Here is a 115,343-nt window from a genome sequence, read left to right as displayed (position 1 = left end):
CGGGGGCTTTCAAGTGTACGCCCGGAGGGCGTGCTCATTTGTTTAATAAGTGGAAGTACGGCGTAGCCACCTGATTGTGACCACGTCCAGAGGACGTGGTTTTCCTTCAGAATAAAACATCCGACAATAGGAGAAAATGATGATCCCCTAAGAAACCACGCTTGACAAAGATTCCCATAGATTTCTCTATACCGGACGCAGACTCGATCCCTAGACGGGGTTACAATATTCGAGGTATCGGTACTACCACCCGCAGTTGGGGCGGTTCATCAATCGGGACCCGATTGGGTATGCGGGGGGTAGTATGAATTTCTATGAGTATGTTAGTGGCAATCCCTTTCTCGGACTTGATCCAATGGGGCTCTCTGCTCTTTCTGACCGGTCCAAGATACCTCCCTGTTTTAGAAAAGACTTTGCAGGGATTATAGGTGGATCTTGCAGCAAAAATTGCGACGCTGCATATACACTCTGCTTGAAGAACGGAAATGAGGAAGAAAGCTGCACTGCTAAGCGAGATGCTTGCATCGGCTTCTGCAACTCGAACGCAACTTTCAATCCTTACGCGCCGGTTAATGGTGGCAATTGGCTTGGCCCCATACTGACGGCTGGCTTAACGTCAGCCGCCGTGGTAGTTGCTGCAAGCGAAGACACCGCAGCGACCATTGCGGAGCAATTGAGAGCGGGTACAAGAACAGTTCGGATTGGATGTACCGGAGTAGCGTTGATTTCAGCCTATTTTACCATTACAGATGCACAGTCTCAGATCCGCAAATCGCAAATCAAGGCGGATTGCGTAATGATGGAAAGGGCATTTCGCTTCAGAACTACGGAGTTTTCAGATTCATTGAGGATAACGAAACCGGCTGGACAGTTCTGTGAGGGGAACTTGGGATGGGGTTGCTTTGATGAAGGTTTCATAGAAAGTCCTAATTCTCGCCTGGAAGGCACGTCTGGAATTTGGCTTACTCCTTGCGGCTCTCCAAAAACCCGAATTATTATCTTTAAGGATGCTGCTGGAAACTATCGCACTGTGGTTGCGATAGCCCAAGACTTTCGGACAGTGGCGGGAGCCGGAATAATGGTTCCCTTAGGAGGTCCGAAACATGGACGAGCAAGCGAAGCGGCAGCGGCCTACGTATAGCGATGAATTCAAGCGAGACGCGGTGCGGCTGGTGGTTGAAGAAGGTTATTCGTTCAAGTCCGCCTGTGCTGCGGTGGGGGTGTGCGATGCCACGCTGCGGGCTTGGCACGCCAAACTGGCTCCCCCGCCGGAGCCGTGCGGTGACGACGCCACGGTCGAGGAGATGCGAGCCGAGATCGCTCGGCTCCGCAAACAACTCAAACGGACCGAACTGGAACGAGAAATTCTAAAAAAAGCCACGGCGTACTTTGCGAAGGAGTCGACATGAAGTACGCCTGGATTAGCGAGCACCGCGACTCCTTTCCGGTGGCCCTGATGTGCCAGCTCCTTCAGGTCAGTCGATCGGGCTACTACGACTCGGTCGACCGTCCGCGAAGTAAGCGAGCGAAACGAACAGCAAAGATTCACGCTTCGGTCCGGCAGGTGTTCGAACAACATCACACCATTTACGGTCCGGCCAAGATCGCCGAACAGCTCCAGCAACGAGAGGAGTTGGAGACGGCCTGTCGTAACACGGTGGCCCGTGCGATGAAAGAAATGGGCCTGAAAAGCCGAGTCCGTAAGCGGTTCACGCCGACGACGACCAAGGCGGATCCGTCCAAACGGCCAGCGCCGAACGTCTTGGATCGGGACTTCGATGCGGAGCGTCCGAACCAGAAATGGGTGACCGACATCACGTACTTGCCGACGCTGGCTGGTTGGGTGTACGTGGCGGTCGTCGTCGATCTGTTCAGCCGCAAGGTGGTAGGTTGGTCGATGAGTCATTCGCTGGCCACCCCGCTGGTGAGCGATGCGTTACGTCAAGCCATCGAGTCGCGCCGCCCCCAGCGTGGCGAACTGCTGCATCACAGTGACCGCGGTTGTCAGTACACGAGTGAGAGCTATCAACGGACCTTGCAGACGCTTGGCATCGAGTGTTCGATGAGCCGCCGAGGCAACTGCTACGACAACGCGGTTGCCGAGAGATTCTTCTGGAGTCTGAAGCACGAGTGGACGAAGCACTACGAGTATGCCGACCTTGAGTCAGCACGCCTGAGCGTGTTCAAGTACATTGAAGTGTTCTACAATCGCCAGCGGCTCCACCAGTCGCTGGGTTACAAAACCCCTGAAGCATTCGAAGCCGAATACGCCCCGGCCGTAGCGGCGTAATAGAAAATAGCTCCCGCCGCTGTCCGAAAGTCTTGGGCTATCGCACTAATGATTCTGATTCTTTACTGTTTCTTCTGGTTGCCAATCGCTAGAGAAAGCAATTATGTCGAAGCACTGGAATCACAGGGTGTAAGGATCGTGCGTGACACAACAGGGGGGACAATAGCGTCTATAAACTTGTCAGGAATGAACGATTACGAAGCCTGTCGTGAACTCGTTAGTAAACTGAAAAGCCCATATCTTGTTGTTATCGAGGATCGAATCGTTAACAGGAAGTGCTGGGAGGTTATCACCAGCTCCCCTGATTTAGAAGCAATATTGATTGAAGATGCAACGGTTAGTTCCGATGGAATAAACCAGCTACAACAACTTGCTAGTCTCAGAAAGATCGTGATGCGAAACTGCATATTAGAGAAAGGTGTCGCGAAAGGCCTCAGCAAGTTGAGGCAATTGGAGCAGTTAACACTATTGCGAGTCAGCTTGGATGACCAGTTTATTGATGCTATTCTTGGTCTTCCAAACATTACACACCTCGCGCTTCTCGACGACAGCTTGGAAGAACACCATCTTATTGCCTTATTCGGAAGTCAGAGCCTGCGATATCTGACAGTAACAAATACCGTGTATTCAGATCATCTAAACTTGATTGAAGAACTAAAGCACTCACAGCCACAAATTGTGTTCGCAGCTGAAAGCTTCGGTGACAACGAGCCATAAACATTCGGACGGGTGGCACTGACCACATCGCTTTTCTGTGTGCCACTGGCTTCGCCCATTACTGTCCGGAGTTCGGTTCTTTGCATTCCGGGAGTGTTGCGCGGCGTCTTATGATTGCATGGATTGGCTTACGCGATCAAGACTCGCCGCCTTTTTCCTTTCACATTGCGCAGGCGGCAGCGTGAGAATCGCGGCCGAGTGGCAGCGTCTCTAAGTCGATTGCTGTTTCTTTTTCTCGCTCCGCCGCGCGGCCGACTGCCGGGCCAGTTCGTTCTGACGTTCTCGCTCGCGGAGGATCGGCAGGATCTCTTCCAGGGTTGCCGCCCCGCGGCCGACCTGTCCCATTAGGGCGAACAGGTACTTGCTCGGTCGATAACCGGTGTGCAGGTACATCAGCAACACGGCAATGACCGCCACGTAGAAGTGCGTTTGCACCCCTTCGCTTGCGTGGCTGATCAAGTGTCCGAAGTTCGCAGAGCTCTTCAGCCACCGAAAGAACAGTTCTACTTGCCAACGATAGCGATACAGCATGGCAATCACGTGCGCCGGTACATCGAGCAGGTTGGTGATCAACCGCAGTTGCGACGGTTTTCCCTTTTCTTCGCAAGCGACGATGACTTCGCGAAGCTGCACTCGGGGAACTCGATGTCGGCTCGGATTCGAAGACTTGAAATGTCCCACTCCATCGCTGAGCACGCCGGCCGCTTTGTCTTTTTCGGTGAGTTCGCGACTTTTCACTTCCCGCAGCGTGGGCGAATTGCCCCCCGCTGGGCGATAACGAGCCACGAAGTGCGATTGCAACGCGTGTGTGTCGTCGTAGTGCGCTGCCAAGAGCGCGAAACTCATGAAGCCGCGGTCGTACAGATAGATACGACCGGGCTGCAACCGTTCGATGGCTGAATCGGCCTCGCTCTGGCCAGGGGATGGAATGACGATTGCCTCGGGAAGCCACGTGCTCACCGGCAAATGGACATCCACCCGCGCTCGATGCTTCTTCGCCCCATGATTGTTCGTATTGCACATGGCCCAGGCGACTTCGGCCACGGCCGGGAGAAACGTGCCATCGACGGCCACGGTCTGCTGGAGCAGTTCGTCGAGATCGTCGTCACCTATCGATTGCCGTTTTGACTTGCGGGCAAGTTGCCGGCGGAGGGCATCGAGAATCGGCTGCAATCGCTCGGGGTCGGCCAGTTGATTGAAGTCTGAGAGCGTACTTCTAGTGATCTTGCGAATCGAAAGGTGTTTCTGAGCCTGTACCGTTTGGCTGAAATCTTCGATGGTTCGCAAACTGCGGATGGTGGGATTGAAGAACGCCAGCAGGTAGGCTACGAACACGTCATCGAGAAATAACTTGCGATTACCGTGGGCGTCTTCCGAGCGGAGTTGTTTGAGAAACTTCTCCAAAAGCCGGACATACTCCCCCCAATGACCTGCTCGGGCCACACTGGTAGCTCGTCTTTAGCAACTCGCTGGGAAGGCATGGACTATGTCGTACCACACCACTCCCCACCGCGCAAGTTCAGAATCGGTTAAGATTAATTCCGGACAGTAATGGGCTTCGCCAGTGGCACACACGATGTGCCATCGTTTTCGCCAGCATCGTAGGCATTGATGGCAACCTGCACACGCTCGGTTTCGTCGAACGTAAAGTCGCCATCGTACATTTTCATTACGAGGTCGTGGGCACGCTTACGAAATAATTGAGGTCACCGCCCCTGAAAAACCAAACAGCCAACGAATCCCAACTAGTACGTCTTTCCTGAAATCCATTCCGCTGCTATATGCTGCGGAATGAAAAAGCACATTGTTTGCCTGGACCACCAGGCCCGTGGAGGTTTGGAGCAGCTAGCACGCTCAGGCGCCCGCGCGGCGCAAGTGGTGCGTCGCTGCCAGATATTATTGAAATCGGACTCGGGATGCACCGACGAAGAGATCGCCGAGCATGTGGGCTGCACGACGCGCAACGTCCGAGCCGTCCGAAAGCGGTTCTGCGAAGAGGGCGTCCAGCGGGCGGTGTACGATGCGCCTCGCTCGGGCCGCCCCCCAGAGTTCACCAAGCGGCAGCAGCAACAGGTAATCGCCCTGGCGTGCAGCGAGCCGCCCGAGGGACGGGCTCGCTGGACGCTGGAATTGTTGTGCGAGCACGCGGTGAAGGAAGGCTTCGTCGATTCGCTCAGCGTGACGGAGGTCTCGCTGTGGCTCAAGGAACACGACCTGAAGCCGTGGCGAAAAAAACTTGGTGCGTGCCCAAGCTGAACGACGAGTTCTGTGAGCGGATGGAGGACGTCCTCGAGCAGTACGAGAAGCCGCTCGACCCGAACGAGCCGGTCGTCTGCCTCGACGAGCAGCCCTATCAGAGGGTCGACGACGCGCGGCCGCCCGAGCCCGCGGCACCCGGCAAGATCGCGAAGCAGGACTACGAGTACCGCCGCTGCGGAACCTGCAGCGTGTTCGTGGCGGTCGAGCCGAAGGCGGGCAAGCGATTCGTTCAGGCCAAGCGTCACCGCAAGCGAGCCGACTTCGCCCGGTTCGTCCGCGACCTCTTGAAGCGCTATCCCGACGCAGAGCGGGTTCATCTGGTGATGGACAACCTCAACACGCACAACGAGAAGTCGTTGATCGAAACCTTTGGCGAGGAGGCGGCTCGGCCAATGCTGGAGCGGATTGTGTGGCATTTTACCCCCAAGCATGCCAGTTGGCTCAACATGGCCGAGATCGAAATCTCGGCCATACAGCGACAATGCCTGGGACGTCGGTTGGCTTCGCTCGACAAGGTTCAAAGCGAACTCTCCCACTGTTCACGCGACCGCAATCGGAAGAAAATCAAAATCAATTGGACCTTCCATCGAAAAGACGCCAAACGCGTCTTCCCTGAACTCTATAGGAAATGACTTCCGGGACGACGTACTAGTGATCGGCGGTAGTGCGTGGACTAGGATGTGGATAGCGGTTTCTAGCCACGGATGAACGCGGATTATCACGGATGGGTTAGACCTCTCGACCTCTTGGGCTCGGCGACTCTCTGCGTGAGAATTCTTGTGGTGGCTCTAGGTCCACATCTCTAGCCATCGCCTTCGGCTGCGGGCTAAACGATTTTTCTTAATGCTCCAGTTTTCGCTGGAAAATGGCCACCTATGGTGTTCCAATGAACAGGTAGTCGTTGGCTGTCGGCTATCGGCTGTTGGCTTTTTAGTGATTGGAGGTGAATAAAATGTGATGCTTGTCTAAATATCGGATTACTGGCGACGCGCAGGCGAAGGTTTGCCGGCGTGGGCGTTCGCTGCTGCGCGTGTGGGTGATGGGGCTGCGTCGCTGTCGCTCCTGGACCGCATCCTACGGCTTACGCGTTGGTAGTGCGTTCGAAGTGGCTAGCTGAGATCTTTCAGTCGCTGGAAGCTCCTTCAAGATGACATCCCCAAGTCAGAAATCACCATTCAGAAATCATAAATCCCAAACTCCCCTGGCCCCCGAATCCTGTTTCCTGACTCCTTCCAGAATAGTTACCCACCCATGGGAATCTATTTTGGGCACTTTCCGTGGAGGTGTTGATGCAACTCTCTATTGGCAAACGACTTGCGATTGATTCCCACTGCGAAAATAGATTCCCACTCGATGCGTTTTGGGGAATGGGAATCTATTCGAGGCCGAAAACACCTGGTTTTGTAGCGTGGGCGGAGATTCAATTTTCCCATCGGTGGGTAAATTGGGAATCTATTTGCCCAGCGTTGGGAATCTATTCGGGGCGGTGGGAATCTATTCCGCCAGCCCCCCCCCATTAGAGCTATTCGTGTGGGCGGAGTGGAGCTGGATAGATCGACGGAGCGGAGCTGGAAGTATGGACCGAGCGGAGTTGGGCGGGAGGACCGATAAGTGGGGCGGTGGCCTCTTGTCCGGTTGAGGGGTGACCGATATACTCAAGGATTCGCTTAAGTACAGAGCTGAGCACCCTTTACGCTCATCCCCGAGCGAAGCGATACAACCACCCGCAGCATTTTCTGTTGGAGGCGCAAGCGCCATGAAAGAAGGCATTCATCCCAATTACGTCGAAACTAACGTGCACTGCGGTTGTGGTAATACGTTTACCACTCGTAGTACGCGTCCTGAGCTGAAGGTCGACATCTGCAGCGCTTGCCACCCGTTCTTCACCGGCAAGCTGAAGTTTATCGACACGGCCGGCCGCATCGAGAAGTTCAAGAACAAGTTCTCGAAGGCAGGTTACGCCAGCTTGACCAAGGGCAAAAAGAAGAAGTAGCTAGGGCACGACTGACTCGCTCGGCGCAGAAGGTCTGCGCCGGCTTATGGACTGTCGGTATTTTGCCCCCTAATTCCTCTTACGAACCCCCGCCATCATGCGCGACTTGCTGGAATCCAAGCTCGCCCGCTTCGAGCAACTCGAAAAGGACTTAGTCGACCCCGAGGTGCTCGGTAGCTCCGATCGCCTTGCGCAAACCGCCCGCGAACATGGTTCGCTCTCGAAGCTTGCAGGTCGCTACCGACGTTTCAAACAAATCGTCGACGAAATGTCCGAAGCCCGCGAAATGTTGGAGGCGGGCGACGCCGACATGCGTGAACTCGCCGAAGCCGAAATCGAGACGCTTCGCGAAGAGCGGGAAGAAATCTGGGACGAACTGCTCGGGCTCACCGTTGGCGGCGAAGACGCCAACCGTACTCGCTGCATCATGGAAATCCGGGCCGGCACCGGCGGCGACGAAGCCGCGTTGTTCGCCCGCGACCTGTACGAAATGTACAAACGCCACGCCGAAGCTCGGCGATGGAAGATGGAAGTAATGGACGCTAGTGCCACGGAGCTTGGCGGCTTTAAGGAGATATCGCTCGCCATGGAGGGTGAGGGCGTCTTTCGCGAACTGCAGTACGAAAGCGGTGGCCACCGGGTGCAACGCGTGCCCGAAACCGAAACCCAAGGGCGTGTTCATACGTCGGCCGCCACGGTAGCGGTGATGGCCGAGCCGGAAGACGTGGAAATCGAGCTGAAGCCGGAAGACTACCGGTTGGACAAGTTTTGCGCGAGCGGCCCTGGTGGTCAGCACGTGAACAAGACCGAGTCGGCGGTGCGGCTTACCCACCTCGAAACCGGCATCGTCGTCCAATGTCAGGACGAAAAGAGTCAGCACAAGAATCTGGCGAAAGCGTTACGGGTGCTCAAGAGTCGAATCTACGACCACTTCCAGCAAATGGAATCCCAAAAACGAGCCGACGAGCGGAAGAGCCTGGTTGGCTCCGGCGATCGCAGCCAGCGAATTCGCACGTACAACTATCCTCAAAATCGACTGACCGACCATCGTATCGGGCTGAACCTGTACAAGCTCGACCAGATCATCGCTGGCGATCTTCAACCAGTGACCGACGCGATGATTGAGTACGACCGTCAACAACTCCGCGACCAGATGGAAGGATTGGAATAGCCTTTGGCGCCGAGCATCTTGGTTGGTGTTGCATGACACCGCCAGACCGCAAAGCACCAATCGCTACTCGCACCCATGTCCACGTCGGAAGCTGCACAACGTGATCCGGATGCATGGACCATCGGCCGGCTGCTGAATTGGACCACCGAGTTCTTCGGCGAGCGGGGCATCGAACCTGCCCGGCTCGAAGCCGAAGTGCTACTGGCCCACTGCCGCGGTTGCCAACGCATTCTGCTTTACACCGCGTTCGACGAAGTCGCCGGCGAGGAGCTTCGCCAGCGTTTTCGCGACTTGGTGAAGAAACGAGCTGCGGGAACTCCTGTCGCCTACTTGGTTGGTAAGCGAGAGTTTTACTCGCTCGACTTCGAAGTCACGCCCGACGTGCTGATCCCGCGACCGGAAACCGAGCATCTGGTCATGGCGATCCTCGACCACGCCAAGCAGCAGGGCAGGGCCGATGCGCCGCTTCGAGTGCTCGACATCGGCACCGGCAGCGGCATCGTGGCCATCTGCCTGGCGAAGCACTTGCCGAAAAGCCAGGTGACCGCGGTCGACCTCAGCCCGCAAGCGATTGAAGTCGCCAAACGCAATGCCGCGAAACACAAAGTGGACGATCGTGTCGCGTTCGTGAAGGGAGATGCCTACCAGGCGCTGCCGGCCGACGCAAAGTACGACTTCATCGCATCGAACCCTCCTTACGTGACTTCGGAGGAGATGCAACAACTCAACAAAACGGTTCGCGACTTCGAGCCCGCGCTCGCTCTCGACGGTGGGCCCGAGGGGACCGATGTCATCGAACGACTCATTCGTGAGGCGCCGGAGCGTCTGACTCCCACTGGCGTACTGGCCATCGAGATGAGTCCCATGATCGCAACGCGGGTTGAGCGACTGATCGAAGAGTCGCCCCTCGCTCTGCTGCCAACACTCAAAGACATCGACGGGCATGCTCGCATTGCTCAGGCCCGTCTGGAAGGGTAACCGATGAACTCCAACACATGGTTGGCCCTGATTGCCCTCGAGCAGCCGGAGCTTCCTGATCCTACTGCGGTGCAAACGCGGTGCAACGCGGCGAATCCCGACTCGGCAGCGATTGAGCTGTCGAGCCAAACTCCAGCGATGGCCACCTTTCAGTGGGGCGAAGCGATCATCGCCTACACGCTGGTCAACAAACCGATTCCGGCCGACCAACTCGCCGGCCCCGCGGCTCGCGCCTGGTACTGGCCAAACGCAGCTGAGCAATTCGGAAAGCATCGGGCCCACTTACTCGTCGCATTGATCGACGAAGGAAGCAGCCGCATCCGCAAGTGCATGCGGCTCACCCGATTCATGGCCGCGCTGCTTCCCGAAGCCAACGCGGTGGGACTCCAGTGGGGCGGTAGTCGCGCGGTGCACGAACCGAACGCGTTTGTGGAAGTCGCTAGTCAAATGGCCCGCGACGACATGCCGCTGCACCTGTGGCTTGACTTCCAGGTGGAAGGGAACGACCAGGGCGGCATGCGACTCTACACCACCGGCATGGCATCGCTAGGGAAACTCGAAATCGAGATGCCACACTACGTAGGTCATCCTCAAGAACTGATGAACCACGCCTACAACCTGGCCCATCACCTGCTGGAAAAGAACTCGGTGATCAAAGAAGGCGAAGCGATCGGCCTGCCGGGCGAGGTGCAGGTAACCGCTCACGAAACGACCACCTTCCTGGGCGGCGAGCAAGCAGTGCTCTCCTTTGATTTTCAGTAACCAGTTGTGGTGGTTACTCCTCTTCCTCTTTGGGTTCCACCAACTTACCACGGAACACTGGTTGCCTGAGCGCGTTACGCTTACTGGTAAACTCCCCCTCACCCGACTCTTCGCTGATCGCGGTCACCATCATCTGTAGCTTCGCGTCGAGGTCGTCGGAGTGATGCACGATGAGTGCTTCGATAAACATCGGAGGCTTCGGAGCTCCCCATTCGGGCAATCGCTGATGCGACACGATGATGTGCTCGAGCCGCAACAACAGCTCTTCATCGATATCGCTGTCGACTGCGGCTTCGCGAACAATGTCGCGCCCCTGCAGTACGTGACCGATCAAGGTACCAGCCGAAGTGTAAGTGGCACCCGCCGGACCGGTAGCGAGTTCGCGCAGCTTACCGATGTCGTGCAACATCGCCCCAGCGACCGCCAGCCCCACGTTAATCGGAGGAGTCAACTCGTCGTACAATTGTGCATAAAGCTCAGTGAGCACGCGCGCGTTGCGGGTGACGTTCACCACATGCTCAAGATACCCACTAAGATAAGAGTGATGATTGTATTGAGCGGCCGGCATCAGCAGCAGCTCATCGCGATACTGCTCGTAGATCGAAGTGACCAACTCGCGAAGCGGTTCATCGTCGATCACCTGTTCGGCGATCTCCATCAGTTCGGTAAACATCGCTTCGGGATCGAAACGCGAACGCGCAGCGCACATCAGTGGATCGAAGCCATCTTCGCGATCCGCCTCCTCCACCGGGCGGATGCGGTGAATCTCAAGCTGCAACCCGTAGTTGGTATCGCGAAGCTCCGCGCGGAGCTTATAGAATTCGCCGGCTTGCCACTCTTCGCGACAAGTGGCCGCTAACGTTGCATCGCTCCAGATAGGAAAGCAGACCTCGCGTCCAGCGTCGCAAAACGTCACTCGGTAGTACGGCTTGCCATCTTTGGTTGCGAGCACCTGCTTTTCGGCCAACAGGGCAAAGAAGTCGCCCATTTCACCGGGCGCAAGCAAGTGGAGCGAAGTAATGTCGGACATTGGAACTCTGGCAACGTCTATAGGGAGAGCTTGTGCGGAAAGCCCTATAGATTACCTTGTAATGTCCTCGCCGACTACATACCTCGATTGAAACTACCCGAGCTAACCTGTAGCTCGCGCGCAACTTGGGCGTAGCAAGGGTTCCTTGGAATTGGCAGAGTACTCGGAATCGCTGCGCGAAACCGTGTTAGCTCCAGCCGTCCTTCTTGCGTTTGCACTTACGCTTCTCGGAAGGCGTCAGCGTATCGGTCATCTTGGTGATCCGATGCTTGATAGCCAAGCGCGTGAGCAACGCAACTTTACGCACCCCCAACTTCTGCATCGCGTTCGTGCGATGAGTGTTGATGGTGGAAGGAGAGAGACCAAGTACCTTGCCCGCATCCAGGTCGGAGCAACCGAGACTGATGAGGCGGACAACTTCGCATTCGCGGGGAGTTAGATCGTGTGACATGATGGTGGTTTTACATGATTTCGCTCAAAATGCTAAGATGCGGTTTTGAGCAAGACCAAATTTTGCAGATTCCTGTAACTCAGTAGTCGGTTGAACAATTGGAAATCCGTACAGCAATCTCTTTGCAGCACGTTGCTTGCGGTAACTACTTCTCACCAAGCATCCTTTACGAGACGAACCGCAATAGCTCACGTACGAAAAAAACAACGGCTTACTTAATTGATTACCAATCTAATAAGCAATCAGCCTGCTGTAAACAAAGCTGCGTTGTTATGGATGATAGTTCGATGTTCGTCAATCGCCCACAGGTCAACTATATGGCGAACAGTCAAGAAGTAGGAAAAAAACTCTGTGTTATGCGCCGTAGCGCATACACTCAACAGCGCAGCGCATTCGTGCAAACAAGCGATTTAACAAAAACGCATTCGAATTTATCCAAATTCCATGAACGCCAAGGATACCCTACGGAAACAGGGGCGGCAGGCCGCATGAAGCAAGGCGAATGGCGAGTGAATTCGTGACTGCGGCTCAACCTCTGCGTGGCCCAACTGGTCGACGTGGCTGTCTTGGGCGATCCATGCCATCGCCACGATGCATCGGCGGGCGACTATCCTTCCGACCTTCTAGCAAGTCCTTTACTCGAACTTCCAGCACATGCATCTCGCTGGATAGGTTACTGGTTTCCTGCAGCTGAGATAGCAACTTCTTCGCTTCTTTCCACGACTCCCTTGCCTCGGCAGGCTCGCGTAAACGGTCGATGACAATGCCGTACTCGACAAGCACAATGGCCTGATCGAACAGGTGGACGCGCGCGTCCGCTACTTCATCGAGCACGCGATACTGTTCGAGCGCTTTCAGATAAGCAGACTTCGCCTGTTCAAGTTGACCAAGATGGTGACGTATATCTCCAATGTGCCGATTCGCCAGCGCGATCTGCTCTCCATACGTGACCTGGCCATCCTCCTGCTCCGCCAACCGGTCGTAGAACGTGAGCATCTCTTCCAGCATGGCCGCAGTAGCGGGAGAGACCGGCGTCCGATCCTGGGGCAAGCGGGCTGCCATCGCCGGATCGGGGGAGAGCTGCGAGTAAATGCGATCGAGCGCCTCGACGGCTAGCTCGTTGGCAGTTTCGGCTCGCTCGCGCTGCTTACGCTCCCCCGCCAAGGCGCTCGCTGTGTGCGCATAACCGATCATGGCGGTCACTGCGACCAGTACCAACAACGCGATGGCCGCACCCGACAGGGCAGCCACGGTTGGATTCCGTCGATGCCACAGCCATAGTCGCTTGAGTGCGGAGGTGCGCCGAGCGACGATCGGCCGATTCTCCAGGTACCGCTGCAAGTCGCCCGCTAAGTCGTCGGCTGATTGGTATCGACTGGCTGGCTCGGGAGCGATCGCCGTTAGGATGATGGTCTCCAGGTCAGTTGGGATGGAGGGACGGACTTGCCGTGGACGAGCGGGCTGCTCGGTAGCAATGCGATGCAATAACTCCGCGCGATTCGCAGCCGGAAACGGACTTTGCAACGTCGCTAGTTCGTAAAGCGTGAGTCCGAGACTGTAGATGTCGCTGCGGTGATCGGTCTCTCCGCGAAGTTGCTCAGGAGCCATGTAAGCCGGCGTTCCCATCATCTCGTCGGAAGCGCTCAACTGCTCGTTTTCCAACGCCTTGGAAAGCCCGAAGTCGGCCACCCACACTTTGCCCTGAGTATCCACCAATAGGTTGGCTGGCTTAATATCGCGGTGCAACACTCCCTGCTGGTGCGCGTACGCAAGGGCTTCGGCGACCTGAACGCCGAGCACTGCAACAGACTCCCAGTAGTTTCGCGGAGAAGCTCCTGGAGTGAGTTGAACGGAACCGCTGAGCGACGCGCTGCTTTGCTCTTCCGAATCACGAGCTTCGCGCAGGTCGTCTTCTGGTTCGATATCCAAAAAGGTCGTAAGCATCGCTCGATCGGCAATCGTCTCTTGCGATGCCGCTATCGATTGCACGATCTCGCTCACGTTTATCTTGTCGTTTACACTCATCGACTGCTCAAGGCGTTTCAAGACTCGGTCGAGTCCCGCCCCCTCGATGAACTGCATCACGAAGTAGTGATACTCGTCCTGATGCCCCACACCGAAGACTGGCACGATATTGGTGTGGTGCAATTTCGCTGCAGTGCGTGCTTCGCGACGGAAGCGTTGCAGGTGACTGGTGTTGTACAACGCCAGCTTTGGCAGCAGCTTCAAAGCAACTCGACGGCCCAACGACTTTTGGTACGCTTCGTACACGATACCCATGCCGCCGCGGCCAATCTCTCGAAGTAGTTGAAAGTCGTCCAAGCACTCTGGTGGGGGAGCTAACTTGATATAACCTTCGCTGGGGACTTTTGATTCCTCGATGGCAGCAATGGCGGGAAACAAGTCGAGAATCTCTTCGGCCAGATCGGGACTTCGCGAGGCATACTCCTCGACCGTCGGCTGTTCTCCGCGCCGGATGCGATCAACAAACTCCTCGGCCAACAGTTCAATTGGCTCGCGTTCTGCGTCCGAGTGATCACTCATCACAATCTCTCTTGCCCCTTCGAGAACAACTACTTCAGATCGTCGCTATAACCGGCTGCTGACATGACGTCTTTGAGTCGACGCAACGCGCGAATGTAGCGGATGCTGGCCGCTTTTGGTTGGATGCCGAGCACCTCGGCGGTTTCGCTATTGGTCAATTCCTCGAAGTGCCGCAGCGCGAGTACTTCGCGATCGATCTCGTCCATCTCTTCGATCAGTTCCTGCAGGCGGCGTGATTGCTCTTCGCGAATGGCTGCCTGGCTGGGCGAAGTAAGCTTGCCCGATAGTTCGACCGCAATGCAACACGAAGTATTCTGCGCTGGATTGGTTGCCTGCAACGATACTTCGCGACCAACATCTCGCTTCTGAGCGCCGTGATGCCGGCGATATAGATCGGCTAAGCATTGAGTCACGATGAGCCGTAACCACACGTACAGCGAAGCGGCCGTCTCGCCCGAGAAGTGGCCGATTCGATCGACCGCTGCGAGATAGGCTTCCTGCAGCACGTCCTCAGGATCAATCCGTCCCGCGAGACGTCGATCGAGACGAAACTGCACCGTGCGAAGCAGACGTGGACGTTGCAATGCAAACACCCTGGCCAGTGCCTGTAAATCGCCAAGGCGAATAAGGCTTACAAGCTGCAAGAGTTTTTCCGGCGGGTCGTTCATATATGGGCCCATCTATCTATAAACGCAAGACGAGTTCCCAATTCTACCGCACGGGACGAATAAACTGGAAAGACTTACTGCACGTACCTCATCTAGGGAAAACCACCCGCTTGCAGCGTTTTTCTCGACATTTCCCGCACTACTGGTAGACGTTGTAGGGTGCTTCGCGTTTAGGGCTAAGGAACGACAGAGAAGCCGAAGTCCGATTCTTGCAATGTGGAACGGACGGGATGCATTCCCCCAAATGACCTCCCAGCAGGAAGAATTATTACAGATGGCACGCCCTTATCTCCAGATCCCCCTACTTTTGGTGGCCTTGATCTTTCATCAGCAGCAAGCAGAGGGAGCAAACTACAACATCGTCGACACTGGGCAATCCACTTTCTATGGGAACGCTGTCAGTATCACAGCTCCCACTTCAGGCAATCCATTCTATGGTCAGGACGCCCAGTTCGAGGGCCATGCGTTTAGCTACTCGGTCAGCAGCGATGGATTATCGGTGCTGGATAACGTGACCAGCCTCACCTGGACTCAAGGTGCCGATTGGAACGGGGATGGTGCGCTTGATGCCGATGATAAAATGTCCTATGCCGACGCACTAGCCTATGTAGCAGTGCTCAATTCGAACAATTACGGAGGCTTCAACGACTGGCGTGTGCCTTCGATTAAGCAGCTGTACTCCCTGATCGACTATCGCGGTACCGATCCGAACACAATGAGTGCTACGCCCGAGTCAGCTACTCCGTTTATCGACGATACTGTGTTTCAGTTTGCTTATGGCGATACTTCGGCCGGCGAAAGAATGATCGACTCGCAATGGGCGACAAGCACCCTTTATACCAGCACCGTCATGGACAATCAGTCGGCGATGTTCGGTGTGAACTTTGCTGACGGGCGCATCAAAGGCTACCCGGCCGACAGCAATGGTGCTGGCAACGCCAAGACTTACTATGCCCGTTTTGTGCGCGGCAATCCTGAATACGGAGTGAACCAGTTTGTCGACAACGGCGATGGTACGATTACCGACGAAGCTACCGAGTTGATGTGGGCTCAGACCGACAGTGGCGAAGGCATGAACTGGCAATCGGCCCTGGCTTGGGCTGAAGAGATGAACGCCGAGAACTACCTGGGGCACAACGACTGGCGATTACCCAACGCGAAGGAGTTGCAAAGCCTGGTTGATTACAGCCGCTCTCCCGATGCAACGAACTCGGCTGCCATCAATGAACTATTCGATGCCACGCAGATCATCGACGAAGCGGGAGAATTGGACTATGCGTTCTATTGGTCGAGCACTAGCTTCCTCAGCTTTACAGGCACTGCCGAAAATGCGGTGTATGTTGCCTTTGGTGAAGGACTCGGAACGATGGACGGCACGACCGTGCAAGACGTCCATGGAGCAGGTTCTCAGCGCAGTGATCCCAAGGCCGGCGATCCAGCCGATTACCCCAGCTTAGGGAATGGCCCTCAAGGCGACGTACAACGCGTATTCAATTACGTGCGATTGGTTCGCGACCAGACAACCGTGCCCGAGCCCTCGACGATTGCGCTCAGCACGTGCGGCCTACTATTAGTTTTGATTGGCCGTTTCCGCCGACACGAAGGAGCAACAGAATGAGTATCCGACAAACACTCTCTTGTTTGATGCTATCGGCGGTTTGTGTTGCACCAACGAATGCCGACGAGCCCACGGCCAAGCTGCCGTACGCGATCGTCGATACGGGACAAACCCGCTGCTACGACGAACGCCGCGAGACGGAGTACCCCAAGCCTGGGGATCATTTCTACGGGCAGGATGCCCAGTATCAAGGGAATGCTCCCGAGTATCGCGACAACGGCGACGGAACCATCACTGATCTTGTGACTGGCTTGATGTGGCAAGCGGATCCCGGCGGTAAGAAGTCGTATGACGAAGCTGTTGCGGGGGCCGCAAAGTGCCAGACCGCAGGCTACCAGGATTGGCGACTCCCCACCATCAAGGAACTCTACTCCCTGATCCAGTTCACTGGTACCGACCCCGATCCGACAAGTCGCGATAGCTCGCGGCTGCGTCCCTTCATCGATACGAACTACTTCCAGTTTCGCTACGGGCAGGCATCCGATGGCGATCGCATCATCGATTCGCAGTGGGCGACGAGCACCGTGTATGTCGACAGGGTCATGTTCTCCATGCCTGCGATGTTCGGCGTGAACTTTGCCGATGGTCGCATCAAAGGTTATCCCACGGGACGAACCCCACGGGGCGATGCTAAAACGTTCTACGTGATCTACGTGCGGGGCAATACGCAGTACGGCGCGAACGACTATGTTGACCATGGCGATGGCACCATCACCGATCGTGCCACCGGGCTGGAGTGGATGAAAGTCGATAGTATCTCGCTTAATGCTGGTCCACGGCACGATGGCAAACTCGATTGGCGCGAAGCACTCGCGTGGGCCGAGTCGCTGGAGTACGCCGGCCATAGCGACTGGCGATTGCCGAACGCGAAGGAACTCCACAGCCTGGTCGACTATGGTCGCTCGCCAAGCACGACCAGCACCGCTGCAATTGATCCAATGTTCCAATCGACCGCGATCCGCAACGAAGGCGATCTGCTCGACTTCGGCCAGTACTGGACCAGCACCACGCACGCCAGTGTGAACTCCGGCGACTCGGCCGTTTATATTTGCTTTGGTCGGGGTCTTGGGTTCATGGCCGCACGAGGCAATTGGACCGGCACCAAACAGTTGCTCGACGTGCATGGGGCAGGGGCCCAGCGATGCGATCCCAAGCTGGGAGATGCCTCGCGGTTCGTCCAAGGTCGAGGCCCGCAGGGCGATGTGGTACGCATCTACAACCTGGTTCGCTGCGTCCGCGGGGGCACCGCCGAGCCAGTCGCAGCGGCCCCTGAGAGCCACACAGCCAATGCTCGTCCTGCCGCCGCTGCAGGACGTCAGCCGCCCTCTGGCGGCGGCAGGGGAGTGCCTGGCGAGCAGTGGGTGCGGCGACTCGACCGCGACGGCGACCATCAGGTCTCTCGCCAGGAGTTCGACGGCCCGGTCCACCACTTCAGCGACTTCGACCGGAACAACGACGGGCAGATCTCACCCGACGAAGCCCCTCAAGGCCCGCCTCGGCGTTAGTACCCTTGGGCCAGCTTGCTGATCGCACAAAAAACCCTGCTTGCGCGAACGCAGGCAGGGTATTGTGTGACGTGAGGTTATGGATCACCAAGTCGACGATCGATGCGAACCACGGCCCAATCGAACCGAAGGTCGGAAGGACATTTCCCCAGACGCTCTAGCGAGACGAAGCGTTTCGCCGTAATCTATGGGGATGTTACTCAGCGCCCGTAGCTCAGCTGGATAGAGCAGCGGACTTCTAATCGATTTCTGTCTCGGAGAAACCCTATAAAAATAGGGGTTTTTGGCCCTCTCGACCTCTCCGAGACCCTCTAAAACCGGCTTTGCGGGTATCGGGGTATCGTCCCAAAATGCCACCCCAGGCCGCCAGCGTGCAGGGTTCTTGCCAGGGGGGCCAGCGTGTTTTTACCTGAGTCTAACCGGCCTGGGGTGGCGGCCCCCAGTATACATGAAAAAACCTCAGCCGCCACGAATGACGACTGAGGCTTTCTCAATAAGCGGCTACCTCGCTTCTACCGCCTGCTTAATTATCTCACGGGCTTCTGAATGTTTGCCTTGCTTGAGTAGCTCCAGGGCTTTCTCGACTAGGGTTGCGGTTTGGCGCATAGCTCTCTCGGGGGGGTTGACAAAAACCCGCAGCCTCATTTGTTACCCTGAGGCTGCGGGGTGGCGGGTGCAGGCCGTAGCATAATTCACACTCTCGCCAATTAGACCCCGGCTGCCGGGACTGACCCTCCCTAGTGGCAGCCGGGGCAGGGGAATTACTCAGCCGATTCAGGATCGGCCAACGTGTCTAGCTGCTCGCTGTTGGCCTCCAGGGCGGCCTCTAGGGCCTCTCGCTGCTGGAGTAGTGAGGCCTGCCGGTTGGTCTGCCTTGCCTCCAGTACCGTGTCTACCTGCTGTAGCAGCCGCTGGGCCTCAGCGGGGCAATGATCGGGCTCGGCAACCTGACGGCGGGCCTTGCTCAATAACACGCGGAATCGTTCGTCGCTCTCTGGGTTCCAGCTTTCATTGCTAATCAACTTATCGAGCACCTCCAGTTTCGGGGCCACGCTCTTGAGGTGGTTGGCCTTGTGTTGCTGGGCTAGCTCTTGCTTCGATTCGCGGTCGATCATGTTTTTCAGATCATACGCAATCGCTTCCTCTTGCGTCATGTTTTTATACGGGTCGCGTTTCCTCTCGGCCTCGGCCTCGGTACTGGCCAGCAGTCGCTCTAGCTGGCTCGGCTCTCTGTCGCGTAGCACTGGCTGCCAGCTATCATCCTCTACCGCTTCCATGTAGTTGCGGTCGTCGCTGGCCTCCAGTCGCTGGTTGAGCCATTCCCGGTCAGTTACTTCCCGGCCCACCCGCTCCGAGAGTGCCGCCCGTGCGGCGGCCTCATACTCTGATTGGCGAGCCTCAGCATTGCGGTAGCTGTCATCGTCGCCAGCCTCATACTCAAAGATTTTTCCGTCTGGCGTTGTCATTCGCTTTTTCATGTTTTTCCCCTTGTTCGATTTTTTGGATTTCGATTTCGCGTTTGCGAAAATCGCGGATTAAATACGCGGCCTCTAATAGCCGCTGTTTCTCTTGCTCTGTCATGTGTTTCCTCCAGCGCTGAATAAAAGGTGCCGCCCCACGCGATGCCACTACGCGGGGCGGCGGTGGCTCGCCGTACACTTAACAAACCGCCAGTGTAAAAAACGGCGGTACGGTAAGAGCCAGGAGATTTGTAGAGCCACCCCACGCGAATAACGCGGGGCGGCTGGCCGCCGCGGCGGCATGTATTGGACCTCACAACCTCTGGTGACTACGAGTCTTGAGGCTGTGAGGCTTGCTGCTATAGACAGCCCAAGCGTTAGCAGTTGGCCAGCTTCGCCAATTGCTGGGCACGACGCTTGTTTTTAGAATACTCTCGCATGCGGGCTAGGCGGGCCTGATACTTGGGGCTGTTGGCCTCTTTCATGCGTTTCCAGTAGGCCCTATCGTGACCGCGCTGGGCCTCTCTGGCTTTCTCATTAGTCAGTCGGTCGATTTCAGAGCTACAGCTTTTGCCCCACCAGCCTCTAACGATCAGAGCAATATAAGTTACTGAGAAGCCCTGATCCCTTTTGAGCTTTGCGTAGCCCCGCCAGCCTTCACCGAATCTTAGGTAATCGGGCTCTTGGTCGAACACTATGTAATGTGCAGTGTGCAAATCGAAGTAGGCGGCCAGACTCCAAATTAATTGATTTACTGTAATCAATTCGCGTGAGCATTCCTCATACGCGAATGGGGTGATGCTGCTGGGATCGGGGAGGCAGGTGCGTTGAAAGGCCGCGACTATCGCGGGGTGGTGGTTACTCATCGCCCCGTGCTGCCTCCCAGTGTCGCCTAAACGTATCGCGTTGATCCTTTGTCAGGTTATCAAAATTGATTCCTGATACCGGCAGACTCAATTCACGGGCTCGGCTGTCCAGGGCCTCGATTCCGTCAAGCGGATCGACAAACCAGCCTAGGTGCTGGGTTCTGCCATCGTGCGTAATCCGGGCTTGCCATTTTTGCTTGCGACCGTGCCACGATAGACCCGTAACGCCGCTGGTGCCTCTAGGCTTGCGGCTGGGCTTGGCTTTGGGCTTGGGCTTGGCTTTCGGTTTCGGCTGAGGCTTGGCCAGCTTCAAGTTTGCTCGCTGGCAATTCAATTTGTTGCCGTCGATGTAGCTAATGCGTTGGTGGGGCTTGGCTCTCAGAATCAGGCGGGCTAGCGTTTCAGTGCCACGCTCGCCATTCCTGACCACGCCATTACGCTGGTGCCAGTACCACCCGCCCAGCATCAAGCTAGCCCAATTGAAGTCATCATCATCCAGCAAGACTGGGTGCGGGTAGTTATTGAGTGCTAGTTGTTGCATCCTCCTGCCTCTCTGCCAGCCATGTGGCGATTGTGGTATCGAGCCAGCGTACCGACCGGCCAACCCGGAATGGTTGCGGTAGCTCGCCAATCTCTAGCCAGCGGTAGATTGTGTTGCGTTTGACCTGGAGCAACTCTGCTAGCTGCTTTACAGTGATAGTCATGGTGGCACCTGCCTTTGCTGGGGTATGCCGGAGAGCCCGGCGAAGAAAAGTCAAGAGGGTATATGCAATGCGCGTGCCAATCATTCCCTCTATAAGTATTATAGGTCCAAATTCCCCTCCCTATATGTATTATAGACTCTTTTTTCGCGCTACGTTTCTAGTATAAGCCGTTTGCTGGAAACGACTTATGACTTTTAGTAAAATCGGAAAAAAGTGAAAAATAGTTACGACCGGCACAGCCGGACGCCTCACAGCCTCTCTAACGCATCGGATTCCAGGCGGCTATAGGTGAGTGCCTGATTTGATTTGGGGCCCTCAGGCGGCCTCTCAGAGCCTCTCAGGGCATATCCAGGCTACGCACCTTGCCAGGGGTGCCCAGATTCACCACTAAGTACTTCTCTCGGCATTAGACCCAATCAAAAAAAGAAGTACTTAGGAGTGAGGCCCCGCGGTGCTGCCATTATGGCACGGCCCAGGCCCCGCCTGGGCGGAATTGCGACCGCCAGCGCCTGCCATTCTGACAGCCCCTGCACTCCTAGGTACTTCTCCCAGGGCATTGCACCCGGGGGAGGGGGAGGCAACTAGTCCTATTACTATTTTGCAAAACGCTTATTTTCTCTAATTTCTTATCTTCCACTGACTTAAGTACTAATTTTACTAGGGTTCAAGAGAGTATAGTCTATAAATATAGTAATAAATTAACAAAATCAACCTCCCCAAGCCTCCCTCAGCCTCCCCAGCTATTTCTGGCGAAACTGAAAAAGAGACTATATTTACTGATAGTTTTTGATTTTTTGGGCCGAGGGAGGTTGGCCTCTTGCACCTCCCTCAGGTGGGGAGCTTTGCCCAAGTTGCCCCCTCCATGGAGGGACCACGCGTGCGGTCGGCCGCACGATTTTGGGTCTGGGAGGCCTGATTCGGGGAGGCCTGGGGAGCAGCCTCCCTAAATCCTGGGGTGCAAGGGGAGTTGCCTCCCTCGATGCAACCTGTTGCTATATATAGAGTTACGGCAATTCGCGCAAATGGCCTGGGGAGGAAGTACTTAGAATTCCCTGTTTGGCCGACGCAGCAAAGTTGTACATCAGTACAGTGTATATACGTTCACGGCGGCGGAATAATCCTCTCGACTTATACAATCGTTACCCTCGGATAAATCGCCACAACCCCACCACCCCGCAGAACCGTCAAAACCGGCCCTATCGTTACAATCGGCCTCTCTCCGCGCGGTTTCCCGCAAAATGGCGGCCCAAGATTTGCTGCTCCGCGCTGGCACGCAACTTGCTAAACAACAAAAAACCCGGCTCGGGGCCGGGTTCAGAGGGTCAGATTGTGGCCCCAGGCGGGGCTACGCCAGCAATCGCCGCACGGCGGTAGGGCTCCAGGCCTTGCCGCGGCGGGTCAGAATACCCCGCCCGGTCAGAATGTCGGCTATCTCTTGCAGCGTCCTACCGGCCTCCCTGAGGCCTCTGGCCACGGGCAGGATATCGGCCTTGTGTCGGTCAGCAGCCGCCACGTTGGCCGCACGGGCCGCGGGTGCCGCCGTGGTAATGAGGTTGGATTGATTGCCCAGCTTGACGCCTCTGGCCTTAGCGGCTGCCAGGGCGGCCTTAGTCCGCTCGCTGATTCGCTGGGCTTCATCCTCAGCCACGGCGGCCAGAATGTGAACCGTCAGCCTGTTGGCGGTCGGGTTGTCGCACGCCACGAATTCGACGCCCGATTCCATTAGAGCGGAAACAAACGCCACGTTGCGGGCCAGCCGATCTAGCTTGGCGACAACCAGCGTAGCCCCCAGCCTCTTGCATGCTGCCAGGGCCTTAGCTAGCTCTGGCCGTTGCTTGCTCTTGCCAGACTCGACCTCAGTAAAACTCTCGACCGGCTGGCAGTAGTTGCTAACCGCTTGCTGCTGGGCTTCAAGGCCTAGGCCAGACTGGCCTTGCTTCTGAGTAGAGACACGATAGTAAGCGACAAATTTCATAGGTGAATACTCCAGGGGTGTACTCAATTATACATTCTAAAACGTGCGTTCGATGGAATGTCAAAACGAAACGGCATTATGTCTCCCTAGTATAAACACGCCAGCGCGGAGAATTGGGCGATATAGAGTAATTGCACTAACCCTACCTCAGCAGCCCCGCTACCTCTCGACCTCACACAACCAACAGCCACGCTACAAGAAATACCCCAGGTGCTGTGCCCCGTGCTGGCTCGCTGCTGGTGGGGGCTTGCTGGCAGCGTGGCCGCGTGGCTCTGGCTGGCCTGTTGTTTGGTGGTGCTGCTAGCCGCGATGGCTAGAGTTGCTCAGCGTCCCCGGCTGACGTACAGGGAGCGAGAGTCCCAGTGGTAGAGAGGTAGAGAGGTCAGAGGTAGGGGTACCGGGGGTGGGTTTGATTTCGCCGGTGATGAGAAAGGTATTGGCTGTAGGGGTTGGTACGCCCTATCCTCTGACAGAGAGTTGTTTTTCTGTTGGGGACTCTAGGGGTTGGCTATTCCCCGAAGAAACGGTTAATCACTCCAAGAGCTTTCGCACGCTTTATACCACGGTTGTGGCCTTCGACCCCTTCGTCGCACGGGGGTGCGGTCGGTGATTCCAGTTGATCGCACAGCATTGTGATTATTGCTTTCATTACCCCAGTATCTTGAGCTACCTTGCTCAGTTGATCTTGCAGCTTCTCGGTGTTTTCTATTTCGGACGGAAACTGGTTCAGAGAAACGGGTTCGGTTTTGCGTTCCATGGCTTTTTCCTTTTGCGCAGGCGGGAGCGAGTAATATAACTGTGCGAATTGTACCGTCCTCCCTGTGCGATTCGTAGCCTATGCTTGGAGTATGACTACCCGCCAGCTACGAAATTGGCTTACCGAGCACCTCAAAGAGGCAGAGCCACTCGACCACGAATCGACGATGGCAGACCCCAGGGGCGTGGCGACGTTCGCCGCCAAGAAATTGGGACTGCTGGGGCATGGCCGCGGCGAACTACTCGCCAGGGCTGGCTGGGTCGAGACAGCCGCGGATTGTGCGGCGGTGCTGGTTGACTGTCTGGCCTCGCTGCCGAGCGACGGCCCCGCCGATCCTGACACGCTCTCCCCTAGCGACGTGGCGAGAATCTTGGGGGTTGATGCTGATACCGTTCGCGGCTGGATTCGCAACAACGAATTGCGGGCGGCCAACATTGCCAACGGCAACCGGCCTCGCTGGATCATAACAAGGCAAGAGCTAGACTCGTTTCTGGCCAACCGACAAGAGCAGCCAACCACGGCACGGCGGGCTAGTCGATTTTGATTTTACCTCGATACCACTGGCGAACGTAGTTGCTACAGGTTTTCAACGATCGGTCAAAAACCCGCTGCCGATAGATGGCCGCCATATTGGTAGCTGCGGGTGTATGGCCCATGATTGCATCGACTACCGATTGATTAACCGGGGCGGCCCCTGATACTGTCTCGAATGTTCGCCTGAGGCTGTAGAACGTGGTTATCTCTTTTCGATAGATATCGATGGCTCTGGTTAGCTTGCGGAATTCATAGGCAATCGGATTCGCCCGCCCCTTGCCTATCCAGGCGTTGCCGTATTTCGTCACGAATACCGGGCCTAGATCGCGGTCGCCTATTACTCTCTGTAGTGCGGCAACTGTCTCTGGCCAGAGCGGGCAGCGGCGTTGAATCTGAGTCTTTGGCCGCCAGTAGTTGTGCCAGCCGTCGCCCAGGTCTAGGGCTTCAATGGGCAGGGAGGCACAATCGTCATTACCGAAACCGCAGTTGATACCGAGCAAAATCATAGCCCGCAATGGCCTTGTTGACTAACTCCACTCGAACTGTGGAAGCCCGAGTTGGGTGAATTGATTGATGATTTTACAGCGCAAGCGGGCTTCCGTTTGTTGGTTTTCGAATACTCGGTTTTTGAGATGGCTCCCAAAGCTTTGTTTCACTCGGTACATGGTCGTTTCCGCCAAGCTTCTACGATGATAGCCCACTTCCTCTTTCCAACTCCTACGCCCCTTGCGTCGAATCTGACGAATTGCCTCGTCCCGGGGCAAAGGCTCCTCCGCAGAGTTGCCATGTTGTTTGATCTTGGCGTTGTGCTGCGGCGGAATCACCGGCTCAATGCCTTCGGATTCCAGCCCTTCATAAACCTTCCACTTGTCGTAACTACCGTCGCCGTGAAACTTTTTTACGGGCTGCTCCACCTGCTCCAGCATTTCGGGAACCGCATCGGCATCGTGGCAACTGTTCTCGGTCAAAATCTCCGCCACAATCTCGCGGGTGTCAGGATTCACCGACAAATGCAGCTTCCGCCATGTCCGCCGCTTCGACTTGCCATGCGTCCGCATCTTCCATTCGCCCTCGCCAAACACTTTCATGCCGGTGCTATCCACCACGATATCGATGTCGCCCCTCTTGTTAGCGATATCGAGCGAAACATTCAGCTTGCTGGCTCGCTTGGCGAGCGAAGAATAATTGGGAATCGCTGCCTCGACGCCCAACATCGCCACCAGCGAGCGGCCGAATCCCTCAGTCTGCCGATAGGGAAGTTTCAGCAGTTCGCGAATCGTCAGCAAGCACTCGATCGCCGTATCGCTGAAGACAAAAGGGCGACCGACTTTTGTCTGGTCGTTAGGATGTTCCCAGTTCTCCAACGCCTCGTCGCTAAACCAAATAGTGATGTTTCCACGCTCGATGAGCGACTTGTTATACTCCTTCCAGTTCGTGACTTTGTAGGTTCGTTTTTCTTTCGTAGCCATGTTCGATCTCCGTAAAAAAGGTACGTGGTTCCATTCCACGTTAGTTTTTACGGAGGTTTGTGACTAATTGTTCAACAAGGCCGTTCAGTTATCTTAAATGTAACCTCTTGTTCGGATTGCATCGACTACGATATGACCCAGTGGGAGATCGGACAGAAAAGTGGTTTGGCTATTAGAGCAAAGCAGCTTTGCTTTGTTTCGGGGCTCATACCTAGAACGGGGATATTCAAGGTTGCGACAGGTCCCAGGTACCCCCAGTACGTGAAATCCAGGCTATTCACACACTCAGGTCTGGTAGATGACATATACGATTTCAAATACCAAGTGGAAGGGTTGGGGCTGCGCGGAATTAGGTTCGAAGAAGTATGGAGCAGTAATTAGCCGTTTGGTCTTGCCTCGATTGTAGAGGCATCGACAGCCCGCTTACCGTCGAGAGCCTCCACCGAGCCCCCGGCACCCACCGCGCCAGCGTGGAGCTCTGAACCACTCGGTTAGGTTGCCACTGCCGGCTTATCCGGCAGTGTGGGGAGATGCTCTGAAGGGTAGGGCGGGGTGGCTGTTGGTGGAGGCCGCTGTTTCTCCTGGTATTCTACTCCCCGGCGCTGCAAATCTGCGGGAAAGTCTGCGAGAACTCTTGTTTCGCATCGCTAGCCGACGCCGCCGGCTGCGGGCTAAACAACTTTTCTGATCTCACCAGTTTCTGCTGGGAATTGGCCACCTGTGGTGTTCTAATGGATAGGTATGAGAGGCTGTCGGCTTTCAGCTATCGGCTGTTGGCTTTTTCAGTGATTGGAGGTGAATCAGTTGTGATGCTTGTTTTGAGCTCGAACGATTAGCGACGCGCAGGCGAAGGGTTGCCGGCGTGGGCGTTCGCTGCTGCGCGGATGGTAATGCGGTGATGGGGCTGCGTCGCTGGAAGCTTTATTGGCTCTAGGCTTTAGGCTGTAAGCGGTAGGCTAGATCTTTCAGTCGCCGGAAGCTCCTTCAGGATGACATTCCGCAGTCGCCAATCCGCATTCCGCAATCCGAAATCCAAACTCTCCTCCCAAAAATAGTTTCCCACCTATGGGAATCTATTTTGGGCAATTATCCCGGAGGTGTTGATGTAAATGCATGCAGTCAAACGACTTGCGATAGATTCCCATCGCGAAAATAGATTCCCACTCGATGCGTTTTGGGGAATGGGAATCTATTCGGGCGCGAAATGCACTGGTTTTGTAGTGTGGGCGAAGATTCAATTTTCCCATCGGTGGGTAAATTGGGAATCTATTCGTGAGCGGTGGGAATCTATTTCGCCCAGGCGAGGTCATCATCGCAGATTGGGACGGAGGGGAGAGCCGCAAGGTTTTGGCAAGATCACTACGGAGAATGAGCACGCACTTGTTATCCGCAGACGTTCGATACGCGCACTCAGTCCGTTTGCCGAAGGGAGATCGCGAGGTCGCAGGGAATTGGCGGTTCGCCGGAACGAGAGACGCTGCACCGATGTGTGTAACTATTTGCTCGGTTCTTGGTATTAGTTGCTGGATCGACGTGGGCGGGGTGCATCCTGCGGTCAATTGAGAGCCGCTTGTCGTGATGAAGGTGATGGACCTCTGTCGCACGATGGTGCGGATGGTACCTCGCGCGGGGGACCAGTATCCTGCAGGAATCCGCTTGCTCTACTCTCACTTTGCTTGAACCAAGAGAATCTGATGACCTTGCTCCAACTCATGCCCGGTTGCCTAAGCCAATCGTCTCTGCTTCGGCGGGGACTCGTCCTTGTCGTAGCACTGGCAACGCTGTGTTGGAGCGACGCTCGGGCCGAGGTGCTCAGCAGCCCGAATGGCCAGGTGAAGTGCCAGCTTACGACAACTCCTCAGCTATCGGCAGCGCTTTCGCTCAACGACCAACAAGTCGCCGAAGCAGCAGGCATTGGCCTCCGCATCGATGGAGTCGATTTAGGGGAGCAACCAAAGGTCTTGGCGATCTCGCCGGTGAAAGAAGTGAACGAGACGTATCGTCGATTCGGAGCCCACTCGACCGCGACGAATCATTACAACGAGTACGTCGTGCAGGTGCAGTCGCAGGATGGTCAGAAATGGAGCCTTGAGTTTCGGTTGTTTGACGACGCGGTCGCCTATCGGTTGAAGGTCGATCGTGAAGGGGCGTCTCACATCGATGGCGACTTCGCCGACTGGCAGTTTCCCGTGGACGCTACGATCTGGCAACAAGGCGCGGGGAATCGATCGTACGAGGGAGAGTACCTGGGCTTCAGCGTCGGCGGGCTCGAAACGGGGTCGCGTTTGATGATTCCGACCACGATGGTGCTAGCCGATGGCAGTTATGCCATGATCACCGAAGCGAATCTGGTGCACTACAGCGACATGGTGATCGAGGTTTCGGGCGAGGGTAAGTTTCGGCAAGTGTTTCACGACGACTCGAATGGTTGGGAACACACCGGCGACATCGTGACTCCCTGGCGAGTGGTCGTGATGACCGACAATCTGAATCAACTGGTGAATAGCGATGTGGTGAGCAACCTTTGCCCTCCGCCAAACGAAGCATTGCAAAATGCGGAGTGGATCAAGCCAGGGCGGTGCTGCTGGCACTGGCTCGTGACGTTCCACCCACGCCTTGAGGATCAGGAAGCGTGGATCGATGGCACCAGCGAACTGGGGTGGGAATACTACCTGATCGACGATGGCTGGCGAAACTGGAATGGCGGCGACGAAGCGGCCTGGCAGGCTTTGGCCGATCTGGTGAAGTACGCGGAGCAACGAGACGTGCAGTTGTGGGCGTGGGTCGATTCGAAGTACGTATTCACGCACCAGCAACGCGAAGCGTACTTTGCCAAGGCTCGCAGCATTGGTCTGGTTGGCCTGAAAATCGACTTTCCCCATCCCGCGAATCGGGAGTGGGTCGACTGGTACGATGCAACACTCGCCGATGCGGCACAGGCTCACCTGATGATCAACTTTCACGGGGCGCTGAAACCAACAGGCCGCGAGCGAACTTGGCCCAACGAGCTGACGCGGGAAGCGATCCGTGGTCGCAAACAGGGTAAGCTGCCGGCCTCGCACGATACCGCGTTGCCGTTTGTGCGTTATGTGCAGGGGCCTGCCGACTACACTCCCACGGTGCTCGCTGCCGACAAGCTGAACGGGTCGACCGTCGCCCACGAACTAGCGATGGCGGTGGTCTATACCTCGCCGCTGCTGTGCATGGGCGACAGTCCAGCTCACTATCTCGAGAGCGATGCGGCCGACCTGCTGAAGGCGATACCCTCGACATGGGACGAAACCATTGTGCTGCCGGGCAGTCAGGTAGGTTCGCTGGCCGCGTTTGCCCGTCGCAAGGGTGACGATTGGTTTATCGGCGTACTCAACGCCAAGGCTGGTGAGTTTGAGATCGATACCCGTTTTCTTGGCGACAAGCAGTACCAACTGGTCGAGCTTCGTGATACCGAGGGAGAGAATGCCAAGTTTGATCGGCGCGACGGGAAGATCGCCGGCGGACAGCGGTTGAGCCTCCGTCTGAGTGCCGATGGTGGGTACGTTGCCTGGCTCCGACCGGTGGAGGATTGAGCCAGGTTGTAGGATCTCGATAGTACAACAATCTCAAGGAGGCCAATCACCCGCTCGACGTGATGAATAGTTGCCTGCTAAGCAGCAGTCGACTTAATCCGTCGGTAGCTGACCAGGCCCAGTGCGACGCAGAGCAACAGCAGCGAGGTCGGTTCCGGCACGCGGGCAGCCCCTTGGCCAAAGCTGCTGAGCGACTCCGTATAAGCTTGTTGCCATAAGCGATAGTCCTTGGTGTTCACGACTCCGTCGGAGTTCACGTCGCCATGGCTGCCGGGGTCGACTGAGGTGAGAAAGTGATCGCTGATCACATCGAAGTCGGCCAGATCGACCAGTCCATCGCCATTCGCATCGCCGACGATCGAGACGAATGCAAACAGCTCGGTCGCCAGCTCGTTGGTAAACGCGTAGTGATGCAGGGTCTCACCCGCAGTGAGGCTGGTGAAGTGCATTTGGAACGTCGTGGAGTCGCCGGTGTTGTAGCGGTATTGAGTGATCAGCATCTCAGCATCGGCATCCTGAACCACCGCGATGGTCATGCCCTGGCCGATGCCGTCGTCGGAGCCGTCGAGGATGCCGACACGATCGGTATTGCCATTCCATAATGGACTAAACCAAGTGAGGATGTAATCGGTGTTGGGTTCCAGGTCGTTGAGAGTTAGCACCTGGTTCATACCGCCGGCCACGAGGCCATCGCTCAGCATTCCCCCGGCTTCGCCCGGCGCGCGGGAGCCAAGGCCTTGGTAGGTGAACTCGATACCGCTCAGGGCCCAGTTGGCTCCGGAGGTGTTGTCGCGGCCGGAAACCACACCGAGCCCGGTAGTGGTTCCGTTGCCGACCGACTCTTGGGTGAAGGGGACGCCGCCGATGGTGGTCGTGCCGGAGAGAGTCTGATTGGCAACTCCTCCGGGAGAGAAGTCGATCGCATGCGTGTAGGTCTTCGATCCATCGAGCGGCAGATCCGAATCCGTTTGCCATGAACGTGTGGTGAAGTAACCCGCTTGCTGACCGACAACCGTGATATCCCAATCGCCAGGAGCAGCTTCGAACTCGAGTCGACCGTTCTGGATGCCAGTGAAAGTGAAACCAGGTAAATCGCTGGAGGTGCCATTGCTATAGACGACTTGACCATTCACATGCACCTGATCGAACGCGCGAATACCATCCAGCGGTAGGCTGACGTTTGCTAACGTGTTGTCTGGCGAGTGGAGCGACAGTTGATACCCGGCCGTGGGGCCGGCGACATCGGTGCGACTCATCGAAAAGTCCAAGCCCCCTTTGATGGTCTCGATGTGCTGCGAGGCCGCATTCAACCCGGCGAAGTTCGGTCGCACCTGGTAGGTGTCGTAGCCAGCTTCGATCGGTTTGATGCCAGCGACGTATTCGGCAAAGAACGTGAGAGGTGCATTCCAGGCATGGTTTTTGGTCCAGTTTGCATCGAACCCGGCCTGAAAGATCTCGCCGAGCGTCGATTGGCTGCTGTCGATCTGGTCGGCGTATCGTCGCCGGAGCCGCAGCAAACCGTCGGCTGCGAATCCCATTTCGGCCAGCGCCGGCGCTACGTAGGCTTCCATGAAAGGAGAGGACTTCTCTTGTTTGACGAGTACTTCGCGAAGGGCGTCGTAACGAGACTCGGGCGCAAGCCCCGCGAGCACGGCCAACGCTTGGGCGCGGTCGTCGGGGGTGCCGCCGTTGGAAGCATGACGCGAAGAGAAATACGCCTGACGGGAATCGTTCCAGAACGTGCTGTCGTAGTTGTTGGCGATACTCTCCATCCGCTGGTCGATTTCGGCCAAATCGCTGGTGTCGCCGATGGCTATGGCCTGCTCCCGTTGGCCTTGGAGGGCGAGGTAGTACCAGCAGTTGGCAATCGCCTCGCGATCGATGTTGTCGCCCCAGTCGAACCAGTCCCACATGCCGGCTTGGTTACCTATGCGGCTAGTATCGAGCAGGCCGTTACTTCGCATGTCCCAAACTCCAAGCACGTAGTTGCTGACTTTGGGATAGACGTGAGTGATTGTCTCGGTGTCGTTGGTGTGCCGGTAATAGTTGGCAAACCCATAATGCCCGACGCTTGCCAGCATTTGCATGGGAAGCTCCGACGTGTTCCTGTCGGTGGGAATCGGAGAATGAAGCGTACCGTTGTCGTTCGACCAGTCAGCAAGATTCCATACCGACTTCTTGATCAGATCGTGCGAATTGGTATCGAACATATAGACCGATTGACCCAACTCGTTGACGATATCCCCCCACCAGGCGGCTCGCTCGCGGTCGGGCGTATCGAAGTAGTTGTCGCGCATGTTGAGGTACTGAGTCCGCGCCCCTTTGTCCATCAGTGTATTGATGCGGGTGTCGTCGCTTTGGAAGTAGTCGACAAACTCGGTGTTGTAGCCCGTTTCGCGATAGCCCACTTCGAGCACATTGACTCCTGCGGGGAACTGGATGTGCAGTTGCTCGCCGCTAATCCAGCCGTACGACTCATACTCGTGAACACCGGTGGCGGTGATGTACTCGGCCGAGGTGTGCGACAGAAGGTTGGTTTCGGTCTGCATGTGAACCGTTTGGCCCGCTGCATTGGAGGGAACTGCAATTTTGAAATACGGTGTGAATTGCGCCTGGTAAGGGAGATCGAATACCATCTCTTCGCCGGTGGAGACAAACGCACTGTTGTTGAATGCTTGCTGGCCGAAGTCTTTCCATTGAGGAATCGGGCGCTCCACCAGGTCGTTCCAGGGATCATCGCCTGGGGCCCCCAGCACGGTCGAGGCTTTCCACTTGCTGTCGTCGAACTCGGGAGCTTGCCAGTCGCCCATGCTCGCCCGCTCGTCGTATTGCAGGCTTGCTTCGGGAAGAATCCACCAAGTGCCTGCGGTTCCGTACGAGTCGACCTTGGTGGAGAGCCAAGTGTTGTCGGTGACCAGCGATTCACCATCGATCACTCCATCGACGAGCACGCCAGGCGAGCCGCTGCTGATGTGGGAGTACCCGCCGCGACCGTAGTACCAATTGAGCAGGGCGACGGTGTTCTCTCCCTCTTGCAGGTACGGGGTGACATCCACGCGATCAAAGTAGGTGTCGTTGGGCGTGGGGCCGCGTTTGAGACCTCCCTCGTAAACCACCATTTCGCCATTGATCCAGAGCCAGTACTTGGAGTCGGTCGCGATGTCGAGGATGGCACTCTCGGGCGATGCGGTGAGGTCGATCGTCTTGCGATACGCGTACCATTGATTCTCGCCGCCCAGGGCGCCGGTGCTGATCCACGAGGCGGTCGACGAACTAGGATCGTTCAGGTCGGCCAGAGTAGCAGCGGAAAACAGGTTCCAGAACGCAACACAGCCGAGGGCCAGTGAAAGTCGATTCATCGCAGAGGTTTTCGTCGTTAGTTTTACGGTTTGGTCGGTGTTCTCAGGTGCATCGGTGGAATGGAACAGCGACCAACGTTTAGCCATTTCACTCCGAGGGAGTAAATTGCAAAGTAATGGTTTGTGAATTGGGTGTCAGACGCAATTGACCGTCGCTGAAGGAAGGTTCGCCCTCCAGTGTTTGGAGCTGATAAGCATGGTCGTGGTAGACCGCCGAAACAACATGTTCCGACGCTTGCTTAAAGGGCAAGTGCGTTTGGTCTGCCACGGTGAGTTCCAGGTGCCAGTCGAGGGTTGCGTCGGTGAGCTCGATGCGGAGTTGTTGGTCAGAGAAGGTCAGCACGAAAGCACCTGGTTGAGCTTGGAGCGGCCAAGTGACTTGCAAGAAACCTTCCGGAGTATGCGTGACTTTGGGTTCACCACCGACAATCTCGCCATCGCTGGTCACGAATCGCAGGCCAGGCAGCACATCGCGAGAACTCCAATGGAATCCATCGACGATGGGGAGTGTGTAGAACTCCACTTCGGGGCGGTCGACTTTTTGAGTGAGAATAGGGGACTCTAAACTTTGATCAAAGAGGTGCAAATCACGGAACCAGAGCCGACCCGATTGCCAGGCGAGATTTGCTCGATAGAACCGGCTGTTGAACCAAATGGTCTGGCGGTCGTCGTCTTTGAGCGGAGTTTGAAAAGTCACACTGGTCGAGGGGGTCACTGGAAACTCTCGGCGAAACCACTCACCGGACTCAGCGAGCGTTTCGACTCGCACTTGGTGCTCGTCGCGTAGCTTGGCAATTTTCGGGAATTGATACTCTAGCCCGCGCTGCATGGCTGGCCAGGTAAATGAGTTCTCTTGCCCCGCTTGCACGTAGTTGAAAGCCAGGCACTCCCCGTCGACGAAATTCTGTAAGTACCAATCGACCCACTGGGGATCGCCGCCGCTATCGCCGTAGACTGGCTCCAGGCTAATCACCCCTTGATGAGTATGGCCTACGCCTGTGTCGTATTGCCGCAATGGATCGCTGCCGAGCATCCGGAAAATGGGGACCGGGATTTGACCCGCCGTTGTTTGAGAAGGCATGTAAGCGTTGCGGGTGCTGGGGTAGTAGGCTTGGTTCCAATACCCTCCCCATAGCGTGTAGCCGTCGGTGCCCACCTGGTCTTTGCAGTTAGCACTCGCGATCACGCCATACTTGTCGTGCATGTACTTCAGCGTGTGGGCGTCGATGAACCACGAGGCGGCTGACTTCGGATAGTAGCCGTAAATGTCGTGAAAATCAGCCATGTAGACGTCGACCAACCGCTCACGCTCTTCGGGCGTGTAACCCGAGGCGAAGCCGACATTCGAGTGCCAGTCCCAGGGATACCTTCCACGCCAGCGGAGTCCCGCCTTTTCGACAAGCGGTTGAGGCAACTCCCACCAGCAGCCGATCTCGAATTGCTCGCGTGGCAGGCCTTTGAGTAGCTTCTGGTACCGCTCGTCCTTCAATGCGTCGTACTGCAAGAGAAAGGTGCCGGGCAGTTGATGCTGCTTCATCAGCTCCACTTGCTTGACCACGGTTTGGAAGAGCACCTGCTCGGTAATCGCTTCGCTGCGTGGCTCGAGCAAGCGAATGAAATTGACGATGTTGACGATGCGGGGTGATTGAGACTCAGCACAAGCGTGAGTAGAAACCATCAACATCAGTGCGAGAAAGCACTGGCAACTTGTCGAGAGTCGCCCGCGAAACCTGTTTGCAAAGCCAAGCATGGAGGGTAGGTAGGGGAGGGGAGTAAAAATAGTTTCAGACATCCCGACGACCTTGCGCCGGGATGCCTGAAACCGGGGATGATCCAAGCAGACTACTTTCGGCACCGTACGGCAACGAGCGCAACGCTACCTAGGGCCAAAAGAACCATGGTACCTGGTTCGGGAACGCTCTTGGTACCAAACGCGTCGATTTCGAGAATGCCTGCATAGGCATTGTCGGCATCGGTGATTTCCAGTTGGATATACTGGGCGGCTGGGGCATCGATAGAGATCGACGCATAGTTGGTCACTGGATCGCCACCGCCAGCGTTGTCGGTTTTGGTATAGGTCTCGACGGTGCTGAACACCATGTCGGGGCCGGCCACTTGTAGGTTGAAGCTGGCGTCGTCGCGTCCGCTGTCGTTCCAGCCGAGGAACACATCGATCTGAGTTAAGTCGTAGGGAGCACCCAGATCGTAGGTCACGTATCCACCACTTGCGATGGTACCATAACCGTCGTGAAGCACTGCGAAGTCATCGAGATCGTTCGAGGTCACCCCATCGCCATCCACGTCGCCAGGATAGCGGCCGATGATGGCACCGTCGGTCCAGGCCGACACGCCAGTGGCGACTTCGCCGACAGGGCTTGGGTAACTATCCGTGAGTCCGCCAGCGTAGTCGTTGCCGCTGTAGGTGGCCATCAGACCTTGCAGCAGGTCGGTGCTCGAGGCAGAGAAGAAGTCGGGGCCGCCTTCGCTCGCGGGATCGTAGGATTGTCCAGGCGAACCACCTGACGGAGCGATGTTGCGCTGGATTACCACAGCAGCATTCGCTTGAAAACAAGGCAGTAGTGATATTGCCAATACAAAAAACGCCGGTCTAAGGATGCACATCACAAGCAATCTCCTCGGTGAAAAAGAAAAGTGCCAAGGCTGCAAATCAGCCTCGCCCCCGCTGTACCGCAGGCTATCGAATTCAGAGAGCAAACCCATTCGTTGGAGAGCGCAGGTAGTACTCTCTTCAAGTAGATGCAGTTTTCCGAGGAATCCTGACGCGATTTTTTTGTTTTTCTCTAAATGGAGCTACCAGCAGATGTGGTCATCGCGCAGCGGCATCGTGTGCACTGCGCGAAAGCAGTGCAGTAGTAACCAAGCAGCGAGCCTAACGCTTCCGGTATTCGGCTAGAGCTTTAGCGAGAACAGGTACTCGCCCGACGGAAGCGGAATGACCGCGGTGGTGGTGCCATCGTCTTGCCGTTCGTCGGTGCCCACGAGTCCGGAGGAGGAGAGGGGACCATCCTCCACGAGCAGCTCCGCGGTGCGATGGCCGCGAAGACGGAGCACCGCGTTCATGTTCGCGGGAATCACTACGCGGAACTCACGACGCCCGGTCGACGAGTTCCATTCGGTCTCAATCGGTCCCCGGATACTGTCGTACTGTACGCGGCATTGTTCCAACGTGGGATCAAACAGCGGTTCAATCACAACCGTCTCGAATCCGACATCCGGATTGTGAATGCCACCAAGCGACTGAACCATCCATCCGTAGACTGCCCCGAACGAGTAGTGGGCGAAGGAATTCATGCCTGGGTCCTGGAATCCACGGTCCGGGGTCCAGCCGTCCCAGCGTTCCCAGATGCTCGTAGCGCCGTGGGAAATAGAGAACATCCAGCCTGGGTATTCTGGCTGATGCAAGAGTTGCAGTGCGACGTCGTCGCGATTGATTTCGCTGAGTACCAGCATCAGGTCTTTGGTTCCGATAAAGCCGGTCGATAGCTTCCCGCCTCGCGATTCGATGTCGCGCACCAAGTGCTCGGCGGCGAGCTGGCGAAGCTCTCCATCGACCAGGTCGTACCCAATCGCCAGCACGTATCCGCATTGCGTCTCGCCGCGGACGTGACCTTCGGCATCAACAAAATGCTCGACGAAGGCTTGCTTGATTCGAGCGAGCAAGTCAGCGTATCGCTCAGCATCTTCGGTCTTATCCAACACAACTGCAGCGCGTTGCAGCAGGTCGACACTGCGAGCGTAGTAGGCCATGTAGATGACCTCGTTCGGCGTGTTGGCATTCACGCTGAGCCAGTCGCCAAAGGTGTGAAATTGCTGGGGCGGGAGCACTTCGTCGACCGACCTCGCCCGGCAGAACTCCACGTACTTCACCATTGAAGGGTACTGGCGTTCAAGCAGTTCGATGTCGCCATACGTGCGGTAAATCTCCCAGGGACAAATCACCCCGGCTTCGGCCCAGGCGGGGCCACCATCGTCTTCGCCGGGAATCACCGGAGCGACCCGCGGGAACTGGCCATCCGCCCGCTGAGCGTCGGTTAAGTCGACGAGCCATTTGCGGAAGAAGGCTTGGACGTCGGTCACTCGACAGGCGGTGCGTACGTAAACTTGAGCGTCGCCTGTCCATCCAAGGCGTTCATCGCGTTGTGGGCAGTCGGTCGGTACGTCGATAAAGTTCGAACGCTGTGTCCACAGGACGTTCTTGTAGAGTCGATTCAGGTTTGGATCGGAGCATTCAAACTCGCTCGCCAGCGGTGTATCGCTGCTGAGTGCGACGCCAGTCACCGCATCCACCGTAGGGGGCTCGTGCAGTCCGATCACTTCGATGTACTGGAAGCCATGGAAGGTTTGCCGCGGCTGCCAGATTTCGATGCCCTCACCTTTGCAGGTGTAGTAGTCGATCGCCCGGGCGAGTCGCAAGTTGGTGGTATAGATCGTGCCGTCGGGATTCAATCGCTCGGCATAACGGATCTGGATGCGCTGTCCCTTGGCACCTTTTACACGGATGCGAGCGACGCCGGCGATGTTTTGACCGATGTCGAAAACATACACGCCCGGGGCAGGGCGGCTGACGCTCTTTGCCGCGAACTCTTCGATTTCGACCACGGGAGGACCTGGATGCCACTCAATGGTTGGGGAGACCTCCGCACCGGTATCGACAGGGGAGTCGGAATCAACGTTCGCTGCCGTGGTGTTCCAGCCAGGATTCTCCTTCGTTGCATCGTATTCTTCGCCTACCAGGAAGTCGGCCAACTGCTTCGGCCCTGAAGTGACAGTCCACTCTTTGTCGGTGGCAAAGGTCTGATTGGTACCATCTTCGTATTCCACGCGGAGCATCGCACGCATGCGAGGTTTCACGCCGTAGAAATCTCGTCGTGCACCCCACGCGACATGGCCTGAGTACCACCCATCGGCCAGAATGGCCCCCCAGGCGTTATCGCCCGATTGCACCTGATCCGTGACGTCGTACGCGCGGTAATAAACCCGCTGCCGATAGTCGGTCCAGCCCGACGAAAAATAGTCGTTGTTGACCCGCTGACCATTGAGGCTCAGCTCGGCATTGCCTAGCGCAGCAAGGTACACTGTTGCCCGCTTCGGTTTGCTTTGCGCGGTGAAAGTGCCATGCAGATAGCTAGGGGGAGCCGATACGTCGCGAGCAATTTTGGTGAAACCCCAAGGGCCGATTCCAAAGGGGCCGACTGCGTGTGCCTTTGGAGCATCTTGGAACGAGCGGTTCCGCCACGAGTCACCCTGACTCTTCAAGCAAAGCCAGTTGCTATCGGTGTAAAGCACAAATACCTGGGAATCGCTTGTTTTGAGTTCGACTTTCAAGCAGATTCCCGTTGGGCTCGGCGAATTGTTATGGCATTGCACCACAATGGTGTTGCGCCCTGTTCTCAGATAAGGGGCAACCTCTTGTTTTGCGGGATGTTCCACCGAAGTCACCTGGGCGACTTGCTCGCCGTTGATGTAGATGATCGCACGATCGTCTGCAGCTATCGTTAGCGTGGCTTGCTGCGGAGCCTCGATGTCTCCCAAGTCCCAGTTGCCCAGGTACACGGTTTGCCCTGCCGGAGCATCCGAGGAGGTATCGTCGGGATGGCAGATCCACTGCGCTCCTTGGAGAGGTGCAGGGGGGGGATCGGAATTCAAATGGCGCAGCCCATCCCAGCCAATCCAGTCGCCTTGCCACTCGTCCTGCGAGAGGAGTCCCATCGACCAATGCGCTGCTTCGCTCCACGGTCCTGGCTTGCCCTCGGCGTCCCAGGTGCGGACTTTCCAATAACACCATTGGTGCGACTCGAGTGGCTTGCCCTCGTAGTTGATTCCGTAGGTAGAGTTCGACTCCACCTTTCCCGAGTCCCACAAATCGCCTTGCGAGTCTTCAAGCAATGCGGGAGTCGAAGCCACCAGAATCTGATAAGCGGTTTGTCGCTGCCCACGCATTTCGGAGGTGACAATCCAGCTCAACTCGGGGCTTGTTTTGTCGATTCCCACCGCGCTGTCTCGATATTCGCATCGCAAGCGAGTCGCTTGCAACTTGCCTTCGGGGGCAATGGCAGCCATGCAAACCCCGGTCGAAACAACACAAAAAATGGCAAAGGCGGTAAAAGATGCCTTGGTTAACATGCAGGTCCTCAGCACTACTAAAGGCAGCCTGGGAGAGAGCCCAAGCGGGAGTCCAAACTGGCAGAACAGAAGTTAGGTCAAGCTATTGATATGTGGGCTGGACGCTGCGGAGTCAAGGCGTCGCGAACAGGATTTGCTACTTTGTGGAAAATAAAAAAAACGCTGTCAGAAAACCGATTTGCAGGTCATGAATATATAATGGGTATCCACTCATTTGAGGGCTTCTTGCATGTTTGGTGAATCAACTGAACGTGCGACAGGATCTCCCCCAGGTTTTGGTTTGGGGGGCAGGCGTATCATGAAACTTGTTCCTCTGATGATTGAGCGGAGATAGTGGTCCATGGCCTCCGACGATTTCACACCTAGCCAACGAGCACGGCTTTTTGGCGAGTTGCTGGCCGCGTGCCATTGCGATCTTTTCGCTTTCATCTACTCACTGGTGCAACATCATGCGGACGCGGAAGATGTGTATCAGCAGGTAACCATGTTGCTTTGGGAAAACTTCGACTCCTTTGAGGTCGGCACGAACTTCAGTGCTTGGGCAACCGCTTTTGCTCATAACACGGCGAGGGCGTTCCTGCGTTCTCGCAAGCGAAATGCCATTACCTTGGGCGACGAAGCTCTCGATGCAATAGCTGCGGCTTACAACGCGAAACATAATTGGAGCAGCACAGAAACGTCCGAGGCGTTGAATCACTGTCTAAAGAAACTCTCGGACCACAGCCGTAGCTTGGTGGAACGCTGTTACGCTCAGAATCGAGACATGGCGGCCATCGCCAAGTCGGAAAATCGAACCATTGGTGCTATTTATCAGGCGATTTGTCGAATCCGCAAGAAGTTGTTTTCTTGCGTTCAGCGGACGATCTCGCAAGGAGCTACCGCATGAAGCCTACGGAGAAGGACACCAATCGCTTGATTGAGCTACTCAGCCAAGCTTGGGACGAGCACTCTACCCCTGAAATCGATGCCGAAATCGACGCGATCATACGCAAGTATGGCCCCGAAGGGGGGGAGCTGCTGCTGAATATTTGCACGGTTCACCTCGAAGTTGGGCGTCGCGCGGCTTCGGCGCGTCTTTACGCCGACACGATGGGCAAGATCAACGATATGACCTCGTCGGATCTCGAGTCGTCGGAGCCCGAGGTGGTCACCGCGGTTCCAGCATCGGCGCGTTCTGCGTCTGGTGCGCAGCTTCGTAAATCTTGGGTCGCTGCTGCTCTGGCAGCGGCGATCATGTTAGCTGTAACCGGGCGTTTGTATTTGGGTTCCAACGAGACGGATCTCGGAGGCGTTATTCAAACGGTGCCTCGTGGAGTGCAGTTGCTGAGGCCATCGAAGCCGATTGCCAACGTCGTGTCGGCATCGCAAGCGGTCTGGGCACCGGGTAGCGAAGTTGCGGTTGGCGACACCTTGGACGAAAAGCGACATCTCGAGTTGCTCTCGGGATCGGCGCAGTTGAGCATGGCCTGCGGGGCCGACTTGGTGTTGCAGGGACCTTGCGTGATGACGTTGGTCACGGAGGATTTGGCCGAACTGAAGTACGGCAAACTCACCGCCCAAGCGTCGGAATGGGCGACCGGCTTTGTCGTTTCGTGCGACAATCTCAAGGTTACTGACCTGGGAACTCGCTTCGCCCTCTCGGCGGATGGCAAAGGCGTGGTCGAAGCCCACGTGCTCGACGGGGCGGTACTGGCCGAGCCGTTGGGACACCGCACGCCTCGCCAGCAATCGGTCATGCTGCACACAGGGCAGGCAATCCGAGTCGATGGTGTGAAATCGCATGTCGAGTTGATCGCTGCTCGGCAACACGAGTTTGCCAGCGAGATCGAACAGTTCCGCCCATTGCGGCCGATTCGGATGTGGAACACAGGAGTGGGCGCTGAGGTGGGAGGAACCGATTCGCATTGGATCATCACTTCAGGCAGCAAGGATCAAGGCCCTTATCCCAAGTCATCCGTGATCACCGCCGGCGATACCGGTTCCTATAAAGACAACCGCCCTGATGTATCGCAGTGGATCTCCGTTGATACCGATTTTAATGCTGGCGTACCTCCAGAGTCGGTGCATACGTTTGAGACCACGTTTGACCTCACCGGTTACGATCTCAGCAGCATATACATCGTCGGCTATTTTTTGGTCGACGATGCGATCAACGCACTACGGATTAACGGTCACCCGGTTGACTTTAAGCGCTGGGAGACAACGTGGAATGTCTACGATTTTCGCAGCTTCCACCCGATAGAGATCCGCGACCACTTTGTCGAAGGAGAGAATGTGATCTCGATCGATCTCTACAACTCCCCTTCGAACCCGAAGACACCTGAGCACAATAACCCCACCGCGTTGCGGGTGGAGTGGCAGGCCTTTGGTTTATTGTCTGAGTAAGTAGCAACCAGCTTGGCTCTGTTGATAGCTCTTGCAGTGCTCGTACACTGCTGCGCATTGCTTGCGCGATGATGGTGTGGCGTTAAATTTCCTCCGGTTTTTGCGGAAACCATCGTCAGGAAACAGCTTCCTCGATCATGTATTTGTAGAGGTACTTGTTTCGTCTGTCGCGATTCTGTGGTGACAGGCAGAGAGTGAACTCTCCCGTCTTTTCGTCATCATCTACTCCCCACGGGGCTACGCATGGAAACCAACCCGTCCAATCGAATGGGATATAATCGAGCATTCACTCTAGTAGAGCTATTGGTCGTGATTGCGATCATCGGCATTCTTGTTGCACTGCTACTCCCCGCAGTGCAGTCGGCACGCGAGGCCGCCCGTCGCACGGAATGCACGAACAAAATGAAGCAATGGGGTCTTGCGATGCAAATGCATCACAATACCTACAAGCGGCTTCCGATCGGCAGTCGCGGGTCGCGTCTCGATTTGGAGTTTCCTCGTCAGACCTGGGTGATGTACCTCTGGCAGTTCATCGAACAAACCAGCATGCATGGACAGATGGATCCAGAAGGCCACTTGTATAACCCACCCTTTACGATTCCTGAAACTCTAGAAGGTCTCGGCGGTGTAGAGATTCCAATGTACCGCTGCCCTAGCGATCCCGATGGCGAGGATATTTCGGCCGGCTACTATCAGCGGCGGCGAGGCAACTACGTGGTGAACTGGGGACATGTCCCCTACGGTGGCACCTACGTCGCTGCCATCTACGCACCCGGCGAGGCTCCCTTCCTGCACAAGAAGGGACGCACCACCGAACCGCGGGCGACCACGTTTGCCCAAATGACCGATGGCACGAGCAACACCATGATGCTGTCAGAGGTTATTTGTGCTCAATCCACGGAAGACAACGATTGGCGGGGCGATATCCTGAACGACGAAGGAGTTTTTCGTTTTCAAACGATCAACACGCCAAACACCTCGGCTCCCGATTTGATCGCCGATGGATACTTCACCGAAACAGGCGATCCTCTCATGCCCGTTGCTGATGCGACCAAGTACAGCCGGCAGGAAGCGGCTGCTCGCAGTCGCCATAGCGGCGGCGTGAACGTGGCCTATTGCGATGGTTCAGTCGCTTTCAAGACCGATGATATCTCGCTCGCTATTTGGCAAGCAGCAGGAACCATGAACGGAGAGGAGGTTGTTTCGGAATGATCAGGCGATTGGTTTCCAGGCGGCTCGCTCTCTCTATGATGGGATGCGTTGTACTGTCTCTGTTGATGGTAGGCTGCAAGTCGAAAGACGACTCCATGGGCTCCGTGCATGGTATCGTGCGAGTCGATGGTAATCCGCCCTCAAAGGGATCCATCATCTTTGCGCCTCGCGACGGCAAGGCCCGGACTGCAGGCACCAAGATTGAGGATGGCCATTACGAAGCCGAAGTTCCAATCGGCACAGCCAAAGTGGCCATTCGGATTCCCCAAAAGGTAGGGGAACGCAAAGCCAGCAATGCACCGAACAGTCCGATGGTGCCAATCATCGAGGATGTGCTTCCTCCGAAATACAACGAGCAAACCGAGCTCGAAGTCGATGTGAAACCAGGCTCCAATGAGTTCTCGTTTGACCTCTCGTCGAAGTAATCCTGTCCGATCTTGTGCTGAGCACTTCCAACAGCTCAGTAAACTAAGTCTTTGCTTATCAAAAAATTAAACACCATAAGTCGGGTGCGAACAAAGTCCGACCTCCTCGTAACTGTTTTGGGAGAGATTTCTTATGAGACTAAATCGACAACTGTGCTGTGTGCTTGGTTTGGTAGCGACGACCGTGGGATTGTTGTTTGCCGAACAAGCTCAGGCTGTGATCGTAACGAATACTTTTCGTAATGTAGCTCCCTCGGGGGGATCCCCCGGACAAGCTTACGATCCGGCTACCGAAGGTGGCACCGATAATTTCTCGGCCTCGAGTGTCGATCTGTTGCAAGGCCTTTCCGCGGTATACACTGGCAGCACCACCGCAGGCGCGCTAACGAACGACTATCCCAGTCCCATGGGCGAGGTCTCCACTGGTGTGTCGGCCTGGACTGATGGAGCCATTATTGGTCGCTATGCTGGCGACGCCGATGGCGACGGTAACACCTCGAATGACATCGACGATTTTGCCATCATTCATGATGGATATGGTACGATTTCCACTGGGGGATCGGTAACCTACGATCTCGGCAGTGTGTACGAACTGTCGCAGGTCGACATCTTTTTTGGGTGGAACGATTCGGGCCGCGACGACACATCGTTTACGCTCAGGTCCTCCGTCGATGGCGAGACCTACACTACCATTACCTCGGTTTCGAAAATGGAGAATCAAGGCGGCGGTGATCCCGTGACCAACCTCTACAACATTGTGGACGATGCGTCGGGCGCCATTGCTCCGTTCGCTCGCTATCTGCAGCTATCATCAATCGATGCCGACAATGGTTATGCTGGTCTTCTCGAGATCGACGCGTTTGGCACGGCTCCTCAGTTTGATCAAGCCGACGCTAATCGCGATGGCGTGGTTGATATCGACGATTTCTATACCATTAGCGATCACTTCCTGCAGGTGCCATCGGCTCTGGGCCTGGATGGCGACATCGTGGCCGACAACTTTGTCGACGCGACAGACTTCCGCTATTGGAAGCAGCACGTGCCTGCATCGCTTTTGGCACAGATCGAAGGCGTAGCGGTTCCCGAACCGGCTTCGCTCACTGGATTGGGTATTTTGGTTGTGTTGGGCTACGGTCTGCGGCTTCGCCGTCGGGCCTAACGAAGCATCCTACTGATGGTTCTACTTGATTTTACTCTTTCTAGGATATCGTTATGCCCTCTAAACATTTAAATCGGCTTCTCTATATGGGAGCCTTCGTATTCGTACTTGGTGTGTCAACTCACAGCCTGGCCCAGACCGATTTCACCTGGACTGGCAATGGCGACGGTTCGACCTACGGCGATGGTAATAACTGGGAAGTCGAAGGCTTCTCCGGATTTCTTCCCGACGGAGAAGATGATGCCATCGCAATTATCGGCAACGGCGACACTGTCTTTGTGCAAGGCTCGCCGGTTGCTCCAGGTCAGATTGCGATTGGTTACAACGAAGGTCAGTCTGGCCACCTTGTGGTGACTCCCACAGGGAGCCTGAGGTTGTACAACGGCTCGCAAGCCAGCGTGAATCTATCGTCTGGCGGTATTAATGTTGGTGGTGTTGGTACCGCTTCGTTAACCGTGCAGCCTGGCGGTTCGCTGGAATCGGGATACATCATCGTACAGGGTTCCGGCAACACCGTCGTCCTCGATGGCACTGGTTTTGCCACAACGACCGCTTCGATCTTTAATGTCGAAGGCAAGGCTTCAGGATTTAACGTGCTTTCTGGCAACAGCATGCGAATCATTGGCCCGAACGTGGATATCACGTCCAATACGTTCGATGTCGATGCTGGTGCTACTTACGTCGCCGAAATTACAGGTGCCTCGCACTCCACGTTTAAGACCCCCAACAATGCCTCCGCCGATGGCGTGCTACAGGTGGAGTTTTCGGGTTACACCCCACAACAAGGGGATAGCTGGGACCTGATCGACGCGCCCGGCTTCAACTCGATGTTCTCCGATGTGGTGGTTGTGGATTCGAACCTGACTCCAGGCCAGACATTCACGTTCGAAGCAGTTGCGGATGCAAGTAGCGATTACGGATACTTCGGGCGGCTCAGTCTTGAACAACATCTGTACTTGCAGGTCGACCGAAACACGAATGAGATGACCATCATGGGAGGGACCTCTCCTATCGAACTGGATGGCTACACCGTGAGTTCCGTATTGGGTGGTTTGAATCCAGCCAACTGGAACAGCCTGCAAGACGATTCAGTCGGCACCTGGCGTGAGTCTCCGCAAGGAGGCGCCACTACCCAGTTGTCCGAGCTGGAACCGAATGGAACGTTCGCGATCTCCAGTAGCTCGCCGGTATCACTGGGCAACGTGTTCCAGAAGCCGACCGCTACCACGATTGGATCGGAACTCGAAGACATTCAATTCGAGTACTTCACCACCGATGGTTCTGTGGTGCAAGGCCAAGTCGTCTACGTTGGCGATAAGGTCTACAACGACGTGGTGCTGGTGGTCGATCCTACCAGTGGTCAAGCCTATATTCAGAATCAGTCGGCCATTCCCGTGTCGATCGATGGATACAATATCCACTCCGATTCGGGGTCGCTGTTGCCCAACGATGGTGATTGGCTAAGTCTCGAAGATCAATCGGTTGGCACCTGGCGAGAGTCGGGCGAATCGGCCAATAATCTCAGCGAGCTTTTGTCCTCTGGCTCAGTGACCTTGTCGGGCCAGGTGTTTGAGCTCGGGAATCTGTTTCTCACCGAGGCAAATGGTGGTATGGAAGACCTGGTCTTCAATTACCTGCTTGATGGCGAAGAGACTTTTACTCAAGGCGCGGTCGTGTTCCGCGACATCGTGCAGACAGCCGGCGACTACAATCGCGATGGTATCGTGAATATCGCCGACTACACGCTCTGGCGCGATAATCTCGGCCGCTCGGTTTCGAACGGCACCGTGGCCGATGGAAACAACGATGGCGTGATCAACATGGCCGACTACAACATCTGGAAGTCTAACTTTGGTTTGCCTTCATCAGGTAGCGTGTCGGCAGTCGGATCGGCCAACGTGCCTGAACCAAACAGCCTGGCGTTGGTGCTTCTGGCATCCATCGGTTTGGCTGTTCGAGGCTTTCGCCGCTAGTTCGTCGGCGAGGTGTATTGGTAGCGAGGAGCTCGTCAGTGGGATGCGGTGTGCTTCGAATCTCCTGACAGCTTCCTTTATCATGAGACCCGCATTCAGCTGAGCGGGGTGGGAGGGCAGTCCCCCCGCTCAGCTTTGCGGTTTCCGCGACACTTCGTGTCACAGCAAGTTGACAACACGGTCGGCCAGGCCTTTGTCGCCTAGTACGACGTTCAATTGCCCCGCCGAAGCGACCTTTTCCAGAACTTCCAGTTCTCGCAGTCGCATCAAGGTCGGATTATCGGCCAGCAGCCTGGCGGTGTTTGCCTGACTTCGCATGGCGGCGGTTTCTTCCCGGCGGCCAATCAGGTTGGCTTCAGCTGCCTTTTTGGCTTCCATCACCTTGTTCATCAGCTCCTTCATGTCTCCTGGAAGGATCAGGTCGCGAACACCGACCGATACAATCTCCAGGCCGAGCTCACTCGCCCGACGATGGAGCTGCTCACGGAATTCATCGGCTACAACGTCTTTGCCAGTCAGGAACGAGTCGAGATCACGCGTACCGACCACCGCCCGCAGGGCGAGCTGTGCTTCGCGGTACAGCGACTGTTTGGCTCCCTCCGTGACCATGCCGACCTTCGGTGCGTCGACCACGCGATAGTTCACCGAGGCGTTCATACGCAGCGTGACTTTGTCGGCGGTCATGATTTCTTGACCAGCGACGTCGAAAGACTGCTCGCGCATGTCGACCTCCACCAACTTGGTCGTGGCCAGATGACGCCACCAGGCGTACTGACCTGGAGGCAACGTAGCGGTATAGTCGCCATTGACGAATACCACCCCTACGTGATGCCGCTGAACTTCGCAGACGTCGAGTACCTGCGAAGCCATCGGCGACCGAACGATGGTGGCAAAGTCGGGGTGCTCGAACTGCACCTTGCGGGCGTCGACCACCTGTACTTGCACGTCTTTGAACTCCGTCCAGTAGGCGTGCAGCCCTGGCGGCAGGATGTGGCTGAATCGCCCTTCAATCCACACGAGCGCCCGCTCGTGGTCCTTGAGGTCGACGATCTCCGCATGGCCAACTGATTGTCCGCTTTTGACAATGACATCGAGTTGTTCGTGCGCGATCCATGGTGTTCGCTGCGACATAGTGTCGACACGTACCTTCCACAGAGGATCGAATAGCCAGTGCCGCCCGGGAGTGAGCAAACGCCGAAACTCGCCATCGTGGAAGTACAAACCGACTTCGTGGCTTCTGATTTTTACACGTTTAAAGCACAGCATAGGTGTGTGCCTCCTTTCGAGCCGCTTAAAACCGGCGGTCGGCTCTTCCGCCCCGATGTACTGAAACTGATCGTACAGGAAGTAGAGGACGAACGAACTGATCAGCAGGTTCGCAAAAATACCCTCAGGTAGCGGACCGTGTCCAGAAAGTCGCACATCCAAGCACGGAGCGTCGTTTGAGCAGCCACTTCCATTTCAGCTCAAACTTGCCTGGCAATGTCGCGACAAGCCGGTTGGGGCTTGTCGTGAGTTAGAGCAGGGCAAGCCGAGAATGAATGGCAGTAAAAGCGGTATCCACGGGCTGCAGGGTGTTGGGGTGTGCTGTCGCATCGCAGTGGCTGGCACCGAAGCACAAACACCTGGGAGGCAACTGACTTCATGGTCGTCCGCTACCCTCGGGCTGCTCGTGACGCTTTCGCGCCGGTCCCTTTGCAGGGAACAGGGGGTGAACCTGCGCTTGGTTGCGGGAATCGAACCCGAAGCTTCCAGATCAATGGTCTGGTGCTCTAACCATGAGCTACCCAAGTGGGCGTCCAACATCGCCTTGTTAGAATCCAGCACGGAACACACCCGCGCGATCTGCGTTGAGAGCGTGGGTGAGCCGCTGGTCCAGCGACGTAAGGCAATCGATTGACAAGACCTAACCATGGTGGGTTCGCGATACGCGATCGCAAACCCACATTGTTCTTACTTGATGCGTGAGGAAGCTGGTCTATAGTTCCGCGAACAACGCTTCATCCAGCGCGGCGATCTCTATCGTGGAATCCGCGCTTGTAGGTTGTTCCTCAATTGGGGTGGAAGTCACGCGTTGCTCTAGACGATCGAGATCGCTGAAAGCCAGATCGAGTAACAATTGCGATTCGCTGCTTGTACCAGACGTAACTGAGTTGTCACTCAATGGAGCGATCACCGCCGAGGAGGCAGGAGAGAAACTCCCGCGAAGTCGGTTGCTTGCTTGAATCGGATACGCAGGAGCGGCTAAGTGCACGTGGTTGGCGGTCGGTGCTACTAACTTCGATGCAATGCTCTTTTCAAGAGTGACAACAACGCTGGAATCGCTGCTTTCGCCGGCCACTGCTGCGATCACGGGCTCCGTGGAAGTGTCGCCAGTGGACTGGGTTGCTACACTCGGGGTCGTTGAGTCGGCAGTTGCGTCGCTGCTTGGTGTCGAGGAAGTCTCCGCAACCGTGGGAGTGGCTTCCGGTTCCTGGGACGATTTGGTCGAGGCGATCGCAGCGATCGATGCGGGAGCGGTAAACACGGCTCCTAGATTGTCGCGCCAGACGGTGTAGTCGGCCAGCGATACCTGGCCATCCTCGTTGCCATCGGCAGCCAGGCTGGTGGTCGAACCATAATTGGATTTCCAAACCTGGTAGTCGTTCATGTCGACTAAGCCATTGTAGTCGTAATCGCCCTGCAGCAAGCGATGAACGCCGGGCGAACCACCATCGGCCGAGCTTGCCCGCCAGTTGGTGGGGGAGGAATAATCGCCGAATAGATCGACTACCTCCAGCGAGGGACCATCGCCGTCGGGCGACGTTGGCCACGGCGCGGCATCTTCGTACGTGAAGCTATGGATCGTCAGGCCCGAGCCGTCGGTGAGTATCAACTGCTCGCCGCCGTTGCTGAGGCTGCCATCATACTCGCCCGCGATGGTTAGGTCCGAACCGTAGCGGACCGCAAAGGCTTCGGCATTTTTCACCGCTACGACCGATTGCCCGGGAGCCAACGCGGTTACGTTGCCGGTGGTGAAATCAAAAGTGATTCCACCACTGATCGTCACGCCATTCAAGCTAATCGTCTGTTGGCTGGTATTGACTAGCTCGATGAATTCATAGTCGCCGTTCTCGGTTCCTGGAGCCAGTACTAGCTCAGCCGCTGTGGGATCGGCCGGATGATAGTGGACCTCGCTAATACGCAGGCTGGATGCATCGGCCGGGACCTCTACCGAATACAATCCGGTTACCAGCGAACTCCACGACGATATCCCTTCGAAGCTAACCTCATGAATGGCAAGTGCCGTATCCCTGGTGGAAAGAAGTTGAGTGCCAAGGGCATTCGCTGAATCGTAGAAACGAATGTCAGCAATCTGCATATACTGGGAGGATCCCTTCAGGGTGGGGAAGATCAACTTGTAGGAGGTGTAAGCCGTGGAGTTGTTGACCTCGATGGGCGACGAATCCGTGTAACGATCGTCCGGGAGCGACAGGTCGCCCGAATCGATCAGAGTCCAGTTTTCGGAAACTCCTGCACTGTTGTCACTGCTCTGAATGGTTTCGTTCGTGCCATACAAGACCCACGATGCCGGGTCGCGCTGATCCGCATCGTTGGCCGTGGTAAGAACAAAGCTTTTTACGATCGACGAGCCGTAGTCGGGCGTGAGGATGATGCCTGAATTGGCACCACCGAAATTCAGATACTTCGTCAGTGGGTTTCCATCGAGCACATTCGGTGGCGACTCACTCGAGGGATAGCTGCTATTGCTCGAAGAGCTTCCTGCGGCCACGCCATAGGCACGAGCGTTGATTTCCGTTGTGCTGGTAATCGTGATGGGGCCGGTGTATTCGATGGCCGAAGGGGAGATGCCTCCCCCGTTGGCTCGGGGGTCGGTGCCATCGAGCGTGTAGTAGATCGTGGATCCCGGCAGTGCGGTGAGTTCAACCTCTTGGCCCGATTCGGTATTGCCAGGCGATGGGGTGAGGAACGGCATTTGGATCAATTGATCGTCGATCCAATTCGCGCGAATGATCAGCCAGTTCGTTAGGTGGCTCACTTCCGCTTCCCACCCGGTAAGCCCTGGGTCGGCATAGGTTCCACCGTTCGGGGCGACTTCAGACCAGCGTTCAAAGTTACGTACTTGGGCTTCGGCAATCTGATCGGCTTGACCACCTACCAAGGCACGCAAGCTATCGTCGCTCAGCACGCCCGCTCGAAGTTCTTGCCAACGATCGACCCATTGTTGGGCAAAATTTGGATCGTCGAATAATGGCCCCCACCAGTCGGAACCGAAGAAGTCGACATCCGGCAGGTACCACCCTTCGGGATTCGCAGAGCGCGAGTCATTATCGGCTCCGCTTGAGCGGTCGAAGTCCCATAGCGGACCAAAGGCTAGTTTGCCATCGCGTTCTTTGGTGAGGAAGGTACTCAAGCGAAGCGAATCAGGCTCTTTAGAGAGCACCCGTACGATGTGGTGGTCGATCGATGCTTCCACATCCAGATACGCAGCGTACCCAAGTTCGGGATCGGTGGAGTCCGGCCCGTACAACGCATCTTCAAAGTCCTGAACGTAACCGCGGATGTAATCCACCTGGGCGTCGGTGAGTTCATAGGCGTCAGGCTCTTCGAGCACTAACCACGAGTCGCCAAGCGTGGGGATATTTCGATCGGTCTTCCAGGCTGCCCCATCGGGGGTCTCGCCGTCGATGCCATCCATCGCGATGATGTACCCACCAGTGATTTCTGGTTCGCTATTCTGCGTAGAGGTGAGTTCGTCGATATCTACACGGTTCGAATCGCGTTTGATGTTCTCCATCAACACGTACACGCCCATGTAGTCGGCCGATGTCAAATTGTTGTTGAACGGCGAAAAGTTCGCATAGACTTCGACGAAGCGAATGCGTGGGGCCCAATTGCCCATGGCGCGACTCATGTCGAAGAACGTCGTGTTTCGCAGCATCGCCCGATCGAACGTGTAAGGCGCGTACAGAATCCAATCCGATTCCGATGGCATTCCTAGCAGCTCGATGCTCTTGTCCTCGCCGTACTCGTCGCGAATCTCGATGCGCAGGTTCGTCTTCGGATTGTTCGCGGTGCTTCGACCACGGCGATGCTGGCCGATCAACGTGCTTATATCGGCGGCATTGCTAAGTGACGCTCGACCGGTCACAGGATCGACATCGTACAGCGACATCACTGCATCCTCGAAGTCGCCGGTGCCAGGAGTTCCTTCGCCAAAATTCTCCAACACGATAATCGGCAGATCTGAAGTGAAAGCAGCTGTGGTCGAATCGGTATGAGTATAGGTCTCGGAGTGGATGCCACCGACTTGACCCAGCGGGCCGAACGCGCGGGCGCGGATTTGAATGGTATCGAAAACCGTAATCGGCCCGGTGTACAGTGTCGAGGATTCGGTCGGCGCCGAGCCATCGGTCGTGTAGCGAATCACTTCGCTCGCGTCAGCCGTCTCGAGCACCAATTCAAACGTGTCGACGAATAGGCCACCAGCTTGCGAGAACTCAACCTCCGAAGCCAGCAAATTCGTGTTTGGCGTGCCTGGCGTCGGCGTTTGCAACGCTCCGATCACGTAAGGCTCGATCGGCCCGCCGGTGACTGTTAGCAGCTGGATCGAAGCCAGATAGTCGGAGCTGTTGCTATAGCGATTCAGCATGTGAATCGCCAGGATGTTCTCCCCTTCGACCAATAGATCGGAGTACCCGGAGACATCGAAGTCGACATACACAACCGCTTCGCTATCGGGGTGATCGGTCGTCGCTCGCGAACTGTAACCAGGGTCGTTGGGCGCATTCGCGCTGGCGACGAGCGTGCCATTGATGTACGCAATGAAGCCGTCGTCGTACTTCATCTGCAGCTTGCTAAGCAGCGTGCTCGTATCGGAAATCGTAAATGGTATTCGTACGTAGGTGGTGGTAGTGCCATTTGGAAGCTGGGTGTCGAGAAGCCCAGCATTGGCGAAATTGGTGCCCGAACGTTCGTAGCCCAAGCTCGCGGTACCAGTTTGCCATGATGCATCGTTGAAGCCTACATTCATCCATGTCGAATCGACGGAACTATTCGTGGGGATCAAATAGCTCACGCTGCTTTCGGGCGTCACTGGGGCTGTGAGCGGAGCGTCGAAAGCCATGCCGTAGGAGATATTCGAAATCTGCTGCGGGTAGTCCGAGGTGCTCGAGCCATATTCGGTGAGCACGTTCCCCTGGGGATCCACGAGCCCCAGGTATTCGCCGCTGGCGGAGAGCGCGAAATTGGTGTGGTAGTACCCGGCCGAGTCGACTTCGTCGTTGCCCGAGGCAAACACCACCAGGTATTCACCGGGGGCTAGAACCTCGGAAGTTGGGAACGACCATTTGTTCAGATCATCGTAGTCGTCGGTCAGACTGTACCCGAGCAAATCGGCGCTTTGGTCGCCGTTGTTATAGATTTCGATCCAGTCCGACGAAGCTCCGTTGCCATCTTCAAGAACGCCTCCGTTCGAGGCCATGAATTCGGTAATGATGAGATCCGCGGCGAGCAATTCGCGTGACTCTAAATGCTCGAAAAGTAACCGCTTGCGCATGGATAGACTGCTGATTTCGGTTCCGGTGAGAAGATGGTGTCAATCGTGTCTCTTCACGTGATATTAATAAAAAGTTCCCTATTCGTCACAGGGTAAATAATGATTTAACTTTACAAATTGCAGGTAGTCACCGTCTTAGGTGATCTCCAAGAGGTGGTTACATAGAAAATGTCCAACGGAAAGGTTTTTTTCGGAAAAAAAGTGACGTTTATGACGCGCAACGCCGAAGCCTAAGCGAAACCTCTTGGACGTTTAAAAGGCTCTCTTGTGCGATTGAGTCACTACTAATCGTTCGCTTGAGAGTAGTCGGACATGCGGTTTCCCCGAGCAGGCCTTCCGAAGTCCAATCGAGCAGAGGTTTGTCCCTCAGGACACTAGAAGCGTTTTTCGAACTCGTTCGTGACATCTTCAAACGTGCTTGTGCGTTGCAGTTGATAGATGGTCAGTTGCCGCCCTTCGAAGAGAGTCGGTAGGGTCAGCACAACGTAGTTCTGCACTCGTTTCCGCAAGCCGGATTTTCCTGTGGAAGGAATGTTACGCGGCACGATTAGGTAAGCGTGTCCCGATTCGGTAAGCAGTTGCTGTATGTCGTGCAGCACCTTCGTGCGAGTTCCACGCGTCAACATATTCAGCACGTGATTGCACACGATGGTGTCGTACTCGCCGCTCGGATGCTGGCATCGGTAGTACGGATCGTAAGCTTCCCAGCCATAATGATCGGCATCGAAACCAAACCCACATCCATAATCGAGGATGCGTCCTTGTAAGAGATTTCGCTCTTCGAGCATTTGCGCACCGCGACTGGGGTAACTTCGCGGGATAGCTCCCCCGAGTTCCTTAACGAATCGGTAGCCGGAAGTGGTTTTGACTTTTGCCATCGAATGTTCTCGGGGGAAGGGGAGTAGCACGGGAGGGAGTCGAACCCTCAGGCACTAAGGTCTGAGCTTCGCCGCTTTGCCAGTTTGCGTACCGTGCCGAGTTGTGAGCGTCCCCGGCGGGATTTGAACCCGCGACCTCCACCGTGACAGGGTGGCGAGCACTCCAAGCTGCTCCACGAGGACTTGCAAAGGATGGTTCGGGTGGGATTCGAACCCACAGCATCCGCGTGCTTCGTCGACTATTCGAAATTAAGACGTCGAAGCACGAGTTTTAAGCCGAGGTGGTCTGCCGATTGCCTACCGAACCGTGTGATGCCCAGAGCAGGATTCGAACCTGCAGGCACCTGAATCTAAGTCAGGCCGCTCACCAATTGGCGTATCTGGGCAGCATGCGAGCATGCTGGGGTTAGTTCTTGCTGCGTCGCAAGCTGTCGCCAGTTTTCTGGCGGTGTGCCCGAATCGCTTTGCGATAGTCGGGCAGTTCGTTTTCTTCGACCAGCATGTCGCCGACTTGCTCCACGATCCAACCATCGGTCCATTCGCCTTGTTCATCGCGAAGACGAACCACGCGCTTGTGTTTGGCGAACGCGATCGGTAGGTACGAGGTAATGGTGGAAGTTGTCGAAGCAGCGGTGCGCTTTAACGTGCATTGAACGTAGGTGGTCGATTTCATGGGATTGCCTCACGATTGGAATGGTGTAGGAATCGATTGCTAAGGTGTGGTCATAGCGAGTCGCTGCGCGAGGTCGTCGGGAAGCTCGTAACCCCTCTCAGGCGGCAGTAGCCGATTGGCCCGCGAGTAGTCACCCTGCAAGCAAAGCTGACGGATCTTCTTGACTCGGGATGTGTAGTCGGTGATCTCTTGAATCCAGTGCTCCACGTAGTTGCGAATCAGGTGTCGACTAATGCCAACTTGCAGGGAGCGATGCTCCAGTTTCTTACCGCGTAGTGATCGCTCGGGGTCCCATTGCACGTGCACTTGCGATTGAGAGAACTCGGTGCGCCAGGCATCGACATGAGCGTGTACCGCTGGGGTAAAGCTGGTGAGCGAGCCGAGTCTGAGAGCTTGCTCCCAACCTTGCCGGCTGATGCGCACCGCTAGTATGCGTTCTTGCCCCGATTTGCTCGCCCAGTTGCTGCGCTGCATCAGCCATAGGAAGGAAGGCTTGATCCAGGTCATTCGTCCGAACGAGAAAGGAGCGACAAATCGTGCTCTCTCACTGCCGGCTCAGCAATGCTGGGGTGATACGCCTGGTAGACGACGATCGTTTGCGAATCGTAGTCGGCGCGGATTTCTCGATATGCAGCCATTGTTCAGATTGGGATTTGTTAAGTAGGAAGTTGTGAACTGGTGTCGCTTGCCGCAGCGGCCGAGTGCAGTCGTGCACCGGCGCGGCGGCGACAAAGACCAAATGCGCCCAGCCGGAATCGAACCGGCACATCCTGCATGGCAAGCAGGTAGGCTCCCACTACATCATGGGCGCAAGGATTGCGTGAACGACTAGACGAACACTCAAGCAGGGGTGACACCGGGGACGCATAAGCAGTGGAGCTCGCGAAGCGAGCGGCTTTGCGTCGCGTGTAGAAAATCAATCTCGCGCAGGAAGATTGCCTAACAGACCGTCTGCGAGCAAATCGTCGGCTTCGGAGCCGAGCAAGCTTGCATCAACAGACAGAGCGAGAGATGAGTAAGGGTGTCGCATGGGTAGATCCCTCAGAAAACCCGAAGATGGTATCGACTTGCAGGCGGACTTTGTGCCTGGTGCCTGCGGATACCTAACTAGAGGGCATTTCCCCGCAAGGGTTCGTACTTATTTGCCAAAAGCGGCGAAAAACAACGCCAGTTGCGTGGCAACGAAGCCTAGGCCTTCGATAGCGGTGAAGTTTGAACGTCTTTTTCTGATTGCCAGGTTTTCGCTGGAAAATGGCCACCTGTGGTGTTCTAATGGACAGGTGTGTTTGTGGCTGTCGGCTTTCAGCTATCGGCCGTTGGCTTTTTCGTATTTGGAGGTCATTGAAATGTAGTGCTTTTTGTCATGGCAGATTCCTAGCGACGCGCAGGCGAATGGTTGCCGGCGTGGGCGTTCGCTGCTGCGCGAATGTCAAAGCTTTAGGCTCTAGGCTGTAAGTGGTAGGCTGAGATCTTTCAGTCGCCGGAAGCTCCTTCAAGATGACATCCTCCGCAATCAGAATTCATCATTCAGCAATCCTCTATCCCAAGCTCCCCTGGCCCCCGAATCCTGTTTCCTGACTCCTCCCCAAAATAGTTTCCCATGGGTGGGAATCTATTTTGGGCAACTATCGTGGAGGTGTTAATGCAACTTGTTGCTGGCAAACGACTTGCGATAAGTGCGCAGCGGGATAATAGATTCCCACTCGATGCGTTTTTGGGAATGGGAATCTATTCGAGACCGAAAACCACTGGTTTTGTAGAGTACGCGCAGATTCAATTTTCCCATCGATGGGAAAATTGGGAATCTATTCGCCGAGCGGTGGGAATCTCACCTCCACACGTGTGCGGGTGGCTCGATCGCGGGAAAACGCGCATCGGGGGAGATTGGCCCCCCAGGGGAGACTAGTAGGAATGGACAGACTAGCGAGTAGCAGGATGGGTAAGCTCAAAAGGGGATGCGTATCGTCGAGCTATGAACCCATCGCTTTCGTGTCGCTCACTCGATGGTGTGCGATTGGGTTCGTCATGCTCTTAGGAATCGAGCAGCCGGCGAAACTCGCCTGGGCTGACCCCGTAGGCTTGCTGGAATGCCAGACGCATTTGTTTGACCGAGGCAAACCCAGTGCTGCGGGCGACCTGCGTGATGCTCGACTTCGGCTCGTCGGCCAGCACCTGCTTGGCTTTGAGCAGCCGTTGCCGCTTGAGGTACTGGTAGGGAGTTTCGTTGAAGACATCCCGGAATGCATACTCCAACCACCGGCGCGACACATCGGCATGCGTCGCCAGTTCCTCAATGGTGATCGGTTCGTGCAGGTACTGATGCAGGTAGTCGAGCGCTTGTCGCAGTCGTTCGTCGGAAACAGCGAAAGCGGAAGTCGATTCGCGGTTTACCACCTCGATCGGCGGCACAATGATTTCGTTGGTCGGCAGCGCTTCGCCACGCATGAGCATGTCGAGCATCTCGGCTGCCTTGTAGCCTTCGAGCGAGTCGTTGCGGGCGACGCTCGAGAGAGTGGGGCGGACGTGTTCGCAGATCACCTGTTCGTCGTCGACACCCATAACCGCAACCTGGTCGGGCACGCTGTAACCGCTCTCGCGACACGACTCCAACACATGGCACGCCCGATAGTCGGAAACCGCAAACACGCCGCACGGTTTGGGGAGCGATCGCAGCCAGGTGGAGAGCTGCTTGTGCTGCTCGTGCCACACTTCGCCATCAAAGCGAAACGTGGGAGCAGCCAGCAGCTGAGTGGCGGAGACCCCCTGTTTTTCGAGGGTATCATTGAACCCGAGCCAGCGATCCTTCGAGTACTGAACGTTCTCAAGCCCGAGGAACCCAAATTGCCGAAACCCACGAGCCAACAGGTGCTCGGCGGCCAACTCGCCGATCGCGTAATTGTCGACCATCGTGCGCGGCACGGGGCAGTTCGCCATGGCGCTCGAGATATTCACCGTGGGGATGCCGAGCATTACTGCGCACTCGGCTTCCTTCTCGGTATTGATGGCCGCGAGAATCCCGTCGCCTTGCCAGTTAACCAAGTCGAGCACCGAAAGCATCAGCGATTCCGGCGCAACAGCAAAGGTCCAGTTCAAAGCATTGTCGGCCAGGTAGCGAGTCACCCCTTCGATGAGCACTTCCTGGTGCGAGCCGCGGGGGAAGGCGAGAGCGATCTGTTGGCTGCGTTCGGTCACGAAACTATTTACGAGAGAGAATGGAAGAGATGGAAACGGCTAGGGCCATTGGAACAAGTGGAGCCGATCGTAGGAGGAGCAGTCGTCATCAGACGGTATCGACGTGGTCCGTGTCAATTGCTTTCCTTGAAATTGGGATCCCACTTTGGACTGGCCGGCAAAGTCCACCCTGCTGGCGAGGGAGGTGCACTGACTTCAAACTCCGGAACATCGGAGCAAAGGTGCGCTGCCAGATCTGGCACCTGCTGCGTAAGTTGTTGCACAATACATCGGGCAAGCTGGTAGCTCCCATAGCTGGTGTGATGCGTACCATCGACAAACGCGGCGTCGAGCGAGTCGCCCAGCTCAGCGTAAAGCACCTTGCTATCGCGATGCAAATCGATGAGCGGAATATCGAGCTCTTCAGCAAGATCGCGAACTGTTTGCGGATACGCGCCGAGCGTGTCGTGCTCGACGCCGCTTTTGCGTTCCATCGAAGTAACCAGAATGGGAGTCATTCCAAGTTGCTGAGCTTGCTGAATCACTTGCTGGAGACCGCTGCGATACTGCTCGAGCGCGTTGGGCGAGGTTTTCTTCATATCGTTGTGCCCGAACTGCACCATCAGGTAGTCGCCCGGTTTCGCGAGCGAAAAGATCTTGTCGAAGCGATGAGCGGAGAGCGATCCTCGCACGGTCTCGCCCGATTCGGAGTGGTTGGCCACCACCACGCTCGGAGCGAAGAACCGAGTAAGCATCTGCCCCCAGCTACCCCAAGGCTCGAGCGGTTGGTCGGCTACCGTGGAGTCGCCCAACAGAAACAGGGTATGGCGGTCGGCGACAGGTGTCACCGTGATGCTACTTACCGCGGGGTGGTCACCATTGAATTCGAGCGTCAAGCGGTCGTCCCACGCCCAGGCTTCCTTTTTGGTTTCGCGATCTTTGAGCCGCACCCGACTTCCATCTGGCAAGCGGGGCTGGCGGATGTTCACCGTAAACACAAGTGTATGGTCGCTGCTTTGTTCCACCATCAAGCGACGCAACTCCGCACGAACCGTTGTCGGCCCTGCGTGTTGTTCTGGAACGCTTACCTGAACTTCGTAACTCCCCTCCGGCAGGGCCATCGAGAAGTAGAAGGGCTGCTCGCTCTGGCAATAGTCGGTAGAGGGAGCGTCGTCGCTCGATTTGCTGGCGACCACTCCATCAACAGACTCAAACCCGTAGCCAGTGTCGCTGTTGTAGACGGTATCGGCGTGAACCGGCCAATACCCTCGGGCGGCTTCTCCCGCACCGAAGTCAAACCGGCGGACCGTCATGCTTTCTTCCGGCAGCTTGGTATCGCTCGGCAGCAAGTAGTCCTTGAGGTCGCAGCTCGTCAGATTGCGAATACCTGCAACCACGCAGGCGGCGTTCACCATCGCGCCGGTTCGGCTGGTATGCGTGTGATCCTTCGGCGTAAAGTACTCCGCGTGCACGCGAAGCTGACCATCCTGCTCGTAGCGCTCGGCGACGATCGCGTTCAGATCGATAAACTCAGCCCCAACCTGCTCGGCAGCCTGCGAAGCCCATTTGCCATAGTCGTTCGACGCACGAATCACTTTCCCATCGATCCAACGATCACGCGGAATGAGCGACAGCACGACTGGTGTTGCTCCCCGTTGTTGCGTTTCGCTGGCGTACTTACGCAGGTACCAACCAAACGAGTGAACTGTTTCGGCGGTGCCGGTGGCCTCGACGACTCCATCGCGGGTTTCGTCGCTATTACCTTTGATCGAAGCACGAGGGCGGTCGCCGGCGAACATCTGGCCACCGTCGTTGTGGCCAAACTGCATCAGTACGTAATCGCCTGGCTTCAGTTGATCGAGCACTTGCTGCCAGCGACCTTCTGTAAGGTAGGTGCGACTGCTACGGCCTCCCAGGGCACGGTTGTCGACGTTAATTTTCGTGGTGTCGAAATGGCGGTCGATCACCGAGCCCCAACCCCACATCCCGCCACCCCCTTGGCCGCTACCACAGCGAACCGTCGAATCGCCGATGAGGTAGAGGGTTGGCTTTCCTATCGAGGAAGTATCATCGGCCGCAACGCTGGTGTGCGAGACAAGTGCCAAGCAAGCGACAACGGTGAGATGAAGAAGTTTGGACTTCAATAACTGGATGAGGCGAGTATTCATGAGAGACCAAATGGACGCGGGAAATGTTGGTCGGAACGTGCGAATGCTGCGAATCGTAACTACACCAAACCGAAATGGCCGATCGCCCCAGGGAGCAATCGTCGAGGCTGTCAGGCCGTTCGGGGACGAACCATGTTTGTCAGGGGGGAGAAAAGCGGTACCTGGATCGATTCGACAGTGCCCTCCCATCAGAATAGACCATTGCCCAGCGGCTTGCCAATCAAGACGCGGTGTGACGTCGGTTTAGTGACTAACCGTAGCCTGCCAGCTACCAACTCGCAATTGTGGGTCTCCCTATTTGCGTGTTTGGGAGCCTGTATTGCGTCAATTGTATACATCACTATCTGCGGGTCGTCGGTTAGAATAGATCCAATTGATGTCTTGCTTTCAGCCTCGACTGGATGGCAAGCGGAACAGTGAATTGCGGACTTTTCCCCACTTATCCTGTTGTACTTGTTTTTAGCTCCTAGCGGCTGAAGCGAATACAGCCGCGTTTGCTTTTCGATTCAGTGTCATCGCCCTGGCAATTGGCGGATGCCTACCCCATTGCCAGGGCAGCCCGTGCCGAGCTTTCGCTTGGTCGAATCAAAACGCACCCGTTGAGGTGTGGTGTCGCTACCCACGAACATGTCGATCACCGACGGACATATTTAACCCATTTGCGTCATGACCACTTTCTCGCCTTCCCATCAGCAGCATTCCATTTCGCCAAATCATGGACGCTCTAGCGAGCAGCAGCCTCCTGTGGGGACCGATCGCTTGGCGGCGGAAGTGCAGTTGTTGATGTCGACCACGCCGGTATGGGATCTACACACGCATTTGTATCCAGCCACGTTTGGTTCGCCGACATGTGAGCCCACTGGTTCCCGCGATCCGAATGGTCTCGCGCTGTGGGGTATCGACGAGCTGCTGACCTACCATTACCTGGTGGCCGAAGTCTTTCGCGTCGTGCCGCCCTGCGAGTTGCCGTACGAGCAGTTCTGGAAGATGAGCAAGCAGGAGCAGGCCGACCACATCTGGCAGCATCTGTTCCTCGATCGCACCCCTATTAGCGAAGCGTGTCGCGGGGTGTTGACCACGCTCGAACGCTTGGGACTCGACCCTGGCGAGCGCGATCTGGCGAGCTACCGAAAGTGGTTCCAGCAGCAGTCGCTCGACAGCCATATCGACCGCGTGATGCAGATCGCGGGCATTTCGCGAATCACGATGACCAATCCCGTATTCGACGACAACGAGCGAAATCGCTGGCTGGCCGATGAGTCTATCGGCGACGATCCTCGCTTTGCCGCAGTACTGCGTTTCGACCCCTTGCTCCGCGACTGGGATATGGCCGGGGCGAAGCTTCGCGAGTGGGGCTACGAGGTCTCCCAGGAACTGAGTGCGGCGACCATTGCTGAAGTCCGTCGGTTTATCCGCGACTGGGTTTCGCGAATCAAAGCGATTTACTGCGCGGTGAGTTTGCCGCCTGGTTTCCGCTACGGAGGTAGCGACGACCTGACTCCAGGCAGCACCATCTTCCGCGATGCGGTGTTGCCGACCTTGGCCGAGTTGGGCCTGCCGATGGCCATGATGATTGGGTCGGAATTGCAGGTGAATCCGTCGCTTGGCGACGCCGGCGACACGGTCGGCAAGTCGGACGTGCAATCGGTGATTCGGCTCTGCCATGATTTCCCCGAGAACCGCTTCCTCGTCACCATGCTGGCGCGGGAAAATCAGCACGAACTGGCCGTGGCCGCTCGTAAGTTTGGTAACCTAATGGTCTTTGGTTGCTGGTGGTTCCTTAATAACCCATCGCTGGTCGAAGAAATCACTCGCATGCGGGTGGAATTGCTTGGCACTTCGTTTGTGCCCCAGCATTCCGACGCTCGCGTGCTGGAACAGTTGATCTACAAGTGGGAGCACAGCAGAGCGATCATCGCCAAGGTGCTCGTCGATAAATACAACGACGTGGAAGCCACCGGTTGGAAGATCAACGAAGAAGAAATCCGCCGCGACGTGCAGCATCTGCTCAGCGGTGCCTTTGAAAAGTTTTTAGCCCGATAGAATCAGATATGTCAGATAAACTCGTTCCGCAACCACTTGGGATCGAGCCAAGTTTCGGATTCGGCGACCGGCTCGGCTCTGCTACCGCTGGTCATCTCACCGCACTCAACGAAGCCGGTGGGCCGATTCGTGGGATCTTCGCGCAGCAATCCATCCGCGAGATGACTCGCACCAATCGAACTGCCGAGCAGGTGATGCAGTGCGCGGTCGAGGCGTTACAAAGCGATAGCTACGCGTTGCCGTGGGGTGCGGATGCCGATCATCTAAAGACCCCCGAAGACGTGCAGCGGACCATGGCCGCTGGGTTTGTGTTCTTCACGCTCGATCCCTCGGGCGACGTCGATCAACAGGCCGACAGCTACGACGAAGCGACCCTGCAAGGCAAGTTTGCAACTGCCCGGGAGTGGGCGCCTTGGTACGACGCGTACTTGGGTCAAACGATTCATCTCGACTCGGGGCCGCTTGAGTTCGAAGCCAACACCTTACAACGAGCAGCGGTGAAGTACGGCAAGGCGATTCTCTCGGCCATCAAGCTGGCCAAGTTCGTAGAGTCCGAGGCGTTGCGATTAGGCCGCCCGTTTGAACTCGAGTTGAGTGTCGACGAAACCGATCAACCTACCACTGCGGCCGAGCATTATCTGATTGCCGATCAGTTTCGGCAGGCGGGCGTCAAGCTGGTGAGCCTGGCTCCTCGGTTCATCGGCGACTTCGAGAAGGGGGTGGATTTCAAGGGCGAACTCGCCGCGCTCGAAGAGTCGTTGGCCGTGCACGCTGAAATCGCCGAACGCATGGGCCCCTACAAGCTGTCGCTCCATTCGGGCTCCGATAAGCTCACCATGTACCCCGCGCTCGCCCGCGCGACCCAGGGGCGGTTTCATGTGAAAACAGCTGGTACCAGCTACCTCGAAGCCCTCCGAGTCGCAGCCCACAAAGACCCTGCTTTCTTTCGAGAAGTGGTTGATTTCTCTCGCAATCATTTCGACGAGGACAAAGCCACCTATCACGTTTCGGCAGAAGTCGCAACGCTGCCCCCTTCGGCGGAACTCGACGATACCAAGCTGGAGCAGGTTTACCTCGAGCGTTGGTGCGACGTGCCCGCGGGGCGAGGATTCGTAGAGCCTGGCCGGCAAGTACTGCACTGCACGTTTGGATCGGTCGTGACCGACAGCAAATTGGGGCCTCAGCTTACAGCGCTGTTAACCGAGCACGCGGACGTGTACACTGAGATTCTGCGAGAACACTTCGTGCGACATTTACACGCTTTGCGTTAACGCAGCCTTGTCCTTTTCTCAGTGCTCTGTCGTTGTAGTCCGGTAACATGGCAAAGTCTACTTCACTGATGGCGGTCGCCTTGCTCGCGGCTCTGTTTGCAGCAACAGCGGTATACGCCTTTCGCACCGGTGCCACGGTTAGCACTTCCGAACCGCATACGCTCAAGCTCGGGCATTCGCTCGATCAGGGACATCCGGTTCACGCAGCGCTGGAGTTCATGGCCGAGAGACTTGACGAAAAGTCGTCGGGCACGCTACGCATGGAGGTTATTCCCAACGGACAGTTGGGCGCGGAGACCGAATGCGTGAGCCTCGTGCAACGCGGGGTGATTGCCATGACAAAAGTCTCGGCCGCGCCGCTGGAGAACTTCGTGCCGGAGATGGCCATCTTTGGCGTGCCGTACGTGTTCGAGGACGAGCAGCACTACTGGCGCGTGCTCGAAAGCGACCTCGGCCGCGAGCTACTGCTAGCCGGCGAGAAGCAGGGACTGCATGGTCTTTGTTACTACGACGCTGGCGCGCGGAGCTTCTACACGGTCTCGAAGCCCATCCTGGAGCCCGCCGATCTGGCTGGGCTGCTGATTCGAGTGCAGGAGAGTCCCACCTCGATTGCGATGGTCGAAGCACTCGGCGGTTCGCCCACGCCGGTTGATTTCAGCGACCTATATACGAACTTGCAGCAAGGGGTGCTCGACGGAGCCGAGAATAATCCCCCCAGCTTCTACACGAATCGGCATTACGAAGTGTGCAAGCAGTACTCACTCGACGAGCACACGCGGACTCCCGACCTATTAGTGATTAGCCAGCGATGGTGGAGTCGGCTCAATACACAGCAACAGCAGTGGCTCGCCGAAGCGGCCGCCGAATCGGCAGAGTTCGAACGCCAGCTCTGGAAAGAGAAAACAGAAGAAGCACTGACCAAGTCGAAGGAAAAAGGGGTGGAAGTCTACACGCCCGACCTCCAAGCGTTTCGCGAGCAAGTGAAGCCATTGTTGGAATCGTATCGCGGATCACGAGTCGGCGACCTGATTGATCGCATTCAGAAAATGGCCGACGATCCATGATGAAGGTACTGCATACGATCGAAAAGCTGGTGCTGCGGCTCCTGGAGTGGGCGGTGATTGTGTTGATCTCTGCGCTAGTGCTCGACGTGCTCTGGCAAGTGACCACCCGCTTTGTGCTGAAAGATCCCAGCAAATGGACCGTGGAGCTAGCGAGTTACTCGATGGCCTGGCTGTCGATGCTCGGCACCGCGGTCGCCTTTGCTCATCGCGAGCACTTGGGGCTCGATTATTTTAAACTCAAACTGCATGGCGACGCCCAACGCGTTGCCAGTATCTTGTCGCAACTGGTTGTCATTGCGTTTGCCGCCTGGGTGATGCTCGGTGGAGGCGTTCGTCTGGTGTCCGAGGTGCTTGCGACCGGGCAAAGTTCCGCCGCACTGGGCATACCGATGGGAGCCGTTTATCTGGCGACTCCGATTGCTGGTGGTTGCGTGGTGCTGTTTGCAGTGGTCGATTTGTTAGAGTTGATCGTCTCGCCAGTGGAGGAAACTCCCGATCGTTCACCTCCCTGATTTTCATCCCTTTTTAGCTGCTCGTCTCGTCTTGGATGCTCAACTCCTCATCTTGATCGCTTCGTTCGTCCTGCTACTTGTGCTCGACGTGCCGATCGCCGTGTGCCTGGGCGTGGCCGCGGTGTTGTCGCTGCAGTCGGCCATCGGCGACATGGCGTCCACGGTGGTAGCGCAGCGGATGACCAATGGAGTCGCCAGTTTCCCGTTGCTGGCCATCCCCTCGTTCATTGTCGCGGGGCGTTTGATGGCCGAGGGGGGCATGGCAGGGCGGTTGATCGACTTCGCGGCCTGTTTGCTGGGCCGCAGCACTGCGGCGCTAGCTTACGTCTGTACGCTCTCCTGCATGTTATTCGGAGCCATCTCCGGATCGGCCACCGCGGCAGTGTCGGGAGTCGGCGGAATGGTGCTGCCCGAGATGTGGCGCAAAGGTTATTCGCGGCCCTTTAGCGTGGCGCTCACCACCGTGTCGGCGACAACCGGGCTGGTGATTCCGCCGAGCAATATCATGATCGTCTACGCGGTCGTCGCAGGCAATGTGTCGGTGGCCGCGATGTTCTTGGCAGGAGTACTACCGGGTATTTTGCTTGGGCTCTCGATCATCGCTACGAGTTGGTGGTGCATGCCCGAACTTGAAGTGGCAGCCGACGATCAAGATGCCGAAAGCGAACCGGAGTCGATCGAGTTGCCGCTGGTGAAGACTACCTTGCGGGCGCTTCCCAGTTTGTTGCTGATCATCATTGTACTGGCCGGTATTCTGCAGGGCATCTTCTCGGCCACCGAAGCGGCCGCCATCGCGGTACTGTACGCGTTTGTGCTGGCGGTGTTCGTTTATCGCGAAGTTCCATTCACCGCACTGCCGAAGATTCTGCTCGGCTCGGGCGTGACCACCGCAGTGATCTTCTTCTTGATCGCTGCCAGTCAGGCACTGAGTTGGGTGCTCGCTCTCGAGTCGATTCCGCAGATGGTGAGCGAAGGCCTGATGAACCTGACCGACAACTACTTCCTGCTGTTGCTGCTCATCAATCTAACCTTGCTGGTGGTCGGTACCTTCATGGACATGACACCAGCGGTGCTGATCTTCGCACCGATCTTCCTGCCGATTGTCACGTCGCTCGGTATCCACCCAGTACACTTCGGCATCATCATGATCGTTAATCTATGTATCGGGCTGTGTACCCCGCCGGTGGGGACGTGTCTGTTTGTCGGCTGTGGGGTAGGGGGGACCAAGATCGTCGACTTGATCCGCCCCCTAATCCCTTACCTGCTCGCGATGGTCATCGCCCTGATGGTGATTACCTACTGGCCCGAGTTGTCGCTCTGGTTACCACGTCTTGCAGGGCAAATGGAGTAACGCGGCGATTCGCTACCGGGCCTGCTGCTCTGGGGGCAGGATCAAGAGCCATTGCATGCCTTGAGCCGGCACCTTAACCGGCACCTTCGACTGCTGGCGACTGTCGAGTGTGAGCGGTGTCGACGTGCCGTCGGCTCCCTTGGCGATCGCTGAATCCGTCAGCCCGGTGTAGTACAGGTCGATAGTCAGCTCGCGCTCGACCGCGTGTTCCAGCGGATTATACACGCAGAGCATGCCAGGGCGGTCGAGCTGGGCATTCGCGTGCAGCATCCAGTCGAGGTCGCGCCCATCCGCCCGGCGGCCATGCACCACGTCGGATTCGAGAATGTCGCGATACTCCTTGAACCATACCACTTGTTCGGTGACCAAAGCCTTGGTTTCGGGACCATCGAACAATCGCGGGCCACGGTAGTGAGCCTGCACACCGAGCCCAAGATTCGACTGCATCATCTGGCGGTAATGGTCGAGATGCTCATGGAGCGGTTCAATCGTCGCGGCCGCACCGCCGCCGTGGTACTGGGTGAGCGGTACGAACATCCAGCCCATGCTCGGGGTCTTGTTCCAGGTGCCATCGTAGATGTTCTGTCGCGTGTGGATCACCTGGTGGGCGCGGGGGAGCGACCAATTAACTTCGCGATAGCCCATGCCGCATTTGTTCGAACCATTGAGGTAGTAGTAGTCCGGCGCGTTGATGAAAATGCCTGCGGCCCGCAGGTCTCGATAGAGCTGGGCGGTCTGGCTCCATTGCACCCACCGCGAATCGTTGATGCCTTGCTGCAGCGGCGGGCGCGGTGTGACGTCGACGTCGCCAGGGTAGGGGCCATCGTTCTCGAACTGATCGAAGCCGGTGGTCTCGTAGAACTGGCGAATCGTCGCTAGCCAATGTTGGCCCCAAGGCGAAGTTACCGCAGGGCACTGACCGTGCGTGGGACTTTGCCCCTCGGGGGACACAATCATATCGGCTGGAGTCACTCCTCGCGAGGAGAAGAGCGAGTAACAACCGAGTTCAATCCCCTTTTCCTCTGCGTAATCGGCCACTTCTTTCCAGGCGGCCAAGTGCTCTGGCGAGGTATTCTCCATGTTGAAGCCACTGCCAAACGACAGAATGATCGCCTCGAAACCAACCTCGGCAGCCTGATCAACGGCTTCGCGTACCCGGGCGGGATTGTTGCTGAGCAGGTGATGCGTGATCGGATTCTCCGTCACCCACGGCGCGAGTGTGCGATAGAAACGGCGCAACGTCAGCCCTCGTCGTTCGCGATTGCCATCGTCGTAAACCAGTTCGAACGTACGGAACGAGGCGAACTCGTCGCCGGCGGCAATCTGTTGGGCGGGACCGTACGTCGGCTCCACCACTAGTCGACAGGGTGTCTGGCGGGCGTAGTTCACCTGGGTGGAGTAGAGCGGATCGGAGCGCCAGTGCACAACGTGACGATTTGCGTTACTGGGGGTGAAACCTCCGAACGCGAAATCGGTTTCCACATGCAAGTAATCCGGTCGAGGCATCGCTACCCCTTCGCGAAACTCGACCCAGTTCGTATGTTCCACCACCGCGAGTTCCTCGGCCGTGAATCGGTCGAGCATCACGCTCTGGTCACCAAGGTTTTGAACCGTGATCCACTTGCTAAACGCGGGAATCCCATCGTAAAGCTCGTAGTGCACGCTGACGCGAACCTGGCGATGCTGCTCAACCAGTTGCTCCAACTCCGCACGTCCAGCTTGGTTAATCGGCCCGTAAGCGGCGAAGCGTAGCAGTTGCAAACGCACCAGCGAGCCTGGCTCGCTAAAGTCGCTCGCTTCGCCGGCGCGATCCATTTTGCCCAAACGCACAGCTGCCATCTCTCCAACGTCGCTGGGGAGTTGCACCTGGCCATAGTTCTTCCAGGCACCATCCACTGGCTTGGCGTCGCAATACAGCTTGGAACCTTCGAGCCGCACGCGCAGCGTCCAGGGCTGAGAGAAATCGAGCCGCATGCGCCCGCCAGCATTGGGATTCTCACGCGAACCATCCCAGATGCCGAGCAAAGGAAACTTATCGTACGCGTTGCCGCCGGGGCGGAGATTGAATTTCACCACGCGATTAGCAAACACGACCGCGATGCCCGGTCCCCAGCTCGACGACTCATCGGTTCCCGCGCTAATCGTCGCTTCCACGATTCTCGTATCGGTGGGGAGCTTACGCTCGACAAAAGCAGCGGTGTTAGCTGGCGTGTAGATCTCGCCCGGTTTGCCTTCGTTCGACACGCTGCTGCGAGGGTGTGAGGTCGAGACGTGCGTTTGCCAGCCATCCAGCGAGGCAAACTCGTCTTCTATCAGCAGCGTACGTCCCAGATCGCTAGGGGGAGCAACCGAGGGGGTCTGGCCCTCGGAATCGGCTGTTGCCTGCCCCGTACCCAAGGCAAACTCGGCTATCTGGTCTCCGCTCATCTCTGGCAAGGCGTAGTCGAATCGAACATACACGCCTGCTGGGGGCCATTTGACTCCCGGTGCGTGATGTCGGCGAGTGTTCCAGGCGAAACGTTCGGCCGGTTCACCGACTTCCACATGAATGAGCTGCATCGACTTGGGGTCGACCTTCATCTGCTCAAGCCACGCGTCGGTGAGAAAGGCATGGTTTGGCTGCCCGATGAGGCCACCAACCGGGCAGTCGAGTCCATTGATCGTGACGCTTGCTTCCGGGCGGACCGAGCGAAGCATCGACTGGCCGGTCATCAGGTTGTCGAAGGCAATGCAGGCACCATTGGGATCGGTCTTCCAGACTCGCTTTACCAGGCCATTTTGCATGGTAGTCGTCTTGGCGGTGTCGTCTTGCTCGACCTCTGCTGTATACGGTGAAGCATTCAGCAGAAAATCGTCGGCTGCTTGACTCATCTTGCCAACGTTTGTTCCGCAGGCCAGGCAGATCGCCATCAGCAGAGCACTACTCAACCGCCATACAGAGGATCGCATGATGTTCTCTTGGTTGGTATTCGTGAATCAGAAACTCGTGTTATTGTACCGGTTGTACGGTCAGCCAACTGTTGACCATCCAAAAAAGTTGACCGGCTAGCAGAGCTAACCGGTCAACGATGGTCATGGGATTATCGATTCTCGTAAGCCGAGAAAACCTATTTAGCAGCGAAGCGACGTTGCACACCAGCAGCAACGACCAACCCTGCGAGGAGAGCCAGGGTGCTGGGTTCAGGCACTTGGCTGCCACCGCCACCGAGCAGGGCACCAAGGTCCAAACCACCAGGCGAGACGTGATTGCCACGCAGCAGGTACCAGTCGGCAAAGTCGGTGACCCCGTCGTGGTTGAAGTCGCCAGATTCCCAGGTCATCCAGTCACCGACGTAGATCTGGTTGTGGGCACCCTGCATGATGTTGGCCGTACCCCAGCCCGCGACGAAGGCTGCCACGTCGTCCACCGAAGGGTCGCCAGTTCCGTCGCCGTTGACGACGCCATCTTTGTTAGCATCACCAGGCAGCAGAGTGCCTTGCAGCACGGAATCGTTGGCGATTTGCTCAGCAATCCACTCGTTATCTTCGAACAGATTAAAGGTGCCATAGTCCATGCCGCCTTCGCTGGTGTTATCGCCGTAGACATACATTTCCATTTCGTCGAGCACACCATTGAAGTGGTTGCTGTAGTCGGGGACGAAGCCGTCGCCGTTGAACTCGGCGGCACCCACGACCAGCTTACCAACAAACGCGGTGTCGCCACCGGTGTTGATGTTGTCGTTGTTTGCCGAAACAGCCACGCCATCAACGTAGATCACGCTGGTAAACGGTCGAGCTGCCGACCCCGGTGCCAACTTAGGAGCACCAGAATCGCCATTGATGTATACGTGTTGCATCACGTGATACCAGGTATCGCCGACAACATCGACACCACCATCGGTGAGCGGAACGCCACCAACACCACTGGCACCATCCACGTGGTACGAGTTGGATTGCGTCCACTTACCTTCAGGCGTAATCGCTGGGCCACCAGTGAAGATCGTATCGAAGAAAATGCTTTGATACGTGGTCGGCGACTCAGTGGTTCCGATGGCGGAAGCCGAGGGATAAACCCAAAGCTGGCTGCCATGCCCTGTGATCCCAGTGTACTCCAGCGGGTATCCTTCTTCAGGGTCGAAGAAGAATTGCAATTCATCGGGACGGTTCATTGGGTAGCCGGTTTCGAGCAGGTCGTCGGTTCCGTCGAACAGAATACCAAGGGAACCAGAGCTAGCGCCAGGACGAGCGTAGGTGCCAGTGGCAACGTTCGTATAGACCGGTGATCCAGCTTGGGCCAAGTCGAGGTACGATCCACTGGGATCGCCCGCAACACCCGAGTCGAGCGTGGCCCCAGGAGCCACGTTGTTAGCTCCGGTACCGACCGTGATGCCACTCGAGGCGTCTTCAAGCGAGTCGTCACCGAGCGTATAGACGCGGTCGTTATAAACCGCCGCCTGGGTGGTGCTGCCCAGTACCACCCAAGCGACGATAAACAGGCCCGATAGGCCGTAAACACTTTGGCGAAGCGAAGCGTTGCTTACCATTGCTCCTTGCTTTCGTTGACGTAAGAGCAACCCGGCCATGGCGATGCCTGCGAGCAGGATCATGGACGAGGGCTCAGGAACTTTCGAGGCGTCGAGCGAGCCAGTGCTGCCGGTCGTGCTACCGAAGTTGGACTTCCAGGCGTCGTAGTCGGTCATGTCGACTCCACCACCGTTGCCGGTGCCTGGAGCAAAGGCCGACTCGTCACTAGCACCAAGATTGTCACGCCAGACCGTGTAGTCGGCGATATTCACGATGCCATCGCCGTTGAAGTCGCCATTGACTGGAGTACCGGTGAAGTAGGTAACGATACCTTCGGTCAAAGCACCATCTGCGGTGCGATAGACGAACTTCAGGTCTTCGGTGCCAACGCTGGTATCGAACAGACTGCCCAGGTAAAGGTTGGTGCTTTCCGTCAGTGTTGAAGCGTCTTGCAAATAGGCTTCACCAACAAACGAAGTACCGGGAGTGCCGAGCGATTCCCAGCCGTTTCCGGTTCCATCGCCGCTTGGCAAGCCACCTTGGCCGTTGTCTTCAATGCTATTCCAGCCCGACGGATCCAACGATCCGGCGTCGCTGAGAATCTCGTATTGATCGACATCCAATGCTTGACCAGCGGAGTTGGTCATGGTTACTGCACCTGTGTTGCGGTCCACCAGTAGCTCGAGCCGCAGCAGATCAAACGAGCCGACACCGTTGTTCGCTACATTTTGGATTTCACTGGGGGTGAGTGCTCCCTTGAAAACACCGACGTCGTCGATATCCCCCTCGAAGAAGAATTCGTTACCGGCATCCGAGCCAGAGCCGATGTGCAGGTCTTCCATTTCGACTAGTCCGTTCGGGCTGTAGCCTTGGGTGGTCGTACTCGCCATCAAGGCACCGTCGAGGTATAACGACTTAGTACCACTCGAAGCGTCGAACGAGATCGCCAGATGGGCCCAAGAATCTCCAGCGACCGTAGCACCTCCGATGGAGGTCCAACCTGGATCGCCGTCGCCGGTCCAGAACTCCCAGGTTCCACTCGGGCTGACGTAGACAATATAGCCAAAGGTGCCGTCATCGCGACTAGTAATTGGCGAGCGATAGCCGGTAGTGTTGGTTGGGCGCGCCCACAGCGAAACGGTAAAGCTCTCGGGGTTCAGCTCTTGGGAAAAAGGGACCAAGATGGTGCTATCGGTACCGTTGAAGGTGGCCGCAGTACCAGTGTTGGCGTTGGCACCTACAGCACCAAAGGACACGCCAGATGGGGTTCCGTTGTTGCTACCAAACGAATCGTTGGCATTGGCATCGAGATCCCAGTGCGAGACTAGGCTCGGCAACTCGGCTTGAACCATCGAACCACCGCAAATCAAAGCGACGACCAGCGCGCTGAAAATGGTGCTGCGTAGCTTCGAAGTACGGATTAGCCCCACGCACAAGGCACCAAGGCCTAGCAGAGCGATGCTACCTGGCTCAGGGACGTTAGCGCTATCGAAGAGTGACGAGAAGGGAACGCCTGGGTTATCTGCTTCCCAGGCCGATTTGAAGAGTCCGAAATCGACCGCATTGTTGATGCCATCGCCATTGAGGTCGCCCATGAGATATGCTTCTGCCTCCGAAAGGCTGGATAGATCTTGCCTGTAGCCGCTTCGATAAATGGCCCAGTCGAGTGAATCGACAGAACCGCTGACATCAAAGTCGCCCGTCTTGATCGGGTCGTTTTCGCCGTAGACTTCGCTGGTGTATTGCACCAGGATGGGAACGACTTCACCGGTGTTGGCATCCAGGTACGTAGCAACAATGTCTTGGGTATTGGTGGGAATCCAGAGTCCGGAACCGAGCGAAATGGAAGAGGTTCCGCTGCCCGTGCTAGTGGTGAGAGTGCCGGTACCCAGTGTGCCTTCGCTCAGATCGTAGGCGGTCTCAGAGAAGGGAACCCATGCATCCGGCGAAATCGAGCTATCACCGTCGGCATCGTAGTTGCCAGCGATGGGACTCCAGTTGGTGGTATTCAGAGCACCGGAAGCCGACGTGAGGCCGAGACCGGCGAACTCAATCGTGGAGTCGCTGCCATTGTCGAAAGTGATTTCACCGTTGTCGCGGTTCACAATCATGCTCAGCACGCCAGGCTCGACGCTGTCGAGGAAGCGAATCTCGGACATGCCGACCCGGTCACCACCACCGAAGGTGCCAAAGAAGTTATCGAGCACTTCCATTTGGATGAAGTTCGCATCGGCAGGAGTCGTCAATGGAACCACCGCGGGAGTGCCATACTCAGCGGGGATATCCAGCGTTTGACTGCTGGCGAACGAGGATCCACCATCGGTCGAGAAATCAAGTCGAACCTGCGAAGCGGAGTTGCCGTTGATCGCACCAAAACCGTAGCTCCAAAAAACGAAGTCGGTCAGGTTGTAGGTGCCACCGAGTTCGATGTCGAAGGTCACAACAGCGGTTGTGTCGACAAAGTAGTCACCACCACCAGGGGCGGGATCGTCGGTAACCCAGCCAGTGTCTTGGCCGGCGTTGCCGTGGGTGACCGACTCGATGTTCAAGCCCGAGGGATCGAGCGTGCCAGTTAGGCCGGCGCCGTCAATCAGGTGAATCTCTTCAGTGAAAAATTCCACACCGTTGCCGGTGTAAGTGATCCCCGTGGGGGTCACTAGCACGGCCGATGCGTGCAAGGCCATGCTGGCCAACAGGCAGGTGCTAAGGAATAAATGACGGATGGACATAGCGGGTTCTCCTGGGTCGCAGAAATGTCAATGCGATAAATACAGTTCGGTTCTTCAAAGGGAACGCTATCCGTGGTAAGCGTTCACCATTCAGTCCTTCATCGTTGCCGTGAATCGTTTATGGGAATCCTCTCCGCAATATGGTGGTCGCGCGCAGGGGTGCGCCCGGGGGGGGAGACAGTACTAGGCAGCAGTGCGGCTGCTGCGTGCAACGCCGGCGACCATCGTTGCCGCGGCCAAGGCCAGCAGGCTGAGGGTCGAGGGTTCGGGCACCACGGTTTCGCTGGCGAAGCGGACTTCGGCCAGACCAACACGATCGCCACCGCCGGTGATGCCTTGAAAGCCAAGGTAGTTGTCGGTAATCGACAGCATCGCGTAGCGGGCGGTTACGGGAGTACCAAGACTGAAAGCTTGGGCCGAGTTGACCCCTTGCAGGTCGTTGGTGTCATCCTCGTCGCCATCCCAAACGGGAAGCAGAGTGACTGTAGTCGCGGGGCCGTCAAACGACTCGCTGCCATCCGCTTCGCTATTGAAACGAAGTTCGATGGTGCGGGCATGGTTGCCAGCCGAGATGTTGGAACCGCCGGAGTTTTCATAGTTCCAGAGAATCACGGAACCGAGGGAGGTATCGCCACCGCCGGTGATGTCGAACACCAAATCGACGTCGGTGTCGCCATCGGGGAGGCTGTCGAAGAAGTCGGAGGGGAAACTACCCGGGTCGGTTGTTACAAACGAACCATCGTAAACACCACCGAACTCATGTACCGCGGTCAGAGCGGTCGCGAGCGAGTCTCCTCCGTTGACGGGGTTGATCATGCGATCGTTGTTGATCGTGTCGACCGCCGAATTGAACACATACTCTTCACTGAGAAGAGCAGAAGGTTGAACGACAGCCGCTTGCGCGTTTGTCATCCAAGCAAAGCAGGTTAGCGCAATAGCGCGGGTCATTAAGGTGTTCATTAGTCTGCAATCTCCCAAGGTGAAACACGATCAGGTGCAACGTCGTATTGTTGCTGAATCAAAGGTGAAACTAGTAATTGCCTGTTATCTGTTTTTTGGATTTTGCTGGGGTCAGCGCAATCCCGCCTGGTAGTGCATCTGAATCTCTTCGGCACTGAGTGCCCTGTCGAACACTGCTATCTCATCAATCGAACCATCCCATGATTCTTCGGGGTAAGTTTGGCCTTGGCTGGGAGGGTTTCCGCCGATTCGCACGTTGCTGCTGGGGGTGCCGATTAGTTGTGGATTCCAATTGTCCGGCACGGTTTGGTAGCCATCGTCGGTAAGCGACAATGCATTGAACTTGCAAGGCACGGGGCTGCCATCCACGAACAGGGAAGGTTTGCCCTGCGAGTCGACGGTGACTGCCACATGGTATAACTCGTTGGGACGAAGTCCGGCAAGCGAAAGACAATCGTATTGGCCGTAAAATGTGAACAAGAGTGTCATCGAAGGAAACTCGTTGCTGCCAGCAAACGCGTGACCCGCGATGCCGAAAGCGAAGCCGGAGTTTGGTTCGGAGAAACTCGAAATGATTCGGCGAGGCGTGCTGAGGTCGACGTTATCTGGCGTGACGATCCAGGATTCGATCGTGAAATCGCGCGTCAGGGCGAGTTCTCGATGCACTCCGACGTCGATTCCTTGATGGGGAACGCTAAACGAAGCCATGCGATTGCCCGCCTCGGTGCGTCGGTTCTCGACACCAAGGGCGATGCCTGGCGATAGGCCGCTTTCGTGTTCGAGTTCCCCCAGTGATTTGATGGTGGTCGAGCTCTCTGGTTCGTTGAATCGCCAGTACGCGGTCGGGCGACTCTTGAGCATGGCAAGCTCGAAGCTGGTACTAGGAACGCGGCGGATAAACACGTGGCGATCCATGGCGATCTTCTTGGAGACCTCGCCGGTGGGGTCGACCGCCCGCGCGGTGCCAGCGTGAAGCGACTCGGAAGGCAGATCGTTGCCTTCTTCTTTCTTGAGTTTCAAGGCGATTTCACCATCGAGCACGTGCACGCCGAAACCACCTTCGTTACGCATGTCGATGCCGAACTCGGTTCCGAGGTCGACGATGTTCGAGGTGCCCGCGGTCACGGTGAAGCCGATAGCCCGCTCAGGAACTTGGGCCACGAGTTTGCCCTGCAGCAGACGGATCCGTCCGGCGGAGAGCAGGTCGAGCGAGATCGGCGATTCGAGCACTACCGAAGCCCCGTCGTCGAGGTCGATCTGTGCCATCCCGTGATCGAGTCGCAGTGGGCCTGCCATGAGCCGCGAACCGACCGCGAGCGACGCATCGGCGTCGGACCATTTGGTATCGATCGAAGTGGTCAGTGTCGCGATCGTGGGAAGAGCGGGCGGTGCCTGGTCGGTTTGCGAATGGCTCACCACCTGCTGCGTTGCGGACTCTTGCGAGTGCCAGAACGCACTCACGGCCAGCAGTAGCGAAGCGGCTAGCACCGCCGCCGCAAGATAGGCGGCGCTTTGCGGAATCTCAATCGGTTTTGGTCGGTCCGGTCGGTTGCGTTCTTCTTCCTCACGACGCTTGCGTTCGGCCTCGGCCGCTTCGGCTGCTGCGCGTTCGGCCGCTTCCTTGGCTCGGCGAGCCGCTGCTTCGGCGGCTTCTTCGAGCATGATGCGAATATTGCGAGGATCCACCATCGTGAAGCAACTGTCGGGCGACTGGTCTTCGGCAAAGAAGTCGACCATGTCGTTGTGCTGCATCACCACCTGCAGGTTGGTGTGGAGCATCGAAATGCGGCTAAATTCTCGACGATGCTCTTCACTGCTCTTCAGCCAATCCACGAGCTGAGCGAAGTCGGTTTCGGTAATCGAGCCATCGAGATACGCGCTGCATAGCATCGCTGCATCGGAAGACGAATCGGAATTTCGGGAGTCGAATATCATGCATCGCCTCCTGGATGCATGGCTTCGCCGAGCTTGAATTGCACGCAGTCCTTCAAGGCTTTGCGGATGCGATGCAAGGCCACGCCTGCCGCGCCGGCGGTGGTACCAGTGGCCTGGGCGATGGCATTCGCTGACAGATCGCGTACGTAGCGGAGTTCGAGCAACTTGCGGGCGCGACGCTGCAGGGTCGAAACGCACTCGCTCAGTGCTTCCTGGGCTTCGTTGTTATCGATGTCGAGCTGCGAATAGGTATCGGCTAGTTGCGACACGAGGTCTTCGTCGAACACGCAACGGTCGCGCGAGTTCTTACGAAGGGCGACCAGAATTTTGTTGCGGGCGACACCGAGTACCCATGGCAGGAACGGCCGCGACGAGTCGTAGTCGTCGAACTTCTCGGCCACCGCAGCGGCGGTCTCCTGCAGCACGTCGTCGGCCATATGGAAATCGATCACCACCGAACGTATGTAGCCAAGCACCATCAAATGATGCTGCGACCACAACACGCTTAGCGTGCGGCGAGATTCCAGCGGTTCGACGTTGGGGGTCGAACTGTCGACCGATTTCGCGGACATGAGCAAATCAAAAGCAGGCGATAAACGAAGCAAACAGACTACAGCAGCATCACAAGCAGATAGCAATTAACCTTCTTCACGCTCGCGGTTGGCGCGATTCTGCTCCACTTCTACCGCTTCCTCCAACTGGTCACCAGTGATCGGCTCCGGTTCTTCCGAGCTGCATCCAATCTGCCCAATGCCGAGTACTGCCAGCAATAGCAGGGCAGATAGAGCATGGAATCGAGGCAGCAGGGCAGGGCGGCTGGTGGGGGAAAGCATCTTCTTCATGGAGAGACTCATTCGTTTCGAAACACGTAATATCAAATGTTCGGAAAGGGAACCAACCGGCTTACCGGCGTGGACCCGTGGTTTGTGGCTCGGGGGGCAAACCGTCGCGGGTGCCCATGTCGGTCCAGACGATTGGATCAATATCTTCGGGTACCGAGTCGACACTGCCATCGAGTTTCACCGCATTCACGACGCCAGCATGGTAGCTCGACGCGGGAGATACGATTTCCCACCAGCTATCAGGACGCCAGCAGACCGAGTTCGGCGGCAACAAGTGGTTGTACCAAGTGCGCCACATAGTGCCTTCGACCCAGGGGTAGCCGCGGAAACGCCACTCGCCCGACCATGGGACTGCAGCGGTCCGCCAGTCTTTCTCGAGGAATTGATTCTGCACGGCCGCAAGCTTGCCGCTAGGCGGAGAGCCAAACTCAAAACAGTCGGCAATCGGATCGCCAGTGCCGGTGCCCGAAGCGATGTCGGGAGCCAGGCCATTGGCTACCTCGGCAAAGGCAACGGTGTTGCTGGTGCCATCGACAACGCGGGCCAGACGTAATGGTTTGAAGGCCGGTTTACCGGCGGTGTCGTTCATGGGGCCGAACACTCCGTCCCAGCCACCGAGTCGCACCCAACTGCCAGCATTCGAGTGATAGTTGGTCCATCCCATGAAGGTCGAGCCGCTACTGCCTGACCACGAGTAGGCGTTGCCACCTTGCTGTGGATCGGAAGGGCAGAGATAGACTTCGGGTTGCACTTGGGCAATCGTCGGATTGGCACTGCTCGTATCGTAGATGAATTTATCGAACTCAATCCGGTCGTGAGTCGTACCTTGTTCCATGTAGGGAAGAATCTGGGTGTTTACCGAATAGTACAAAGACGAATCGGTTTGACCACCAGGCAAAACGCCATACGCATTTTCGTAGTTCAGCAGGGCCAGGCCCATTTGCTTCAGATTGTTTTTGCAACTGTTGCGCCGCGCGGCTTCGCGGGCGGACTGAACTGCTGGCAACAGCAATGCCACAAGGATACCGATAATGGCAATCACCACCAACAGTTCAACTAGGGTAAAACCCGAGCGAGTGCGCACCATCTTATCTTCTCCATAACGAGTGCGATGCATCAATCACAACACATATCTACGACCAGCATCGCTGATCGGCCCGCCGATACCGTGTGAACGTCACCTATCTCACCCCCCCCGAAAAAAAGTGAGGTTGCCGAAAGGTGATTGTTGTCTTGTCGCCTGAGACGACCGCCTGAAAAGGGGCCCTCATGAGTAGACATGAAGGGCTTAATAGAAGGTTTACCGCTGAGGGCGAAGTCTTACAGAGGTTTTGCCAGTTTTTTCGTTAATACTGGCAAAGTCTTTTGAAATCACTCTCTCGTATTCCTTCTTAAGGTGTTGCACTGCTTGGAGTAACGTGAAAACGAAGCTTGCTATGGAAGCTACTCTTCCTCCGACGAGATATTAGCCGATTTGACCGGCGGGTCCAAACATATTTTTGACGAAACGAATGCGAGGAACGGAATTCGATTCCAAAACCAAGTCAAAAATTTGACGGCCCCTGGCGGGTTCGGTAAACTGCGTGCACTCCCGTCGGGCACTCTGCGCTCACGCTGCGCGCCTACCCAGCTCTTTGATCATAAGCTCGGCCAAGCTGTTGTTGTCCATGCCTGTGCATGTGGTTCGGCCTGATTGTTTATGCCATCGGTCGACTTTCCGTTCAGCCAAGCCTACTGGTGTTGGCTGCAAAGTCCTCTCCTTCAGCGGGACAGGGTTCTTCTTGTGATTTGTGCACTTTTCGCTTCGAAATGGCCACCACTTCTGCTATAACAGGTGGGATACAAGTGTATAGTTAGTGCAGGCCGTTAGGTGCAATACGAAGAGGAGAACTCATGGGGGGCAAACGGATGAAGCAGAAGGTAGAGCAGCGAAGAATGGGGTGGGGCGTGCCGTCGTGTTTTGCCCCCACTTTTTGGGGCAGTGGGGCGAAACGCCAGTCGGGTGGTTTCGGCCTCTATGAAAAAACGCCTGAATTTAAAGGATCAAACGAACCTTCGTGGCCGCCGTGAAACGAGAATAAAGCCCCCACGAATCGATTTCGGGCTTTTGGGGGCATAACACAACGGACTCAGAGCCGACCGACGACGCGAACATTGGTGCCAGCCAATTCGCAAAACCGAACCGCCCGCCAGCTCGCCTAGCGTGTTAGCCGGGTGATGAGGGCTTGGTGCTGCGGAAAGAGGGCCAGCAACTCGTCGCGGGTCGGCATCTCGAAGTCGGCGAAGTCGAACCCGGGGGCTACCGTGCAGCCAGCGAGCGCGAAGCCGGTGGGGTCGAGTACCTGGGCGCCGAACCAGCTACCGGCTGGCACGATCGCCAGCGGAGCCTCGCCGGCGGTCACATCGCGACCGAGTCGCAGTTGCTCGGCGCGGCCGTCGGGGTGGATCACCTCGATCGCCAGCGGCGAGCCATCGTAAAAGTGCCACAGCTCGTCTTGGTGAATGCGGTGCAGTGCCGAGAAGTCGCCAGGGCCGAGCAAGTAGTAAATCGCGGTGCTGAACGAACGATCGCCAGTAAACCGAGAGGGGAGCGAGGTCTGTGGAACCGATTCGTCCGCGCGGTACATCTCGCGATACCAGCCACCCTCGGGGTGAGGTTGGAGGGCGAGCGAATCGATCCATTGTTGACGCGTAACAGACATGAAACCTTGAAGGAGGTGCTCGTGAGAGAATAAACGACTAACGCTTGGCCAGGTCGGTCAGCACATCGATGCCGCGCTTTACGGTCTCTTCACTCGCTGCGTACGAAATGCGGAAGTGAGTGTCGCGTGCGCTGAAGATGTTGCCCGGGATGATGAGCAGCTCGCGGGCGATGGCCTCGGCGACGAACTCGCTGCCGGTTCCCCAAGGTGCCTTGGGGAATACGTAGAATGCCCCGTCGGGTTGCGAGACCTCGTAGCCTGCCGAGCGAAGTCCGTCGAGCAGCAAGTCGCGGCGATGGCGATACGAATCGACGTACGGCTGCATGTCGACATCGAGCGCGGCCAGCATCGACCATTGCAACGGGTGCGGAGCACATACGTAGGTGTACTGCTGCAGCATCGTCATCTTGTCGATGATCTCAGCCGGCCCATGCACAAAGCCGAGCCGCCATCCGGTGACGCCGTACGTTTTGCTGAACCCATCGACCACGATCGCCTGATCGTTAAACGACGCTGGACTCACCAGCTCGTCGGAGTAACAGAACCGGCGATAGATCTCGTCGGACACGATAGCAATGTTGTGCTTGGCCGCTAGTTCGGCCAGCCCGCGGACTTCGTCCTCGGTCGCGAGCACGCCGGTCGGATTCGCCGGGCTGTTGAACAGGATGAGCTTCGTACGAGGCGTGATAGCCGCTTCGACTTTGGCCAGATCGACATGGAAGTCGGGATAGGTATCGACCTTTACCACCTTGCCACCCACCATGCCGGTGAGGGCTGGGTACATCACAAAGTAAGGATCAAAACAAATGACTTCGTCGTCGGGATCGACCATGGCCATCAGCGCGAGCACCAGCGCGCCGGAAGTACCGCTGGTCACGAGCACCCGACGATTGTCGTGCCCGTATTGCTTGTCGACATCGGCCTGCAACCGCTCGCGGAGGGCGGGGATGCCTTGGGTCAGGCTGTACCCGTTCTGGTCGTCGTTGATTGCTTGGATGGCTGCCTGCTTCACTGCATCGGGCACGGCGAAGTCCGGCTGGCCGATCGACAGGTTGATGGGATTGGCCAGCTTGGCCGCCAGGTCGAACACTTTGCGAATGCCGGAACTGTCGACGTACTGCGTGCGTTGGGCGATCCAGGGATGCATGACAAGACAACAAGGGAAAGGAGGAAAGGGAGAGCCAAAAGTCCAGTGTACTACTTCTGGATGGTTAACGACTAGTTCTCGCGGCCGACACGTAGTTCGCCTGGCTCGACTGAACCAGGGCCACCATGCAGAGGATGCCTCCCATGGCGACAAGCTGCAGGGTGCTGATCGCTTCGCCATCGCGGTAGCCCCACCCCAGGGCGACCAGCGGAATCACGTAGGTGGTCATGCCGGCGAACAGCGGCCCGCGCTCGAGAATCAGGTGAACCAACAAGCCGATGCAAGCACCGGTGCCGAGCGGGCCGAGAATCGACAACGCGAACACGGCGTGCTCCAGATCGGCAGGCGTACCTTTGGTTGGCATCGTCAGGCATTCCCAAATCGCCAGCGGAAGCAGCAACGTTCCGCCGACCGCGAGCTGAATGGAGGAAATCACCAGTGCGGGCACCTGCTGCAGTTGCTGGCGGACCAGCGTGTTGCCAATTGCGTACGACAGCGGAACCGTCACTGCGATCGGCATCAGCCATTGGGGAAAGTGGTGCGTTTCGGCATCGGCCAAGGCGATCCACACCAGCAGCACCAGACCGACGGCCACACCGATGGTTTGCTTGCCAGTGGGACGCACGCCGAGCATCGGCACCGCGGCCATGATCGTCATCAACGGCGTGAGCGGCACGAAGATCGCCAGAAAGCTGTGATCCGCTTCCTGACTGAGGATCCACGGCTGAATCACGAACGGGTAGGCGTTCGCAGTGATCGCGACAATGGTTATCCGCAGCAGCGTCTTACGATCGACCGCCAGCGACTGCCGTTTCACCAGCACGATGCCCAACAGCACGGCCGCTCCCCCCAGCAGGCGAGCGGACCCCACGGTCAGTGGGCCGAGCGCAGTGGCTGCGACATCCATCAGCTTGAAATTCGATCCGAACAACAAGCAGACGATTGCGAAATACAGGTAGGCCATGAGACAGAGCAGCGGGGCAGGGCAGGGGGCCAGGCGGGAAATCCGCCATTCTACCCACAACCTGCAGCAGCTGCGAGTGACAGCACCGGCAAAGTCGGATTAGCGAACCCGAGCCTTAAACCGCAGCACGCCACCTTCGCCCGGCTTCAGCGGTTGGGTGATCTCCCAGCGAAGCACCTCGGAACCACCCTCGTTGGGCTCGGTCGAGAAATCGGCGTCGACCGTCGATTTGGCCGAGTCGGGCACGTACACCAGGCGGGTCGCCAGGTTGTCGACGATCGTCACGTTGCCGATCGGTTGGTCGCCGACGTTGTCGAACCGCAAGGTGAACTCCACCTCTTCGCCCAGCTGAGCGGCTCCGGTCGAAGCCAGCTTGATCAGGCGAATCTGGGGCGAATCGGGTTCTTGCAAGCCATAGATCTCGCCGCATTGGGTGCGACCGACTTGCTCATGTACCTTTTGCCCATCCACGACCACCTGAGCCGAGATATCGCTGGCCCAAGTTTCCGCCGCGACCAAGGCCTTGGCCAGACGTGGCTTCTCGGCGTTGTCGATGATGCCGAGTCGGACCACCATCAGGTTAAGCTGTGGAGCGAGAACGTTTTCCAGATCGGCAGCACCGATGCGGGTTTGCACGCCGCCGGCTTGCAAGCGACCGCGGAACAGGTTGGCCGGTTGATCGCCCAGACTGGCGATCGGCGACTTTTGTTCCAACGTGGTCGTCGCGGTGTCGACGCGCCCCGAGCTTGCCAAGGCGACTTCATCGATGATGCCACCAGGGCCGACGCGACTTTGGTTGACCAACAGGTTGTCGACCTTACGCACTGCTCCAAAGCGAGGAGCATAAATGCAGACGCGGTTACTGGGCTTCACAATCACGCGACCATCTTTGGTGTCGTAGTGGGTAATCGTGTCTTCTTGTTCCAGCCCCTTGATTTGCCAGTCGTAACCCACGCCCGCAGGTGTGTAGAAGTCGCCACCGTCGCACAGGTACTCGTCGGAAGGTCCTACCGCTGCTTGTGGCTCGCAAGCAACCGGTTCGCAGGCCATACCACCTTGTGGTGGGCAGCTTTGGCAAGCGTAGCCAGCTGCTGGGCTGGCGGTTTGGCAAGCATGGCAACTGCAGGGAGCCACTTCGCCATGGTAAGGATCGGTCGGTACCTGGTTTACCCAGTCCTGCGAAGCAAACTGTGCTTGCTCCACCGGATAAGGTTGGGCTGCCTGAGGATAATCGGCCAGCGTCGAATGCGGCGCCATGGTCGAGTTCGACTGGCAGGCACACAGCACCAGCAGGGCAGCAGCTACCACCATCACACGGAACCACCGTGGAAACAGCATCACGCTTTGACTAGGAAGTGCAGGCATGGTGTCGTAAGGGTCTCGTGCGCGATGGAAGAAAAAGTAACTAAACGAGCGGGCCGATTAATCTTGGCTCGGCTTTCGCTGGTATTCGAACACGGGAGGATCGCCATAGGTGGTGAATCCTTGCCCGGTGGCCTGACTCAGATCGCGTCCGCCCAGCCGCAGGATGGCAATCGGGCGTCCGGCCGCGTCGGCGACTTGCAGGGGATCTTCTTCCGGGCGAGCTTCGACCCAGGTGGTTTTGTTTTCCTCCTGGTCAACCGGCAATGCCTGGTTCGGATCCTCTACATAGATGACTCGAGTGACGAACATGCCGCGAGCGGCAAGCTCCAGATCCTCGGCCGTAATATCGATCGGTACCGGGAACTTTTGAGCAGTTCCTGGTGGCGGATACAGCCGGTCAATCAATTCCACGGTGGGAAACACCGCTTCGCCCGGACGGTCGAACAGGCCGGTGACCTTCAAGCGGTACACACAACCCACTCGCAGTCCCACTACCGGGTTACCGGGTTGGGGAACCTGGAAATGGCCGCCGGTGGCCATGCCCACTTCGGTTCCTTCCGGCACACGAATCTCGACCGGTTGAGTGTATCCCGACAACGGTCCACCTCTCAGGAGGCGTTGGCTTCCAATCGCTCCCGGTTGCATGGCACCCGCGTGCAGGGGATGCGTGGCCGGCGTTTGCGCTCCGGCCAGGCTAGTGCCCAGCACACATAGTAGGGTGGCCAAATGCAGACTGCCAATCGCCATCGCTCGACCGATGGAAAAGCGTCTGAGGCGGCGGACCGTTGTCGATGTTAGTTTCACGATAAGTTACGGATTAGGTGATGGATAAGTTCAACCAAGTCACGTGGCAGCATTTAAGCTGCTTGTTGTTACAGGCGTGCTATCAAGCACGGTTGTTCGCAAGTCGTTTATTCGCAGTCCGACTTGTGGAACATCGACTTGAACTTGAACCACGACTTGTTCAAGGCCGAGGGAACCGGACCAGGTACGGTGCCACCGAAGGCTTGTACCGGAGCACGATTCACTTCGTTGATACGAACGTTGTTCACTGGTGCGGGATAGTTCATGCCGGGACGCTGGTTCACGGTCATGTTGAACTCCTGCGTAGGACCAGGCATCACCATGCGGGTACGATTCGTCATGGTGTGCTTCTGCAGACCAGCGGGCGAACCCAATGGAATATGCGGAGGACCAGGCAGTCCGATCGGAGTACCGCTCATCGGCATGCCCCAGGCGGGAGCCATGTTGGCTACCATGTGGGGTGGTACCGGGTTGGGCATCATCCCAGCGGTCGGAGCACCCAGCGGCATCGAGTTCGCACCGGCGTAACCTTGCCCGTCGTAGTAGCTATCGACGGGGTAGGTTTCGCCCATGTACTCCCCCACGTACTCGCCCTCCATCGGGGCGGGCACGTGTTCGGGAGAATCCATCATTTGACCTTCTTCAAACTGGGCCGGCATGATGCTGCCATCGCTAGGAGCACCAGACGACAAGCCCAGGTCCTTGCTACCCATCCGCAGGATGGCCAGGATCGAACCACGACGATCGGCTTCGGCAACCGGATCGACACCCGGATCAAGCCGTGTGCTGACCAATGTTTCGACACCCGCCAGTGCGACTTCGGTGAACTCGGGATCCGGCAGGTAAATCACCTTGGTCACGAAGTTACCGCTAAGCACCTGGTCGAAGTCTTCTTCGGTAAATTGCACAGGCACTGCCGCGTGAGCCAGGTAGGCATCGGTGCGGGGAGTAACCGGAGCAACTTCCAGCGTGGGATACAAAGTCACCGATTCACGACCTGGCAGGTTGGTAACCTTCAGGCGGTAAATGGCACCTTGCGAGAAATCTTGTTTGCCAGGAACAAACAGTGGCGACGAATCGAACATGCCAGCACTGCTAACGTCCCACGAGATCTGCAACGGCTCTTCGCCGAGGAACGAGATCTGCGACGTCGCAGGCATGCCCATGCCGGCTGGTGCGGGGCAACCCGCATAGCAAGCACCGCCGCTTGGTTGGCAGTAGGCAGCGTCTTCGACATACGAAGCCTGCATGGCGCCCATGTTACCACCCACGCCAACTTGGCCGGGTGCAGGAATAACGCCTGGTCCAGGACCACCGACGCCAGGGCCTGGTTCCATCAGCTGTTGCGATGGTGGCAAATTGTAACCCATCTTGGCGCCGGTGCATCCGACGGAAGTCAGTGCGGCCACGAGCATGATACTCGAAAGCCAAAAAGTACAACGCATTGTGTCCCCCCTTGGGAATGGTCTCGCCGGCACACCTTGCTAGCACCGGTCGCGAAGTGCGGTGGACGCTCTTCTAGTCAACCGACTAGAATCCGCGACCCTAACTGGTGTGCTCGCAGTGATGGCACTGGTTCCAACGTCGGAAACCACGGCCGTACTGAGAGCACTTCCTCTGGGACTAAAAGGTCGGACTTTTGTGATCCGATTCTTTGGCAAAACCAGCAAAACCGGTCCATGAAGAATAAGTTCCGCATTTTAACGACCCTGATTATCGTCGCTGGCGCTGGAGCTGCGGTTTACCTCGTGACTGAACCCACGATTAAACAGTGGAAAGCCAACAAGCAGGCCAACGAAGAAGCCACTCGCGAGCAGCAGTACGAAGAGAACCTGCTGAGGATCAACGCGGCGAACATCGCGAGCGATCCCTCGGGCGATCGGCTCATGATGATGGCCATCGCTCGGCTCGAACAAACCGAGAGCATTGCGGCCAAGCTGCTGCACGAGGCTCACTTGGGAGGGATGCGGATTGTTGGCAACGGCAAGTACCTGCAACAAGGTAGCGGCGATCGTCGCCAACTCTGGTGGTTGCTCGAAACCCAGCACGACGGAGTGCGGGCTTCGCTGCTGCAGTGCATGAAGGATGGCCATCTCTGGATCGACCGCGTAGCGGCCAGCGGAAGGACCATCGAGCGGATCGACCTCTGGGAACTCCGCCGGCATCAAAAGCAGCAATCGCCCAAGGTTCCGGCTTCGGGGGCGAATTCTATTCCGCTATCGAATCAACTCACGACCTCCATCGGCGGGCTGCCGAAGTTGCTCGAGTCGCTGCGGGCCAATTTCGAGTTCAGCAAGCCCGGCGTGTTTCGCGCCCCGGAGAATTTGAACCTGGGCGATCAACCAGTGATCGGACTCATCGGTCGTTGGCGTACCGAATCGGTCGTGAACGTGCTGGTCGATTTCTCCGACGTGGAAGACGACGATCTGACCGGAGAGCTACTCACGCAGCGTTTGCATAAACGGCTCGAGAGTGCTCCGCTACCGGAGTGGATGCCGATGAACGTGATGATTCTGCTCGGACAGGACGATCTGTTTCCCTACCTGATTGAATACCGCGCCCGCGACGACTCGCTGGCCAGCATCGAGGTCGAGCAGGCGTCGTTGTTTCAGTTGAGCAACGAACCACTGGCCCGGCTCACCATGCAAGGGGTGGAGTTCAATCGCGAAATCAGCACGGTCGATTTCATCTACGAAGCGCCACGCGAGCCCGACTGGGACGATGGCACCACCGGCTACGAGCGTCGTCTCGAACGCGCCGAGGCCATTCGGGTGGCCCAGCGCGAAGCGGGACGCTTGGCTAGCTCTCCAGGTGATGCACCGCATTAACCGTGACGACGCTTTGTTTCTTGGTGGTCCACTTCACAAGACTGTAATTGCAGTTGTCCTGGGGAATCTTCCGCCGCAAAGCAAACGGTACCCCAAGCAGGCCACCCAGGTAAACACGATTCACCACGCTGTGAGCGACGACTGCAATAACCTGACCTAGGTGCTGCGAAGCAACTTGGTCGATCGCTTCTGCAACACGCTCGTAAACGGTGCCAAGGTCTTCCCCATCGGGATAGCCCTGGGCGACCGGGTCGTTGCGAAAGCCTAAATACGCTTCCTTATCGTTTTGTGCGATTTCCACCCATGCCCGATCTTCCCACCGTCCGACATCCGCTTCGGCCAGCCCTTCCAGGGCGGTCGGGTCGAGTCGATGCGCGCCGGCGATCGCCTGGGCGGTTTCCATGGCGCGTCGCAGGGGGCTGGCATAGACCGCCGCAAGCGGTTTGCTCTGCAGCGCCACGGCGGCCTGCGCGGCTTGTGACTGGCCGAGTTCGGTTAGTGGTTCGTCGATATGACGACCCTGCATGCGAGGTGGGTCGAGCAAATTGTGAGCAGTCGCCCCGTGACGAATCAGGTAAATATGGCAAGCGTCCGACATCGGCGGTGAATTCTCCTAGGCTAGGGGAGCTGCAAAGCGAGTTTGGCGGCGGTTTGAATCGCGGCGATCATGCCGGTGGTCTCAGCGGTGCCTTGCCAGGCGCGATCGAACGCGGTGCCGTGGGCCACGCTGGTGCGGACAATCGGCAAGCCAAGCGTTACGTTTACCGCCGCGTGCATGGCCAACAATTTCAGCGCGATATGTCCCTGGTCGTGGTACATGGCCACCACTCCGTCGAACGCCCCATCGCGGGCGGCGATCATCAGCGTGTCGGCTGGCAGCGGACCGGTGGCCTTGAGTCCCATCGCATTCGCCTGGGCGACCGCGGGGGCGATGATGGTTTGCTCCTCGTCGCCGAACAGTCCTCCTTCGCCCGCGTGTGGGTTGAGGGCAGCGACTCCGATACGTGGGGCTGGTTGTCCCAGTTTCCGCATCATGTCGTCGGCCAGTTGGCACTTCTCGACGACCGCTTCGATGCTGAGCATGTCGAGCGCGGTTCGCATCGACGTGTGCAACGTCACGTGAGCGACTCCCAAGCCCGCGGGCGACTTGTTGGCCACGCCGGGGGGGAGATAGAGCATCATCGCAAACTCTTCGACCCCGCACAGTTCGGCCAGCAGTTCGGTATGCCCCGGGTAGTCGTGTCCAGCTGCGTGCAGGGCCGCCTTGCTGATCGGTGCGGTCACCACTCCATCGATTTCGCGGGCGAGTGCCATTTCGGTTGCCCGCGTAATGGCCTCGAACGCCGCCTGACCGGTGCGGGCATCGTTCACCCCGGCCGGTACGTCGAGCACGTCGTCGCTACCGACCGGCAAGCAGTCCATTACCCCCCGTTCGGCCGGCAACCGGGCCAAATCGGCAGGCGAGTCGACCACGCGGACCGTAAGATCGGATGCCCGAAGCTGGCTAGCCCGTTGGAGTATTTGAGGATTTCCGATCACCAAAGGGCGGCAAATCGCTTGAATTTCAGGGTTTCCCCAAGTAGCAGCAATCACTTCGGGGCCCACGCCAGCGGCGTCGCCCATGGTAAGGGCCAGTATCGGCAGACGATTCTCAGACATGTCAGCAGCAGGGCAGGGGACCAAAATAGAGATGCATGGCATCTTACCCGACCACCCCCGGGCTATATATGGCCCCCAGATCCGGTATAAACCGAGGGAAGAATCGGGCCCCGATTGCCGAATTTACCGACATAGTCGGACTTTCTAATCCCGAAACCCGAGTGTTCCGTCACTTGGGGCGCTGGGCCGCATGACATTTCGTCGTCGGCTAGTATACTAGGAAGTTCCAGCGTATCTTCCCCAGACTAACTTTGATTGACTAGCAAACGACCGCAGGGATTTCCACATGGCCAAAGCATTGACATTCGCCGGCATGGCCGTGGCTGGCATCTGCCTCTTGGCGTTTGGACTCGATTTGGTCGGCGTGACCTTCGGTGGTCAGAGCATTATCGTCGATCTGGGCTTCATGGTCTGCTCCGGCATCCTGGGATACCTGAGCTGGAACGCCTACCGCGATCTTTAAGCCGCTTGCCGATCGAGCGACCGTTGCTGCTGCAGCGAGCTCGATATATCGCTGGCCGCCTGGGCAACGGTTTCGAATCGAATCCAGCCTCGCTGGGCGTAGTCGCTGACCTGGTCGAGCCACCGCTCGAACTGCTGAAGCTCGCCGCCCGCCAGGGGAAACTCAGGATCGATCACCAAGTGCAGTCGCGACGATTGCCGAACGACTTGCCGTACTCGGATCTTCAACCTCGCTAGCGTTTCGTCGCTCGGCGAAGTCGTGGTGCGATCGGTGGCCGGTGCCTCCCAGATGTTCCAGGCCAACGCCCGCAGCTGCCCGGTGTGGCTGATGGCTCCGCGACGATGAAGCGGCACCACCGCCAGCGCCTGCAGTTGAGCCAGCACCGAAGGATGCACACCCCGTGATAGAGTGACCAACGTTCGCAGCGGCAAACTCACCTTTTGGGCAAGTTGCGATTGATGGCGAAAGCTAGGTAGGTTGGCCGCAACCGCTCGACCAAAGTCGAGGTGGGCCAGCTCGTGAGAAACTCGGCTTCCCACCAGCAGCGATGCCAAGCGTGCCGTATCCCGAGCTCCTGTAGCCCAGGTGGCGGGAATACCGCGAGAGTCGAGCAAGGAGAACACCGGGCTCCACTGCTCGGTCGCTGAGTCGGCGACTATGCTATCGCGGTGGCTGACCACCGTAACGGCCATGCGAGGGTGGTCGGGCGGTCGGAGCCAGCGACTTAACCAACGCATTTGCAATTGCCCTCGTAACACGACAGAATTAACGGTAGAAACGTGAACCCGCAACGGGTCGACTTCGTCGCTCTAGTAGGTGATCGGCAGCTGAAGGAATAGAAACGCAATGGAATTGTTTGAATCGAAGCTGTCGCTGGAGGGCAAGAGTCGCCCGCAGCCAGCGAATACCCCTTTAATTAAAGGTCAACTTCGCTTGCGGGCGGTTTGTTTGGGGGGGCATGAATGAGTAGTTCGCCACATCTGACCGGTAACTTCAAGCCATACCCACTGCTGGCAGGGGGGCATCGTCAGACATTAGCTGCTTGCTATCTGGCAGCCCGCCCCGCCCTGGCGACGACCGTGCAGCACCACATTCGGCTGGACGATGGCGACCAACTCGTCCTCCACGACGACTGCCCGCCCGCTTGGCAACCAGGCGACCAAACGGCCATGCTGGTGCACGGACTTTGCGGAAGTCACCAGAGCCGGTACGTGGTTCGCATTACGAACAAGCTCTACGAGCGCGGTGTCCGCGTGTTCCGACTCGACCTCCGCGGGAGCGGGGCAGGGGAGCTACTCGCTCGCACCTTTACCCACTGCGGACGTAGCACCGATCTCGAGCCGCCGATCAACCGCATTGCCGAGCTCGCGCCTGGCTCGCCGCTGTCAGTGGCAGGATTCTCGCTCGGTGGAGCGCTCACGTTGAGCCTGGCGACACACTCGACCAAGCCAACCAACTGGACACGAGCCATCGCAGTTTGCCCGCCGGTCGACTTGTTTGCGGTCGAGCAGTTGCTCAATCGTTCGCTCAATCGGCAGTACGATCAGTTTTTCGCCCGCCAGATGTGGGACAAGGTGATCGCCCGATCCAAAGCGGTGCCCGGCGCTCCGAACGTCGACCACCTGCCGCGCCCGAAGCGGCTGCGCGATTTCGACGAGAGCTACACGGTGCCGCTCGGCGGGTATCGCAACGCCGACGACTACTACGAACAAACAAGCGTTGCGCGTCACCTGCATCGCATCGAGATTCCCACGTTGATCATTGCGGCCGCGAACGATCCGATCGTTCCCATCGAGCCGCTTCGCGAAGCACAGCTGGGTAGCAATACCTACTTGCTTTCGACTGGTTGCGGCGGGCATTTGGGATTCGTCGGCCGCCGGGGCAACGATCCCGATCGATACTGGCTTGATTGGCGGGTCATCGAGTGGATACTCGGCGATCCCGCAGCTACCGAGCAGGCAGACGCCAAGCCGGCGACGAATTGGAGCTTTACTTTCCAGAGATGGCGCTCGAAACAACAACAGGACGAACGAGCGACGTGACCCCAAAAGTCGATACACTGACTTCTCTCGAACCGGGCGAATCCGATTGGTCGCGTCCCGACAATCGGTTCTTGCCGCTGCGTGCCTGCGACCTGGTCGACACGCTGGCTGCCGATGCCGGCTATTTTGGGCTGACTCCCGAGTCGCTGCGAGCGTTTGCCGCCGCGCTGGAGCACGTGATCGATCACGAGACCGGTACGTTCGAACGCAACCTGGCCGACGCCTACTCGTTGTTCAATCCCGATCGCGATACGCTGCCGATGCGCGAGCCGCCGCTTCCTCGGCCGGAAGAGTACGACGAGTTGTGTGAGCAACTCGAGTTTGTGCTCGACAAAGCCAACTACGAAGAACTCGACGACGTGCAAATCGCCCAGGCGGTGATGCAAGCGCGGTCGCGAAATCTCACCGTGCGGGTCGATCCCAACAGAGTCGAGTTTTTGCGGCTCTGGGTGCGGGGCAGGGGGGAGGTCGAGAAGCGCGAACGCGACTGGTGGCGCCCCTGGATCTGGCGTACCTCTTCAGTGCCGATCTTCAAGCGACTGGTGGTACTCGCTCGGTTGAAGAACGACCCGTTCGTAATGCTCAAGCTGTTCAAGGACATTCCCGAAGCCGAGGCCGAAGCGCTGCTGCCGCATGCCGAGGTCACGATGACGCTGTGGGATCGCATCAAACTGTGGGGCACGGGAGCCAGTACCCTTGGCATGACCATCATGAAGGTCGTGGTCGGGTTCGCGGCCCTGTGGAAGTTGGCCATGGTCATCCTGGTCGGCGTCGGCACGGTCGGCATCCGCTCGGTGCTCGGGTACCGCAACGCCCGGCTTAGCCGCGACTGGCAGCGTACCCGGCATCTCTATTTTCAAAACATGGGCAACAACGCCAGCGCGCTGCAGTTGCTGGTTGCCACGGTCAAACAGGAAGAGTTCAAGGAAGCACTGTTGGCGTATCTGTTCGCCTTGGCTCCGTTCGGCGAGTTTGAGCAATCCGGCAAAACGTTCTGTGAGCACATCGAACATTACATCCACGCCCGCTACGGAGTGGATGTCGACTTCGACATTGCTGATGCAGAGCAAAAGCTAGTGAAGCTGGGACTCTGTCCGGCGGGCGCACCGCAGGATGTGCTTCCGCTCGACGAAGCGGTTGATGTGCTGCACGAACTGGGGCAGGGGCCCGGCATCCGCATGCTCGAGCTCCAGTAACCGAGTCGCGTGTACGAAACTCCGCGGCCGCTAGCTCTCGGCTTTCGTCGCTGCTGGCGTGTTCGGCAACGGTAGGTTGTGCGTGTGACCTTCGAAGCGGCCAGCCAGGTAAGCAACACCCAGCCCGAGGATGAGCGCTGCTGAAAGCTTCCAGCGGTCATGGTGGTGGAATTGCAACTCAGGCAACAAGTCGCTCCCGGCGATGCAGAGGAACACGCCAGACGAAAAGGCCAACGCAGCGGGCAGGGCGAACCACACCGGACCAACGTCGGGCGATACGCCAAGCAGGAACAGCCCCGCGCCGAGCGGGATGGCCAACGAGAACAGGGCGTTCACCATCGACTGGGCGGCAACCGACCAACCGCTACGGCCCATTAGTGTCGCGATGGTCATCGCGTCGAAAGGTTTGTGCAGCACGATCACCAAGAAGGTACCGAGGCCGGGGAGCGTTCCACCGCCATGGCCATGCATCACGCTGGCTGCCAGGGCGACCCCCGCCAGTACGCTGTGCAGCGTGAGTCCCACAGCCGCTCCGCTCCAGGTGATGTCGTGAACATGATCGGAGTGGGGCTGGTGGCTGCAACCATGTTCGTGGTCGTGCTCGAGATCATGATGATGTTCGTGGGGCGGATCAAAACTGTGGTCGGCCGGTGCTTCATGGTGATGGAAGCAGAAGAATCGTTCGATCAAGAACATTGCCAGGAAGCCGAGTACGAACCACACCATCAAACCGAGCAAGGTCGCGTGCGGCGATTGCGCGCTCGATTGCAGCGCCGAAAGAATGGCGTGCGGCAACATGTGCAGCATGGCCACGCCGAAAATGATGCCGGCGACAAAGCTCACTGCGATCTCCATCCAGCGGTGGGTGAGATTCCACCATTTGGGAATCATGCCGCCAAAGACCGAGGCCAGCAGGATCGCGACGCAGTAGTAAATCAGGTAGGTGAGGGCAGCCATTAAGGATAGGGGTTTGTAGGCAAACTGTAGGGAAGCGCGTTAGTATGACGCGTTTGCAGCACTCATACAACTGACCAACCACACGGATTTCCCTATGCGAGCCCTTGTTCAGCGTGTCTCCGAAGCCAAAGTTACGGTCGCCGGCGAGATCACCGGGCAGATCGGCCCGGGGCTCATGGTGCTCCTCGGTGTGGGGCACGACGACACCTCGAAGCAGGTCGCCTGGATGGCGGAAAAACTGGTGGGTCTCCGCATCTTCGACGACCCAGTTGGCAAGATGAATCTCTCGCTCGCCGACATGGGGGGAGCGATGCTCGTGGTGAGCCAGTTCACCCTGTTTGGGGACTGCAAGAAGGGAAAGCGGCCTGGCTTCACCGGCGCGGCACCTCCCGACTTGGCGGTGGAGCTTTACCAGGAACTGGTCGAAGCGGTGCGCCAGCGCGGCATTGAGGTCGGCACCGGTAAGTTCCGCCATCACATGGAAGTCGCACTCGTGAACGACGGCCCCGTGACCTTGTGGCTCGAGACTCCTTAAGTCCACTCGCGAGCAGTTGGAGATTACGCGATTGGTTACTGCTGTGGCAAAGTGGTGCTCGCCCGGTAGAACGGACGCGCGGTACCGTAGTCCGGCTGGCCTGCGTTAGGTTTAAAGTCTTCTTCCACCGATGAAGGTCTGAAGTTGCTTGGTGGATTGCTGTTGGGGGTGGGATAGCTTGTTGGCTGCGAACTTTGCGTCCTGCCCGGCTGTAACCAGTTCGCAGTCGCCGAGCTGGAGTCAGGCGTGGTGGAATGATTCGCTGCGGTGGTTTCGTTGGGAGTTTCGCTTCCTGCGTGGACGCGGTCGCGGACGTTGGTCACCAGCTCGTCTTGTGCCTCGTTGATTCGCTGTACTCGGTCGGCCAGCTCAGGATATCTCTCTTCAAGGTAGCTCATCACACTCGGCTCGCTAGCTACCATCACCGCAACGATAGTTAGTTTGGTGTAGGTGCTGAAGTTGGCCCACCCGTTTTTGCCCCACAGCTTGATGGCGGTTCCGAACGAACGCTTGAGTCGCCAGGTGCCACCCTGCCATTGGATGCTGTAGAGTTCGTCGAGGAACAAGTGCGACATGAAACCGAAGAACACGGCCCCTGCTTTGAAGTAGCGCACCTGGTATTCGTCAGCTGGTCCGCAGATCAAGAACGCCAAGCCGGCAAAGATGAGCCCTGCCGGGATGCTGTGGAACATGCCGCGATGGACCGTGAACCGCCCTAGCAGTTGAGCACCCGCGAAGCGGATGACGAAATACAGGATCGCTGTGATCAGCACCATGCGATCGTAAGGCATACCGATCGAACGAAAGCGATCGACCAACAGCATCGGCACGATGCCTGCGGCAAAGCCGGTGGCTTCGCGTATCGGAATGCCAGAGTTGCTGTCGAGATCGGGCAGCATGCCAGACACGCCACAGAGCCCCCCGCCGACGATGGCCGACTCGATCTCCATGCCCGAGACGATACCCATGCCGGCGTAGCCGATGCCGAGCACCGAGCTGGTCGTGACGTGGGTACGAAAATCGGCCATGGCAAAAGTTGTAAGCAGACGGGGAGCTACAGAGAGACGCGTGGGAAGAGTAGGCGTTGCTGCCGACTCGCACAACCCCAAGCACTGCTAGCGAAGATTTCGTCGCTGGGAAAATTCCGCTGTCAGCCCCCTGCTTTGCGATCGGTAAAAATGAGTGCTTGCATCGGTAACCTGAGTTTCCTCGCTATCATTGCTATTCGCTTGCTTAGGGTGGTTCGCTATACTCCCCGACCAGTCTACGTAGATAGAGACCCTTCCACCGACGAGTTACACGATGCAGACCTACGACTTGATCATGTTGATCGTACTAGTGGGCACCACACTGTTTGGATTTGTGAAAGGCATGGCCTGGCAAGTGGCTTACTTGGCCTCGCTGATCGTCAGCTATTTTGTGGCCGTGAACTTCAGCCCCGCGATTGCGCCGATGTTTGGCGACACCGAACCATTTAATCGCTTCGCCGCCATGCTGGCATTGTACGTCGCCAGCTCGCTCGGCGTGTGGGTGATGTTCCGTGGCGTGGCCGGCGCGATTGATCGAGTGAAACTCAATGAGTTCGATCGGCAGATGGGCGCACTCATCGGCTTCGCCCGCGGCGTGCTTTGGTGCATCGCCATCACGTTCTTTGCGGCCACGTTGCTCGAGTCGTACCGCCCAGCGATTCTCAACTCGAGAGCAGGGCACTACATCGGAGTGATCCTGGCCAAGAGCGACGCGGTGGTCCCGCCCGAGGTGCAGAAAGTCATCGGTCCGTACGTCGACCGCATTGAGCAAGGGCTCGATCCCAATCAACCGGCTGGTAGCGGTTTGAACGATCTTGGCGGCTGGCCGGGGAGCGACCAAAGCGGGCAGGGGGGTGGTTGGCCAACTGGCGGCAACACCACCAGCACGCAACAGCCTGCACCCCAGTCGAACCCCCCTGGCAATAACGGTGGTTCGACCTGGCCGCAGGGTGGTGGTACTTGGCCCCAAGGCGGCACCCAGAACGGTGGCAACACGTGGGGCTCGTCGAGCTCCAACACATGGCCAGGCAACTAACGCTGACGCTCAACAAGCCTGACGTACAACTCGCTTGGTTGATTGCGATGAAGCAACGAATCAACGCAGGGTAGGCAACTGCATCGTTGAAGAAGCCTGCCGATAACGCGAACGTCGCTATCACGGGGATGGCCGTATTTCCCGGGGAAAAACGGCCTAAAACGAACATAACAGCGATTATCGGACGTTGGGGGTACGCCGAAAAAGGTCCGGGCGAACAAAAGGACCTTGCTGCGAAGTGTTTCGCGGGTAGAATGGACACGTCCATTTGTTTCTACCTCAAATCACCAATGGGCCATGCCTCCGGGGTGCTCCAACACCCGCGGGGGCTTCTTTATTCCGCCAGTGCTTCCCTGCATCGAGGGCGTTACTGAACTGCCGCTTTCCGGTCTACCTCTCTGGCCGGATCAGAGTTAGAAGTTGCTCCAACAACCTCTCATCAAATACTAAGCCGCTAGCGAATTCTCCGTCAAGTCCGTTTCGAACGATTCCGGTCGAAAACTATCAATAACATCAGTCACGCAAGCTACTCTCCAAGATTGAGATCACTAGGCCACGTAATGTACTCTCCATATCGTTTGCTATTCTTCACTACACCGCCCTTCTCTTCTCCTGCTGCCGTCAACGCCCAGCCCGAGTCCGCCTTCTCAATCCATCCCAAGCGGAGCAGCTTAGTAAACAGATCCTTCGTCTTCATGCCCACGTGTTTGGACAGCTTCGTGGTCGATAGCCTCGCCACCCCAGGGGCACTCTCCCTCTCAGGCTCATCAGAGCAGGGCTCCTCGCTACCCGTTGTCACCTTCTCCACTGACAGCTTTACCTCATCACTGATCCGGATTAGACGTTGCGCCTCCTTGTACGCATCGGAATACAACTCCGGGTCGTTCTTACGCGTAATCAGAACGCCCATTTCGTTGTTATTCACCTGCGAGAACTCATACATGTTCATTGAGGTAACAATCGCTCCCGTCTCGCTTAGGTAACACTTCGCATGAAGGTTCTTACAAAAGCTACATCGCACAAATCCCAGCGACTTAAGCCAATTGGTTTCATCAGGGTGCAACTCGTTTTTGCCGTAAACGATCCGTACATCGATCTTCAGCCGATCCTTGTCCTCTAACAGCTCACGCACACGATCATTGAACTTGAGATACGGGCTTATGATGATCAATCGCTCTCGAGCGCCCTTTATCAGCTCCTCAACGTAATAGGTTATCGCCGACGTATTCAAAAACTTAGCCATTATCGATCTCGGAAGACAACAGGAATAGGACAACCCTATTCTAATTAGCATCCGATACACACGCTACCACGCGTCCTCCTCACTTTTGAGCTTCTTCTGTTGCTCCGCGATCTGCTTGTCGTGCATCTCCTCGACCTTGGCCGCGATCGTCAATCGCTTCTCCAGTCGATCGACAGCAATCCCCGACATGCGATCTGCCAACAGCATGTACAAGGCTTCCTTCACTAACCCTGGTTGAGTCTCCGCAATCCGTTTCAGTTCGCGGTACTCCTCCCGTTGTTGCAGCTTCTCTGCCATCTGATCCGTGAGGCGGTCGACCTCGTGAAGGAGGTAATTCACTCCGTAGTCTTCCAGGACCTCGCGTGTTGTCATCAATCATCCTCCCTCAATGCATTAGTAATGCGTCTCGCCCACAACGCGATACGGACCCAGCGGAGGCCGTACCGAATGATGAGGAACGCAATCAGTGCTGCTGAACCCACGGCAATGTTGGCACCCACCACAATGATGGCTCTGGTGATCACGTTCGCGACAGACCAATCGCCAAACACAGGAATCGAGACTATCGGCTCATCCATTACTGCCACCTCTCCCGCAGTTTCTCCCGAGCATCATTGAGCCGCTCGGCAACAGCATCGCAGAACCGTTCTGCTTCTTCATTCATTGCCACGGACAAAACCAAATCGCAAACATGGGCTCGGCTCGCCTGGAGTTGCTCCGCGAACTCGTCGAGCTTTTCAATCACCTCCGGCGTAAGGCGAACCTTAACCGGTACACGGTGCTGATACCCATCTTTGCGATACGGTCTTACCACAGTTGAATCACGCTCCCGAAAGATTCGATCATAGCCGAGAAGAGTCGTCGGAAGGCTTCCCACTGGCCACATCCAAAACGCTCCATGATGGCCTCAATTGCCACCAATGTCGAACCGAGTACGCACCCAACAAACAACCCACAGGCGGTTCCAACCGCTACGCACCCAGGACTTTGAGGAGGCCAACCCGCGAAATGTTCCTGCTCTTCTTCAGAGGTTCGACACCCAGCCAACTTAAGACGAATCGTACCCACATAAAGAGCAGTCCACAGACCAGTGATAATCACGAGCAGAAAGATTTCAAAACTACTTAACGAGTAACCAAGTACATCCGTCAGTATCTGTTGATAATCCATTTTCAGAACCCTACGTATTGGACCGCCAGTAAGAACCCGAGGGCCACGCCTAATAGAAACACAGTAGCCACAAGCACCACTACGTCATCATCCATGATAATCACTCCCGAACCTGGTTCCCCTTGTGATCGGTTCCCCAGGTCGAGAGCCGACGCTATACCTCGGTTTACGCCGCTGCTGGTTCCCGTAGTGCCTTCGCGTGAACAAGCTCCAGGCGAATGCGACCATTGTTATTCGTGAGATTGCCCGAGAAGTCGTACCCGGCTCCGGTCTCCAGTGATTTCCAGGTTGTTTCGTCTTCGACGTTGACTTCGAACGTCGAACCAAGCGTCTGAATCTTGGCGACGTAACCACGCCAATTCGGATTCTTTTGGCTCGTCAGTTCGCGAACCTCTGAGACCACGCCTTTGATCTGCCAGATCGAGATAAATCCCATTTTCAACACTCCTTAAAGGGTAACAGTCGGTAGCACCAGGAGGTGCAAGCAGTTCGGGACCCTGTTGCCTCACCTTCGGGCAGCCAAGGCCGCTACGTGGAACCAAAGGGCCGGGAATTGGTCGGGAAAGACATGGGAAGCGACCTCCCCGGACCCTTTGGCACCACTCGCTAACTCAGTTGAGGCAACCCCCAACTGCTTACACCTCCTGGCACTACCTAAACGATTAAATGAACTGCTTGCCATTCCTGACCCGCATGTCAACCAGATCGCCCGACATGACTCCTCGGCGAAGTAATGCCGAGTACAGCCGCCGGCGGCTGATTCTGATTGCCTCTTGCAAGGTCTTCTCTTTCACTTCACGACCGAGAGCCAGGCTAAACGCCGTTCGCAGTTCCTCACACTTGCTACTAAACAATTCACGCACCGGTACTGCGTTGTTTTTCCACAGTTCAAGCACGACTTGCATTAACAACCGCTTCGATCCTGGAAGGTTCTCGACCTCCTCCAAGAACACCCGATACGACTTACAAGGTTCCCGATGTTCAAGTGGTTCGTCTCTCCACATTTCCGGATCGAGATAATCAAACTCGTCGAGAAGTTCGCAGTCGACCCAATGCCGCTTACGCAACTGCTCGCATCGCCACTGCTTTGCTAAGTACATGAGTCGACCGAACTCCTCCTCCGGCTTTGGCTTCGTCCACGTACCGGCAAGAATGCCATGCACAACCGCCAATAACGCTCCCGAAAACGCATCCTCTTGATCTGCTGCGTCTGGAAGCCAATACCGTAATCGTGCTTTCACTCCAGTGGACCACCGATACAACGAGGCAACGTAGTCCTTTTGCTCCTCAGACAGCCGCAGTTGCACAGTTCGACTCCTTCCAATTGCCCCCCGGTTGCCTAATGGACGATTCCGCATCCTCGCGGAACCACTGATCGACCCAAGGAAGCCGGAAGACCGCTTGCAGGAACTCCCGCACGGTGCGTGGTCCTGTGTCACGATTTCCGGTTTCTATCAAGTGAAATGGTCGGCCGCTTCGCGGCCGCCCAGCGGCTCGGGGCCCCTGCTCGGGACCGCACTCCCCAAGCCGCTGGGCGGTCCGCAGATTCGCCAGCACTTTATCGAACGAACAATCGACGGCCAGCCACCCCGCCCCCTCCGGAGCCTCCTGAATGCATACGCCGGCATTCATCAGGACATTCAGCAACGCACCAAGGTCCACTTTCAGGGTGCAGACCTTGTCGCCTACCTTGGCGAGCGTCTCCCGTGGCCGCGACACGCGGGCACCGATGCACTCATAGCCAGGAATTTGCTGTGGAGGGGGCGGGCCATACTCGCGGTAGATACGCTCATCTTCCAGCCGGGCAGCCCGCTCGGCTTCGGTCTCGGGGTTCTCCTTCGGCCAGAAGCCTGGGCTCGTGCGGATGATCTTGACCGACCGCGGCCGTTCAAACAGGAGAAAGGCCGGAATCTTCCCATCCTTGAAGACGTACTTGCACAAGTACTTGAGCTTGCCCTTCGTCCCATTCTGAACGTCGACGAAGCCGTGACCCCACAGACGCATTAAGTCCTCGTGAGGGATGAACGTCTCATCGAGTAACAGCAGATGAAAATGAACCCAGCCCCCCTCCTGGAACTCCATCTTGCAAACCCACTTCCCTGTGAGCTTCTTCTTGAGATGGCGTGACAGACGCCGCATGAACATGGCGACGTGCTTCTCGTCGGACTGGGCACGATAGAGATCGGCAGCCGACTTGTAGGGCTTCCGATCATACGTGAGTGTAATGAACAGCCGCCGACGACCTCGGCAACGTTCGTAGAGTCGATGAAAATAACGAGCCGCGACAGCTTGGCAATCAACAGGATGCAGCCAAGATTCGCACCGCTTGTGCTTGAGAAGTATCATGTCTTTCACATCGTGTAAAAGCACGATGCAGACATCTTGTCTGCACCATGCACACCGCCCTACTCTGACGGTGCCGCATGGTGACATTCTTCACGGCGATTATCGGACGTTGCGTACCGGGTGCCCTGGCTTGTAGGGTCACTCTGCTTGGCTGTTGTGCTATTTCAAACGGCGTAGCACTATGGCACCATCGAGGATGAATTGCTCGGCCGCTTTGTCGGGCGAAACGAAGTCGTCCAGCTCGGATTCCTTCGGCGTCAGTTTGACGTGCACATTGTTCTCATTGCGATCCACGGTGCCGCTGAGCTGGCCATTCTCCACCGCCTTGGCGAAGGTCTCGATATTCAAGATCCTCAGCACAAGCATGTCGCCTTCTGACGGAGTCACGCGATAAATGGTGTACTCGTCTGGCGCGTCTGATTCTTCCTCGGGCTGCGGTGGTAACACATTGAAGTACATTCGGTCGTCATCCGTGGTGACCAGGACCTCCATTTTTCGGAGCTGGGGTTCGTCGTCATCCCAATCGACTCCTGCCACGCGAAGCCGATTGTCCACAACATGGTGAACGAACATCGGTTCGTTCTCTGGCGTGAGCCAGATGCCAGCGAGCTTCCTGGTGTCCAAAGCGGAAGCTGGTTTGCCCAACGGCTGGGTGGTCGTCAGCGACGAGCAGCCAGCCATGGCGCACAGGAGTAGCAACATTAACCATCGAGTCACACGATAACGACACATCGCACGCCTCCTTATGTTGAGGAGATTTAGCCGGCGACCGTCTCCTCGACGAACATGCCGATCTGGCGGAACTTGCCGTAGCGTTCTTCGAGCAGCGTGTCGGTTGGCTTTTCGGTGAGTTCGCGAAGCGTCTTCACCAGGTACTGTTTCATCCGCGCAGCCATTTGATAATGGTCGCGATGGGCACCGCCTGTTGGCTCTTCTATGACGTCGTCGACGGCCCCTAATCGCTTCAAATGCTTCGACGTGAGTTTTAATGCCTTGGCAGCGTTCTCGGCGAAGTCGTGGCTCTTCCACAAGATGCCGGCGCAACCTTCAGGGCTGATCACCGAGTAGTACGAGAACTCGAGCACCGCAACGCGGTCGCCAACGCCGATGCCCAGCGCGCCGCCGGAGCCACCTTCGCCGATCACGATGCAGATGATCGGGGTCTCAAGCCGCGACATCTCCAGCATGCTCTCAGCAATCACTTGAGCCTGACCGCGTTCCTCGGCGCCGATGCCTGGGTACGCGCCCGGCGTGTCGATCAAGCAAATGATGGGCAGCCCATACTTGGCGGCTTTCTTCATCTTGAGCATCGCCTTGCGATAGCCTTCGGGATGAGCACAGCCAAAGTAACACTCGTTGCGTTCCTTGAGTGTCTTGCCTTTGTGGTGGCCGACCATCATCACTTTGAACTCGTCGATCTTGGCGAAGCCGGTTCGCAGCGCGCGATCGTCGCCAAAGAACTTGTCGCCATGCAGTTCGACGAACTCATCGCAGATCAAATCGACGTAGTCGGTGAACATCGGCCGATCGGGATGACGAGCCACGCGCACCGTTTGCCATTCGTCGAGCGAACCGTAGATCTCGCGGGTCTTGTCGAGCAGTGCTTTACGGGCTGCGCGAAGTTCGTCGCGAACTTCGCCGGAGTCCTGATTGTCGGCTTCGAGCGAGGCGATGGTGTCTTCGAGTTCTCGCAGTGGACTTTCGAACTCAAGTTGGTAGGAGGTGCTAGCCATGGTTTTGGTCTTCTCGATTTATCTTGTCGTTAAGTGAGGTGCTCGCGAAGTCGCCGCTGGTGAGCGGTCGGCAGACGCTAAGCTTCCTCTTCGTGGTGTTCAGCTGTTTTGGGTGGTTTCGGCGGCGAGTAGAACAACTGCAGCGAGCGAAGTTCCATTTGCGCGTCTTTCATCGTTGCCGGACGGTCGTTCGCATCCTTGGCCATCATCCGCTGTACAAAAGCAGCGAACTCGGGCGTGATGTTCTTGTCGATCACGGTTAGATCTGGCGGCTTGCTCTTCAGGTGTTTGGTCAGCAGTTCCTGGAACGAGTTGGCCGTGAACGGCGGCTTGCCGTTGAACAGTTCGTAGGCCACGCAGCCCAGGCTGTAAACATCGGCCCGCGGGTCGACGTGTTGGCCGCGGATTTGCTCGGGGGCCATGTAGCTGTGGGTGCCTTGCACCTGAGCCTTGCCCGAGAAGATCTTGCTGAGTCCCGTTTTGATTTTGCGAGCTAGGTTGAAGTCGATCACCCGCACTTCGCTGTCGTCGCCCACCAGGAAATTATCGGGCTTCACGTCGCGATGCACCCAGCCACGCTCGTGCATGTGAGCCAGTCCCGACGCGCAATTAATTAATATCTCCTTCGCGCGACACTTGATATCGAACGGGTCGGTGACGATTCGCTGCTTCATATTGGGAGACTTGTAGATCTCCAGCAGCATGTAGGCCCCGTTGTTGGTCGTTTGGAAGTCGTAGGTCTTGATTACCTCGGGATGGTCGAGGGTCTTGCCTACCGCAAACTCATGCCGCAGCTCGGTGAGCGCCCGGCGGGTGTACTTTTCGCCCGGCGGTAGCCACTTCATCGCGTACAGCTTGTTCTCGGACATCGGGCGCACCGCCCAGATCTGATAGACACCGCCTGCGCGTATCAGATGGAACATGCGATAATTTCCGACGAACTCGTTGCCTGATGCCACGCGGCTGCCTTTCGGTTGGCGATACGGGAAACCATGAATCACGCGCGGGCGAATTGCCCGTCCTTATAGTTTATCCAGTCGTTGCAAACCGATAAAGTGAGAACATTCGCCCCCCTTGCCTGCTGCGTGAACTTGCCGAAATGGACCAAATACTGCGTTTCCTGCGATTAATCTGGGCCGGGCCCAATTCGCTGCTGGGGCTCGTCGCGGGATTGTTGACCCTGATCTCCGGCGGCAGAGTGCAGATTCGTCGCGGAGTTCTGGAGTTTCATGGCGGATTCTCGCAGTGGCTGCTCGACCGCTGGCAGGTGTTTGGCCTGACCCTCGGGCACACGATTCTCGGCACCACCCCCACTGCCCTCGATTTGGTCCGCGACCACGAGCACGTGCACGTTCGGCAATACGAACGCTGGGGCCCCCTGTTTTTGCCGGCCTACGGATGGTGCTCGCTCGTCGCCTGGTGGACCGGCCGCCGAGCCTACCGCGACAACTATTTCGAGCGCCAGGCGTACGGGGACGAGGAGTAGCTAGCTGTGGGAAGCGATGAGTGCACAAAAATAGGAACTTCTGCCGAGTCTTCTCGCTAGGTTACCAACTCTCTCCACCGCTTGGGAAGTTCATAAAAAATGGCTTCGCCATGTTCGGCAATGAGTTGCTCGACTTGTTGCAAGGCCTTGCGAAAGCTGTCAGGTAGTTTCTCTTGTTCCAGTACCGCGCAGCGATAAAGGCCGAGAAAGAAGCCCTGCTCTGATGCCGTGAAGGAAGAGTCCATGAAACTTGCTTGTAAAGTGGTTGTTCAGAAAATTCGCAAGACAGTAGGTGACGCGACGCTGGATCAAGGTGGACTTATACGCATTCTAAAGAAGAGCTGCGCGCTTTCTATTGCGCTTTCCTATTCCCCCCATCATAATGCGACTTTCCGAGAACATGGAGGTCGCGATGAAAGTGGCGGGGCATCTTCCGCTTGCGGAGTTAAAGCGATTGGAGCGTGTGGAGAAGAACGTCAATCGCTCCAAGCGGTTGCGGATTCTGATCTTAGGTCACGAGGGCTGGACGGCCCCCGCTGTGGCAGCCGCTGTTGGGCTATCGCGACGGGCGTGCCAGGAGTGGGTCGCCCGATACAATCGACACGGGCTGGCGGGGCTGGACGACCACCGCGGTGGGTCGTTGAACCTGCCACTCACAGCCGACCAAGAGCAGACGTTTCGTGAGCGTCTCGCGGCAGGGCCAACGAGCGAAGACCTTGTCTGCTCGTTGCGGGGCAAGGACTTCCAACGCATCTTGGCCGAGGAGTTCGGCGTGAGGCGGTCGTTGCCTGCGGTGTACTGGCTGCTACACCGATTGGGCTACAGCTACCTGCGTCCCAGGCCGCGTCATCGCAAAGCAGACCCTGAAAAGATCGAGGCGTTCAAGCGGGAGTGGCCTGAGCGAATCAAGGAGATCGCCGCGGAGCATCCCCATAAACAGCTGCGGGTCTACTTCCAGGACGAATCACGGTTCGGACAGCAGGGGACCAACACCAACCTGTGGGCCGAGCGGGGCTCCCGACCGACCGCCGTCCGTCAAACCGAATACGAATACTTGTGGGTGATTGGGGCGGTCTGCCCGGAAACCGGACACGCCGAGGGCCTGCTGAGCCCGCAACTGAACACGAAGATCATTAACTCGTTCTTGGAATCGTTCTCCGAAACGATCCCCGAGGGCGAGCACGCCGTGATGATCTGGGATGGCGCCGGCTTCCACACCAGCAAGGCAATTCAGGTCCCAGAAAACGTGTCGCTGGTGCAACTGCCGCCCTACAGCCCTGAACTTAACCCAATCGAAAACCTCTGGCATTACCTCAAAAGCCACTTCTGGAGCAACCGGGCCTACGACGACTACGATGACTTGGAAGAAGCGGCCATGACCGCATGGCGGACCGCCGTGCTCAACGAAGAACTCATCAAAACCGTCTGTGCCGCCCCGTATGTTGATGGCGGCTCAAACGCGCAGGTTTAAATTAGAATGCGTATTAGATGAATCGCATCCAATCCAGCCGACGAGCTATGACTCGTAGGGAGAATCTGTCTTCATCAGGGAAGTCTGTAGTAAACAATGTTAGGAAATCCATGTGTTGTGCGCCGAACGACGCAGCTTTCCGGTCTCCCCCTGCCCGACTACTTCGAGTACATAACCGCGTCCATCATGCGGACCGAGCACGTACTCAATGAGTACGTGCTTGCGTGACGAATCGATAGGGCCTTGTTGACTAACTCCACTCGAACTGTGGAAGCCCGAGTTGGGTGAATTGATTGATGATTTTACAGCGCAAGCGGGCTTCCGTTTGTTGGTTTTCGAATACTCGGTTTTTGAGATGGCTCCCAAAGCTTTGTTTCACTCGGTACATGGTCGTTTCCGCCAAGCTTCTACGATGATAGCCCACTTCCTCTTTCCAACTCCTACGCCCCTTGCGTCGAATCTGACGAATTGCCTCGTCCCGGGGCAAAGGCTCCTCCGCAGAGTTGCCATGTTGTTTGATCTTGGCGTTGTGCTGCGGCGGAATCACCGGCTCAATGCCTTCGGATTCCAGCCCTTCATAAACCTTCCACTTGTCGTAACTACCGTCGCCGTGAAACTTTTTTACGGGCTGCTCCACCTGCTCCAGCATTTCGGGAACCGCATCGGCATCGTGGCAACTGTTCTCGGTCAAAATCTCCGCCACAATCTCGCGGGTGTCAGGATTCACCGACAAATGCAGCTTCCGCCATGTCCGCCGCTTCGACTTGCCATGCGTCCGCATCTTCCATTCGCCCTCGCCAAACACTTTCATGCCGGTGCTATCCACCACGATATCGATGTCGCCCCTCTTGTTAGCGATATCGAGCGAAACATTCAGCTTGCTGGCTCGCTTGGCGAGCGAAGAATAATTGGGAATCGCTGCCTCGACGCCCAACATCGCCACCAGCGAGCGGCCGAATCCCTCAGTCTGCCGATAGGGAAGTTTCAGCAGTTCGCGAATCGTCAGCAAGCACTCGATCGCCGTATCGCTGAAGACAAAAGGGCGACCGACTTTTGTCTGGTCGTTAGGATGTTCCCAGTTCTCCAACGCCTCGTCGCTAAACCAAATAGTGATGTTTCCACGCTCGATGAGCGACTTGTTATACTCCTTCCAGTTCGTGACTTTGTAGGTTCGTTTTTCTTTCGTAGCCATGTTCGATCTCCGTAAAAAAGGTACGTGGTTCCATTCCACGTTAGTTTTTACGGAGGTTTGTGACTAATTGTTCAACAAGGCCAATCGATAGAGAAGTTTGCCGAGCCGAAGTTGTAGTAAGCTTTTCGCGTTGTTGGCGCCTGGTAGTCAAATGGCTCAACTTGTTCCCACCCATTGGGGTTGCAAAGCCACTGATTTGACACTTGCCCCTTGCAGTGAGGTCCATCCCAGTCGGCTTCACGAAACTCTCGCACTCTCATTTCTTCCGGCGGGGGCCCAAGTTGTTCATCGTATCGTTGCGCCCTCTGCCAAACGGATTCGATTTCAGAAAAGACAAGTTGGTATAGCCAATCGGATTTCCACCCCATCGCAGTCGATGCCTCCAATGAAATCTGCCACTCCCATTCCTCACTCCGCGTAAACCACCTGCACCAGCACCAACCCCAACGCTGGTGCATTTGGGCCTGCCGCGCGGCGGTCGCGGGCGGCGAGCACTTCGAGCATCCAGTCGGGCTGGCGGGCGCCGCGGCCGACCTCGACCAGCGTGCCGGCGATGCCGCGGACCATGTTGTAGAGGAAGCCATCCCCTTCCACTTCGATGTCGACTTGCTCCCCTCCGCTGCCCCCCTGCTCTACTGTGGCCCGAATAATCGTGCGCACCGTCGAGCTGCGTTCGGAGCCAGTGGTCTCGAACGAGGCGAAGTCGTGCCGGCCCACCAGGTGCGCTGCCGCCGCTTGCATGGCCGCCACGTCGAGGGTCTGTGGCAAGTGCCAGCGATACCGCCGGTCCATCAGCGGCCGCACCCGCGAGTTGTGGATCTGGTAGCGATAAAGTTTGCGCAGCGAGTCGTGCGTTGCATGGAATCCGGCCGGCGCGTCGACCACCTCGGTCACCACGATGTCGTCCGGCAACTTGGCATTGAGCCCCTGCCGCAGTCGCTCGTGCGGCAACTGGCTAGCCGTCGATACGCCGACCACCTGCCCCACGGCGTGCACCCCCGCATCGGTCCGCCCGCTGGCGGTGAGCGTCGCGTCCTCGGCAGTTATCGCACGCCAGGCGTCGGCCAACGCCGCCTGCACGGTCGGCTCGTTCGGCTGAAACTGCCACCCCGCGTACGCGGTGCCATCGTAGGCTACGGTGAGTTTTAGCCAGCGCATCGGAGGGGGAGCAGATTCGTTCACCGCAGTTTGAGCTTGGTTAGGAGCTGATTTAGGGCTTCGCTCTCGCCAAGTGTTTCAATTGCCTTGAGGGCTTCGTTTACTGAAGCACAATCGACAAACGGAAAACTGCGACTCGTCAACGCTTCGGCGTATTGATCGCCATCGACCACGAGGAAGTACAGCTGCTCGTCACGAATGAGCCAGATTTCGGGAACACCCAGTTTGCAGAAGGTCTCGATACGGTCGACGGAGCTGGAGTGGATATCGACTTCGATGACCAAGTCGGGGGGCGGCACTTCATTGAGGTCGAGTTCTTTGACGCCTCGCATCTTGGGCTCATTTTCAATCCAGAAACAAGCATCAGGTTCCACGCCTCGTTCAAGATCCTCGCGGCGATGCGTTGTCGAACCTCCACCCGCAATGGCCGTCCCTCGCTGGAACCGAATCACGTGAATCAGCGAAACTAGCAGGTCAATGCCATACTCGTGTGGGTACGAAGGGCTCACCGTTTGTATCTCCATCAAACCACGATCGTAGCTTACGAACACCCGTCGGTCGCCGAGGCTATCGACGAACTTCGCATAAGTCTCCCAGCTTACCCCTTGCAGAGTGATGCCGTTTTCCCACAGGGAGGGAATCGCGGATGTGTTGGTGGCAGCGTTTTCGTGGGCGATTGACATTGTTCACTCAGTGGGGGGCGGCAGGGTCCCTTTCTTACGTTCACTCTATTTTACCCCAAGAATCCTCACCCGCCAACGAAGGGCTAGAGTGGCTGGTGTCCCGCATTGGCCGTGGAGCTTATCATTTCGGGGGTGCCCCCCTGCCCTTCAGGAGCTGCGAGTATGGATCCCCATCAGGCGTTTCGCGTGTTTGTCTATGCCGACTGGGTAATGACCACCGCTGCCATCGTGGCGCTCTGCCTGGCGGTGATTCTCGCCATCTTTGCCCTGCTGCCGTCGAATAAGTCGCGCCGTCGCACGTTATGGCGGCGGGCGTTGTTCTCATTGGTGGTGTTCGCCATCTACTTCGGCATGCAGGCGTCGGTCATGGTGGGCCTCTACAGTCACGAGAGGACCACACTCTCCACCCTGCTGTTTGGCGTGCCCGCCCTGCTGCTCGCGATGGGGTTGAGCGTGGCCCTCGTCCGCGCGGCGAAGTCGGTCTTCTCGCCGGGCGGTCCCCAGCGTCGCCAAACTTTAGGACGGTCGCTATTGGCCATCGTGCTGCTAACGATTGGCCTCGCCCCGCACGTCACGACGCTGCTGCTCCCCTACCTCACCGTCATCCATCACGACAACCAGCCCGGCACGCTCGTTACCATTGGCGACCCGGTGCCCGAGTTTGCATTCACCACCCTCGACGGTGTTGCCATTCGTTCCGACGAACTGCGAGGCAAGGTGGTCGTGCTGAACTTCTTCGCCACGTGGTGCGGCCCCTGCCAGACGGAATTGCCTCACTTGCAAACGCTGTGGGACGACTACCAACACCACCCCGACTTCCGCCTGTACGTCGTCGGCCGCGAAGAGACCACCGAGATCCTCAAGCCCTACCAAGAGCAGCACGAATGGACCTTCCCCCTAGCGCCCGACCCCGACCGCGCGGTGTACGACCAGTTCGCCACCCAGGCGATTCCCCGGACCTTTTTAATCTCGCGAGATGGAGTGATCGCCTACGAATGGACCGGCGGCTGGGAGGAGGAGATTCCTAAGCTCCGCAAGCTGCTGGATCGGGAGTTGGCTAAGTAGGCGAACGGTTAGGAGTTCGACACGAAGCTTGCCAGCCACCCAGGTTCGGGCGATACTAAGGTCAATGATTTGCAGGAGGAGAGGAGTTGGTCGCTTGTTCCTGAAGGAGTCGATGATGCGTCGCATAGATACTCGGTGGATTGGCTGCGTCGTGCTGGCCGCTTCGGTTCATATTCTGTTGTCTTGTGATCTACGATGTTGCTTGAAGCAAGCTGGCCGAATTTGCCCATACCGATCCAGTTAGCCAGTTTATAAAAACAAGCGTCGCCGCGAGAAGGTGCGACGCTCGTTTGGAATAGCCAGCGACTGATGCTGAGGCTAGAAACCCAAAATACACGATCGCAATAAATGAATAGAATAGCCAAAGGGTTGGGTCAAGGGTATGTATTGACGTCAACATAGGAATGGATATGCCGTTGAACTCGAGTGACCAAATTGCGTTACGAGGCAGCATTCCATTAAAGATGAATGGTCCCTTATAGGTCAAGGCATTCCACACATCCAGGTTCATCCCGAGTGTGCAACAGAGTTGCGAAAACAAGTATGTGCAGTAGATGTGTGCAACCGTGTATCCCATGGAAAGAGTAGGGAAGAATTTGACGGGCATTTCTACGCCAAGCAATTCGAATTCATCTTTCTTGCGGTTTCTGATTAGACAGACAGTCGCGGCAAACAAAACGCCGCCAACGAGGACGGTGTTTATGTAGCCTGCGCGGGTAATGGCGGACTCAATTGCAAGTGTATTATCCGTCATTTGCTTCTGACTTCGCGGAGAGTTGCGAGAAGGACGTAAATCCCAATGAAAATTAGCAAGCTGGTGAAGTTGATCGACATGTTTTGGATTCCATTAGCGAGAATTGTTATGTTTACCGGATCGCGTCGAACGACATTGATTTATGACCCCGTGCGGCCCGGAACTCCATGTGCAACGGATTGCTATTGGGGATCTATGGCGTTTACCTCAGGCGCGGCGGCATATATGTTTCTGAAAGTATCTGTATCACGCATTGACCTGAACAATGGCCATTCATTGAGATCTTCATAGGTGAGTTTATTTGATTCAAGTATGCCGGGGAGTATCTGGAAAAACCGGTCTTCATCATCTAGAAGCGCTGCTTGGGCCAGAGTATATTTCTCCTCCTTGGCGGAAAAATCTTCATCTTCCACCTCACGCCGTTTATCCTCGAATTTGCCCTGCCATTTCAACGCTTGCCAATAATTGATTCGTGCGGTCAGGCGGGCGATTTCAGGTTGCTTCATGTCGCCGGCAAGAAAGTACGACAAGTTTTCCGCGATTTGCCAACGCTCGGCACACAAGTGGTCGTAGCTCAATTCTAGAATTACACCTGCTCTTTCAACATCATCCGGTGCTATTTTCTTCCATAGTTCGAACGCAACTAGCAATAAGAAACGTTCAAATTTGTCAATTGCCTGATCAAGATATCCCTGAAGTATTTGAATGGGCATACCAACCGGAACCTTCGACATCACTGATTCCGGCACTTTGTTCTGGTAGATCTTATTCATAATCCCGCCGTTATGAACGAGGAGGTGTCTGCGCTGGCAAGCTTCTATTAGGTTGTCTTCGAAGTCACTCAGGTATCCCATCGACAATTTGAGTGTATCCTTCAGAAAACTTGTCCAATCGCTGAAGCTACCGCGTAATACACCTTCGATTCGTAGGTCAATCAGATAGGAGCGTGCCTCATCCACAGATCCGATTGTCTGCAGTTCCTTCAGGGGCAACTGCTTGTCTGATACTTGTGCCGCATCAGGGTACTTCTCAAAAAAAAGATGGAGTAGCTGTGACAGAAACCACTCGGCTGAACTGACTAGCGATATGAGAGAGTTTTGATAAAGGAGCCCCGTTTGGTAGGAACGCTTAGTCAGTTTCTTCATTAGCTCGTCGAAGGCATGTTCTCCAGGCCCATCGATGCTGATCTTAGCAGATTTCTGGTGGTCACCATCTTCGGAAACTTCTATATGGATGTCTCCATCAAACTCACTTGTAAGCTTCGATTTGAACTCCTCATCCAGCTGGAGGTCTTCGGAGGCGAGCGATGAGATTGCGAGCAGTGCGGGCGCGAATGCGCTCGGGTCCGATCCCAACGCGTCCTTGTGTGCTTGGTCTAAAACGGGGTGGACTAGTGAAACAAAATCACGAAGCGTCTCTAGGTTGTCTGAGTACCTTCTGATCGGAGCAGCGAAAATTTTCTTCCTAGCCCGGTAACACGAAGTCTACAACGCACCGCCGTATCGTACTTTAAAGACAGGAAGATGATACATGCATTCGCTTGTGTCATGTAATACGACGATAACAGTTTTACCTAACGACGATACTTTTGTCATGGAAACATCTTATCCCCATCCAACTGCCAGTCAATACAAATAGCGGCAAAGTCGCCGCGGCCCCACGTAGACATCCTGGTTTCATGCGATAGGCGGCTCGCTACTGAATTGGGAGAGCAGAAGCTGCTCGAACAGTTCTGATGCAGTGGTGTTTCCTCTGACTGCAATTCCATGAGTTACCATTTGCAGCCGGTTGACTTCGTTCTCAGCGGCTGTGAACCAACTCGGCCCCACTTACTGGTTTTCGGGCGGAGCTAGCCGGAGAGAGCGGCCTGGTACTCGATAGCTGTGAGTGGGAGGGAAAATATCATTCGCCTACTGCCTGTTTGCTATTTTCCAGCTTTTCACTCGCAATTGGCCACCGATGGTGTTCTAATGGACAGGTGGAGGGGGCTATCAGCTCCCGGCTATAGGAGTTTAGTGATTGGAGGTTTGTGTGAGGTGACGCTTTTCGTGAGATCGAACTTCTAGCAACGCGCAGGCGAAGGGTTGCTTGCGTGGGCGTTCACTGCTGCGCGTGTGGGTAATGCGGTGGTGGGGCTGCGTCGCTGGAAGCTCCTGGACCCACCCTACTATCCTTTCTAACTTCCAACTCCCAACCCCTAACTCTCAACCCAGAATAGTTTCCCATGGGTGGGAATCTATTTTGGGCAACTATCGCGGAGGTGTTGATGTAAGTAGATGGCTACAAACGACTTGCGATAAGTGCGCAGCGTGAAAATAGATTCCCACTCGATGCGTTTTGGGAAATGGGAATCTATTTCGGTGTGAAAACCGCTGGTTTTGTAGAGTTGCGCGAGATTCAATTTTCCCACGTGTGGGAAAATTGGGAATCTATTCGCAAAGTACCAATCGGGCACTGCTGCCGGAGGTAATAGGGGGAGTCTGGTGCGTTTTGCTAGCACCAGACTTGCGCCCGATTACTTGCTGCTGGCTACCAGCAGTTCGGCGATTTGCACCGCATTGGTGGCCGCGCCTTTGCGGAGATTATCGCTCACGCACCAGAACGCGAGGCCGTTTTCGCAGGAGAGGTCCTCGCGGATGCGGCCGATGAACGTGGCGTCGTCGCCGTCGCAGTCCTTGGGCATCGGGTACTCGCCGGCCGAGAGGTTGTCGATCACTTTGATGCCAGGCGTGGCAGCGAACAACTCGCGGGCTTCGGCCACGGTGATCTTCTTCTCGGTTTCGACCAGGATGCTCTCGCTATGGCAGTTGCTCACCGGCACCCGCACGCAGGTGGGGCAAACCTTGATTGAATCGTCGCCAAAGATTTTTTGCGTTTCGAACACCATCTTCATTTCTTCCGAGGTGTAACCTTCGTGCTTTTCCGAACCGATTTGCGGAATCAGATTGAAAGCGATCGAGTGGGCGAACGTCTTGTTCTCGACTGGCTTGCCTTCGAGGGCAGCGCGGCTGCTGTCGACCAGCTCGGCTTGGCCGGCAACGCCGGCGCCGCTGGTCGCCTGGTAGGTGCTGACCACAACTCGGCGGATCTTGCCGGCTTCGTGAAGCGGCTTCATCGCCAGCACCATTTGGGTGGTCGAGCAGTTAGGGCTAGCAATCACGCCGGTGTGGCTCAGCGCGGCGTCGGGATTCACTTCCGGCACGACGAGCGGTACCGTGGGATCCATCCGCCAGAAACCACTTTCGTCGACCACCACGCAGCCGCGCTCCTTGGCCCACGGCACAAAGTCCTTGGCCACGGGGTCGGGCGTGCTGCCGATCGCCAGGTCGATGTCGTCGAACGCTTCGGGGGTCAGTTCTTTGACCGTGTGTTGCTCGCCTTTGAACTCGATGGTCGTACCGGCCGACCGGGCGGAAGCCAGGAAGGTGATCTTCTTATAGGGGAAGTCACGCTCGACAAGCAGTTGGCGAATAATCTTACCCACCGCACCGGTGGCACCTACGATGGCAATCGAATCGAACACGGAAAAGCTCCCAAAGCAACAGAAAACCGACCTGCACCCGCTATGAAGCGAGTGACACCCCCTGCCCTGCCCTGGTTCGGGGGTTACAGAGGGATCGACCAGTATAAATTGCCTGAGCGGTTCGTACTAGCGGATGATGGGGGCCAAATCCCGGCGATTAACCGGAATCGAGCTGCTGGACATAACAGTGAATCGCCTGAAGTACCTCCTGCGGATGCGAAACCGGCAATGCATGACGCCCACCCTGCACCACGACATCGGCGTCGATATGGCGGATCGGAAACGTGGTATCACAGGTGCCATGGATTTGGCAGATCGGCGGGAGCATCGCAGGAGCGGGAGGGTTCCAGGTACAGAGCGATGCCATCGCCCAATGATGCCAGAGCGACAAACGCCCGACGCTCGCCCGCCAGCGGTGGTGAAACCTACTGGGGAGAGTGGACCCGAGACCGCTTGCGGCTCCGAGCACCCGCATGGTGCCAGCGTGTCCCACTAGTCGACCAAGGCGGTAGAAGAATGGCAGCTGATGCGGGCCACGGATGCTGGAGATCAGTATGCAAGCTCGCGTTGGCAAGATGCTGGCGATTTGTTGAGCGAGCACTCCGCCGAACGAGGTACCTACGAGGATCGATGCTTGTGGGAGCGAATCTGCGACTCGCGCGGCGAACTCGCCTAAGCGCTCCCCCCGTTCAACGGAGGGGTACTCGACGTGTCTGGCATTCCGCAGCGAAGGAGAGATGCGACAGTAGATTGGGTAGTTCTTCTCCACGCCGGGCAGTAAGCAGATTGGAGGAGAGTCGATCGACATGCGATAATCACGAAAGGAAGCGAATTAGCTCTCACGAAACTTACGCGAGCGTAGCATATTCGCAGCGACGTTCCTGGCTCGGCGGGTGCTGCCATGTGAGACATGTATCCCGCAATTCGTGGGGGGTGCTGCTATTCGGTCTGCTCGCCCAGCACGAACAGGGTGACTCGTCGGGCGAGGGGGTCCATCACCTTGCAGACCGTGCTGGGGTAGACGAATGCCAGGTTGCCGATAAGCATCACCAGCCCGAACGTGATCATGCCCATGCACAGAGCGATGAACAGGTGCATGCCGATGGCTGTGGCCAAAAGCCAGGGACGGGTGAACCGTGGCCAAATGAGGAACGGATAAAACAGTTCGAAAAATACCGTGGAGTGGGCCAGCAGGTGGAGCAACCACGGAAAATGGCCGAGCCAGGTGACATCGATCGACTGATAGCCAGTATTGGCAATCGACAGCCAAATGGACTCCCCTGTCCACCAGGTAACGCCTTCGAGTTTGCCGAGTCCCGCGAACAGGTACATCGAACACATGTGAAGTTGGATCAAACGAATCGCCAGATTGGCCGACCAACTATCGAGCACGTCGCTGCTGCCGCCGGAGCGGATGCGCCAGAGTCGGTCGAGCGAGTAACGGGCGCCGCACGGCCCGAGCATGAGATAGAGCGCGAGCATGCAGTTCACCTTATCGAGGCCGAAGTACGCCCCGGGGGTAACGCGAATCGCATACATGATGGCAAAAAAAGCACTAAGCACTGCGACCCATCGACTGAACAGTCCGATCATCAACAGGAAGAAACAGGTGAGCGCAACGATATGCACCAGCCAGATCAGCCAGGGAGATTCCAGGTGTTGGAACAGTGTCCAAGCGAAACTGGGCCATTCTCCTTCGGCCGCGGGTCCATGTTCGACGCGGAAGTAGTCGATTGGCAACCACCCGTTGGGGCCGAAGAACGAGTAGAGGTCGCGGGACCACACCAAATGGGTGTAAAACAGCATGGCTCCCGCGAATACACGAATCGCGGAGAGGGTGTTGGGCGAGACCGCGGTAAACCAAAATCGGTTCCAGGCGTCCCACACATCGCACCAGTACTCACCAAGAGCATCGCGCAGGCTATTCATTGGGGACTCCTTCGGGAATGGTCTCGACAGGAGTTCCGGGCGCGGGGGTCTCCTCGGCCGAGCCCAATAGCTTGGCGTCGGCTGCTTCGACATCGGCTTTGGTTTGCGTGATGCGAATCTGCTGCTGAACGAGTTGGGGGTCGTCGATCGGGCGTCCTTCGATTGCCAGATCGGGTTGGCCAAGCCATTCCTCGTAAGGGACGATGCCCACTACTTTTTCGGTGACCGTTA

The 115,343-nt window shown here is 56.9% G+C and carries 97 protein-coding genes, 6 tRNA genes and 3 pseudogenes (1 of these 106 running past the window's edge); 36 read left to right on the top strand and 70 right to left on the bottom strand.

All coding sequences use genetic code 11. The features are described from left to right. Positions 1-226: 226 nt before the first annotated feature. The 4 genes and pseudogenes from Pan181_RS10235 to Pan181_RS10220 all read left to right on the top strand — a co-directional run. Positions 227-1,141: pseudogene (locus Pan181_RS10235) on the top strand (RHS repeat-associated core domain-containing protein); the annotation flags it as partial. Beyond that, positions 1,104-1,409, top strand: a complete 306-nt coding sequence (locus Pan181_RS10230; RefSeq protein WP_145246720.1) for a transposase — start codon at positions 1,104-1,106, stop codon at positions 1,407-1,409. The pseudogene Pan181_RS10235 and the gene Pan181_RS10230, both read left to right, overlap by 38 nt. Beyond that, positions 1,406-2,290, top strand: coding sequence for an IS3 family transposase (locus tag Pan181_RS10225; RefSeq protein ID WP_145246719.1), 885 nt, complete (start codon positions 1,406-1,408; stop codon positions 2,288-2,290). Before Pan181_RS10230 ends, Pan181_RS10225 begins: the two co-directional genes overlap by 4 nt. Before the next feature lie 186 nt (positions 2,291-2,476). Then, on the top strand, positions 2,477-3,007 hold the full coding sequence (locus tag Pan181_RS10220) for a hypothetical protein (RefSeq protein WP_145246718.1): 531 nt from the start codon (positions 2,477-2,479) through the stop codon (positions 3,005-3,007). Positions 3,008-3,217: 210 nt separating this feature from the next. On the opposite strand, the pseudogene Pan181_RS10215 reads toward Pan181_RS10220, so the two are convergent. Both Pan181_RS10215 and Pan181_RS26775 read right to left on the bottom strand, forming a co-directional pair. Next, a pseudogene (locus Pan181_RS10215) lies at positions 3,218-4,488 on the bottom strand (IS4 family transposase). Positions 4,489-4,542: 54 nt separating this feature from the next. Further along, entirely contained in the window at positions 4,543-4,677 is a 135-nt protein-coding gene (locus Pan181_RS26775; RefSeq protein WP_261342250.1) for a hypothetical protein, read from the bottom strand. A 121-nt stretch (positions 4,678-4,798) separates the two neighbouring features. Here Pan181_RS26775 and Pan181_RS10210 point away from each other — a divergent pair, with 121 nt between their 5' ends. The 7 genes from Pan181_RS10210 to Pan181_RS10185 all read left to right on the top strand — a co-directional run bounded on the left by Pan181_RS10210 (position 4,799) and on the right by Pan181_RS10185 (position 10,170). Beyond that, complete coding sequence (locus tag Pan181_RS10210) at positions 4,799-5,263, top strand: helix-turn-helix domain-containing protein (protein ID WP_145244956.1); 465 nt, start codon at positions 4,799-4,801, stop codon at positions 5,261-5,263. Next, the gene (locus Pan181_RS10205; protein WP_145244957.1) at positions 5,251-5,898 is read left to right on the top strand and encodes an IS630 family transposase; all 648 of its coding nucleotides are present in this window, start codon (positions 5,251-5,253) and stop codon (positions 5,896-5,898) included. Before Pan181_RS10210 ends, Pan181_RS10205 begins: the two co-directional genes overlap by 13 nt. A gap of 329 nt (positions 5,899-6,227) precedes the next feature. After that, positions 6,228-6,383: a hypothetical protein gene (locus Pan181_RS26070; RefSeq protein ID WP_197528608.1), complete on the top strand. Its 156-nt coding sequence runs from the start codon at positions 6,228-6,230 to the stop codon at positions 6,381-6,383. A 639-nt stretch (positions 6,384-7,022) separates the two neighbouring features. After that, on the top strand, positions 7,023-7,259 hold the full coding sequence (gene rpmE / locus Pan181_RS10200; protein WP_145246717.1) for a 50S ribosomal protein L31: 237 nt from the start codon (positions 7,023-7,025) through the stop codon (positions 7,257-7,259). A gap of 97 nt (positions 7,260-7,356) precedes the next feature. Next, the gene (prfA, locus tag Pan181_RS10195) at positions 7,357-8,430 is read left to right on the top strand and encodes a peptide chain release factor 1 (protein ID WP_145246716.1); all 1,074 of its coding nucleotides are present in this window, start codon (positions 7,357-7,359) and stop codon (positions 8,428-8,430) included. Between the two features lie 75 nt (positions 8,431-8,505). Continuing rightward, positions 8,506-9,408 carry a peptide chain release factor N(5)-glutamine methyltransferase gene (prmC, locus tag Pan181_RS10190; RefSeq protein WP_145246715.1) on the top strand — a complete coding sequence of 301 codons (903 nt, stop codon included), beginning with the start codon at positions 8,506-8,508 and terminating at the stop codon, positions 9,406-9,408. A 3-nt stretch (positions 9,409-9,411) separates the two neighbouring features. Further along, entirely contained in the window at positions 9,412-10,170 is a 759-nt protein-coding gene (locus tag Pan181_RS10185) for a DUF4261 domain-containing protein (protein WP_145246714.1), read from the top strand. Between the two features lie 13 nt (positions 10,171-10,183). Here the strand turns inward: Pan181_RS10185 and Pan181_RS10180 are convergent, their stop codons facing one another. After that, on the bottom strand, positions 10,184-11,200 hold the full coding sequence (locus Pan181_RS10180) for a 3'-5' exoribonuclease YhaM family protein (protein WP_145246713.1): 1,017 nt from the start codon (positions 11,198-11,200) through the stop codon (positions 10,184-10,186). 187 nt (positions 11,201-11,387) lie between these two features. Next, on the bottom strand, positions 11,388-11,651 hold the full coding sequence (locus tag Pan181_RS10175) for a response regulator transcription factor (protein ID WP_145246712.1): 264 nt from the start codon (positions 11,649-11,651) through the stop codon (positions 11,388-11,390). Between the two features lie 98 nt (positions 11,652-11,749). Between Pan181_RS10175 and Pan181_RS10170 the strand changes: the two genes are divergently transcribed. Then, positions 11,750-12,172: a hypothetical protein gene (locus Pan181_RS10170; RefSeq protein ID WP_197529131.1), complete on the top strand. Its 423-nt coding sequence runs from the start codon at positions 11,750-11,752 to the stop codon at positions 12,170-12,172. A 7-nt stretch (positions 12,173-12,179) separates the two neighbouring features. On the opposite strand, the gene Pan181_RS10165 is transcribed toward Pan181_RS10170, so the two are convergent. Beyond that, the gene (locus Pan181_RS10165; protein ID WP_145246710.1) at positions 12,180-14,195 is read right to left on the bottom strand and encodes a serine/threonine protein kinase; all 2,016 of its coding nucleotides are present in this window, start codon (positions 14,193-14,195) and stop codon (positions 12,180-12,182) included. A 29-nt stretch (positions 14,196-14,224) separates the two neighbouring features. Next, positions 14,225-14,863: a sigma-70 family RNA polymerase sigma factor gene (locus Pan181_RS10160; protein ID WP_145246709.1), complete on the bottom strand. Its 639-nt coding sequence runs from the start codon at positions 14,861-14,863 to the stop codon at positions 14,225-14,227. Positions 14,864-15,137: 274 nt separating this feature from the next. On the opposite strand from Pan181_RS10160, the gene Pan181_RS10155 reads away from it, so the two are divergent. Continuing rightward, a complete protein-coding gene (locus tag Pan181_RS10155) occupies positions 15,138-16,481 on the top strand; it encodes an Lcl C-terminal domain-containing protein (RefSeq protein ID WP_197529130.1) in 1,344 nt (447 codons plus the stop codon). After that, positions 16,478-17,986 carry an Lcl domain-containing protein gene (locus Pan181_RS10150; protein ID WP_197529129.1) on the top strand — a complete coding sequence of 503 codons (1,509 nt, stop codon included), beginning with the start codon at positions 16,478-16,480 and terminating at the stop codon, positions 17,984-17,986. The genes Pan181_RS10155 and Pan181_RS10150 overlap by 4 nt, the downstream gene beginning before the upstream one ends. Before the next feature lie 761 nt (positions 17,987-18,747). Here Pan181_RS10150 and Pan181_RS10145 read toward each other — a convergent pair. The 7 genes from Pan181_RS10145 to Pan181_RS10120 all read right to left on the bottom strand — a co-directional run bounded on the left by Pan181_RS10145 (position 18,748) and on the right by Pan181_RS10120 (position 23,748). After that, positions 18,748-19,452: a hypothetical protein gene (locus Pan181_RS10145; RefSeq protein WP_145246707.1), complete on the bottom strand. Its 705-nt coding sequence runs from the start codon at positions 19,450-19,452 to the stop codon at positions 18,748-18,750. Next, entirely contained in the window at positions 19,424-19,567 is a 144-nt protein-coding gene (locus Pan181_RS26065) for a hypothetical protein (RefSeq protein ID WP_197529128.1), read from the bottom strand. Before Pan181_RS26065 ends, Pan181_RS10145 begins: the two co-directional genes overlap by 29 nt. Before the next feature lie 256 nt (positions 19,568-19,823). Next, the gene (locus Pan181_RS10140) at positions 19,824-20,312 is read right to left on the bottom strand and encodes a hypothetical protein (RefSeq protein WP_145246706.1); all 489 of its coding nucleotides are present in this window, start codon (positions 20,310-20,312) and stop codon (positions 19,824-19,826) included. Continuing rightward, positions 20,305-20,853, bottom strand: a complete 549-nt coding sequence (locus Pan181_RS10135; RefSeq protein WP_145246705.1) for a hypothetical protein — start codon at positions 20,851-20,853, stop codon at positions 20,305-20,307. The genes Pan181_RS10140 and Pan181_RS10135 overlap by 8 nt, the downstream gene beginning before the upstream one ends. Next, complete coding sequence (locus Pan181_RS27005; protein ID WP_145246704.1) at positions 20,831-21,016, bottom strand: helix-turn-helix transcriptional regulator; 186 nt, start codon at positions 21,014-21,016, stop codon at positions 20,831-20,833. Before Pan181_RS27005 ends, Pan181_RS10135 begins: the two co-directional genes overlap by 23 nt. Before the next feature lie 1,345 nt (positions 21,017-22,361). Beyond that, on the bottom strand, positions 22,362-22,991 hold the full coding sequence (locus Pan181_RS10125; RefSeq protein ID WP_145246703.1) for a recombinase family protein: 630 nt from the start codon (positions 22,989-22,991) through the stop codon (positions 22,362-22,364). Positions 22,992-23,499: 508 nt separating this feature from the next. Continuing rightward, positions 23,500-23,748, bottom strand: coding sequence for a hypothetical protein (locus Pan181_RS10120; protein WP_145246702.1), 249 nt, complete (start codon positions 23,746-23,748; stop codon positions 23,500-23,502). A 166-nt stretch (positions 23,749-23,914) separates the two neighbouring features. On the opposite strand from Pan181_RS10120, the gene Pan181_RS10115 reads away from it, so the two are divergent. Beyond that, positions 23,915-24,292: a helix-turn-helix domain-containing protein gene (locus Pan181_RS10115; protein WP_197529127.1), complete on the top strand. Its 378-nt coding sequence runs from the start codon at positions 23,915-23,917 to the stop codon at positions 24,290-24,292. Here the strand turns inward: Pan181_RS10115 and Pan181_RS10110 are convergent. Beyond that, on the bottom strand, positions 24,279-24,788 hold the full coding sequence (locus Pan181_RS10110; protein ID WP_145246700.1) for a site-specific integrase: 510 nt from the start codon (positions 24,786-24,788) through the stop codon (positions 24,279-24,281). The genes Pan181_RS10115 and Pan181_RS10110 overlap by 14 nt on opposite strands. A gap of 21 nt (positions 24,789-24,809) precedes the next feature. Continuing rightward, entirely contained in the window at positions 24,810-25,751 is a 942-nt protein-coding gene (locus Pan181_RS10105; protein WP_145244898.1) for an IS5 family transposase, read from the bottom strand. A 1,694-nt stretch (positions 25,752-27,445) separates the two neighbouring features. Here Pan181_RS10105 and Pan181_RS10100 point away from each other — a divergent pair. After that, entirely contained in the window at positions 27,446-29,317 is a 1,872-nt protein-coding gene (locus tag Pan181_RS10100; protein WP_145246699.1) for a glycoside hydrolase family 97 protein, read from the top strand. A 77-nt stretch (positions 29,318-29,394) separates the two neighbouring features. Here the strand turns inward: Pan181_RS10100 and Pan181_RS10095 are convergent, their stop codons facing one another. From Pan181_RS10095 to Pan181_RS10080, 4 genes are all read right to left on the bottom strand, one after another. Beyond that, positions 29,395-32,676, bottom strand: coding sequence for an alpha-L-rhamnosidase-related protein (locus tag Pan181_RS10095; RefSeq protein ID WP_231943798.1), 3,282 nt, complete (start codon positions 32,674-32,676; stop codon positions 29,395-29,397). An 88-nt stretch (positions 32,677-32,764) separates the two neighbouring features. Then, positions 32,765-34,354, bottom strand: coding sequence for a hypothetical protein (locus Pan181_RS10090; RefSeq protein ID WP_145246697.1), 1,590 nt, complete (start codon positions 34,352-34,354; stop codon positions 32,765-32,767). Between the two features lie 164 nt (positions 34,355-34,518). Then, positions 34,519-35,226, bottom strand: a complete 708-nt coding sequence (locus Pan181_RS10085) for a PEP-CTERM sorting domain-containing protein (RefSeq protein ID WP_197529126.1) — start codon at positions 35,224-35,226, stop codon at positions 34,519-34,521. Positions 35,227-35,586: 360 nt separating this feature from the next. Continuing rightward, complete coding sequence (locus tag Pan181_RS10080; protein WP_197529125.1) at positions 35,587-38,757, bottom strand: alpha-L-rhamnosidase; 3,171 nt, start codon at positions 38,755-38,757, stop codon at positions 35,587-35,589. 403 nt (positions 38,758-39,160) lie between these two features. Between Pan181_RS10080 and Pan181_RS10075 the strand changes: the two genes are divergently transcribed. From Pan181_RS10075 to Pan181_RS10050, 6 genes are all read left to right on the top strand, one after another. After that, complete coding sequence (locus tag Pan181_RS10075; protein WP_145246694.1) at positions 39,161-39,706, top strand: sigma-70 family RNA polymerase sigma factor; 546 nt, start codon at positions 39,161-39,163, stop codon at positions 39,704-39,706. Continuing rightward, positions 39,703-41,205 carry a FecR family protein gene (locus Pan181_RS10070; RefSeq protein ID WP_145246693.1) on the top strand — a complete coding sequence of 501 codons (1,503 nt, stop codon included), beginning with the start codon at positions 39,703-39,705 and terminating at the stop codon, positions 41,203-41,205. The genes Pan181_RS10075 and Pan181_RS10070 overlap by 4 nt, the downstream gene beginning before the upstream one ends. A 267-nt stretch (positions 41,206-41,472) precedes the next feature. Continuing rightward, positions 41,473-42,417 (top strand): DUF1559 domain-containing protein, encoded by a 945-nt coding sequence (locus tag Pan181_RS10065; RefSeq protein WP_197529124.1) that lies wholly within the window; start codon positions 41,473-41,475, stop codon positions 42,415-42,417. Next, positions 42,414-42,842: a hypothetical protein gene (locus Pan181_RS10060; protein ID WP_145246691.1), complete on the top strand. Its 429-nt coding sequence runs from the start codon at positions 42,414-42,416 to the stop codon at positions 42,840-42,842. Before Pan181_RS10065 ends, Pan181_RS10060 begins: the two co-directional genes overlap by 4 nt. A 133-nt stretch (positions 42,843-42,975) precedes the next feature. Further along, positions 42,976-44,001 (top strand): discoidin domain-containing protein, encoded by a 1,026-nt coding sequence (locus Pan181_RS10055; RefSeq protein WP_145246690.1) that lies wholly within the window; start codon positions 42,976-42,978, stop codon positions 43,999-44,001. A gap of 53 nt (positions 44,002-44,054) precedes the next feature. Next, entirely contained in the window at positions 44,055-45,974 is a 1,920-nt protein-coding gene (locus tag Pan181_RS10050; RefSeq protein ID WP_145246689.1) for a dockerin type I domain-containing protein, read from the top strand. A gap of 159 nt (positions 45,975-46,133) precedes the next feature. Here Pan181_RS10050 and Pan181_RS10045 read toward each other — a convergent pair whose 3' ends face one another. From Pan181_RS10045 to Pan181_RS26050, 13 genes and pseudogenes are all read right to left on the bottom strand, one after another. After that, a complete protein-coding gene (locus Pan181_RS10045; protein ID WP_145246688.1) occupies positions 46,134-47,240 on the bottom strand; it encodes a slipin family protein in 1,107 nt (368 codons plus the stop codon). A 454-nt stretch (positions 47,241-47,694) separates the two neighbouring features. Further along, a tRNA-Asn gene (locus tag Pan181_RS10040) sits at positions 47,695-47,766 on the bottom strand. 186 nt (positions 47,767-47,952) lie between these two features. Next, positions 47,953-52,533, bottom strand: a complete 4,581-nt coding sequence (locus tag Pan181_RS10035) for a CotH kinase family protein (RefSeq protein ID WP_145246687.1) — start codon at positions 52,531-52,533, stop codon at positions 47,953-47,955. A 374-nt stretch (positions 52,534-52,907) separates the two neighbouring features. Next, entirely contained in the window at positions 52,908-53,411 is a 504-nt protein-coding gene (locus Pan181_RS10030; protein WP_145246686.1) for a methyltransferase domain-containing protein, read from the bottom strand. A 24-nt stretch (positions 53,412-53,435) separates the two neighbouring features. After that, positions 53,436-53,509: transfer RNA gene (locus tag Pan181_RS10025), tRNA-Leu, on the bottom strand. A gap of 10 nt (positions 53,510-53,519) precedes the next feature. Further along, positions 53,520-53,594 (bottom strand) — tRNA-Asp (locus Pan181_RS10020). 10 nt (positions 53,595-53,604) lie between these two features. Continuing rightward, positions 53,605-53,718, bottom strand: a tRNA-OTHER gene (locus Pan181_RS26060). A gap of 6 nt (positions 53,719-53,724) precedes the next feature. Beyond that, a tRNA-Leu gene (locus tag Pan181_RS10015) sits at positions 53,725-53,797 on the bottom strand. Positions 53,798-53,817: 20 nt separating this feature from the next. Further along, a complete protein-coding gene (locus tag Pan181_RS10010; protein ID WP_145246685.1) occupies positions 53,818-54,084 on the bottom strand; it encodes a hypothetical protein in 267 nt (88 codons plus the stop codon). A 39-nt stretch (positions 54,085-54,123) separates the two neighbouring features. Beyond that, a pseudogene (locus Pan181_RS10005) lies at positions 54,124-54,722 on the bottom strand (DUF4291 domain-containing protein). Between the two features lie 102 nt (positions 54,723-54,824). After that, positions 54,825-54,895: transfer RNA gene (locus tag Pan181_RS10000), tRNA-Gly, on the bottom strand. A gap of 1,220 nt (positions 54,896-56,115) precedes the next feature. Next, a complete protein-coding gene (locus tag Pan181_RS09995; protein WP_145246684.1) occupies positions 56,116-57,276 on the bottom strand; it encodes an AraC family transcriptional regulator in 1,161 nt (386 codons plus the stop codon). A gap of 113 nt (positions 57,277-57,389) precedes the next feature. Next, the gene (locus Pan181_RS26050) at positions 57,390-59,423 is read right to left on the bottom strand and encodes a GDSL-type esterase/lipase family protein (RefSeq protein WP_197529121.1); all 2,034 of its coding nucleotides are present in this window, start codon (positions 59,421-59,423) and stop codon (positions 57,390-57,392) included. Between the two features lie 666 nt (positions 59,424-60,089). Between Pan181_RS26050 and Pan181_RS09985 the strand changes: the two genes are divergently transcribed. Genes Pan181_RS09985 through Pan181_RS09965 form a run of 5 tightly spaced genes read left to right on the top strand, consistent with a single transcriptional unit; the run spans position 60,090 to position 65,664 of the window. Beyond that, positions 60,090-61,466: a hypothetical protein gene (locus tag Pan181_RS09985; RefSeq protein ID WP_197529120.1), complete on the top strand. Its 1,377-nt coding sequence runs from the start codon at positions 60,090-60,092 to the stop codon at positions 61,464-61,466. 8 nt (positions 61,467-61,474) lie between these two features. Continuing rightward, on the top strand, positions 61,475-62,737 hold the full coding sequence (locus Pan181_RS09980) for a tagaturonate epimerase family protein (protein WP_145246683.1): 1,263 nt from the start codon (positions 61,475-61,477) through the stop codon (positions 62,735-62,737). A gap of 47 nt (positions 62,738-62,784) precedes the next feature. Continuing rightward, complete coding sequence (locus Pan181_RS09975) at positions 62,785-63,801, top strand: TRAP transporter substrate-binding protein (RefSeq protein ID WP_197529119.1); 1,017 nt, start codon at positions 62,785-62,787, stop codon at positions 63,799-63,801. After that, complete coding sequence (locus Pan181_RS09970; RefSeq protein ID WP_145246682.1) at positions 63,798-64,313, top strand: TRAP transporter small permease; 516 nt, start codon at positions 63,798-63,800, stop codon at positions 64,311-64,313. Before Pan181_RS09975 ends, Pan181_RS09970 begins: the two co-directional genes overlap by 4 nt. A gap of 31 nt (positions 64,314-64,344) precedes the next feature. Continuing rightward, positions 64,345-65,664: a TRAP transporter large permease gene (locus tag Pan181_RS09965; protein WP_145246681.1), complete on the top strand. Its 1,320-nt coding sequence runs from the start codon at positions 64,345-64,347 to the stop codon at positions 65,662-65,664. Positions 65,665-65,676: 12 nt separating this feature from the next. Here the strand turns inward: Pan181_RS09965 and Pan181_RS09960 are convergent, their stop codons facing one another. From Pan181_RS09960 to Pan181_RS09900, 13 genes are all read right to left on the bottom strand, one after another. After that, positions 65,677-68,613 (bottom strand): hypothetical protein, encoded by a 2,937-nt coding sequence (locus Pan181_RS09960; protein WP_145246680.1) that lies wholly within the window; start codon positions 68,611-68,613, stop codon positions 65,677-65,679. Positions 68,614-68,771: 158 nt separating this feature from the next. Continuing rightward, a complete protein-coding gene (locus Pan181_RS09955; protein ID WP_145246679.1) occupies positions 68,772-72,896 on the bottom strand; it encodes a LamG-like jellyroll fold domain-containing protein in 4,125 nt (1,374 codons plus the stop codon). 183 nt (positions 72,897-73,079) lie between these two features. After that, positions 73,080-73,808, bottom strand: coding sequence for a PEP-CTERM sorting domain-containing protein (locus Pan181_RS09950; protein WP_197529118.1), 729 nt, complete (start codon positions 73,806-73,808; stop codon positions 73,080-73,082). 159 nt (positions 73,809-73,967) lie between these two features. Continuing rightward, on the bottom strand, positions 73,968-75,791 hold the full coding sequence (locus Pan181_RS09945; protein ID WP_145246677.1) for a LamG-like jellyroll fold domain-containing protein: 1,824 nt from the start codon (positions 75,789-75,791) through the stop codon (positions 73,968-73,970). Then, positions 75,788-76,363: a sigma-70 family RNA polymerase sigma factor gene (locus Pan181_RS09940; protein WP_145246676.1), complete on the bottom strand. Its 576-nt coding sequence runs from the start codon at positions 76,361-76,363 to the stop codon at positions 75,788-75,790. Before Pan181_RS09940 ends, Pan181_RS09945 begins: the two co-directional genes overlap by 4 nt. A gap of 66 nt (positions 76,364-76,429) precedes the next feature. Beyond that, a complete protein-coding gene (locus Pan181_RS09935) occupies positions 76,430-76,633 on the bottom strand; it encodes a hypothetical protein (RefSeq protein WP_145246675.1) in 204 nt (67 codons plus the stop codon). Positions 76,634-76,694: 61 nt separating this feature from the next. Next, positions 76,695-77,720, bottom strand: coding sequence for a DUF1559 domain-containing protein (locus Pan181_RS09930; protein WP_261342249.1), 1,026 nt, complete (start codon positions 77,718-77,720; stop codon positions 76,695-76,697). Between the two features lie 1,111 nt (positions 77,721-78,831). Further along, on the bottom strand, positions 78,832-79,335 hold the full coding sequence (locus Pan181_RS09925) for a cupin domain-containing protein (RefSeq protein WP_145246674.1): 504 nt from the start codon (positions 79,333-79,335) through the stop codon (positions 78,832-78,834). Positions 79,336-79,372: 37 nt separating this feature from the next. Further along, complete coding sequence (locus tag Pan181_RS09920; protein ID WP_145246673.1) at positions 79,373-80,482, bottom strand: pyridoxal phosphate-dependent aminotransferase; 1,110 nt, start codon at positions 80,480-80,482, stop codon at positions 79,373-79,375. A 64-nt stretch (positions 80,483-80,546) separates the two neighbouring features. Further along, the gene (locus Pan181_RS09915; protein WP_145246672.1) at positions 80,547-81,446 is read right to left on the bottom strand and encodes a DMT family transporter; all 900 of its coding nucleotides are present in this window, start codon (positions 81,444-81,446) and stop codon (positions 80,547-80,549) included. A gap of 99 nt (positions 81,447-81,545) precedes the next feature. After that, positions 81,546-82,811: a DUF11 domain-containing protein gene (locus Pan181_RS09910; RefSeq protein ID WP_145246671.1), complete on the bottom strand. Its 1,266-nt coding sequence runs from the start codon at positions 82,809-82,811 to the stop codon at positions 81,546-81,548. A gap of 57 nt (positions 82,812-82,868) precedes the next feature. Continuing rightward, entirely contained in the window at positions 82,869-83,558 is a 690-nt protein-coding gene (locus Pan181_RS09905) for a hypothetical protein (RefSeq protein ID WP_145246670.1), read from the bottom strand. A 164-nt stretch (positions 83,559-83,722) separates the two neighbouring features. After that, positions 83,723-85,060 carry a hypothetical protein gene (locus Pan181_RS09900; protein WP_145246669.1) on the bottom strand — a complete coding sequence of 446 codons (1,338 nt, stop codon included), beginning with the start codon at positions 85,058-85,060 and terminating at the stop codon, positions 83,723-83,725. A 234-nt stretch (positions 85,061-85,294) separates the two neighbouring features. Between Pan181_RS09900 and Pan181_RS09895 the strand changes: the two genes are divergently transcribed. Further along, positions 85,295-86,443, top strand: coding sequence for a hypothetical protein (locus tag Pan181_RS09895; RefSeq protein WP_145246668.1), 1,149 nt, complete (start codon positions 85,295-85,297; stop codon positions 86,441-86,443). On the opposite strand, the gene Pan181_RS09890 is transcribed toward Pan181_RS09895, so the two are convergent. Together Pan181_RS09890 and pdxA are read right to left on the bottom strand one after the other, a co-directional pair. Continuing rightward, positions 86,415-87,041: a histidine phosphatase family protein gene (locus tag Pan181_RS09890; RefSeq protein ID WP_145246667.1), complete on the bottom strand. Its 627-nt coding sequence runs from the start codon at positions 87,039-87,041 to the stop codon at positions 86,415-86,417. The genes Pan181_RS09895 and Pan181_RS09890 overlap by 29 nt on opposite strands. Positions 87,042-87,061: 20 nt before the next feature. Beyond that, entirely contained in the window at positions 87,062-88,102 is a 1,041-nt protein-coding gene (gene pdxA / locus Pan181_RS09885; protein ID WP_145246666.1) for a 4-hydroxythreonine-4-phosphate dehydrogenase PdxA, read from the bottom strand. Positions 88,103-88,388: 286 nt separating this feature from the next. Between pdxA and Pan181_RS26045 the strand changes: the two genes are divergently transcribed. Then, on the top strand, positions 88,389-88,565 hold the full coding sequence (locus tag Pan181_RS26045; RefSeq protein ID WP_197529116.1) for a hypothetical protein: 177 nt from the start codon (positions 88,389-88,391) through the stop codon (positions 88,563-88,565). Here Pan181_RS26045 and Pan181_RS09880 read toward each other — a convergent pair. Beyond that, positions 88,562-89,302: a hypothetical protein gene (locus Pan181_RS09880; protein WP_145246665.1), complete on the bottom strand. Its 741-nt coding sequence runs from the start codon at positions 89,300-89,302 to the stop codon at positions 88,562-88,564. The genes Pan181_RS26045 and Pan181_RS09880 overlap by 4 nt on opposite strands. A gap of 225 nt (positions 89,303-89,527) precedes the next feature. Here Pan181_RS09880 and Pan181_RS09875 point away from each other — a divergent pair, with 225 nt between their 5' ends. Then, positions 89,528-90,607, top strand: a complete 1,080-nt coding sequence (locus Pan181_RS09875) for a YheT family hydrolase (RefSeq protein ID WP_145246664.1) — start codon at positions 89,528-89,530, stop codon at positions 90,605-90,607. Then, positions 90,604-91,803, top strand: a complete 1,200-nt coding sequence (locus tag Pan181_RS09870) for a DUF3754 domain-containing protein (RefSeq protein ID WP_197529115.1) — start codon at positions 90,604-90,606, stop codon at positions 91,801-91,803. Before Pan181_RS09875 ends, Pan181_RS09870 begins: the two co-directional genes overlap by 4 nt. Positions 91,804-91,833: 30 nt before the next feature. Here Pan181_RS09870 and Pan181_RS09865 read toward each other — a convergent pair whose 3' ends face one another. Continuing rightward, on the bottom strand, positions 91,834-92,760 hold the full coding sequence (locus Pan181_RS09865) for a ZIP family metal transporter (protein WP_145246662.1): 927 nt from the start codon (positions 92,758-92,760) through the stop codon (positions 91,834-91,836). Between the two features lie 94 nt (positions 92,761-92,854). Between Pan181_RS09865 and dtd the strand changes: the two genes are divergently transcribed. After that, on the top strand, positions 92,855-93,295 hold the full coding sequence (gene dtd, locus Pan181_RS09860; RefSeq protein ID WP_145246661.1) for a D-aminoacyl-tRNA deacylase: 441 nt from the start codon (positions 92,855-92,857) through the stop codon (positions 93,293-93,295). A gap of 35 nt (positions 93,296-93,330) precedes the next feature. Here the strand turns inward: dtd and Pan181_RS09855 are convergent, their stop codons facing one another. Then, entirely contained in the window at positions 93,331-94,323 is a 993-nt protein-coding gene (locus Pan181_RS09855; RefSeq protein WP_145246660.1) for a metal-dependent hydrolase, read from the bottom strand. 274 nt (positions 94,324-94,597) lie between these two features. Between Pan181_RS09855 and Pan181_RS09850 the strand changes: the two genes are divergently transcribed. Continuing rightward, a complete protein-coding gene (locus tag Pan181_RS09850; RefSeq protein WP_145246659.1) occupies positions 94,598-95,359 on the top strand; it encodes a CvpA family protein in 762 nt (253 codons plus the stop codon). A gap of 526 nt (positions 95,360-95,885) precedes the next feature. Here Pan181_RS09850 and Pan181_RS09845 read toward each other — a convergent pair. The 10 genes from Pan181_RS09845 to Pan181_RS09810 form a co-directional block, all read right to left on the bottom strand. Beyond that, positions 95,886-96,602 (bottom strand): phospholipase D family protein, encoded by a 717-nt coding sequence (locus Pan181_RS09845; protein WP_145246658.1) that lies wholly within the window; start codon positions 96,600-96,602, stop codon positions 95,886-95,888. Positions 96,603-96,665: 63 nt separating this feature from the next. Further along, a complete protein-coding gene (locus Pan181_RS09840) occupies positions 96,666-96,974 on the bottom strand; it encodes a hypothetical protein (RefSeq protein ID WP_145246657.1) in 309 nt (102 codons plus the stop codon). 205 nt (positions 96,975-97,179) lie between these two features. Continuing rightward, the gene (locus tag Pan181_RS26040) at positions 97,180-97,347 is read right to left on the bottom strand and encodes a hypothetical protein (protein WP_197529114.1); all 168 of its coding nucleotides are present in this window, start codon (positions 97,345-97,347) and stop codon (positions 97,180-97,182) included. Between the two features lie 62 nt (positions 97,348-97,409). Beyond that, positions 97,410-97,772 carry a hypothetical protein gene (locus Pan181_RS26035; protein ID WP_197529113.1) on the bottom strand — a complete coding sequence of 121 codons (363 nt, stop codon included), beginning with the start codon at positions 97,770-97,772 and terminating at the stop codon, positions 97,410-97,412. Positions 97,773-97,938: 166 nt separating this feature from the next. Beyond that, on the bottom strand, positions 97,939-98,208 hold the full coding sequence (locus Pan181_RS09835) for a hypothetical protein (protein ID WP_145246656.1): 270 nt from the start codon (positions 98,206-98,208) through the stop codon (positions 97,939-97,941). A 226-nt stretch (positions 98,209-98,434) separates the two neighbouring features. After that, entirely contained in the window at positions 98,435-99,079 is a 645-nt protein-coding gene (locus Pan181_RS09830; RefSeq protein ID WP_145246655.1) for a hypothetical protein, read from the bottom strand. Then, positions 99,060-100,142: a rolling circle replication-associated protein gene (locus Pan181_RS09825; protein WP_145246654.1), complete on the bottom strand. Its 1,083-nt coding sequence runs from the start codon at positions 100,140-100,142 to the stop codon at positions 99,060-99,062. Before Pan181_RS09825 ends, Pan181_RS09830 begins: the two co-directional genes overlap by 20 nt. Before the next feature lie 135 nt (positions 100,143-100,277). Continuing rightward, a complete protein-coding gene (locus Pan181_RS09820) occupies positions 100,278-100,799 on the bottom strand; it encodes a hypothetical protein (RefSeq protein WP_197529112.1) in 522 nt (173 codons plus the stop codon). Positions 100,800-100,876: 77 nt separating this feature from the next. After that, on the bottom strand, positions 100,877-101,851 hold the full coding sequence (locus Pan181_RS09815; RefSeq protein ID WP_145246652.1) for an acetyl-CoA carboxylase carboxyltransferase subunit alpha: 975 nt from the start codon (positions 101,849-101,851) through the stop codon (positions 100,877-100,879). A gap of 77 nt (positions 101,852-101,928) precedes the next feature. Then, positions 101,929-102,774, bottom strand: a complete 846-nt coding sequence (locus Pan181_RS09810; protein ID WP_145246651.1) for a serine/threonine protein kinase — start codon at positions 102,772-102,774, stop codon at positions 101,929-101,931. Positions 102,775-102,950: 176 nt separating this feature from the next. Between Pan181_RS09810 and Pan181_RS09805 the strand changes: the two genes are divergently transcribed. Further along, a complete protein-coding gene (locus tag Pan181_RS09805) occupies positions 102,951-103,337 on the top strand; it encodes a hypothetical protein (protein ID WP_145246650.1) in 387 nt (128 codons plus the stop codon). A gap of 56 nt (positions 103,338-103,393) precedes the next feature. Here Pan181_RS09805 and Pan181_RS09800 read toward each other — a convergent pair whose 3' ends face one another. Further along, entirely contained in the window at positions 103,394-103,582 is a 189-nt protein-coding gene (locus Pan181_RS09800) for a hypothetical protein (RefSeq protein WP_145246649.1), read from the bottom strand. Positions 103,583-103,719: 137 nt separating this feature from the next. Here Pan181_RS09800 and Pan181_RS09795 point away from each other — a divergent pair, with 137 nt between their 5' ends. Beyond that, positions 103,720-104,808 carry an IS630 family transposase gene (locus Pan181_RS09795; RefSeq protein WP_145246142.1) on the top strand — a complete coding sequence of 363 codons (1,089 nt, stop codon included), beginning with the start codon at positions 103,720-103,722 and terminating at the stop codon, positions 104,806-104,808. 250 nt (positions 104,809-105,058) lie between these two features. Here the strand turns inward: Pan181_RS09795 and Pan181_RS09790 are convergent, their stop codons facing one another. The 3 genes from Pan181_RS09790 to Pan181_RS09780 form a co-directional block, all read right to left on the bottom strand. Beyond that, positions 105,059-106,000 (bottom strand): IS5 family transposase, encoded by a 942-nt coding sequence (locus Pan181_RS09790; protein WP_145244898.1) that lies wholly within the window; start codon positions 105,998-106,000, stop codon positions 105,059-105,061. A gap of 408 nt (positions 106,001-106,408) precedes the next feature. Beyond that, the gene (truA, locus tag Pan181_RS09785; protein WP_197529111.1) at positions 106,409-107,182 is read right to left on the bottom strand and encodes a tRNA pseudouridine(38-40) synthase TruA; all 774 of its coding nucleotides are present in this window, start codon (positions 107,180-107,182) and stop codon (positions 106,409-106,411) included. After that, a complete protein-coding gene (locus tag Pan181_RS09780; RefSeq protein ID WP_145246647.1) occupies positions 107,179-107,841 on the bottom strand; it encodes a Uma2 family endonuclease in 663 nt (220 codons plus the stop codon). Before Pan181_RS09780 ends, truA begins: the two co-directional genes overlap by 4 nt. A 162-nt stretch (positions 107,842-108,003) precedes the next feature. On the opposite strand from Pan181_RS09780, the gene Pan181_RS09775 reads away from it, so the two are divergent. Further along, complete coding sequence (locus Pan181_RS09775) at positions 108,004-108,906, top strand: redoxin domain-containing protein (RefSeq protein ID WP_145246646.1); 903 nt, start codon at positions 108,004-108,006, stop codon at positions 108,904-108,906. A 190-nt stretch (positions 108,907-109,096) separates the two neighbouring features. On the opposite strand, the gene Pan181_RS09770 is transcribed toward Pan181_RS09775, so the two are convergent. The 6 genes from Pan181_RS09770 to Pan181_RS09745 all read right to left on the bottom strand — a co-directional run. Next, entirely contained in the window at positions 109,097-109,660 is a 564-nt protein-coding gene (locus tag Pan181_RS09770; RefSeq protein ID WP_145246645.1) for a hypothetical protein, read from the bottom strand. Positions 109,661-109,842: 182 nt separating this feature from the next. Further along, entirely contained in the window at positions 109,843-111,015 is a 1,173-nt protein-coding gene (locus tag Pan181_RS09765; protein WP_145246644.1) for a hypothetical protein, read from the bottom strand. A 1,160-nt stretch (positions 111,016-112,175) separates the two neighbouring features. Beyond that, positions 112,176-113,183, bottom strand: coding sequence for an aspartate-semialdehyde dehydrogenase (locus Pan181_RS09760; RefSeq protein ID WP_145246643.1), 1,008 nt, complete (start codon positions 113,181-113,183; stop codon positions 112,176-112,178). Between the two features lie 157 nt (positions 113,184-113,340). After that, the gene (locus Pan181_RS09755; RefSeq protein ID WP_145246642.1) at positions 113,341-113,991 is read right to left on the bottom strand and encodes an alpha/beta fold hydrolase; all 651 of its coding nucleotides are present in this window, start codon (positions 113,989-113,991) and stop codon (positions 113,341-113,343) included. A gap of 131 nt (positions 113,992-114,122) precedes the next feature. Continuing rightward, positions 114,123-115,112 carry an HTTM domain-containing protein gene (locus tag Pan181_RS09750; protein WP_197529110.1) on the bottom strand — a complete coding sequence of 330 codons (990 nt, stop codon included), beginning with the start codon at positions 115,110-115,112 and terminating at the stop codon, positions 114,123-114,125. After that, on the bottom strand, positions 115,105-115,343 hold the final stretch of the coding sequence (locus Pan181_RS09745) for a hypothetical protein (RefSeq protein ID WP_145246640.1). It continues 511 nt past the right edge of the window; only the last 239 of its 750 coding nucleotides appear in the window; its start codon lies beyond the right edge, outside the window; its stop codon occupies positions 115,105-115,107. Before Pan181_RS09745 ends, Pan181_RS09750 begins: the two co-directional genes overlap by 8 nt.

Source organism: Aeoliella mucimassa (genome assembly GCF_007748035.1).
Classification (GTDB): domain Bacteria; phylum Planctomycetota; class Planctomycetia; order Pirellulales; family Lacipirellulaceae; genus Aeoliella; species Aeoliella mucimassa.
Note: the sequence above shows the minus strand (reverse complement) of the source record. Positions and strands in the feature narration are given on the sequence as shown.

What these genes read in the sequence shown, in the direction of transcription:
- Pan181_RS09975 (WP_197529119.1), top strand. Translation starts at nt 62,785, where the DNA reads ATGGCAAAGTCTACTTCACTGATGGCGGTCGCCTTGCTCGCGGCTCTG.
- Pan181_RS10225 (WP_145246719.1), top strand. Translation starts at nt 1,406, where the DNA reads ATGAAGTACGCCTGGATTAGCGAGCACCGCGACTCCTTTCCGGTGGCC.
- Pan181_RS10220 (WP_145246718.1), top strand. Translation starts at nt 2,477, where the DNA reads ATGAACGATTACGAAGCCTGTCGTGAACTCGTTAGTAAACTGAAAAGC.
- Pan181_RS09935 (WP_145246675.1), bottom strand. Translation starts at nt 76,633, where the DNA reads ATGAAGAAGATGCTTTCCCCCACCAGCCGCCCTGCCCTGCTGCCTCGA.
- Pan181_RS10140 (WP_145246706.1), bottom strand. Translation starts at nt 20,312, where the DNA reads ATGAGTAACCACCACCCCGCGATAGTCGCGGCCTTTCAACGCACCTGC.
- Pan181_RS10095 (WP_231943798.1), bottom strand. Translation starts at nt 32,676, where the DNA reads ATGAATCGACTTTCACTGGCCCTCGGCTGTGTTGCGTTCTGGAACCTG.
- Pan181_RS09940 (WP_145246676.1), bottom strand. Translation starts at nt 76,363, where the DNA reads ATGTCCGCGAAATCGGTCGACAGTTCGACCCCCAACGTCGAACCGCTG.
- Pan181_RS09770 (WP_145246645.1), bottom strand. Translation starts at nt 109,660, where the DNA reads ATGACGGATAATACACTTGCAATTGAGTCCGCCATTACCCGCGCAGGC.
- Pan181_RS09920 (WP_145246673.1), bottom strand. Translation starts at nt 80,482, where the DNA reads ATGCATCCCTGGATCGCCCAACGCACGCAGTACGTCGACAGTTCCGGC.
- Pan181_RS27005 (WP_145246704.1), bottom strand. Translation starts at nt 21,016, where the DNA reads ATGACTATCACTGTAAAGCAGCTAGCAGAGTTGCTCCAGGTCAAACGC.
- Pan181_RS10160 (WP_145246709.1), bottom strand. Translation starts at nt 14,863, where the DNA reads ATGAACGACCCGCCGGAAAAACTCTTGCAGCTTGTAAGCCTTATTCGC.
- Pan181_RS10050 (WP_145246689.1), top strand. Translation starts at nt 44,055, where the DNA reads ATGCCCTCTAAACATTTAAATCGGCTTCTCTATATGGGAGCCTTCGTA.
- Pan181_RS10030 (WP_145246686.1), bottom strand. Translation starts at nt 53,411, where the DNA reads ATGGCAAAAGTCAAAACCACTTCCGGCTACCGATTCGTTAAGGAACTC.
- Pan181_RS09795 (WP_145246142.1), top strand. Translation starts at nt 103,720, where the DNA reads ATGCGACTTTCCGAGAACATGGAGGTCGCGATGAAAGTGGCGGGGCAT.
- Pan181_RS09960 (WP_145246680.1), bottom strand. Translation starts at nt 68,613, where the DNA reads ATGCGATCCTCTGTATGGCGGTTGAGTAGTGCTCTGCTGATGGCGATC.
- Pan181_RS09925 (WP_145246674.1), bottom strand. Translation starts at nt 79,335, where the DNA reads ATGTCTGTTACGCGTCAACAATGGATCGATTCGCTCGCCCTCCAACCT.
- Pan181_RS09905 (WP_145246670.1), bottom strand. Translation starts at nt 83,558, where the DNA reads ATGGCGATTGGCAGTCTGCATTTGGCCACCCTACTATGTGTGCTGGGC.
- Pan181_RS09780 (WP_145246647.1), bottom strand. Translation starts at nt 107,841, where the DNA reads ATGTCAATCGCCCACGAAAACGCTGCCACCAACACATCCGCGATTCCC.
- Pan181_RS10090 (WP_145246697.1), bottom strand. Translation starts at nt 34,354, where the DNA reads ATGGTTTCTACTCACGCTTGTGCTGAGTCTCAATCACCCCGCATCGTC.
- prfA (WP_145246716.1), top strand. Translation starts at nt 7,357, where the DNA reads ATGCGCGACTTGCTGGAATCCAAGCTCGCCCGCTTCGAGCAACTCGAA.
- Pan181_RS09890 (WP_145246667.1), bottom strand. Translation starts at nt 87,041, where the DNA reads ATGTCGGACGCTTGCCATATTTACCTGATTCGTCACGGGGCGACTGCT.
- Pan181_RS09945 (WP_145246677.1), bottom strand. Translation starts at nt 75,791, where the DNA reads ATGATATTCGACTCCCGAAATTCCGATTCGTCTTCCGATGCAGCGATG.
- Pan181_RS09815 (WP_145246652.1), bottom strand. Translation starts at nt 101,851, where the DNA reads ATGGCTAGCACCTCCTACCAACTTGAGTTCGAAAGTCCACTGCGAGAA.
- Pan181_RS09895 (WP_145246668.1), top strand. Translation starts at nt 85,295, where the DNA reads ATGAAGAATAAGTTCCGCATTTTAACGACCCTGATTATCGTCGCTGGC.
- Pan181_RS10055 (WP_145246690.1), top strand. Translation starts at nt 42,976, where the DNA reads ATGAGACTAAATCGACAACTGTGCTGTGTGCTTGGTTTGGTAGCGACG.
- Pan181_RS09835 (WP_145246656.1), bottom strand. Translation starts at nt 98,208, where the DNA reads ATGGGATTTATCTCGATCTGGCAGATCAAAGGCGTGGTCTCAGAGGTT.
- Pan181_RS09875 (WP_145246664.1), top strand. Translation starts at nt 89,528, where the DNA reads ATGAGTAGTTCGCCACATCTGACCGGTAACTTCAAGCCATACCCACTG.
- Pan181_RS09950 (WP_197529118.1), bottom strand. Translation starts at nt 73,808, where the DNA reads ATGACAAACGCGCAAGCGGCTGTCGTTCAACCTTCTGCTCTTCTCAGT.
- Pan181_RS10075 (WP_145246694.1), top strand. Translation starts at nt 39,161, where the DNA reads ATGGCCTCCGACGATTTCACACCTAGCCAACGAGCACGGCTTTTTGGC.
- Pan181_RS10105 (WP_145244898.1), bottom strand. Translation starts at nt 25,751, where the DNA reads ATGGCTACGAAAGAAAAACGAACCTACAAAGTCACGAACTGGAAGGAG.
- Pan181_RS09790 (WP_145244898.1), bottom strand. Translation starts at nt 106,000, where the DNA reads ATGGCTACGAAAGAAAAACGAACCTACAAAGTCACGAACTGGAAGGAG.
- Pan181_RS10125 (WP_145246703.1), bottom strand. Translation starts at nt 22,991, where the DNA reads ATGAAATTTGTCGCTTACTATCGTGTCTCTACTCAGAAGCAAGGCCAG.
- Pan181_RS10135 (WP_145246705.1), bottom strand. Translation starts at nt 20,853, where the DNA reads ATGCAACAACTAGCACTCAATAACTACCCGCACCCAGTCTTGCTGGAT.
- Pan181_RS09955 (WP_145246679.1), bottom strand. Translation starts at nt 72,896, where the DNA reads ATGTCCATCCGTCATTTATTCCTTAGCACCTGCCTGTTGGCCAGCATG.
- Pan181_RS10185 (WP_145246714.1), top strand. Translation starts at nt 9,412, where the DNA reads ATGAACTCCAACACATGGTTGGCCCTGATTGCCCTCGAGCAGCCGGAG.
- Pan181_RS10175 (WP_145246712.1), bottom strand. Translation starts at nt 11,651, where the DNA reads ATGTCACACGATCTAACTCCCCGCGAATGCGAAGTTGTCCGCCTCATC.
- Pan181_RS09985 (WP_197529120.1), top strand. Translation starts at nt 60,090, where the DNA reads ATGACCACTTTCTCGCCTTCCCATCAGCAGCATTCCATTTCGCCAAAT.
- Pan181_RS10065 (WP_197529124.1), top strand. Translation starts at nt 41,473, where the DNA reads ATGGGATATAATCGAGCATTCACTCTAGTAGAGCTATTGGTCGTGATT.
- Pan181_RS09880 (WP_145246665.1), bottom strand. Translation starts at nt 89,302, where the DNA reads ATGCGTTGGTTAAGTCGCTGGCTCCGACCGCCCGACCACCCTCGCATG.
- Pan181_RS09845 (WP_145246658.1), bottom strand. Translation starts at nt 96,602, where the DNA reads ATGGCTAAGTTTTTGAATACGTCGGCGATAACCTATTACGTTGAGGAG.
- Pan181_RS26065 (WP_197529128.1), bottom strand. Translation starts at nt 19,567, where the DNA reads ATGACAGAGCAAGAGAAACAGCGGCTATTAGAGGCCGCGTATTTAATC.
- Pan181_RS10110 (WP_145246700.1), bottom strand. Translation starts at nt 24,788, where the DNA reads ATGATTTTGCTCGGTATCAACTGCGGTTTCGGTAATGACGATTGTGCC.
- prmC (WP_145246715.1), top strand. Translation starts at nt 8,506, where the DNA reads ATGTCCACGTCGGAAGCTGCACAACGTGATCCGGATGCATGGACCATC.
- Pan181_RS10070 (WP_145246693.1), top strand. Translation starts at nt 39,703, where the DNA reads ATGAAGCCTACGGAGAAGGACACCAATCGCTTGATTGAGCTACTCAGC.
- Pan181_RS09820 (WP_197529112.1), bottom strand. Translation starts at nt 100,799, where the DNA reads ATGGCTGGCTGCTCGTCGCTGACGACCACCCAGCCGTTGGGCAAACCA.
- Pan181_RS10060 (WP_145246691.1), top strand. Translation starts at nt 42,414, where the DNA reads ATGATCAGGCGATTGGTTTCCAGGCGGCTCGCTCTCTCTATGATGGGA.
- Pan181_RS09800 (WP_145246649.1), bottom strand. Translation starts at nt 103,582, where the DNA reads ATGGACTCTTCCTTCACGGCATCAGAGCAGGGCTTCTTTCTCGGCCTT.
- Pan181_RS10180 (WP_145246713.1), bottom strand. Translation starts at nt 11,200, where the DNA reads ATGTCCGACATTACTTCGCTCCACTTGCTTGCGCCCGGTGAAATGGGC.
- Pan181_RS09840 (WP_145246657.1), bottom strand. Translation starts at nt 96,974, where the DNA reads ATGACAACACGCGAGGTCCTGGAAGACTACGGAGTGAATTACCTCCTT.
- Pan181_RS10080 (WP_197529125.1), bottom strand. Translation starts at nt 38,757, where the DNA reads ATGGCTGCCATTGCCCCCGAAGGCAAGTTGCAAGCGACTCGCTTGCGA.
- Pan181_RS10115 (WP_197529127.1), top strand. Translation starts at nt 23,915, where the DNA reads ATGGCAGACCCCAGGGGCGTGGCGACGTTCGCCGCCAAGAAATTGGGA.
- Pan181_RS09855 (WP_145246660.1), bottom strand. Translation starts at nt 94,323, where the DNA reads ATGGCCGATTTTCGTACCCACGTCACGACCAGCTCGGTGCTCGGCATC.
- Pan181_RS26775 (WP_261342250.1), bottom strand. Translation starts at nt 4,677, where the DNA reads ATGAAAATGTACGATGGCGACTTTACGTTCGACGAAACCGAGCGTGTG.
- Pan181_RS09810 (WP_145246651.1), bottom strand. Translation starts at nt 102,774, where the DNA reads ATGTTCCATCTGATACGCGCAGGCGGTGTCTATCAGATCTGGGCGGTG.
- Pan181_RS26045 (WP_197529116.1), top strand. Translation starts at nt 88,389, where the DNA reads ATGGCCAAAGCATTGACATTCGCCGGCATGGCCGTGGCTGGCATCTGC.
- Pan181_RS09865 (WP_145246662.1), bottom strand. Translation starts at nt 92,760, where the DNA reads ATGGCTGCCCTCACCTACCTGATTTACTACTGCGTCGCGATCCTGCTG.
- pdxA (WP_145246666.1), bottom strand. Translation starts at nt 88,102, where the DNA reads ATGTCTGAGAATCGTCTGCCGATACTGGCCCTTACCATGGGCGACGCC.
- dtd (WP_145246661.1), top strand. Translation starts at nt 92,855, where the DNA reads ATGCGAGCCCTTGTTCAGCGTGTCTCCGAAGCCAAAGTTACGGTCGCC.
- Pan181_RS10230 (WP_145246720.1), top strand. Translation starts at nt 1,104, where the DNA reads ATGGACGAGCAAGCGAAGCGGCAGCGGCCTACGTATAGCGATGAATTC.
- Pan181_RS10150 (WP_197529129.1), top strand. Translation starts at nt 16,478, where the DNA reads ATGAGTATCCGACAAACACTCTCTTGTTTGATGCTATCGGCGGTTTGT.
- Pan181_RS09805 (WP_145246650.1), top strand. Translation starts at nt 102,951, where the DNA reads ATGGACCAAATACTGCGTTTCCTGCGATTAATCTGGGCCGGGCCCAAT.
- Pan181_RS09980 (WP_145246683.1), top strand. Translation starts at nt 61,475, where the DNA reads ATGTCAGATAAACTCGTTCCGCAACCACTTGGGATCGAGCCAAGTTTC.
- Pan181_RS09930 (WP_261342249.1), bottom strand. Translation starts at nt 77,720, where the DNA reads ATGGTGCGCACTCGCTCGGGTTTTACCCTAGTTGAACTGTTGGTGGTG.
- Pan181_RS10145 (WP_145246707.1), bottom strand. Translation starts at nt 19,452, where the DNA reads ATGACAACGCCAGACGGAAAAATCTTTGAGTATGAGGCTGGCGACGAT.
- Pan181_RS26035 (WP_197529113.1), bottom strand. Translation starts at nt 97,772, where the DNA reads ATGGATTATCAACAGATACTGACGGATGTACTTGGTTACTCGTTAAGT.
- Pan181_RS10120 (WP_145246702.1), bottom strand. Translation starts at nt 23,748, where the DNA reads ATGGAACGCAAAACCGAACCCGTTTCTCTGAACCAGTTTCCGTCCGAA.
- Pan181_RS10155 (WP_197529130.1), top strand. Translation starts at nt 15,138, where the DNA reads ATGGCACGCCCTTATCTCCAGATCCCCCTACTTTTGGTGGCCTTGATC.
- Pan181_RS10210 (WP_145244956.1), top strand. Translation starts at nt 4,799, where the DNA reads ATGAAAAAGCACATTGTTTGCCTGGACCACCAGGCCCGTGGAGGTTTG.
- rpmE (WP_145246717.1), top strand. Translation starts at nt 7,023, where the DNA reads ATGAAAGAAGGCATTCATCCCAATTACGTCGAAACTAACGTGCACTGC.
- Pan181_RS09850 (WP_145246659.1), top strand. Translation starts at nt 94,598, where the DNA reads ATGCAGACCTACGACTTGATCATGTTGATCGTACTAGTGGGCACCACA.
- Pan181_RS09775 (WP_145246646.1), top strand. Translation starts at nt 108,004, where the DNA reads ATGGATCCCCATCAGGCGTTTCGCGTGTTTGTCTATGCCGACTGGGTA.
- Pan181_RS10010 (WP_145246685.1), bottom strand. Translation starts at nt 54,084, where the DNA reads ATGAAATCGACCACCTACGTTCAATGCACGTTAAAGCGCACCGCTGCT.
- Pan181_RS10045 (WP_145246688.1), bottom strand. Translation starts at nt 47,240, where the DNA reads ATGCTGTGCTTTAAACGTGTAAAAATCAGAAGCCACGAAGTCGGTTTG.
- Pan181_RS10165 (WP_145246710.1), bottom strand. Translation starts at nt 14,195, where the DNA reads ATGAGTGATCACTCGGACGCAGAACGCGAGCCAATTGAACTGTTGGCC.
- Pan181_RS09915 (WP_145246672.1), bottom strand. Translation starts at nt 81,446, where the DNA reads ATGGCCTACCTGTATTTCGCAATCGTCTGCTTGTTGTTCGGATCGAAT.
- Pan181_RS09750 (WP_197529110.1), bottom strand. Translation starts at nt 115,112, where the DNA reads ATGAATAGCCTGCGCGATGCTCTTGGTGAGTACTGGTGCGATGTGTGG.
- Pan181_RS26050 (WP_197529121.1), bottom strand. Translation starts at nt 59,423, where the DNA reads ATGAATACTCGCCTCATCCAGTTATTGAAGTCCAAACTTCTTCATCTC.
- Pan181_RS10100 (WP_145246699.1), top strand. Translation starts at nt 27,446, where the DNA reads ATGACCTTGCTCCAACTCATGCCCGGTTGCCTAAGCCAATCGTCTCTG.
- Pan181_RS09755 (WP_145246642.1), bottom strand. Translation starts at nt 113,991, where the DNA reads ATGTCGATCGACTCTCCTCCAATCTGCTTACTGCCCGGCGTGGAGAAG.
- Pan181_RS09900 (WP_145246669.1), bottom strand. Translation starts at nt 85,060, where the DNA reads ATGCGTTGTACTTTTTGGCTTTCGAGTATCATGCTCGTGGCCGCACTG.
- Pan181_RS10035 (WP_145246687.1), bottom strand. Translation starts at nt 52,533, where the DNA reads ATGCGCAAGCGGTTACTTTTCGAGCATTTAGAGTCACGCGAATTGCTC.
- Pan181_RS09970 (WP_145246682.1), top strand. Translation starts at nt 63,798, where the DNA reads ATGATGAAGGTACTGCATACGATCGAAAAGCTGGTGCTGCGGCTCCTG.
- Pan181_RS09910 (WP_145246671.1), bottom strand. Translation starts at nt 82,811, where the DNA reads ATGCCTGCACTTCCTAGTCAAAGCGTGATGCTGTTTCCACGGTGGTTC.